The sequence below is a fragment of the Leifsonia sp. EB41 genome, from assembly GCF_041262565.1.
Classification (GTDB): Bacteria; Actinomycetota; Actinomycetes; order Actinomycetales; family Microbacteriaceae; genus Leifsonia.
On the sequence record NZ_JBGCCJ010000001.1, the window covers coordinates 2,914,940 to 3,026,543 of the forward strand.

Consider the following 111,604-nt stretch of genomic DNA (forward strand, 5'->3'; position numbering starts at 1 on the left):
CACCCGCGGCGAGGCTCCCGGGCGCCGGTCACGCTCGGCCACGAGGTGGTCGGCCGGGTCGCCGTTGCCGCAGCCGATGGCAGTGGGCCGCCGATCGGCGCGCTCGTCGTTCCGGACGTCGTGATCGGTTGCGGCGAATGCTGGTGGTGCCTCCGCCACCAGGAGGGGCTGTGTGTCGAGCTGGCGGTGCGCGGTCAGACTGAGGACGGCGGCCTCGCCACCTTCATGGCCGCGCGCGCCCGCACCTGTCTGGTCGTTCCCGAGGGCGTCACTGCGGCCGAAGCGGCCCTTGTCGAGCCGGCCTCCGTCGCCGTGCGCGCCCTGGCCAAGGCCGGGTCGGTCGCCGGCGCGAGCGTCGCCGTGGTCGGCGGGGGGACGATCGGACAGCTGGTCGCCCGGGTCGCTGCCGCTGTAGGGGCCGCCCACGTGATCGTCGTCGACCCGGTCGCGGAGCGCCTCGCGCTCGCACGCCGGCACGGCGCCGCCGCGCTCCGTCCCGACGAGGTGGATGGCGTCTACCGCACCGTGGACGTCGCCGTCGAAGCAAGCGGCGCAGCCTCCGCCCTCCCGCTCGCCGTCCGGCTCACTCGGCGCGGAGGCATCACCGTCGCGTTGGGTATCGCCCCCGAGCCGGTGGCACTCGACCGCATCGACCTGGTGCTCGGCGAGAAGCACCTCGTCGGGTCCGCCGCCCATCTCTGGGACGACGACAGCTCCGTAGCGCTCGACCTCATCGCGTCCGGCCGCGTGCAGGTGGCCGACCTCGTCAGCCACCGCGTCCCGCTCGATAACGTGCTCGACGCGATCGAGCTCCTCGACAACCGGGACCCGACCGTGCTGAAAGTGCTGGTCGACTGTGCCTGAGCCCACCACGCGCATCTCCGCCGTCGATACGTTCGCCACCTTCGGAGGCGTGCGCAACTGGCTGTTCGTCCGGGTCACCACCACCGACGGGCTGCACGGCTGGGGCGAGGCGTCCACCGAGCTGTGGGAGTCCACCGTCGAGGCCGCCGTCCACGAGCTTGGGAACCGCCTCCTCGGTTCCAATGCCCTCGCCACCGAGCCGCTCTGGCAACGCGCCAACCGCCACGGATTCTGGCGGGGAGGGGTCGTGCTCTCCAGCGCGCTCGCCGCCATCGACCAGGCGCTCTGGGACATCCGGGGTCGCTTCCACGGGGTCCCGGTGTACGCCCTGCTCGGCGGCCCGTCGCGAGAGTGGATCGAGACGTACCGCCACGTCGGCATCTACGACCCGGACCGGCTGGCCGAGGAGGCACGCGCCCTGATCGCCGCCGGCACCCGCACGCTCAAGACCGGTGCGTGGGTCGCCGACAGTCCGGCGCCCGAGCGCGAACGCCTTCGCAGGGCCGAGCATCGCCTACGGACCTTGCGCGAGGCCGTCGGCGACGACGTCGAGATCCTCATCGACAACCACGGCCGCGCGCGCCCCGACGAGGCGATCCGGTTGATCGAGACGGCGGCTGCCTCACGTCCACGCTGGATAGAGGAACCGATTGCGCCGGAGGCGCCCGAGCTGGTAGCACCCGTGGCCGAGGCCGCGCGTCGGCACGGAATCTCGATCGCTCTCGGGGAGCGCTTGTTCTCGCGTTGGGAGTTCCGGCCCGTCCTCGAACGTCAGCTCGTCGATGTCGTCCAGCCCGACCTCTGCCACGCGGGAGGGATCACCGAGGTGGTCAAGATCGCCTCCCTCGCCGAGGTCTACCGCGCCGTCGTCGCTCCACACAACCCGGCCGGTCCAGTCTCGACGGCCGCGGCCGCGCACGTCGGGATGGCGATCCCGAACTTCGACATCCTTGAACTCTGCATCGATGGCCCACGAGCATCGGAGGTCGTCGCTGAGCCGTGGACGCTCGACGGCCATCGTCTCCTTGTGCCGGATCGACCCGGACTGGGTATCGACCTCGACGTGGAGGCCATTCTCGACCAGCCGCCGAGACCCATTGTGGTCCCGAGTGAGGCGTACGCCGCCGACGGCAGCGTACGAGACGTCTAAGGAACATAACGGAAGTAGGTATCAGATGGCACGGGCCGTCACCATGTGGGAGTTCTCCTGGCTGCTGCGGCGGCAAGGGGAGCAGCGCGAGTACGCCGACACAGAGCGGGTGCTCGACGAGCTCGCCGAACGCGGCTACGACTGCGTCCGAATTGACGCGTTCCCACACCTCATCGCCGCCGACAGGGATGGACACACGAGCGGCACGTTCGCCGTGCACCCTCAGCCAGACCATTTCATGTGGGGGCCGCACGGCGGCAACGTGACCGTGGTGGACCCGGCGGGCGCACTGGCCGCGTTCGTCACCGGTTGTCGCGACCGCGGGATCACCGTCGCCCTATCCAGCTGGTTCAACGACGACGACGAGCACCGGCGTCTCGGGATCGAGACCCCGGCCGACCTCGCGCGGGTGTGGGAGGAGACGCTCGGCGCGCTGGAGGCCCGCGGCCTCCTCGACGCTATCGAGTACGTCGACCTGTGCAACGAGTTTCCCCTCGACGACTGGCTTCCGGCCGCGCACGAAGCGATCTTCGGCCGCCCGCAGGACACGCAGCCGAGCATCCCCGGTCAGGCCGTCGAGGGGGGCTGGGTCTGGAGCGCGGAACAGCGCGAGCGTATCCGCGCCTACTTCGCCGCGGTCAATGGCCTCCGGGCGCGCTGGCCGCAGTTGCGGTTCACGGTGTCGGTCGCTCCGGTCTCCGAATCGGTCTACGACCTCGACTACCGCGACCTGGATCTCATCGAGACCCACATCTGGCTCTCCAGCAACGTGGCCGAGTTCGCTGCTGCCACAAACTTCTCGCTCGACGAGTACGGGTTCCCCGGGGCGTGGCAAAAGCAGGTCGACAGCCTTGACGACGTCTACTGGCCTCACCCGGAGCGATGGCACCGCCGGCTCGGGGAAGAGATGGCGCGCTGGGCCGCTGTCGCTCGAGCCCAAAACCGTTCCCTCTGGACCACCGAGGGTTGGTCGCACATCTTGCTCGACGATTTCACCTCACCTTTGGGGCACCACGCCTGGGACTATGTGAAATCCGTCGCCGAATATGCCGTCCCGAAAGCGCTCGCACTCGGGTGGGAAGGTGTGTGTACATCCAATTTCGCAGAGCCGCACTTCCCGGAGCTCTGGGCCGATGTCGAGTGGCATCGGACCATGACCGACCTAATCCGGAACCACACGGCGTCGTGAGAGCCGAGCAGCTCACCGGCCCGCTGTGCGAACACGGCGAGGGTCCTGCCTGGTCGGAACGCTGGGCAGGGCCGCGGTGGGTGGACATGCTGGCCGGTGACGTCCTCGAACTGCAGCCGGACGGGTCCGTGCGGCGCAGACATACCGACCGCGTTGCTGCGTTCACCCGGCCTCGCTCGGGTGGAGGCTGGATGGTCGCCGGCCGGTCCCGACTGTCGGCGACGAGCGGGGACGACCTCGATGCGAAACTCGACGTAGGGCCGGAGCTCTGGTCGGCCGCCGACGTGCGCAGCAACGATGGCGCCTGCGCACCGGACGGCAGCCTCTTGCTCGGCACGATGGCCGATGATGCGACGGAAGACCGCGGGTTCCTCGCCGCTGTCGAGCGGGGCGACACACGACGTGTGTGTGCGGCCACCATCTCAAACGGTCTCGGTTTTACTTCCGACGGCGGCGCACTCTACATCGACAGCACCTTGCGCCGCATCGATCGTTTCGACTGGGATCCGATCCACGGTCTGACAGGGAGGCGTCCCTGGGTCGACGTGTCGCACGCTCCCGGTATCCCGGACGGTCTGTCGGTCGCAGCAGACGGCGGTGTCTGGGTGGCGTTTTTCGGTGGCGCAAGCGTGCGGAGATACGGACCGGAAGGCAGGGAGGAGGCGGTAGTGCCCATCCCCGTCGCGCAGCCGACGGCCGTCGCGTTTGTTGGAGCGGGGGAGCTGGCGGGCGGCCTTGTCGTCACCACTTCCCGTTACGCACTCGGCGCGGCCGCGGAGCGGAGTGCCGGAGCGCTTTTCGCGATCCCGGGCGCCGGAGAGGGCGCCCGGGTCCACGAGTGGAGCGGCGAGCTGCGGTGACTTCGGTTCAGCCCTTCGATCCCGCGAACGAGAGCCGGTCCTGGATCTGTCGGCTGAGCCCGACGTACACCAGCAGCGGAGGCCACACCGAGACGAAGATGGCGCCGACGAGGTAACCCCAGAACGTGGTGAACGTCCCCTGGAACTGGGCGAGCCCGAGCGGGACGGTGAAGTTCTCCGCCGACCGCTCGTACACGAGAGGGAAGAGGAAGTCGTTCCAGATCCACAGCGCGTAGACCGTGCCGACAGTCGCGAACGCGGAGCGCGTCATCGGAAGGACGACCCGCCAAATCGTGGTGAAGAGCCCCGCCCCGTCGATGCGGGCCGCCTCCTCGAGCTCGACCGGCACCGCCATGAACGCGGCGCGCAAGAAAAGGATCGCGAACGGTGCCCAACTCAAGTACTGCAGGATCAGCGCGACCAGGGTGTCGCTGAGACCGAACGCCGACATCTGCAGCGCTGAGGGGAGGACGATCGTCTGGGCCGGGATGAGCTGACCGGCGACGAAGATCGCGAAGAGGATCGCCATGCCGGCGAATTTCATTCGGGCGAACGCGTAGGCCGCGAGGCCCTCGATGATGAGGATGCCGGTGACCGAAACGATCGTGATCAGGGCGCTGTTGATGTACAGAGACCCAAACGCGCCCTGGTTCCACGCGTTGACGATGTTGTCGAAGTTCAGCGAGGTCGGTAGCGAGAACGGGTTGCCGATGATGTCGGAGGACTTCTTGAACGCGCTCGTCGTGACCCAGAGCAGCGGGAACAGCACGACGATCGCGAGTGCGCACAGCCAGACGTAGGAGCCGACTTTCGCCGGAAGTGAGAAGCGTGCGAATTTCATGGCGTTCCTAACGGGGGGCTTTCTCGCCGCGGGTGATCCGGAGCTGGATGACTGCGATGATGCAGAGGATGACGAACAGGGCGACGCCGATCGCGTTGCCATAGCCGACGTCGTTGCCGCCGAAGGAGACGCTATAGAGGTACGTCACCAGCGTGTCCGACGCGTGGAACGGCCCGCCGGCGGTCATGACGTAGACGGTGTCGAAGAGCCGGAACGAGTTGATGAATCCGAGCAATACGACGACCGACGCGACCGGCTTGATCGTCGGCAGCACGATCTGCCACAGGATGCGACCCTGCGACGCCCCGTCCACCTCCGCCGCCTCACAGATCTCGTCATTCACCTGCGTCAGAGCGCTGAGGAAGAGGACGACGGAGAAGCCGAAGTTCTGAAGGATGTACGTTGCGGTCACCGACGGCAGTGCCCACTTCGCATCTCCGAGCCACGGTTGCGCCCACGCACCGAGCCCGACTGCGCGAAGCCCCTCGTTGATCAGTCCCTGCGACGGGCTGAAGAAGAAGATCGCCAGCATTGCCATCGCGACGGTGGAGATGACGACCGGCGCGAAGAAGACGATCCGGAAGAACGCGCCGCCGCGGATACCCGCGTGGATGATCGCGGCGAGGACGAAACTCCCCGCGGACATGAAGAAGAACACCATGACAGCGACGAACACATTGTGCCCGAAGCTGCTCCAGAACAGGCCGTCCGTGAACAGTCTTTGATAGTTGGCGACTCCGACGAACTTGATGTCCGCCAGGTTGATGCCATTCCACGAGGTGAAGCTGAGCACCACGGCCCCGACGATAGGCACGAGCTGGAACACCGCGTAGAGGATGCCGGCAGGTGCGATGAGCGCGTACGCCTTCCACGACGGCTCCGCGCCGGCGCGTGACACGCGCCGGACGCGGAGCTTCGCAGTCGAGATCACTGCTGTTGCCATGAGGTTTCTAGCCGTTCGCCTTCTGGGCGGCCTCGGTGGCCGACTCCAGCTGCTGCGCGAGCTGCTGGGGGGTGATATCGCCCGACATCAGGCCCACGCTGCCCTGCCAGATGTACTTCGTGTAGATGTTCACGTCGATGCCCTGGTCGTTGTAGAGGGCGGAACCGTCCGAGCCGGTGTCCTTGACGAAGCCGGAGATGGTGTTCCACTGCGTCTTGATGGACTTGTCGACGTCAAGCGCGCTGCTGTTCGTCTTGTACGGCATGAACGAGAGCGATTCCTTCTGGTACTGGCTGGCCACCTCCGGCCGGCTGAGGTACTCGAGGAACTTCTCCGTCGAGGCTGTGTCGGCCTTCTTGCTCACCATGAGCACCGAGTTGGCGATCGTGATGTCGGTGCCCTTGCCCTTGCCGTCCTTGAACGGCGGGAACAGCATGACACCTGGCGTGAACGACGGCTGAGATGCCTGGATGGTGTTCAGGAACCAGGAGCCCATCTCGTAGAACCCGACGTCACCCTTCAGGAAGAGCGAGTCAGCTGTCGCCTGCGCCTCGCCGAGGAAGCCGTCCTGGAAGTAGGGCTTCATGTCGACGTACGCCTGAAGTGCGTTCACGACCTCCGGGTCGGTCCACTTGGGGGTGTCCGGCTGGCCGGCGCTGACACTGCGGTCGTAGAGCTGCTGGGTAGCCTTCGAACCAAGCGCACGCTGGACCAGGTCGTTCAGGTAGTGACCGCCGGGCCACTGGTCCTTCGCGCCGATCACCGCAGCGTTGCCGCCGGCCGACTTGATTTTCTTCATCGCGGCGAGCATGTCCTCAAAAGTGTGGATCGAGGACGCCTCGATGCCGTACTTCTTGAGGTAGACCGGGTTGAACCAGATCAGGTTGCCGACGTTGTAGCCGGTGCTGACTCCATACACCTTGCCTTCGTAGGTGTTGCCGGTGACGGCTCCGCCGAGCGCCCTCGACTTGATGGTGCTGTTGTAGAAGGAAGTGATGTCCTGGATGACGCCCGACTTCGCGAAGTTGTAAACCTCGGGCCCAGAGATGTCGCTCGCAAGCGACGGCGGATTGCTCGACGAGAGCGCGGTGCGCACCGCCGGCTGGTAGGTCGAGCCGCTGTTCGGCTGGACCTGGTTCTGCACTTTGATGCCGGTCGCCTTGGTGAAGCCGTCGAACAGATGCTGTGCGGCGACCTTTCCGACGGGGTCGGACCAACGGTTCATGACACTGATGCTGCCTGAACCGCTCGAACCGGAGCTCGAGCAGCCGGCGAGGGCAAGCCCGACGACTGCGGCTCCTGCCAGCAGTGTCGCCAGGCGACGTCGGACGCGGCGACCCTCGCGCCGTTGTGTTGACTTCATCGTCTCTCCTCTTGGTGGGGGACCGGTCAATGGACCAGTCGGGTGGGGGTTCCCCCGGTCAGCCGATGGGATCGGGCTGAAGTTCGAGTGCGTCGGCGACGGGGGCGTCGGACGCGTGGTGCCGCTGGCGGTACGAGTGGGATGTCTGGTACTCCGACCGGTAGTCGGTCGGGGTCATCCCGCGGTTGCGGCGGAGTTCGTGTGTGAGGTGGCTGGTGTCGTAGAAGCCGGTGCGGACGCTGATTTCGCCGATCGACTGGGAGGTCGTGGCCAGAAGGTCGCACGCGGCCATCAGTCGGACCCGGAGCAGGTACTTGTGCGGGGTGACGCCGAAGTGCTGCTTGAACAGGCGACTGAAGTTGCTGGGCGACATGAGCACGCTCCCGGCCAGATCGCCGACCGTGAGTGCTCGTGCGTAGTCGCGGGTGATCAGCTCGATCGCTGGCGTGAGTGTGCGCAGGCTGTCGGAGGCGGCCTCCTTGATGGTGAGGCTGCGGGTGACGCCGAGAAGTCCGGTGATCGCGCCCTCCGGATTGCGGATGGCGGTCTTCGTGCTGACGAACCAGTCGTAGGATCCGTCGCGGTTGCGGACGAGTTCGACCAGGTCGATCAGCGGCTCGCCGGTCTCAAGGACCGCAATGTCGTAGTTGCGATAGTGCTCGACCAGGTACTCCGGGGAGAAATCCTCGTCGCGCTTGCCGATGATCTGCGCCTTGCTGCGGCAGCCCATCAGCGACACGAAAGGCTCGGAGCAGTCGACGAAGATACGGTCGGCGTTCTTCACGAAGATGAACAGATCGGGCACGTGGTCGAAGGCGCTGATCAGCGCCCTGCCGGTTTGTTCCAAACCGCTCAACGGAAGCGCACTGCCGTCCGGTGAGGTTGTGAACGTTGCGTGGGTTTCCATTGCACCTCCTCGTGCGTTGCGATCACTGGGTGAGCTGTCCGCTCATGTCAGGACAAGCATCACCCCGAGGTCGATCACAGCACAACGGTTCTACGGTCGAGTCGGCTGGAATTTACAAGAAACGAATCGGAATTTCCAACACACCTCGAGACGGTTCTTCCTATCGTCGAAGGAGGCAATGAGGAAGGACTCGTGAGACATGGACGATGACGCCCGCGCAGTGAAGGAGCCGACAACGCATTCCGCGTCGGCGCCGCCACCACTGGTCTCGATCGGCAGTTGGGCATTCAGCTTCGGCCCCTACGAGTCGCACCCGTGGAGCTTCGACCGGTTCGCTGATTTCGCCGCGGAGGCCGGCTACGACGGAGTCGAGATCAACGGATTCCGCCCTCACCCGCACGAGGAGGACTACGCGGAGGCCGACGCCAAGCGGCTTCGCGTCCAGCTCGCAGACAAGGGCCTCGGCATCTCCGGCTTCGCCCCCGATCTGCGGTCCACCCCGCCCGCCGAGGTGCCGGAGGAGGTCTACCTCGCGCGGATCGCGCGGATCGCCGACTTCGTCGGCGCCGCGGAGATCCGGACCGTGCGCGTCGACACGATCACCCCGCCGACCGGACCGGCCACGGCCGATCCGGAGGAGGCACTGGCACGACTCGCGAAGACCTGGCGCGCCTCCGCGCAGTGTCTGGCGGACGTCGGCGCCCGGCTCGTCTGGGAGTTCGAGCCGGGCTTCTGGATCAACCGTCCGAGCGACATCGTCCGGGTCGTCGAGGAGGTCGATCACGCGAACTTCGGGCTTCTGTTCGACACCTCGCACGCCCACACCCTTGGCCGCTATGGTCGCCGGCAGGGGCAGGATCCCGAGCTGCTGAGCGGCGGGGCTGCGGAGTTCGCCTCGCGGGTGGCCCCCTGGGTGCGTCACCTGCACCTGATCGACAGCGACGGCAGCCTTCATGACGAAGACACCAGCGTTCACCTCCCGTTCGGGCAGGGCGAGCTGGACTTCCAGGAGGTGCTGGACGGGCTCGGCCCCGTCGCCGCAGGCTTGGAGTGGTGGACGGCCGACTATTGTTTCTGGCCGAAGACAGAGTTCGATGCGCTCCGCGGGGCGAGCGAGCTCCGCGCGATCCGCGACACGTTCCTCAGCCGCCAGCAGAGCATCAGGGAGCACGCATGAGAGCAGCAGCCATCACCGGACCGGGCGCTGTCGAGATCGTTGACCGCCCACAGCCCCACGGTTTGGACGACCTCGTCGTCGTCCAGATCCTCGTCGCACCGATGTGCACGGAGTTCAAGTCCCGGCAATCCGGCGACGTCTCCGACTCGCTCGGCCACGAGGCCGCGGGCGTCGTCGTCGACGCCGGGTCCTCTACGCGGGTAGAGGTAGGTGACCGCGTCGTGGTGATGCCGGGCAACGCGTGCGGCACCTGCCGTTACTGCATCGCCGGGGAGCACATCCACTGCCCGTTCCAGCGCGACGTGCTGACTGAATCGGCGCAAACATACGGCACTGCCACCTATGCCGAGTATGTGCTGAAACCCGACTGGCTGCTCGTCCCCGTCCCCGACGATGTCTCGCTGATCCACGCCTCGGCGGCGTGCTGTCTTCTCGGCCCGAGCTTCAACGCCAGCCAGCGGATGAACGTCTCCGCTTCGGACACCCTGCTCGTCGCCGGCTGCGGACCGGTCGGGCTCGGCGCGATCATCAACGGGGTGACCCGCAACGCGGACGTCCTCGCCCTGGAGGTGAACCCCTGGCGCGCCGAGCTCGCCCGCACCCTCGGAGCGACGGTCTTCGACCCAACAGCGGACGGCGTCGTCGAGCAGATCCTCGACGCGACAGGCGGCTGGGGCGTCACGGCTTCCATCGAGACCAGCGGCGTCTGCTCCAACCCCGCACTCCTCGCTTCGGTGTCCGCCCGCCGGGCCGGTCTGAGCGTCGTCGCTTGGGGGCTGGACATCGCGTTGCCCCCGATCGTTCCGCTGGGCCTCGACATCCACGGTGTCTGGCACTGGAAGCATCAGACCGACGGCTGGCGCATGATCGAGACAATCCGCAAGTCGACCGACCTCCTCGACACGGCGATCACGCACAGCTTCCCCCTCGACCAGGTCTCCGACGCGATGGATGTGCAGGATTCCGGCCGATGCGGCAAAGTGGTGCTCTTCCCCCAGGGGGTGAGCGATCTGTGACCACCATCGTCACGCTCGCTGGTGAAGGCGAGTACGAATCCGACGTCACAATGCGACCGGTCGCCGAGGGCATCGCACGCGACCTCGGCGCCACACTCGACTACCGAACGACCAGCGTCATCGAGGACGTCCCCGATTTCCCCGAGTCCAGCTTCGGCGGCCTCGACGCGCTCGCCGACGCCGACCTCCTGCTGCTCTACACACGGTTCCGCGTGCTGCCGGACGACGAGGTCGCCGCGCTCGCGGCCTACCTGGAGCGCGGAGGCGCCGTCGTGGCGCTGCGCACCTCCAACCATGCGTTCCACCCGGTGGCTGGGTCGGCATGGGAGAGCTGGACCGCAGGTTTTGCTAGACGTTACCTCGGCAGCGCCTGGTCGACTCACCACGGCCACACCTCCCGCACACGTGTGGAGGTCGTTGCAGACGACCCGATCACCGCTGGTCTCCCCGCAGAGTTCGAGGTCGACTCGTGGCTTTACGTCAACGAGCCGCCCGCCGCCGCGCGGGTCCTGCTCGCCGGCGACCCGATCGACCCTGAGATCGATCCGCAGCCGTCGCCGGTCGCGTGGGCCTGGGACGACAGAGGTCGTCGCGTGTTCTACACGAGTCTCGGCAGTCAAAGTGATCTCGAGCGACCGGAGGTGCTGCGCCTGCTCACCCAGGCTTCCCGCTGGGCCATTGAGGGCGACCGATGAAGGCTGCTTCGCTCGGCTACCTGGACGAGGGCTCCGGTCCGCCGCTCGTGCTGTTGATGGGCCTCGGCGCGACGGCTGAAGCCTGGCGGCCGCACTTGGACGCCTGGGCAGCAGAATTCCGCTGCATTGCAGTGGACAACCCGGGGGCCGGGGGCTCGGAACTCGGTGGCGAACCATTGACTGTGGCGGCGATCGCTGCGCGCGTGGCCGCCCTGCTTGACGAGCTCGGGATGGAGCGGGTTGCGGTCGCGGGCATCTCGATGGGAGCGTGCACGGCCCAAGAGCTCGCTCTACAGCGACCCGACCTGGTCTCCCGACTGGTACTCGTCGCCCCGTGGGCCGTGAGCGACGCATACACCGACGGCGTCCTTGAGTCTCTGGTCGCATCGCGGACCGACTCGTCATCTCGGCATTTCGCCCTCCACCTGCGCAACACGGTGTGGACGCCGGAGTGGATCAATGAGCACGCGGAGCAGTTCGAGTCCGACCTCGCCCAGGAGCCGGTGATCAGTCTGGAGGCGTTCACGGCTCAGGCCACAGCATGTTCGACGCATGACACGCGCGCCCGGCTCGCCGCTATCGATGTGCCGACCTTGGTGACTGTTGGAACCGAGGACGTCTTCATTCGCCCCGGGCTGTCCTATGCGGTCGCTGATGGAATCTCCGGTGCAGAACTCCGGATGTTCGGCGGGACGGGACACGTGCACCACTGGGAGCGCCTGGACGAGTTCAACACGATCGTGGGGGAGTGGCTGAGGTGAACGGTGTCGATCGCTTCGCGTGTCAGACGTACAGCTGGCAGATGTCTGCTGACCGTTTCCGGGGTGAGACTCGGCACATGGCTGAGACCGCCTCACGCGCCGGTTTCGCCGGGTTCGAGCCGGAGATCTTCATGCTCGGTCCCGGCTGGACCGCACGGCGGCTCGACGAGGATCTCGCGTCGGCTCCGCTGCGGCTGGCCGCGCTGTGCCTCGTCCGCGACTGGCGCGGCGAGCGCGAGACCGACAACGAGCGACAGGAGGCCGACGCGGCGATCGACGCAGTCGCCGGTCATCCTGGTGCCGTGCTGAACCTTGTAGTCATGCCAGGCGCTGACCGGACGAACCGACGCGAGAGGCAGGTCAACGCCCTCGCGTGCATGCGGGAGGTTGCGAAACGCGCCGCCGACCGTGGCGTGATCGCCACGTTCCACCCGAACTCCCCGGCCGGATCCGTCTTCCGCACTCCCGACGACTACACGTTGCTACTGAACGAGCTTCCCGCGCCGCTCGGCTTCACGCCGGACGTCGGGCACATCGCAAAGGGCGGCATGGACCCGATCGCCTTGATCCGGCAGGCGTCCGACGTCATCCGCCACGTCCACATCAAAGACATCGACGCCGACGGAACCTGGGCACCGACCGGCGAGGGAGTACTCGACATTCCCGCTATCGTCTCAACCCTTGACGATGTCGGCTACCGGGGATGGATCGCCTTCGAGGACGAGTCGCTCCTCGCCGAGCGTGACCCCGATGAGGCTGTGCGCCGCACCGGCGCCTACATTCACCGAACATGGTCGACCGTCACGGAGGAGATTCGATGACCTGGTTGCTCGCTGCCAACACCTTCATCTGGCATTCGCCGTTGACCGACGAGATCCTCGCCGATCGGTTGCCACGCCTGGCGGACTGGGGGTTCGACGCTGTCGAGCTCCCGCTTGAGAACCTGGGGGACTGGGATCCCGAGCGCACGCGCGACCTCCTGGCGCAGACGGGGCTCTCCGCCGTTGTCGGCGCGGTCTTCGCCCCGGGCCGGGAACTCGCGGCTGCCGACGAGGCGACGCAGAGTTCGACGCTCCATTACATGCGGACGGCCATCGACGTGGCACATCGGCAGGGGTCTGACATGGTCATCGGGCCGGCATACACCTCCGTCGGCCGTACGTGGCGGCTCAGCCCCGTCGAACGGTCGTCGGTGCTTGCCGAGTTGACCGAGAACTATCGCCGCCTGGCCGACTACGCCGGGGAACGCGGTGTCCGCATCGCGCTTGAACCGTTGAACCGTTACGAGACCAGTCTGTTCAATACGACCGCCCAGCTGCTCGAATTCATCGAGCCGTTCGATTCGGCGGTGATCGGCTTGAACCTCGACACGTACCACATGAACATCGAGGAGCGGTCCTTCGCCGATCCACTACGCGCCGCCGGCGACCGGCTGCTGCACCTGCAGGTCTGCGGGAACGACCGCGGCGCGCCCGGCGACGACCTGACCCCGTGGGACGAGATCTTCGGCGCGCTCGACGAGATCGCCTACACCGGGCTGCTGGGGATCGAGTCGTTCACCGCGGACAACGCCTCTATCGCAACGGCCGCCTCGATCTGGCGACCGCTCGCTCCCACACAGGACCAGCTCGCACAGGACGGACTGCGCTTCCTCCGTGCTGAGCGAGCGCGGTACGGGGCAGGTCGCTGACCCGCCCCGTACCGACAGGGTTCAGATGTGATCGTCGCGCAGATGCACCCATCCGGGGTGCCGGTCCAGGCGACTCTCGATGTCGCGGACTGCGTCGCGCGAGCGACCGAAGTGCACGTACGGGTCGCCGCCGACGCCATAGGACTGCACCCCGAGCGGCCCGCCGTATCCGAGCTCGCGCAACAGGCCCAGCAGGTGGAAGTTGTCGAACTCCCCGTCCCCGATTGGTTCGATCGTCGCGGGGAAGTAGCCGCCAGACTGCGGTCTGCTGCCGTTGGTGTTCACCATTCCGAGGTAGGGGGCTACCGACTCGAGCGTGCCCGGCAAGTCGTTTCCGTCCGCTGCGTACCAGTGGAACGCGGCGAAGGTGATGCCGAGGTCGGCCGCACCATAGCTGGAAGCGAGGCGGACCGCGTCGCTCGGACGCTCCATCCACGCGAACGTGTGCGGGTACAGCAGCAGGCGCACATCATTCGAACGAGCCCGAGCCAGCGCAGCATCCAGGAATCGGTGGGCGTCACCGTCCGCGGCAGGATCCGAGCGAGTTGCGTGCTCGTTCAGCAACGCGAGCTCGACGGTGTGTGTCGCCTCGACCGACCCGATCGTGTCCAGTGCTCGGTTCCACTCGCTGCCGTCCGGCGCCGCGACGTCGACCGTCAGGTAGATCGACGCGACGTCAAGGCCATGCTTTCCCGCGGTCTCGCCGAGCGCGGGCAGATCCGCCCACGCCGGCTCGCTCCACAGGGTCAGATTTGCGGCGTCGTATCCGAGTTCGGCCAGTATCTCGAATCGCGTGTTCAGCGGGTAGGCGCCTCCGCGGCTGTAGAACCCGACATCCATCCCCACAAGCTTGTGCGCCATCAGAGGACTCCGGCCGTTTCAGCCTCGAACCGAGTCGGCCGCGGGACAGCGGGATACTCCACCAGTTTCGGCTCCGAAGACTCGGCGGCATCGAGCACTGCACGCAGCCACCGGAAAACGAAAAGGGTTCGAGCGGTCCGGGTGCGCGGGTCAGCGCCGGCCTCCAACACCGAATGGAACTCCGCGAGCGGACGGGCGTGGAACACCGGCCCTGAGGTCGGATGATGCTCCGTCTCAGTCACGAGAGCGCCTTCGAGGTCGGAGCTCACCTGGACGGAGTTGCCTTCCCAGTCCAGCCAGTCCCACGACACCGCTCCAGCTGTGCCAGTGATCTCCACCGACGTCCGTTCCGACCCGTGGGTAGCTGCGGCCCGTTCGTACGACAGGTCCACCACAGACCGGTCAGCCAACGTCAGCCGAAAGGTTGCACCGATGTGCTGCTCTGCACGGTCCGAGTCCGCCTCGAACCTGCCGCCGGTGTGCGGGCGACCCGACCAAGCGTCACGGATCTCAACTGCCATCGGTTCGAAGATCTCATCCAGTACCGCGATATCGTACGGACCCCAGTCCATCATTACCCCACCGCCGCTAAGCGACGGATCCCGGAACCAGCTCGACTCGCTCTGGAACTCGTACCCGCTGCGTGAACGCTGCGAACGATTGATGAACTCGGCATGGTAAACCTCGCCGAGGCTCCCCTCTGCCAGCAACGCACGCACACGCTGAGTCGTCGCCACAGAACGAAACCGCGAATCGCAGCCCTCAAGCGCCCGGCCTGCCGCGTTCGCCCGCGCGGCCAGAAGTGTGGCTTCGGTTGCTGTCAACACCAACGGCTTCTCGCAAAGAACGTGGAAGCCCGCTGCAAGGGCGTCGGAGGCAAGTTCGAAGTGAGTGAACGGGGGCGTGGCGATGACAGCGATGTCATCCGATTCTCGCGTGCCGCTCAGAAGCGCGGCGATGTCCCGGTGAACGATCGCGTCAGGGAACTGCTCCACGAACGATTGGAGTGTTGCGGCGTTCGTGTCCGTGACGTGCACCTCCACCGGTTCGTTGATGACGCTGCGGTCATACGCCGCGGCGGCGTGATGTCTGGAGATCGCTCCCGCACCGATGAGGAAGACTCGTGCCATTAGATACCCTTTCGCGAAACTTTCTATGTCAGGGTACGAGCAGAGCTCCTCCGGAGTCAACGCACTGTTTGGCCACAGTTTCGAAACTCATGCCTGACACGCAGCGGGCGTATGGGAAATCGCCCCAAATACGCGGGCTAGGACTAGAAAGTGTCAGAAGCAACTTTCTAGAAAGTCTTGACAAAAAGCACAAACGCAAGTCACGCTCATTGCGAAGAGAACGAGCTCTTCCCTATTTGGAGGTCTGTTTCCCATGAAGGCACCTAAGAGAGCTGCCTTGATCGCGATCGTCTCCGCCGGCCTCTTGGTCCTCAGCGGCTGCTCCGGCAGCAGTGGCGAGTCGTCCGGTCCGATCACCCTCAACTTCTGGGGGTTCTCGTCGCTGTACAAGCCGCAGGTCGAGCAGTACGAGAAGCTCCACCCGAACATCAAGATCCAGCAGAAGATCGGTGACTACGACGCCGCGCACCAGACCCTGCTCACCGCGCTGAGCGCCGCCAAGGGCCCGGACATCGGCCAGATCGCGATCGACTACATGGCCGAATTCACCGCCACTCCGCAGGCGTTCACCGACCTGCGCACGCTCGGCGCGAACGACATCAAGGGCGACTACCTCGACTGGCGGTGGAGCGGCGGCGTAGCCAAGGACGGCACAGTCGTCGGCATCCCCACCGACGTCGGTGGGATGGCCGTCGCCTACCGCACGGACCTTTTCCAGGCGGCCGGTCTGCCGACCGACCCAAAGGCGGTGAGCGCGCTCTGGCCCACGTGGAACGACTACATCGCCACTGGCAAGAAGTACGTGGCCGCCACCGGCAAGAAGTTCATCGACAGCGGCAAGGCCATCTTCCGCGCGGCGTCGAACCAAGCCGACCTGAAGTACACCGACAAGGACGGCAAGCTCGTCTACGCGACGAACCCGGCCATCAAGCAGTCGTGGGACTACGGGGTCGAAGCCATCAACGCCGGGCTGTCCGCGAACGTCCCGACCTATTCCCCGCAGTGGAACGCGGCCCTCGCCGACGGCGGGATCTCCACGCTGATCGCGCCGGCCTGGATGCTGCTCTCGATCAAACAGCAGGCTCCCGCCACCGCGGGCAAGTGGAACATCGCCACCCTGCCTGGTGCTGCCGGGAACGACGGCGGGTCCTTCCTGGTAGTGCCCAAGCATGCCGCCCACCCGAAGGAGGCGTACGACTTCATCAAGTGGCTGGAGGCGCCGGAGCAGCAGCTCTCCCTGTTCAAGGACACCGCTGATTTCCCCGCTGTCCCGTCGCTCTACACGAACCCCGTCGTGACGAGCTACAAGGACTCGTTCTTCAGCGACGCCCCCGCCGGCCAGATCTACGTCGACAGTGTGAAGGCGTACCACGGCCACCCGGTCGGGCCGAAGGACCGTGCAATCGAGAACCAGTTCGAGAACGGTCTCGGCCGCGTGGACCAGGGCCAGCAAAGCGGTGACGCCTCCTGGCGGCAAACGCTATCGGACGCGAAGCGAGAAGCGGCCAACGGCTAGCATCTGAAACTCCTTCGGCCTCCCGACTGCGGTTCCCCCGCCCGCGGTCGGGGGGCCGTCGGGGCTCCAGTTCGTGTCGCGAAAGTTTCTCGAAGGTTCTAAGGTGAGTCTGTCCCGCCTCCGGGGCATGCGCGAGGGGAGCACCATGAGTACCGCATCGACTGACCGGGTCACGATCGCCGACATCGCGGTTGCCGCCGGGGTGTCCGTCCCCACGGTGTCGAAGGTTCTCAACGACAGGCCGGGCGTGTCGGCAACGACCCGCACTCGAATCGCGGCCCTGCTCGAGCAGCATGAGTACACACCGCGTCGGCCGACCACCACCGGCATGATCGCTGTCGTCCTGGGCGAGCTGACCAGCCCGTGGTCTGTCGCGCTTGTCGGTGCACTGGAAGAAGCCGCACACTCCAGCGGGCTCGGGATGATCCTCACCCGCATGCGTAGCAGCGTCGATGAAAGCTGGATCGACCTCATCGCCGCGCGCGCCGTCGACGGCGTCGTTTTCGGAGTCGTCGAGATGTCGGCAACGCAGAAGGCGCGTATGGAGGATCTCGGCGTCCCCTTCGTCGTCATCGACCCTCGAGTAATGCAGTCGACCGACGTTCCCACTGTTGGAATCACGCACTGGCGGGGCGCCTGGGCGGCCACCGAACACCTCGTCAACCTCGGGCATCGCCGAATCGCGATGGTCAGTGGACCGCTCGACCTGGTGTTCAGCCGTGCACGAGTCGACGGGTACCGTGCAGCGCTCTCCTCGGCCGGAATCTCCGTCCCCGATGACTACCTCGTCGAAACAGAATTCGGCTACGAAGGCGGCCGTGACGGTGCCGAACGCGTCCTCGCACTGCCGACACCGCCGTCCGCGATCTTTGCAGCCTCCGATGAACAAGCGCTCGGCGTCTATGAAGCTGCGAGAATCAACGGCCTGCGCATCCCCGAGGACCTCAGCGTCGTCGGCTTCAATGACGTGCCGATCGCCCAGTGGGCGTCCCCTCCACTCACGACAGTGCACGAGCCAATCGACGACACCGCACGCGAGTCGGTGCGAATCCTCCGCCAGATGATCGACGGTGTTCGCGTATCCGCGGCGGTCGAACTCGCGACCGAGATGGTGGTGCGTCAGAGCACCGCGCCCTTCACAAGAAACTAACGCAAGCAACTTTCGCGAAAGTCTTGACAAGTCCTTCCCGATTTGGGACTCTCGTTGAGCCGGTGCTGCCGCGCCGGCGACCGAAAGGACTTGCTCGTGTCAACGATGACCGTTGCCCGCCCCGTGCTCCTGCACGGACGGCGGGTCACCTTCCGGGAGCGGATGGCTCCTTACGTGTACATCGCCCCGTTCTTCCTGCTTTTCCTCGCATTCGGGCTCGGCCCGCTGATTTACACCGCCTGGGTCTCACTCCACAACTGGGCGCCGTTGGAAACCGATCACCCCTTCGTCGGGCTCGGCAACTACCAGGCGATGCTGGCCGACCCGCGGTTCTGGAAAGCTCTCGGAAACACTTTCTCGATCTTCCTGCTTTCCACCATCCCAGGGCTGGTTCTGGCCCTTCTGATCGCGACGGCGCTCAACAACCGCAGCCTGAAGGTCAAGACCTTCTGGCGGATGGCACTACTGGTGCCCAACGTCACCCCGCTCGTCGCCGTGACACTGGTCTTCAGCTCGATCTTCGGCCGTGACTACGGCCCGATCGCCTGGATCCTCCACGAGCTCGGACTGCCGCCGATCGACTGGGGAGCGAACCCCTGGACCACCCAGTCCGTCATCGCCCTCATGGTGATCTGGCGCTGGACCGGCTACAACGCCCTCATCTACCTCGCCGCCATGCAGGCGGTTCCCGACTCGCTCTATGAGTCGGCCGAGATCGACGGCGCAGGCCGCTGGCAAACCTTCACACAGGTGACCCTCCCGATGATCCGGCCGACCGTCCTGTTCACCGTCGTCACCTCCACCGTCGGCGGTCTCCAGATCTTCACCGAACCGTTGCTGTTCACCTCACCGACCGGCGGCAGCAACGGGCAGGGTCTGACCATGACGCTCCTGCTCTACGGACAAGCGTTCAACTCCTTCAAATTCGGATACGCGTCAGCGATCGCGATGGCGTTGCTGTTCGTCGTGCTGATGCTCGCGCTGGTGAACTTCGCGCTCGCCCGGCTGATTAGGAGCTCCTGATGACCACCACCTCCACCCGGCCCGGCACCGAAGAAGACGCCAACCGCCCGACGCCGAAACGGCCCGTCTCCCGGTCCGCCGCCAAGGCCGATCGCACAGCTAAGGACCGAAAGGTCGGCTCCCTGCGCAAGAGTCGCCGCGTCTCCTGGTTCACCTACACCGTGCTCGTCGTAGCCGTGCTGCTCGCTCTCGCGCCGCTGTACTGGATGTTCGTCGTCGGCTCCAACAGCAGCTCCGCGGTGTCCCAGTTCCCCCCGGTGTTCACGCCAGGAGGCAACTTCGGCAAGAACCTCGACATCATCAACGGAACGGTCCCGTTCGGCCGCTCGCTGATCAACAGCGCGATCGTCGCCGTCAGCGTCGCGCTGCTGCAGATCTTCTTCTGCAGCCTCGCCGGCTTCGCCTTCGCGAAGCTTCAATTCCGCGGACGCAACTGGCTGTTCGTCGCCGTCGTCGCCACGATGGCCATCCCCGGCCAGCTCGGCCTCGTCCCGATGTACATGATCATGTCCAGCCTCGGCTGGGTGGACACACTCCAAGCCCTCATCGTTCCCGGTGCCGTCTCGGCATTCGGGGTGTTCTGGATGCGGCAAGTCATCGTCGGATCCATCCCCGACGAGCTGGTGGAGGCCGGCAAGGTCGACGGCGCCTCCACGTTCCGGGTCTTCCGCTCGATCGTGCTCCCCAACATCCGCGGCTCCGCAGCCGTGTTCGGCCTGTTCGCGGCGATGTCAGCCTGGAACGACTTTCTCTGGCCGCTCGTCATCCTGAACACCCCCGACAACTTCACCTCACAGGTCGCCATCCAGCAGCTCCGCACCCAATACACGATCGACTACTCGACCGTCATGACCGGATCGGTGCTCGCCACCATCCCCCTGCTCCTCCTGTTTCTGCTCGCCGGGCGCCAGCTCGTCGCCGGGATCATGGAAGGCGCGGTCAAAGGCTGAACACACAGCCGACCCCGACTCATACGAACAATCTGAGGAGAGCCGTGACCGTTCACGACCAGCGCCAGCCTGCGCAAAACCCCCGACCCGCACACGTCGACATCGACATCGACCGGATCATCGACGACATGACCCTCGACGAGAAACTCGCCCAACTCGTCGGGCTCTGGCTGCAACTCGATGACTCTGCCGGCGACGGCGGCGACATCGCCCCCATGCAGCACGAAATGATCGCCAAAGTCGACGACTTCGACACCTTCATCCGCCACGGCGTCGGCCAACTGACCAGACCCCTCGGCAGCCAAGTCACCGGAATCGAACGGATGCTGCGCTCCGTCGAACGAGTGCAGCAGGAAATCGAATCCAACAACCGATTCGCCATCCCCGCGCTCGTCCACGAAGAAATCCTCACGGGCCTCCAACTCAACGGAGCGACCACCTACCCCACATCCCTCGCCTGGGGCGCAACGTGGAACCCCGACCTCATCGGCCAGATGGGGCAACAGATCGGCCAGTCGATGAGCGCCCTGGGTATCCACCTCGGCCTCGCGCCCGTCCTCGATGTCATCCGCGACCCACGCTGGGGCCGAGTCGAAGAATGCATCGGCGAAGACCCATACCTCGTCGGAGCAATCGGCACCCAATACGTTCAAGGCGTCCAATCCGCCGGCGTCGGAGCAACACTCAAACACTTCCTCGGGTACTCCGGATCACAAGCCGGACGGAACCTCGCCCCAGTCCACGCAGGACGCAGAGAAGTCCTGGAAACCTTCTCTGTTCCCTTCGAAATGGCCGTACGCCTCGCCCAGCCCGAAGCCGTCATGCACTCATACGCAGAAATCGACGGAGTCCCAGTGGCCGCCGACCCCGAACTGCTCACCGAACTGCTCCGCAACACCTGGGGGTTCAACGGCACGGTCGTCGCCGACTACTTCGGCGTCGCCTTCCTCAAGAACCTCCACGACATCGCAGCCGACCACGGAGAAGCAGCAGTCCTCGCACTCCACGCCGGCGTCGACGTCGAACTCCCCACCGGGAACGACTACCTCGAGCCCCTCGCCGAAGCAGTCCGTGAAGGACGCATCCCCGAGGACGAGGTCAACCGGTCGGTGCGACGCGTCCTCGAACAGAAGCTCCGACTCGGAGTGTTCGAGTCGAGGATCGAACCGGGACCCGTCGAACTCGACCCCCCGGCGGCGCGAGCGGTCGCTGCTGAGCTGGGTGAGCAGTCTGTCGTGCTTCTGACGAATGAGCGTCAGGTGCTGCCGCTGCCGGCGCTGGCGTCGATTGCGGTTGTCGGTCCGAACGCGGACGCCAGTGAGGCGCTGCTGGGCAACTACTCGTTCACGAACCATGTGGATGTGCCGGCGGGAACCCCGTTGGGGATCGAACTGCCGACGGTGCTGGAGAGGGTCCGTCAGGAGTTCCCGGACGGCCGGGTCACTTTCGCGCCGGGAACGACTGTGCGGGCGCAGGAGCAGACGGATGAGGAGGCTGCGCTCGGCATCGCCGCTGCGGTCGCGGCCGCTAAAGCCGCGGATGTTTGTGTGGCTGTTGTCGGGGACCGCGCTGGCCTGTTCGGACGTGGCACTGTCGGGGAAGGCAGCGACACGGAGGAGCTGGAGTTGCCCGGTCGGCAGCGGGATCTGGTGGATGCGCTGATCGCCACTGGAACACCTGTTGTTGTTGTGCTGGTGACGGGCCGACCCTACCCGGTCGGTCAGTGGAAGGAGTCCGCAGCAGCGCTGGTTCAGGCGTTCTTCCCGGGCGAGGAGGGCGCTGCGGCGATCGCGGGTGTTCTCAGCGGTCGGGTCAACCCGAGTGGTCGTCTCCCGGTCAGCATGCCGAAGAACGCGGGTGGTCAGCCGTACACGTACCGTCATCCGCGGCTGGGAGGCGCGAACCCTGTCTCGAACATCGACCCGGCGCCGGCGTTCCCGTTCGGGCATGGCCTGTCGTACACCACGTTCCGTCACAGCGAGGTGCACGTGGAAGCGGCCACTCCGGCGGACACGTCATCAACGGTGACCGTGTCGTGCAGCGTGGAGAACGTGGGCGCTCGCGCAGGCGCTGACGTGGTCCAGCTGTACGTGCGGGACACCGCCGCGTCCGTCACGCGTCCGTTGCGTCAGCTGGTCGGCTGGGCGCGCGTTGATCTGGAGCCGGGCGAGCGTGCCCGACTGGTCTTCACTGTTCCGGCTGACCGGTTGGCGCTTGTGGGCAGGGATCTGCGATGGCAGGTCGAGCCGGGCGAGTTCGTGTTCACGGTGGCTCCGTCGGCTACCGCTGACGGCCTGTCCGGTTCCGTCGTGCTGGGCGGTGACGTTCGGGAGACCGGCCCGGCGCGTGAGCTGGTGACCGATGTTCGGGTGGCGTACGTTCCGGATGCCGTCCTTGCGGAGCTGTGACCGTGCGGTTCGGGGCCAGCTACTACCACGAGTATCAACCAGACGAGCGGTTGGAAACCGACCTCGATCTGATGGTCGCCGCTGGCTTCACCACCATCCGTGTCGGTGAGTCGACGTGGGCGTCCTATGAGCCCACCGACGGTGAGATCTCCTTCGCTGCTTTGGAACGGGTGGTCGACGCGGCTTACGAACGCGGGCTGGAGGTGATCGTCGGAACTCCGACGTATGCGATCCCTCCGTGGCTGGCTCGTGCCCATCCGGAGGTGATGGCTGTCCTCGCCGACGGTCGCCCCGTCCCGTACGGCGGTCGTCAGAACGTCGACTTCACCAATCCAACCTTCCGCCGTTACGCCGAGCGGATCATCCGCGCGATGGGCGACGCGTTCGGGAACCGCCCGGGCGTGATCGGCTTCCAGGTCGACAACGAGATCGGTGTGTATCGGTTGGCCGGGGACGCCGTAATCAACCGGTTCCGGCAGCATGTCGAGGAACGATTCGGGGATGTGGACAGCGTCAACGAGAAGTGGGGCCTCACCTACTGGAGTCAACGGCTGTCGTCATTCGACGACTTGTGGGGGCCGGAGGGCAACACCAACCCGGGGTACGCCCTGGAATGGGCACGATTCCAGGCCACGCTCACCGTCGATTTCCTCACATGGCAACGCGACATCTTGCGGGAGCATGTCGCCGCGGACCAGTTCATCTTCCACGACACCGTCGGCGGTGACAGCCTGGCCAGCACCGCTCTTCGCCCGATTGCGGAGGCGTTGGACCACACCGCGGTCAACGTCTACCTCCCGATGCAGAGAGCGCTCGAACGGCCGCAAGCCCCGGATGAGTTCACCACAGGGTTGGCCCCGTGGTGGCTTCTTGACGCTGGCCCGTCGGTTCCGCAGTGGAAAGCCGACCTCGCGTACAGCCTGCGCGGGCCGCGCGGATCCGCATTCGCGGTCACCGAAGCTCAGGCCGGTTCAATCGGCGCACAGGCAACCCACGTGCCGCCGTTTCCCGGCCAGCTGCGCTTGCTCGCGTACCTGTTCGCGTCTCGTGGTGCAGACCTGCTCGCGTACTGGCATTGGCACACGCTCCATTACGGTGCAGAAACGTTCTGGGGCGGTGTCCTCGGACACGACCTGGAGCCCGGCCGGATCTACCGAGAGGTGGCCGAGCTAGGCGCGGAGCTTCGCGAACTCACCCCCAAGCTTGAAGGCGCTGTGCCTGATGCGGACATCGCAGTGCTGTACTCACGAGACTCATTGCAGGCGTTGGAGTTCGACCCGATGCTTCTCGTCCCCGGCACGGCGCAGCCTGATGTGCACAGCTACCACCGGGTGTTCATGCGGATGTACAACGCCGCCGTCGACGACGGATTCCAAGTCCGTGTCGTCCACCCGGACTCCGACTGGTCCGGGGAGAAGGTACTGCTCGTTCCTGCACTTTACGTTGCGGACGAAACCCTGCTTCAACGCTTGGTCGAGCACGCCGCCAATGGGGCCCATGTTCTTCTCACGTTCCGTTCGGGTTACGCGGACGAATGGGTTCGAGCCCGTTGGGAATCAGCGCCGGGTCTGCTGCGCGACGCGGTGGGCGCGTCGTACCAGGAGTCATCGACGATCATCGGGTCACGGCGCCTGACATCCACCCCTTCCGCGGACGCACCTGCCTTGACCCTGCCTGCGGAAGCGTACGCGGAGGCATGGATGGACCTCCTCGTCCCCGAGGAGGCCGAGGTCCTCGCCAGCGTCGACGACCCGTTCCTGGGCGCATACGCGGCGATCACCAGCAACAGGGTGGGACAAGGACGGATGACCTGGGTTGGAGTCCTTCCCGATCAGGATTCGATGTCCGTCCTGGTGCGGTGGGCGCTTTCTGAGCGAGGCAGCGACCCGGTCGCGGACTGGTGGGCTGAGCGCCCGAAGAGCGTGAATGTCACCAGTGTGCGCAGCCCGGAGGGTGCACGAATCTGGTTCGTCTCCAACAGCAGTTGGGAAGGGGCAGCCCTGCCTGTGCCCTCCGGCGTCGGATTTACCGACACTCGAACAGGCGCGATCGTTTCCGGCTTCCTCACCCTCGGATCGTGGTCCAGCATCGTCCTCACCCAGCGGTGAGCAATCGTTGATGTCACAGGAAAACCAACGTACTTGCGGTGCGGCGTCGCCATCCGATGGCGGGCGCCGCCTGGCTCAACGGACATCCGGTCGCATCGCCAGGTAGGCCTCGATGGCGGCCATCTTGCCGTGCACAGTGAATCGGAAGCTCGAAACGGCCTCGGCCGTGTCGACGACCGCGTCGAGCGCTTCGACGAGTCGATGCCGGAAGACCTGGAACGGCTCGTACCACTCGCAGTCCCAGTGGAAGTGGGGCACGAACAGTGCGGAGTTCTGCATCGAGAGGAGGGCTTTCTGTTAGCTCGGGAAGCCAGACGACGTGCGCGCAGCGTTGGCGGGCTCCCAGTCGGAAGCGACCGGTGCCGTTGACGCGCGGCGAATCAGTTCCGGCTCGAACAGCAGTTCGCCGTTCTCCACTGGCCGGCGGTGGACCATCCGAGTGAGCAGTGCCACGACCGCTTGCGAGAGCCGGTCAATCGGCTGGCGGAGGGTCGTCAGTGGTGGTTCGACGAAATCCAGAGGAAGCGCGTCGTCGTATCCGATCACCGACAGTTCGGCAGGCACGGAGATGCCCCGCCTCCGGGCAGCACGAATCACCCCCAGGGCCATCTCGTCGCTCGCTGCCACGATTGCGGTGACCCCACGACCGAGGAGCGTCTCGGTCGCAGCGTAGCCTCCTTCAGTCGAGTACTCGGTGTGAACGATGGGGCACGAGTCGGCTGCTGCGAGGCCGCCGACGTCCTGTACGCCGCGGAGGAAGCCGCGCGCGCGTCGATCGCTCGGGCGGTTGCCGATCGGGCCTGCGGCGAGTCCGATGCGCCGGTGGCCGAGGGACCACAGGTGGTCGACGGCGATCCGCGCGGCGACATCGTCGTTGGTCGACAGGGTCGGTGAAGGCACGCGCGGAAACGCCCCGTTGATGCACACGAACGGGATTTCGCGCATCGCCAGAAGGTTGGGCACGGAGGGGTCGGCCTCGTCGAGGGTGTTGCTCGCGGAGACGAAGACGGCGCCCACGATTCCGAGGTCGGCCATCGCCGCGATGAAGTCGAATTCCTGCGAGCTTCCACCCGGGGCAGACGCGATCACCCCCCTGAAGCCCTGAGTGTTGAGTCCTTCACCGAGGCGCTCGCACAGCTGGGCAAAGAACGGATCGGTCAATCCGGGTGTGATCAGAAGGACGACGTTCGATGTCGATGCTTTTGAATATCCGACGCGGCGCATGGCATCTTCCACCGTCTTGCGGGTGGTGGGAGCAACGATGCCCCGGTTATTGATGACCCTGCTGACCGTCGCTTCGCTGACTCCGGCTGCTTCCGCGACGTCGCTGATGCCGACGCGTGCCATGGTGGCCCCCGTTCCCTATAGCTGCTCGAACTGATGCAATTACGTCAATTATCGAGCATAAACTTTCAGACGGACAGGGCGGCGACTCAGCGTCAGGAGACCGCCGGTCGGCACTTCCACGTCGAGGAGCGTTGCGGATCCGTCGAGCAGCACCGAGTCGATGAGCCGTCCCTCGGCGTCGCGGACCGTGAGCTCCACCGAATCGAGAGTGTCCGTGCCGCGGAGTACGACACCGCTCGCGTCTGCGTTTGCGATGTGCACGATGCGCCAGTCGCCCTGCGGTACCTCGACCGTGACCGGCGCATATCGGCCGATCACGTGCACACGATTGTCAGCCGCCCTCACGATCGGGTAGCCCAGGTCGGGACGCTCCGGCCGGAAGCTGCCGTGGAGGAGCGTATTCGCGTTCTCCTTCCAGAACTCGATCCAGAAGCCCAGGACACGGCGTTGAGAATCGGAAAGAGCCACCAAGTCGACGGAGACCTGGGGCACTCCGAAGAGGGTGTTGATCAGATGCTGGGCGACGCGCTCCGGGCTGTCCTGGTCCCCCCACATCACCGGGTCAGAGTGGATGGAGACGCCGGGTGACGTCAGGCGGAGATCGACGATGCCCAGCCGATTCTGCAGCGGGCTCAGCGGGCAGTCTGAGACGCGGAGCATGGTCGCGTATCGGGCGGCCGCGGGGCCGATGTAGGGCTCGCGGAACTCGAGCATAAGTTCTGGCCGGATCGCCGCTGCCTGCTCCGTGAGCTCGCGGAGCAGCTGGAGGGCGGAGACCTCGACGGACGCGCCGTCCGCGTCAGCGGGTGGCGCTTGATCGTGGTCGCGGGCGAACCGTTCGAGGAAGTCGATCTTGAGACCGTGGGCGCCGGTGGTCTCGAGCAGACGCAGCAGGCGTCCGACAAGGTGCGCCCGAGCCGCGGGGGAGCGGGGATCGAGAACGGCGGTCTCGAGATCCGGCTCGTCGGCCACGATTGCAGCCTTGTCGAGCTGATAAGCCTCCGACCGGTAGCCGATGAAGGGCGTTCCCACCCACCACATGGTGCGCATCCCGAGCTGTTCGACCGATCGCACGAAGGCTCTCGGGTCGGGGAATGCGCCGGCCTCGGGCCGCCAGTCGCCGGCCGTTCCGTAGCCGCGGCCCGTTTCACGGGTCTGCCAGCCGTCGTCGACGATGACGGTGCCGAACCCGTACTTCGCGGCCTCGTGGAGCTGCGGGAGCAGGGTCCGCTCGGTGACGTCGAGGTGGACCGCGTACCAGGTGCAATAGACGGGGAGTTCGTTGATCGACGGGACCGGCTCGACGGCACCCCACAGGAGCCGGGTGACGGCTCCTGTGGAATCCGCGAACGTGCGACCGCCTGCGTCCAGGATCACTGTCATCGACTGGCCGTCGATCCCATCCCATTCGAACGAGACGAGCATGTCGCCGCTCTCCTCCACGATGCCGGCGCGCATGTGCAGCGGGTGGGGCCCGCGATCGGCGCCGACTGTCAGGATCGACCGGTCGTCGGTCGCGACGAGGTTGACGACGGCCATTCCGTCCAAGGGTGAAGCCCTCAGCGCGTCGCCCCATGAAGGCGGGATGGACCCATGTGGTGCCGTGCTGCCTGGCCGCCACAGGGTCACAGCGTCGGCAGCGGGAACGCGCAGCGAAAGCGTGAACGACCCTGAGCTGTCGGGCCCGACGTTCAGGACGATCAACCCCTCCGCGGTGTGTCCCTGCCGGATCGGAGGCAGAGCGATCTCCGTCGCAGCGGAGAGCGTGCCGCGCACGTGCGGCGCGCCGTCGACGCTGAAGACCTGGCTGGCGCCCGACGGCTGCACTCCCGGGATCCACACGGAGTCATCGATGAGTTGGCTGGTCATGGATGCAGGAGTTCCTATCGCTACTTGCTGCCGGTGAATGAGACGCCGCCGACGATCTGCTTCTGGGCGACGAAGAAGATGACGACGCAGGGCAGGACGACGACGATGGCGGTCGCCATCAGAAGCGGGGTGTTGGTGCCGTTGACCGACGAGAAGCCGGCCAGGCCGAGAGGGAGCGTCTTCCAGCGGTCGGACGTGAGGTAGATCGCCGGCGTGAGGAAGTTGTTCCAAGAGGCCATGAACTGCAGCACGGCAGCCGCGACGATGACAGGCTTCGAGAGGGGCAGGTAGATCGACCGCCAGATCCGGAACCAGCCGGCCCCGTCCACGATCGCTGCGTCGGTGAGCGACAGCGGCAGTCGCAGATAGAACTGGCGGAACAGGAAGATGAAGAACGGCGATCCGAGCATCGCGGGCAGGATGATCGGGTATAGCGAGTTCATCATGTCCAGCTGGCGGAAAAGGACGAACTGCGGCACGAGCGTTACTTCGCCGGGGAGAAGCATCGTCGCAAGGATGACGCCGAAGACGATTCCCGCGCCCCGGGCCGGGATCCTCGCCAGGGCGAATCCGACCAGGGACGACACGACCACCGTGGCGACGACGGGGATGACGGTGCTCAGGACGCTGTTCGTGAGGTACTGCCAGAACGGGAAGCTGTTGAGGCCGTCGACATAGTTCGAGAACTGCCACTGCACGGGCCAGAGGGCGATGCCGCCGGAAGCGACGCCGAAGCGCGTGCGCAGCGAGGTCGCGATCATCCACAGGAACGGATAGGCGAAGACGAACGACCCCACGACGAGGATGACGACCTGGATCGCCCTGCGCGGGCGAGAAGCCTCCCCGGGGATCATCGGCCGTCTCCGGCGTCGGGATCTCGGCGCCTGATCCTCGACCAGAGTGGCCGGCGCTTCCATGACCGGGGTTGCGATGTCATCAGCGGACACGGCGCTGCCTCCTTCGGCTCGGAGCGGCGGACTCGTAGTAGACCCAGAAGGAGCTTCCACGGAAGATGAGCGCGGTGAGGATGAGGATCATCACCAGCAGGATCCACGCAAGTGCAGAGGCGTAGCCCATCTTGAAGAACTGGAAACCGTTCTGGAACAGGTAGTAGACGTAAAAGAGGAGCGAGTTCGCGGGGCCTCCGCCGTTCTGAGTGACAAGGTAGCCCTGGGTGAAGATCTGCATCGCACCGATCAGGCCCGTGACGACGTTGAAGAAGATCACCGGGCTTATCTGGGGGACGGTGATGCTCCACATCTGCCGGATCCGGCCTGCACCGTCGAGCTGAGCCGCCTCGTACAGCTCGGTGGGGACGTCTTGGAGGCCGGCCAGGTAGATGATCATGTTTCCGCCGACGGTCCAGAGGCTCATCAGGATCACGGCGGGGAGCGCCCAGTTCGGATCGTTGAACCAGCTCGGTCCCTGTATGCCGAACAAGGCGAGGACGCCGTTGACCAGACCGTAGTTCGGGTTGAAGACCCACAGGAAAAGGACGGTCTGCGCGACGCCTGTGACAAGGCTGGGCAGGTACCAGATTGTGCGGAAGATGTGGATTCCCCGGACTTTGACGTTCATCAACAGCGCGACGGCCAGGGAGAGGACGGTCTGCAATGGAACGCTGACGACCGCGTAGGTGAGAGTCACCTTGATCGCCTGACCGAGAAGGGGGTCTGCCGCAGCCTTTTGGTAGTTGCTCAGGCCGGAGAAAACCGGGGGGTTGATCAGGTCCCAGTCGAAGAACGACAGGCCGAGCGAGTAAATCATCGGACCGACAGTGAACAGGAGGAATCCGAAGATCCACGGTGAGACGAAGAGCCAGAAGGCGGCGGTGGTCTTACTGAGCCACCGCCGCCTCACGGCGACTGCGAACCCGCCCGCTACGAGTGCCGCGAGGGCGATGACCAGCAGCGCGAAGGCGACGATCGGGCGCAGGCCCGGTTCGATGCCGACCCACTGCAGGAAGTCCTCCAGCGCCTGAATGAGGGGGCTCATGGCGCCTACTTTCCGTCGAGTGCGGCTTGGCAGGCCTTGTTGAGCTCGGGCAGCACGGTCGAGGGGGACTCATGCCCGGACCCGACGGCGGTCCGCGATCCGAGGTCGGTGGTCAGTTTTGTCTCGATCACAGTCGTCTGCTTGACGGACGGCGTCATCTTCGACTGGTCGACGGCGGAGATGAACGTCTTCAGATCGAGGTCGGGTGCGGCCGCGCGGAACGGCTTCTCCGCGGCCGCGATGACCGGCACGCCGAGCGAGGAGGTCTTCGTCGTGAGGAGGTCCTGGGCGCGCTTGTCTGTGGAGACGAAGTCGACGAACGTCTTGGCCGCCTTGGTCTGGGCGGCGTTGGCGGTCTTCGAGATGCCGAGACCGTCGATCTCCATCGGCTCGCCCTTTCCGGGCACGGGCACGACGGCGAAGTCCGACGCGTTCTTCAGCCCGGCCAGCTGCGCGATGTTCCACGGGCCGAAGTCCGGATACATCGCGATGCGCCCGATGCTTAGCCAATCGAACATATCCTGTCCCTGCGCGTCGAGGAGGGTCGGCGCGTATCCGTTAGGACCCTGAGCCGCGATGACCTGGTCGGCCGCCCGGGTGGAGGCGGCCGAGTCGAACTCGCAGGTCTTGCCGTTGGCGCTGTACTCCGAGCCGCCTTCGGCCGTCAGCCAGCCCTGATACCAGAGGGGCGCCGAGCCGTAGACCTTGTCCTTGCCGCTCCCGGAGGTGAGCTTGGCGCCTGCCGCGGCGAACTCGTCGGGGGTCATCGGAGTGCTCGCGTCGGGCACAGCGACGCCGCTCTTCTCGAACAAGGTCTTGTTGATCGCCATGACCTTGGTCTTCACGGTGAAGGGGGTCTCGTAGTACTTGCCGTCGACCTTCGCGCTCTCTGCGATATTCGGCGAGTAGTACGCGGAGGGATTGAGTTCGACCGGCTGATAGGCGCTCACGAAGCTGGCAAGGGAGGTGTTGGAGATTTGCGAGACGGTCGGTGCGGTGCCGCCGGCGATCGTCGTCTGGAGTTGCTGCTCGTAGTTGTTCTGCACCCACGTGGATTCGACCTTGATATCGGGGTGCGCCTTCTCGAAGGCTGCGACGATCGCCTTGATCGTCGCGTTCTCCTGGTTGTTGCCCCAGTGGGCGAACGTGATCGTGGCGCCCGACCCGTTGTCGGACCCGCCGCCTGGAGCGTGGCTGCAACCGGCCAGCAGTGCAAGGACGCCGGCGGCGGCCAGCGCTGCGAGGAATTTCGTCTTCTTCATCATTTCGCCTTTGATCGTGATGGTGAGGGTTGGGTTGGGTTCAATGGCTCGACAGGCGCGCCGTGGTACCGGTGGGGACGTTTGTTGTAGTGACGCTGCCGTCGCCGAAGCGGGCGGTCCAGCGAATGGGCGAGGGCGACGAGTGCACGGTGAGTTCGCTCGAATTGCGCCCGTCGTGCCGGATCGTGACGACCGCGGTGCCGATTCGGACAGTACCCGCCTCGGCCCACTCGTCGTCCCTCAGGTGGGATCGAGTGGAGATCGCTCCGTCCGCGACGGGGACCAGGCCGGTGAGGCCCGATGCGAGGTGGGCGATCGCCGTGAAGGACACTTCGGGGTAGTCGTCGCGTGACTCCAGAAGGTAGTGGATCCAACGCCGGGCTTCGTCGTCCTCGCCGTAGTTGAGGTACGCCTCTGGCACATAGGTGAGGGCCTCGATGTTGCGCGGCGGGCTCGTCCTGAGCAGGTCGGTGAGTCGGGATAGGTGGGCCTTGGCGCGATCGGGGTCGGCGATCAGACCCTTCACGGCCGGGAACCATACGGCCTCCAGGCCGTTACCGAGCACAGGGCCAGCCGGGTCGAACCCAGTCAGGTAGCGTTGCGCGCCGGCGTCCCACCATTCGAGATCGAAGAGCTCGCGGAGCCGAGCCGCCTCCGCTGTGAATGCCAGGCGCTCATCGTCGTCTGCCGCGATGCGGGCATACGCATCCACCGCGGCCCATTGACTGGCGATGCCGTCTGCGGCGACCTGGATGTCCGGCGTGGTCTGCGCCTCGTTATACGTGGGACTTCCCGCAAAGATGTCTCGTGCGCTGTGCGCACCGGCGACACCGTCGCCGCGGATGTCGTGCAGCCTCACGAAGTCCCCGAGCGACCGGCGATAGTAGGCGGCGAGGTCGGAGTCGGCGAGCCACCGGTCCTCGCCCGTCCACAGCCGCTGCTCCAGCGCGATCTGAGTCAGCTCGAATGCGGCAGGAACCTCGCGCACAAAGTCGTCATCCGAGTGATAGTCGATCGCGGCCGGCTCGCCGTCGAAGGTGAACGCCCAGAGCGGATACCATCCCCTGCGCTGCGTCGCCGAGCGGGCGAAGTGCCGGATCATGGCGAAGTTTTCCTCATCGAGCCCGAGAAGGTGTGCGCCGAGGGCTTGGTGCGTAACATCGCGGGAGTAGAACATCGGACGGTCAGTCAGTCCTGCCCAGTAGGACGGCAAGGCAGTACTCAGTCGTTTGGTCTGAACCCACTCCAGCGCCCGCAGCCGCGCCCATTCGAATCCGTCGTTCAGCAGGGGCGATGAAGACACGAAGGTGATCGGCGCGTCCGGGGGCGTCGTTGCCAGGTTCATGGCTCGACGGTAAGCTAGCTGCCCGATCAATTGCAATTAGTTTCATAAATACGTCAAGAGTGCGTCAAACGCTTTGATGTTGTGAAGGGAAGCACATGTGCACCGGAGCACGATGCCGCGGCGAAAGCGGCCCGCGAAGAACCTTCGAAGTGACGGACTTCGGTGCTGACCCGACGGGGCGAGGCGACGCGACGCGGGCTATTCGACAAGCGCTCGAGGCCGCACGTGACGAAGGCGGTGCCGTCAGAGTGGCGTTCGCGCCAGGTCGCTATGCCATCCATGCTCCGAATGCGGAACGCCGAGAGCTCTATATCTCCAACACCGTTGGAGCAGACCCAGACCATCGTGAGAAGGCGATTGGGATCCTGGTGGAGGGGTTCGACGACATCGAGGTCGACGGACGAGGAGCAGTCCTCGAGTTTCACGGGCGCCAAACCACGGTCGGTGTCATCGACACAGACGTCGCTGAGCTGCACGACTTCACCATCGACATGATCGCCCCGACCGTCGTCGAACTGACCGTCCGCGACGGGGGGACGACGGGCGAGCGCAGCTTCCGGATCCTGGAGGTTCCGCCTGACCTCGGATGGTCGATTCACGGCACTGAGATCGTCTGGCACGGTGAGGAGGGCGTAGGCGACTTCAGCTGGTCCGGTCGTGGGGCGATGGAGTACTCGCAGGTCCACGACCCAGTCCGCGATCGAACCTGGCGGGCTCCATGCACCCTGTTCGACGATGTGGTGTCACTGACGTCGCAAGGCCGGGGAATCCTGGTCGAATACAGCAGCCCCACCCCACCAGGCGATGTGGGTCTGGTCTATCAGTTACGCAACATCACACGAGATCATCCCGGACTGCTCGCCCTCGACAGTGGATCGGTCTCAATTCGCGACGTATGCGTCGGCTACCTTCACGGATTCGGCCTGGTAGCGCAAAACGGTCGAGACCTCGTACTCGAACGGGTTCGGTTCCAGACGATTCCTGGGTCAGGTCGCAAATCTGCGGGCTTCGCGGATTTCGTCCAGTGCTCAGCAATGAGAGGTGAGATCCGGGTTGCCGACTGTCTGTTCGACGGCGCGCACGACGACGCGATCAATATCCACGGTACCTACCTCCGGATCGTCGGAGTCTCGGGTCGGCAGGCTCTGCTGGAGTACGCGCATCCGCAGACAGCAGGGTTTCCTCAGTTCGCACGAGGGGAACACGCCGATGTCATCGTCGCGGCGACCGGCGAGGTCATCGCTCGAGCGCTCACCGTTGTTGAGGTGTCGTGCCCGTCCGGCCGGGATCACGAGCGCGACTTGCTAACGATGTCTGTCGCCTTCGAGGATCTGCCCGACGTCGTTGTCAAAGCGCGAGCCGGTACCTTGGCGATCGAGAACATCACGAGGGCGCCAGCAGTTCACATCTGCGGAAACACCTTCAAGAACCTGCCCACAAGGGGCGTGCTCGTTTCGACGCGAAAACCCATCGTCATCGAGAACAACGTGTTCGATTCCCTCGGAATGGCGGGCATCCTGATCTCATCGGATGCCAGCAGCTGGTGGGAATCGGGCCCGGTCACCGACTGTCGCATCAGTGACAACGAGTTCCGCCTTCTGAACGGGCCGGCGGTGCTGATCGAGCCCGGTGGTGACGTTTCGGGTCTCCGAGAGCCCGTCCACGGCACCATCGAGCTCCTCCGCAATACTGTCTACGCGCTCCCGGAAATCGCGGAGCCGCTCGTGGCCTTCACGAGCGTCGCGGAGCTGACCCTCGTCGGCAACCGGGTCGACGGCATCGATGCTGGTGACAACCACTACGAATACGATCCCAGCGCGAGTCGTTATGCCCGCCGGGAGCGATGCTCGTCGCTTCACGGGGGGCAGCAGCCGTGGCACGTCGCGGCCGCCGACGACTGAAGTCCCGAACCTTTTGCTACCCGTGTTGAGGGTGGTGGGAGTCTGGCTGTCGAATGTTGTCGGTAAAGGCGATCGCGTCGGCCGTGTTCTCGTCGAGCGCGCGCATCGAGTCCAGGCGCAGCCGGGTGTCGCCCCATCGTTGAAAAGACTCTTGCCGAGAGACGACTGACTCCCATGTCGGCTCGGGGAATCCTGCGATTCCTCTCCGTCGCTTCTGCAGCCGGTGTTGGTGTGTTGCCGGATCGCTGCAGAAGACCTCGATGAAAGCCAGCGGAGTTACGAGGTCTGCGGCGAGCGACTTCCATTGGCCGCGGGCTTCCTCCACGTCGTTCACCGCATCGATCAGCACATCATTCCCGACGCGCAGTTGCTCCCTGGCAAGATCTTCCGCGACGACGTATGCCGCGAGTCCGGTCGGCTGGGTCCGTTCGACTCCGGCCCGCCAGATGGCTGCCTCGATGGGATCCACCGAGAGAAGCGCGCAACGTAGCGCTTTCGCGAGTTCAGCAGCGAGCGTGCTCTTGCCCGAACCGGGAAGCCCCGCCATCACGATCAACATGGCTTCATTCTTGCGTCAGGATCACGAACGAATCGCCTACCTACGACCGTGCCCCACAAAAGCCCCGCGACTGCTTTCAACGAGCACCAGGGCACGTAATCGAACAAACGCGAAATCCTGCGGTCCTGTGGCCTCTTGAGAGCGCTTAGGGTGTCGCCCGATCCGACGCGCCTTTCGTGACGCCAGTACATATGACTCGGCCAGATCTCTTGCTGCCCTTCGCCATGGACGCAGCCCACCTGCCTGTCTGCGTGCGATCGATCGGTCAGGCCACCGTGACCCGTGCACGCGCTATGTTCGGGATCCGGGCGTGAGCTGAGGTCGGATCGTCGCTGGTCTGAGCCGTGACCCGCACCGAGAGGAGATGGGTGCCAGGCTTTTCGAATGAGACCTGGCGCTCGAGTACGACCTGACGTTCGGGGGTGATGTCCTCGGGCTCACCGAGAGCACCCTTGCCGCTGAGGTCAGTGCGGACCTCGACGACAACGCCCGAACCGAGAGCGCTCGCCGTGATCCGGATCGTGACCGGCTCGCCGACACCGACGGAGACTGCTTCAAGGCCGTTGGCGGTCAGCGAGACCGCAGGCTGCACGCCCTTGCGTTCGTCGGCATCCAGCGGCACGGCAACCTGGCCGTCGACAACCTCGTATGACGTGGTCGCGGCCGGCTCGATCCCGTCTTCGACCCACGCGGCGAGCTGGCGGAGCGCTGTCTCCAGTGCGCCGACGTAGTTGACGGTGCGGGTGGGGAACTCCTGCGGGTCGTCGTCGCCGTGCAGCGCGTTTTCGATATACCAGAGTCGGAATGTGTCGTTTGTGCGGTCTCCGACGTGCTCTGTGACCCGGCTGCGGTACCAATCCGCCTGCCAGGGGAAGGCCTCCCGGTCGAGCAGGCATGCGACGACGATCATCTTCTGCGTGATGGCGCCGTTCGGAACGGTCCCTGAGGCTGCCTGCGTGAACAGCGGGCCGAGCAGCATGGGGCGCTGGGGTGCGGTGGGTGTGCCGTCGGCACCGCGGAACTGATCCCACACGGCGTATTCGGGGCCGGGCACCTGGTGCCGGTGGTAGGTCTGGGCGGCGAGGAAGTTCGAATTGTCGAGCAGGACCTCGTCGCCGATCGACAGCGATGCGACGAGGTCGTCCTGGCCGGGCTCGATGCGGGCGATGTCGCCGTCGACACTGGAGAGCCGAAGGATTCTTCGCGCCGCCGAGCCGGTCGTGATCGTCAGCTGCGCCCCGAGAATCCAGCCGGTCGGAACGTCGGCGAGTCGGACCGCCGCGATAGCCGAGCCCGACGGCGCCGTGTGAAGGAACGACTCGTCGACGCCTCCGGCCACGGGCTCGTCGGCCCGCTCGGAAGCGTCGGACACGAGGGCGGCGATGGTGGTCGCGAGCTGAACCCGGTCACGATTGACGGACGCCGCGGGGTCGGCGCCGAGGTACCCCTCGACCGTCCAGAAGTCGTCCGGATAGCTCGGGTCTGCGGCAAGGACGCCCGGGTACAGCACGCTGAAGGCATGCATGCCCATCGTCTTCCAGCCGAACCAGGAGCGTGGAGGGAAGCCCATCCTCGTGACCTCGGCCAGGGCATCCCTCTGCTCTTCTGTGAGGTCGAGGGCCGACGGGTCGCCGCCGGCGTCGTAGGCGTCGACGATCGCCGGGAAGACGTCGCGCAGGACCCGCTGCGCGTGCATCCGCACGCTGAACACGTTCGGGATCGACATCGGGCTGCCGGGCACGTAGGGCACGAAGCCGTCCCAGACGCCGGTCGTGTTCTCGGCGGCGCCGATGGTCCGGTAGGCGCCGCCGCTGCCTCCGTAGAGGTAGCCGTAGGGCCGGTGGTCGCCGTAGAGGTCGCGCGCGACCTCACGCGAGAACCGTGCGGCCGCGGCGTTCGCGCGGTAGGCGCCGATGCTGGGGTCCATGCCCGAGAAGGGGTTCGCGGCATCTGGACCACCCCCGTTCGTCTCGACGAAATAGGCGCCGCTGTCGACCGAGAACGCGATCTTGTTGTATTCGCCGACGATCTCCGGAGCGAGATTCTCGCTCTGCGGCACCGGCGTCACGTGCTGGAAGAACCGGCCCTGGTAGGCATCCTCGGTGGGGAAGTAGAACGAGAACCGGGTGTCGGTGCCCTCGAACCCGCCGTGCACGTAGCGGTGGTGAACCGGTGCGTCGCGCCACTCGTTGAGGTCGACGAAGGGATGCGCGAACAGCTCATCTGCGATCGCCGGCTCGTCGGTAGGGCGGGTCGCGATCTGCTCTGCAGTCATTACTTGATGCCTTTCAGCGGGGAGATGGCGACGGCCGCGAGGAGGACGAGCGCGAACGCCGCGATCCAGACCCCGACGTAGCCGCCGGTGACGGCGACGACCGTGCCGGCGAGGATCGGCCCGAGCGCCTGTCCGAGGTTGGACCCGAGGCCGGCCACTCCCAGGTCGCGGCCGGCCGCCTTCTCGTCCGGCAGCACGTCGATGAACAGCGCCTGGTCGACCGGCAGGTAGATGCCGAAGGCGATGCCGCCGACGATCGCCTGGACGAAGAGTCCGAGGACGGTCGGCGAGATGATCGGGATGAGCATCGAGAAGCCCATCAGTACGGAGGCGATGATCACGAAGATGCGTCGCTTGCCGATCCGGTCGGAGAGCCTGCCAGCGATGAACAGGACGATGATCGTGACCGGCACGCCCACGAGTGTGAGCAGCGGTGCGAGCTGGGTCGCCTGCGTCTGGCTGAGCGCGGGCCGGATATAGCTCTGCAGCATGTAGAGGCTGAGCGCCGTCGAGACGGTGTAGCCGAAGCTGAGCAGGATGCGCGCGACCCACACCCAGCGGAAGTTGCGTGAGCGGAGCGCGATCGTGAAGCCCACGAAGAAGCCCTTCCAGTCCATCTTCGGAACCAGGAGGTTCTTCGACGAGCGGTCGCGGGCGAACAGTACGAACATCACGCCGGAGAACGCGACGAACGCCGCGATGATGAAGTAGATGTCGAGCCCGAGCGTGGCGAAGAGCGAGCCGGCCGCGAGACCGCCGAGCAGACCGCCGAAGAAGTTGCCGAAGCCGCCGAGGGCGGAGGCGGTTCCCCGCCGGTTCTGCGGCATCCGGTCGGCGACGGTGGTCGCGAGCGGGCCCACGGCCGCGTTGATGAAGGCCTGAGCGAACATATAGACGATCGCCAGCACCACGAGGGTCGGCGAGAAGCGCATGAGCACCAGGAGCAGCGACCCGACGAGGCTGCCGAACAGGATCCACGGCGCGCGGCGACCCCAGCGGCTGCGCGTGCGGTCCGCGAGAACGCCGACCACGGGCTGGATCAGCATCGTGAGCACGACCCCGATGGAAGTGATGACCGCGAGGGCCTGGGCGCGCGCGGAGTTGAACTCCTTCAGCAGCTCCAACTGGTGAGCCTGGGCCGCGGTCGCCGTCGTGGTTCCCGCATCGACCGCCTGCTGCAGGAGGGTGAGTTTCTGGAGGTCGATGCCCGCGTTCGCGCCCGTGAACCACTGGCCGAACTCGAGGATCTGCACGTGGTTCGGCAGCAGGATTCCGAGGACCGCACCCCAGACCGCGCTGATGGCGATGGTGAGGATCGTGTACCAGGTGAGGTACCGGCGCGAGAGTCGGCCCTTGATCAGGATCGGCGACGTGCCCGGCTCGGCCGGGTCGAGGACGATGTCGCGCTTGCTCTTCGGGGAGGGCATGGTCTGCTGTGGCTCTGGCGCCAGGGTGTCGCTCATCGGGTATCCCATCGACGGTGATGTGAAAACAGCATGACATGCGGGTTTCGAATTTCGCAAGTCAAACCCGCATATCATGCTGTTTATGACAGAACGCGGACCGTACGCGAAGGGCAGGGCGAAGCGCGCCGAGATCCTCGACGCCGCGCTTGAGGTGATCGACAAGCAGGGTTACGCCGCGGCGACGGTCAAAGAGCTCGCCGACGCGGTGGGCCTGAGCCAGAACGGCCTCTTGCACTATTTCGGCTCGAAGGACGCGCTCTTCGCCGAGATCCTCCGCCGCCGTGACGAACTCGCCGAGATCGCGATCAACACGCAGCGTCCCGGGTTCGCTGAAGGCCTGGTCGAGGCCTTGCTCGACGCCGTTGATGAGGAGACGTCATCGCCCGGACTCGCCCAGCTCGCGTTGCGGGTCACCGGAGAGGCGACGGAGCCCGACCACCTCGCGCACGAGTTCATCGGCCGCCGCTACGAGCTGGTTCGAGCCGTCGTGCGCGACGCGGTCACAGAGCTTCAGAAGACCGGCCGCCTGGCGCCCGAGATCGACGCAGAAGCGGTCGCCGCCCTCGTGTTCGCCAGCTGGGACGGCCTGCGCATCCAGTGGATGTACGACAGGACCATCGACCTGAGAAGACAGATGGCCTACCTCCTGCGCGCGCTCGGGCTCACTATCGACGCCCCGGTCGCGACGGGGGACTGAACGCGATCCGATGACGGTTCCGGACGCGGCGAACGCCGACGACCGTGGCGTCGCGTCTCTGCTGCGGAGCCTCATCGACCAGCCGTGAGCCGGAGCCGGCCGACCCGGGCGGCCGGCTCCGGTTCGGCACGTCACCGGGGCGTCGATGCGATCCCTGCACGCCCACAACCGGAGCACCCTCGACCCGGCCGATCCCGTCGACTACGCCAACCAGATCATCGCCATGCTCGGCGGGACGGATGCGCCCCTCCCCGTCAACATTCAGCAGGCGGAACGCTGACGCGATGCCTGAAAGAGCGGCCCGCTGCTAGCGTGCGCCCATGAGGATCGCGATCATCGGAACAGGGCGTGTGGGATCGACCGTCGGCGCGGGCCTCGCCCGAGCCGGTCACGAGGTCGTCTATGGCTCACGGACGCCGGAGAAGGCCGGCCACCTGTCCGCACCCAGTCGCAGTATCCCCGAGGCGGTCGACGGGGCCGAGGTGGTGATCGCCGCAGTGCCTGGCTCGATCACGCGGGAGGTGCTGGCCGGCGTCGGCCCGGACGCGCTCGCCGACAAGGTCCTCATCGACGTGGGCAACTCGCTCACTGAAGGATTCCGACTCAGCTTCCCGAACGGCAGCCTCGGCGCGACGCTGCAACAGGACTTCCCCCGAACCCGGGTCGTGAAGACCCTGAACACCGTGAGCGCGCCGCTGATGGCCGACCCCGGCCGGCTGCCGCAGACGACGGTCTTCCTTTCCGGCGACGACGCTGCGGCGAAGGCGGCAGTGGAGGGACTCCTCGGCGACCTCGGCTGGGCCGCCGAGTCCCGGATCGACCTCGGCGGGATCGAGACCGCACACGGCCCGGAGCACTACATCTTCCTGTCGATGCTGGTCGCGCGGAAGCTCGACACGACCGAGTACGGGATCGCGGTCGTCAGCTGACGAGCGCGGGATCAGTCCTTCGCGGCAGCGGACTTCTTCCAGCGAGCGTGCTCTTGCCCGAACCGGGAAGCCCCGCCATCACGATCAACATGGCTTCATTCTTGTCGACGCGAGGTGGTCGCATTCTCTAAAGGGCTGGGAAGGATGAGTTCGCCCTGGTTGAGGCTGCCGAGCAGGCGGTTCAGCCCATCGACCGCGGAGGCCGAGTGGTCGCCTGCCCACCACTGATCGAAGGCGACTTCGTAGATCTGGTACATCATGCGCGCGGTCATCGTCACGGCGACGTCGTCGGCCGGGCGTCCCGTGCGATCGGCGAGAGCTGATTCGAGACCTCCACGCGACTGGGTCGCGATGTCCCACAGGCGGGCTCGGGCGACGGGGACCTGATCGATGAGGGCGCGTAGGCGACCGGTCTCTGGCCGACTGCTGGTCGACTCCAGCGTGGACTGCAGAATCAGCGCGAGGGACCGGCCCAGCGGTTCATCCGCGGGCCGCTCTCTGAGCGCCTGGCCCCAGTCGAACGCAGCGAACTGGGTCAGGAGCAGAAGGTCCTTGGTGGGGAAGTACCGGTAGAGGGTCGTCGAGCCCACGTCCGCGCGCTCCGCGATCTGCTCCATCGTGGTCTGCTCGTAGCCCTGGCTGAAGAACAGCTCGAGGGCCACGTCGATGACGTGGTCGCGTGTTCGTTCGGCGTTCCGCTCTCGTAGCCCCATAGCCACAGACTATATCGAAGCCCGGGCTTGCGCCCAAGTCGGTAGTGAGTTCATACTTGGTAGTCACACCCGTTATTTGGAAATGCACGAAGGAGTGTCATGTCCGCCACACCCGACTCCACGGTCTCCGATCCAGCGATGGGCGGCGCAACCGGAGCTGAGACCCCCACGCTGCGCGCCTTGAAGCTGCGCGGCCTCCTCGTCACGCTGGCCTCGGTCGCTCTCGTCGTGCCCATGCTCTGGGGTGCGGTGCAGGGCCTCTACCTGGCGCTGCAGGTGCAGACCATAGACCCCGCCGGAAAGCTCGGCGACCTGGCTCTCATCGTGGGCATCGGAGCACTCGGCTCGATCGTGGCGGCGCCCATCGCCGGCGCTCTCTCGGACCGCACGCGCACCCGCGTCGGCGGCCGTATCCCGTGGATGCTGGTGGGCGCAGCAGTCACCCTGGTCGTCGCGGTGCTGTTCGGATTCGCCACGACGATCGGCGAGGTCCTCGCGTACTGGATCCTGATCCAGATCTCGACCAACTTCATCATGACGCCGCTCAGCGCCCACATCCCGGATCGGGTGCCGCTCCTCCGGAGGGGGACGTTCTCGGCGGTCTTCGGGCTGGGTACCCTGATCGGCTCGGTGCTGGGCCAAGCGGTCGGGGCGGCGTTCGCGTCCGTCATCCCCGTCGGCTACATGACGGTCGCGGGCATCCTGGTCGTCGTCACGGTGGTGTTCGCCCTGGTCAACAAGCGATCGAATCTGGACGAGCCGAAGCAGCCGATCAGCGTGAAGGCGGTCCTGCAGACCTTCTGGGTGAATCCGATCGCGCATCCGAACTTCGCCTGGACGTTCGCGGCGCGGTTCGCCTTCTTCCTCGGTTACTTCGTCGTGCAGGCGTATGCCCTCTACTGGCTTCAGAGCTACGTGGGGCTGGGCGCCGGCGCCGTCGCTGCGATCCCCTTGGTCAGCGTCGTGGGACTGGTGGGGATGCTGATCTCGACACCGCTCGGAGGTCTGCTGCTCGACCGGCTGGGGCGCACCAAACCGATGATCTACGTCACCTCCGCTGTGCTCGCCGTCGGGCTGCTCATTCCGATCTTCGCCCACACCTTCCCGGCCATCCTGGTCTACTCGTTCGTCGCGGGACTCGGGTTCGGCGCCTATCAGTCCGTCGACTATGTGCTCGTGACCCAGGTGCTTCCCTCGAACGCGGAGGCGGGCAAGGACCTCGGAATCGTCAACATCTCCACCAGCCTCCCGCAGACGATCGGTGTCGCCGTCGCCGGCGGGGTCGTGGCCTTCGGCGGCTATGCGGCGCTGTTCCCGGTCGGAGCAGCTCTCGTCGCCATCGGAGCGCTACTGATCATCCCGATCCGCGGAGTCCGCTGATCCCTTGCACCGAACACGCAACAAAGGAGCAATCACACGTGAACACACCCGCACCGTCCGGCAGCGCTGAAGACGTCCGCGAGCCGGAAGCCCCCGACATCGCATCCCTCCAGGGTGCACCCCTCACGCCCAGCGGGCTGATGAAGCTCTTCGGCGACGACCTGAAGGGCATCCGCCAGGTCCTCCTCGAGGGACAGACCTGCCGCCTCCACATCTTCGACGCCACGACCCTGTCGTCGACCGTAGTCGCCGAGTTCGACGGCCGCCGATTCGAAGCCCCCAACTGGAGCGTCGACGGCCAGGTGCTCTACCTCAACGGCGACGGCGACCTGTGGGCCATCGCGCTCGAGGCGCCGCACGAGGCACACCGGGTCCCTTACGAAGGCGTTCCGGCACTCAACAACGACCACGTCCTCGACCCTGCAGGCGACGCCATCTACCTCTCGGCGATGGACGGCCACATCTACCGCGGTGCGCTCGACGGCAGCAGCATCGACAGGATCACCGACGAGCACGACATCTGGCACTTCCTCCACGGGATCTCGCCCGACGGCGGAACGCTCGGGTTCGTCCGCGTGAGCGGGGAGCCGGGTCCGAGCAGGCTGGCGCTGGTCGACTCCGCCGGAGGCCCAGTGACCGTGGTGGACACCGGCGACGGTCACATCGACGGCCCGGAGTGGTCACCCGATGGCGAGTGGATCTACTTCAATACGGAGCGTTGGGCGACTCAACCGGGCCATGCGCAGCTTGCGCGGGTACCCAGCGGGAACCTTGCCGCTGACGCCGTTGAACGACTGATCTCCACCGACACCGTCGACTGGTTCCCGCACCTCTCGCCCGACGGGCGCCTCGCCGTCTACCTCCAGTACCCCGCGGGCACCGTGGGCCACCCGGAGAACAAGGAGGTCGAGCTTGTCGTCGTGGAGACCGCTGACTGGTCGGCGCCGCTGGCGCGCATCCCGCTGTTCGGTGGCCAGGGCACGATCAACGTCAACAGCTGGAGCCCCGACTCGACGCGCTTCGCCTACATCTCCTTCCCGATTCAGACCTCCGACTGAGATACCTACCGCATCCCCCGAATCCGTCTTCGAAACTCTAGGAGCAACCCCGAATGACAACTCTGTCCGTATCGACGTACTGCATCCGCGAGCACCTCGGTCCGATGGTCTTCGACGTGACCGACCCGGCCGGGAACGACGTCCACTTCGAACTCCCGTACGAGAAGCTGCTGGACCTCTCCGACTTCCCGCAACGCGCCCGTGAGACTTTCGGCGTAGACGCCATCGAGACAGTCGCGACCCAGTTCGCCGGACTCGACGACCCAGAACTCGATCGGTTCGCGTCGGCGCTGGAGTCCGCCGACGTACGGCTCGTGAACGTGGCGATCGACGCCGGGGACCTCCTCGGCTCCGACCCGGAGAAGCGAGCCGCGGACATCGACTTGAACAAGCAATGGATCGACCGCTTCGCCGCGATGGGCTCCGCCTTCGTCCGCGTCAACCCGGGCTCGCCGTTCACGCCGCACACCGGTCAGGTGCCGCCCGCATATCTGGTCGACGCGCTCATCGAACTCGGCGATCACGCGATCCGGCGCGGCACGCGGCTACTGGTCGAGAACCACGGCGGCCCCGGAAGCGACCCGGTATGGATGAACAACCTGCTCGATGGAGTGGGTTACGACCGTCTGGGCCTGCTCCTGGATCTGGGCAACTTCGATGTGCTTCTGCAGCCCGTCCTCGCGACAGCCTTCGCCGGGATCACGGGTGTCGCGCCGGAAGCGGACTTCGCCACGATGGTCGACAGCCTGGACCTCACACCCCTCTACGACGGCATCGACGCCCTCGCCGGCCGCGCCGAGCTCGTCCACGTCAAGGTGAACGAGGTCGACGAAACCGGTGAGACCCGCGCCGTCGACCTGACGCGAGCGTTCGGCATCCTCCACCGTCACGGATACGAAGGGCCGCTGACCGTCGAGTACGAGGGCACCGGCGGAGACCCGTGGTGGAAAACCGGCCGGATTGTCGACATCACCCGAGGGTATGAGTCGAGCCCCGCGACCGCTCACGAGAGCCGACGATGACCGAGCACGTCGACGTCCTCATCATCGGAAGCGGTCCCGCCGGATCCACCTACGCGCGCACGATCGGCGACGCCGTGCCCACCGCACGCATCCTCATGGTGGAAGTCGGGCCGGGCATCCCCGGCCCGCGCGGCGAACACACCATGAATATGACCGAGGAGGCACGTGTCGCCGCTCAACTGCGGACGCAGGGACCGGAAACCGGTGTCGAGCGCGCTAAGGCGCTCTCCGACATCGCCGAGGGATTGGACCCGAGCGCGGAGTTCCGGCAGACGATCCTGCCCGGGCTCTTCTTCCTCGATCCCCGCCCTGAGCTCGCCCCGGGCGAGGTCGGGCTGCCCGCCGCCAGCATGGCCAGCGGTGTCGGCGGGATGGGCATCCACTGGGGCGCATCCACTCCGCGTCCGCAGCAATCCGAGCGCATCCCCTTCATCCCGTCGGCGGAGCTGGATGAAGCCCTCGATCACGCCGAGCAGCTCCTCGGTGTCACCTCCCACGACAGCGACGGAACAGGGCTAACGGACGCGATCTGTCGAGAGCTGGCGGACGAGTTCGACGGGCCGGGGCTCAGCCCGGTCGGAGTGCTTCAGTCGGCGATCAGCTGGGACGGCGCTCGCGCCCGATTCAGCGGAACCGGCGCCATCCTCGGCCGACTCGAGGAGGACGCGCCGGGGTTCGAGCTGCGCGCTGAGACTCTGGCGAGCTCCGTCATCGTGGACGACGGCCGCGCCGTCGGCGCCCGGCTCCAGGATCGGATCACCGGCGAACGGTACGACGTCCGAGCTGCGCATGTCGTCGTGTGCGCGGACGGCCTGCGCACTGCTCAGGTGCTTTTCGCCTCCGGTGTCCGTCCCGCAGCCCTCGGCCACTACCTCAACGAGCATTTCCAGGTGACAGCGCTCGCCGTCCTCCGTGACGAGTTCGACCCTGCGCGCTACGCCGGGTCCAGTCGGCCCGGCTACGTGCTCGTCCCGTTCTCGGACGCCCGACCGATGCAGGGCGGGGCAATGGCCGTGGCCGGCTCGCCCTACGCGCTCGACATCGGCGACGATCCAGGCACCGCGAGCCTGGCGGTGTTCCCCTGGTACGGCGCAAAGGACATCCGCTTCGACGACCGCGTCGAGTTCAGCGAGACCGAGCGGGACTTCTATGGGATGCCGAAGATGATGATCCACTACTCGCACACGCCTCGAGACCTGGCGATGATCGAGCAGCTCACGGAGAACGCCCGACGAGGCGCGGAGCGAGTAGGGATGCTCACCGAAGCGCTGCAGCTCGCGGCCGGAGGCTCCTCGCTGCACTACCAGGGCACCGTTCGCATGGGCGCCCGCGATGACGGGACATCGGTGTGCGATCAGTACCTCCGAGTGTGGGACGTGGAGCACCTCTACGTCGGCGGCAACGGTGTCATCCCGACCGCCACGGCCTCGAACCCGACGTTGACGACCGTCGCCCTCGCCTGGCGAGCAGCAGCCCGGATCGCTTCACAGCTCTCCGCATCCGCGTCGCGGCCGGTCGATGTTCTGGAGGACGCGCGATGACCCGGTCAGGTCCCGTCGGCGTCGGAATCGTCGGCGCGGGAATGGTCAGCGACCAATACCTGGACCAGCTCTCCCGCTACCCCGACCTCGCGGTGCTCTCCATCAGAAGCAGGAACAGCGGGCGGGCGGCAGCCCAGGCCGAGAAATACGGAATCCCGTCCTCCGGGGACATCGACTCGGTCCTCGCGAACGACGACGTCGAACTCGTCCTCAATCTGACCACCCCCGCAGCGCACGTTGAAGTGTCGACGGCTGCCCTGATGGCAGGCAAGCATGTTTGGAGCGAGAAGCCGATCGGTATCGAGCGCGACAGCGCGCGGACCCTCGTCGAGCTCGCCGAGGAGCGGGATCTCCTCCTGGGCGTGGCGCCGGACACTCTGCTCGGCCCGTTGTGGCAGACCGCCGGACGAGCCATCCAGGCAGGAGTCATCGGGAAGCCACTCTCGGCGACGACGCAGTTCCAGTCGCAGGGGCCGGACTGGTTCCACCCCGACCCGGCATTCCTATTCGCCACAGGGGCGGGGCCGCTCTTCGATAACGGTCCGTACTACCTCTCGGCGCTGGTAAGCATCCTCGGCCCGATCCGCGAGGTCGCCGCCGTCGGAAGCCGTGCGCAGGAGACCCGTTCCGTCCACCTCGGCCCGCTCGCCGGGACCACTTTCCGGGTCGAGGTCCCGACCCATGTCGCGGCCACGATGCTCTTCGACGGAGGGGAGATGGCGACGTCGCTGATGAGCGTCGACACCCCGAGATTCGCGCACGGGATCTTCGAGGTCACCGGGACGGAGGGCACGATGGTCATCGGGGACCCCGTCTACTACAGCGCGGAGCCCATACGGGTCTATCGGCGCTGGACCAGCTTCCCGACGACGTTCGAGCAGGACTTCGAGACGATCCCCGAGCGCGGCGCGCCCGCCGGCCGCGGAGTCGGAGCAGTCACGATGGCCAGGACCCTGCGAGGTCACGACCTCCACGTCGCCACCGGCCGACTCGGCTACCACGTCCTCGACGCCCTCGCAGCGACAGAGGAGTCCATCGCCCGCCACGAGTTCGTGAAGATCGAGAGCACGGTCGAGCGGGTGCCGCTCTTGCCTGCAGACTTCGACCCATACAAAGCGACTATTTGAAGGTCTCGGGCCCGGTGACGTGGTTGCAACACGGGGGCAGCGCGCGCCGCGCGCGCGACAGCAGGGGCGGTCGTCGCGCGGCGCGCGACATGGAGCTCTTCAGGTCCTTCAGGACATCTCGGACGAACGCCCTTCCAGTAGCCGGTGCAGGTTCGCGATCGCGGGCTCGAGGCCAGCGCGATAGCGTGCCAAGGCGGCGGCGAGCTCAGGGCGGGACCGTTGCTCCGTGAGCCCGCGCGAGATGTTGGTCCGTGCGGCGTCCATCCACTGCGCGATGTCGCGTTCCCGGGCCCAGAGGGCGTCGGCCTGCCACGCGATGAGGGTGCCGCGGATCCAATCGGCCGGGGTGTTCGGCTGACGGTTGGGCGGGCACAGGCGGTTTTTGATCGCGGGGTCGGAACGAGTCGCCTCGACGTAGCCGATCAGTGACGAGTTGAACGGTGTGAGGCCGATCCGCATTGACTGCAGCCGGATCCGCTCCGGTGCAAAGATCGGGACCTCGGGGGCAGGGTTGAGGCCGCCGGCCGCGGCGTAGACGTGCAGGGTTCCGGGCGTCGTGGGGACGGAACCGTGTTCGAGCTGGATGGCATCGGCTTCGATCCGCCGTACCCGTCCGAGGCGGATCACCCCATCGACCCGTCGGAGCTGCTCGATCTCGGCCGTGCTGGCGGTCGGGCCACGGAACATCGTGGGTGCGATGCTCGTGTCGACGCGCAGCAGTTGCTCCGTGTCGCTCAACCGATCGAAGAGCTCGGTCTGCGAACCGGCCTCCGCGCACGCCTCCGCCTGCAGCGCCAGCCCTTCGAACAGTGTGGGGAGCAGCTCGCCGCCCTGGGTGAATCTGCGATTCAGATACCAGGCCTCGCGAGGCTTGATCCAGCGGATGAACGCCGGCGGGACGCCGTTCTGCAGCAGGTAGAGGATCGCATCCGCCGCCGTCTTGCCTGCGCCGACGATCGTGTAACCGTCCGGCGGTTCCTCCCGGCGAGCCAGCTCGTTCACCGGCACACACCGGACTCCGTCGTCCACCTCGAAAACGGGAGGGCTCGTTGCGGGAACACGTGGCTCGAGGTAGACCGCGTCGACGACGGCTCGGCGGGCACTGACCTCGAAGCGATCGCCGGTCAGGCGGCTGACGAACTCCCCGTGCCCGACGTAGTCGCACTGCGGGAAGAAGCGGACCCGACTGGAGGCGAGGAGCCGCTCGTTCATCACTCGCTCGTAGTACGCGCAGATCTCCCGGCCCGACGCGCGCTCGTACATCCCGGCGTTGACGCCGGTCGTATCGATCGTGTCGGTGCCGAGCGGCAGCGAATCGACGCCGTAGTACGCGGAGGGCTGGTGCAGCCGGATGAACGGGTAGCTGTCGTTCCAGTGGCCGCCGGGTGCGAAGCGCCGATCGACCATGATCACGTCGGCGTCGGACGCCGTGATCAGGGAGTCGACGAACGCCATCCCCGACGCACCGGCGCCGACGACAAGATAGTCGGTCTCCAGAATCCTGCTCGCCATCGCTGCCGTCCTCTGCACGATCCGGGAGCCGACCTCCGGTCGAGCGTCCGCTCGGGTCCTTCAAGCATGCGCCTGGCGAGGAAAGGACCACCAGCCCCGTGGTCGCGCGCACAGCCGACAGTGCTGCGGTCGGCGGGAACTCGACAGCCGTCCCGACCACGGGCGATCAACGGGTCGGGCGCCTCCACGTCGCCCAGAGCACCGCCGCGATGAGGAGGGGCTGGAAGGCGAGGCGGACGAGCCGCTTGCGATCGGTGTCGAGCCCGAACGCATCCCGGTGATGCCGCCACTGCGAGACGTTGCCGGGAAAGACCGCCGTGAAGAACGCCGCGGCGGCCCAGCCCATCGTCCTTCGCCACGGCGAGGCCACCAGCGCCGTCCCCAACGCGATCTCCACAGCGCCGGACAGCACGACCGTGGTGTCGTCGTCGATCGGGACGAACTCCGGGACCTGCGCGGAGAACTCCCGCCGCGCGAAGGTGAGATGGCTCACTCCGGCGAAGACCAACGCCGAACCGAGAAGTACGCGGACGAGAGTTCGAGGATGAGACATGCTGCCATCATGGCCCCCCATCAGGCGGCACCAGTACTAGGTATTTCGGGTGGTCTGCGCACGACCGGATACTGGTGCCGATGTAACGCATTGAAACGAAGACGCCAAACGCGCCGACGTCCCGCCGCAGAAAGCCGACCCGAAATGCAGACCACAGACAGCATCCGCAGAGACAGCATCGACACAGCCACCCTCGACGCTGACCCGAACCCGACCCTCGTGACAGACCGATGCCGGTACTTCGGGACCCCGCACGCCCACCTCTGGGAGTACACGAACGGGCATCTGGTGTGCGCGTTCTGCGACGAGAAGCGGCCGTTCACGCCGTAGGGCGAACTCCCTCCGGCATGACCCGCATCGCCGGGAGTCCGTTCACACTCCGTAACGGTCGCTTCCCGCATCCTCCACGCCGCGCCTATCCTTCCCCGGATCGGGTCGTCCGTTCTCGGACGGCCGGCAGCAGGCGAAGAGACGAGGTCCGGATGTCCGAGAGCGTGAGGGAGCGCAGGCGTGCGCTCGTCTTCCTCGGGGTCGTGAGCGTGCTGCTCGGCGTCGTGGCCGTCGTCAGCCTGGTGCTGCCCCAGCCGCAGGCCACCGCCGGTGTCACGGTGACGGCTGTCCTGCTCCTGATCGGCGCGTGCTACGGCGTGGTGGCGACGTCGGTGGCGTTCGTGCGCGGCCCGCGGGCGGCCGACGCTGAGCCGGGGGACGCGGACAGCGCGGTCGAGTAGCGGTCGCGCGCGACGGCGATCAGTTCGGGGGCGGGAGGCGTGTCCGGGGTCAGCAACGGCGCGCTGACGATGTCGGCTGCGCAGGTGCGGGTCCGGTCGTGGAAGTAGCCGGGAGCGAGCAGGTAGCTCGCCACTGCGACGCGGGCGCCGTCGTTCGCGCGGTTCCGGGCGATGGCCTCGTGGAGCCGGGGAGCGGCGGCGCTGAGGAAGCCGACGGTGACGGGATGCCGCGTCGCGGCCTCCAGCAGCAGTCCGGTGCGGAGGGCGTCCTCGACGCCGGCGGAATCGCTGGAGCCGGCGGCCGCGAGGACCAGCCGATCGTCCGGGTCGGCGCCGGCCTCCCGGAGCCGGCGGCGGAGCACCTGCGCGATCCGGTGGTCGGGGCCGAGCGCGTCGGCGACGATAACGCGCTCGCCGAACGGCGCCGCCGCGAGCGGGAGGTCGTGGCCGAGGTGGTAGCCGCGGGAGAGCAGCAGCGGCACGACGACGATCGTCGCCTCCGGCGGGAGCGCCGCGAGCGCGGTCGGCACGTCCGGCTGCTGGACGTCAACGAACGCGTGGGCCGCGACGTCCGCGTCCACGGCGGCGTGGATCGCCTCGACGTAGGCCCCGATGGCCTGCTGGCCCAGCGGGTCGGAGGTGCCGTGCGAGACGGTGAGGATGGCGATCATGGGCTCTCGGGGAGGGTCGTGGACGCGGCCGGGTGACCACGTGCGGTGGTCGATCCAGGATGCCTGAACGGCCGTACAGCCTTTCTGTATTGCGTCTGTTTATTACCGTCGCCCTTCCGTCGCGAAACGTATCCGGCCTAGGTTCCCTACTCGATCCGCCCCGCAGCGGAGGGAAGGACGAACCGCGTGACGATCTCCGAACAGCACACCGCTCCGGCGGCTGCCCGGCCGCGCCGCAGCGACGCCCGGCCGAACGGTCAGTGGGCGGTCGACGGGCAGGCACCGCTGAACGCGAACGAGGCCTGGAAGCAGGAGGACGGCGGCCTCGCCGTCCGTGAGCGCATCGAGCGCGTCTACGCCGACGGCGGGTTCGCCTCCATCGACCCGACCGACCTGCACGGGCGCTTCCGCTGGTGGGGCCTGTACACGCAGCGCAAGCCCGGCATCGACGGCGGCAAGACCGCGACGCTGGAGCCGCACGAGCTGGAGGACGAGTTCTTCATGCTGCGGGTCCGCATCGACGGCGGCCAGCTCACGACCGAGCAGCTTCGGACCATCGCGGGCATCTCGACCGAGTTCGGCCGCGACACCGCCGACCTCACCGACCGGCAGAACATCCAGCTGCACTGGATCCGGGTGGAGGACGTACCGGAGATCTGGCGGCGGCTGGAGGCCGTGGGCCTCAGCACGACGGAGGCCTGCGGCGACGTGCCGCGCGTGTTCCTCGGCTCGCCGGTGGCCGGCATCGCGGCGGACGAGCTGATCGACCCGACGCCGCTGATCCAGGAGATCGCTGACCGGTTCCTCGGGGACCCCGAACTGGCCAACCTCCCGCGCAAGTTCAAGACCGCGATCAGCGGGCACCCGAGCCAGGATGTCGTCCACGAGATCAACGACGTGTCGTTCGTCGTGGTCGAGCACCCCGAGCTCGGTGTCGGCTTCGACCTGTGGGTCGGCGGCGGACTGTCCACGACTCCTCGGCTGGCCGAGCGGCTGGGCGCGTTCGTGCCGCCCGAGCGGGTGCCGGAGGTGTGGCACGGGGTCGTACAGATCTTCCGCGATTACGGTTACCGCCGCCTCCGCAACAAGGCACGGCTGAAGTTCCTGCTCGCCGACTGGGGCGTCGAGAAGTTCCGGCAGGTGCTGGAGGACGAGTACCTGGGTGAGCCGCTGGCGGACGGCCCGGCCCCGGCCGCGCCGACGACGACCGGCGACCACGTCGGCGTCCACAAGCAGAAGGACGGCCGCTACTTCATCGGCGTCACCCCGTTCGTCGGCCGGGTCTCCGGCACGACGCTCGAACAGCTCGCCGACCTCCTGGAGCGGCACGGCTCGACCCGGCTGCGGACGACCCCGCACCAGAAGATCCTCGCGCTGGACATCCCGGAGGCGAACGTCGAGCAGGCCGTCGCCGAGCTGGACGAGCTGGGGCTGAGCGCGAAGCCGAGCGTGTTCCGCCGCGGGACGATCGCCTGCACGGGCATCGAGTTCTGCAAGCTCGCGATCGTGGAGACCAAGGTCACCGCGACCGCCGCGGTGCAGCAGCTGGAGGAGCGGCTGGCGGGGCTCGACCTCCCGGCGCCGCTCAGCCTGCACGTCAATGGCTGTCCCAACTCGTGTGCGCGCATCCAGACGGCCGACATCGGGCTGAAGGGCCAGCTGCTCCCGGACGGGAACGGCGGCCAGGTGCCCGGCTTCCAGGTGCACCTGGGCGGCGGCGTCGCCTCCCGAGACCGCGACGAAGCCGGGCTCGGCCGCACCGTGCGCGGGCTGAAGGTGACCGCCGACGGGATCGCGGACTACGTCGAGCGCGTCGTCACCCGCTACCTGGCCGACCGCACCGACACCGAGACGTTCGCCGAGTGGGCGCACCGAGCCGACGAGGAGGCGCTGCAGTGAGCGCGACCAACCTGGGCAGCCTGCCCTTCCGCCCCGCCGAGCTGCGGCCGGTCTCCGAACTCAAGGAGCTCGCCGAGCGCGGCGCGCGCGAGCTGGAGGACGCGACCGCGGAACAGGTCGTCCGCTGGGTGGCCGACAACTTCGACGTGGAGCGCACGGCCGTCGCCTGCTCGATGGCCGACGCCGTCCTCCCGCACGTCGTCGCCGCGGCGCTGCCGGGTGTCGACGTGCTGTTCCTGGACACCGGTTACCACTTCGTGGAGACGTACGTGACCCGCGACGAGGTCGCCCGCTCTCTGGACGTGCGGGTGGTGGAAGTGAAGCCGAAGCAGACCGTCGCCGAGCAGGATGCCGAGTTCGGCGCCGAGCTGTTCGCCCGCGACCCCAACCTGTGCTGCGCCCGCCGCAAGGTCGAGCCGTTGCAGCGCTCGCTCACCGGCTACGAGCTCTGGTTCACCGGGGTCCGCCGCGAGGAGGCGCCGACGCGCACCGCGACGCCGTTCGTCAGCTGGGACGAGAAGAACGGGCTGGTGAAGGTCAACCCGCTCGCCGCGTGGACGTTCGACGAGCTCCTCGACTACGCCACGGCGAACGCGGTGCCGCTGAACCTGCTCCTCTCCAACGGGTATCCCTCGATCGGCTGCGAACCGTGCACCAAGCCGGTGGCCGAGGGGGAGGACCCGCGCTCGGGCCGGTGGGCCGGGCTCGCCAAGACGGAATGCGGGTTGCACGAATGACCGACACCAGCCTGACCACAGCGCCCGCTCTCGACCTCATCGACCAGCTCGAGAGCGAGTCCATCCACATCATCCGCGAGGTCGTCGCCGAGTTCGAGCGGCCCGTGCTGCTGTTCTCCGGTGGTAAGGACTCCGTGGTCGTCCTCCACCTGGCGGCGAAGGCGTTCTGGCCGGCGCGCATCCCGTTCTCGCTGCTGCACGTGGACACCGGGCACAACTTCCCGGAGGTCCTCGACTTCCGCGACGCGACCGCCGAGCGGTTCGGCATCCCGCTGGCCGTGGCCCGGGTGCAGGACTACATCGACGACGGCCGCCTCACCGAGCGCGCCGACGGCACCCGCAACCCGCTGCAGACCCTGCCGCTGCTGGACGCGATCGAGGCCGGACGGCACGACGCGGTCTTCGGCGGCGCCCGCCGCGACGAGGACAAGGCGCGGGCGAAGGAGCGCATCCTCTCGCTGCGCGACGGCTTCGGCCAGTGGGACCCGCGCAACCAGCGCCCCGAGCTGTGGAGCCTCTACAACGGCCGGCACACTCCCGGCCAGCACGTGCGGGCGTTCCCGATCAGCAACTGGACCGAGCTCGACATCTGGCGCTACATCGAGCGCGAGGACATCGAGCTGCCGCCGCTGTACTACGCGCACGAGCGTGAGGTGTTCGCCCGCGACGGGATGTGGCGGGCGGTCGGCCCGGTCTCGCCCGCCGACCGCGGCGAGACCGTCGAGCGACGGCTGGTGCGCTACCGCACGGTCGGCGACATGAGCTGCACGGGCGCGGTCGAGTCCGACGCCCGCGACGTGACCGCGGTGGTGCGGGAGGTCGCGGCCTCCACGCTCAGCGAGCGCGGCGCTACCCGCGCCGACGACCGCATCTCCGAGGCCGCGATGGAAGACCGGAAACGACAGGGATACTTCTGATGACGCTGCAACTCGACGACACCACGCGACCGGACACCACGCGACCGGCGCTTGCGGCGGCGACCCGCGGGACGCTGTTCCGCTTCGCGACGGCGGGCTCGGTGGACGACGGCAAGTCGACCCTGGTCGGCCGGCTGCTGCACGACTCCAAGGCGATCCTCGCGGACCACCTCGCTGCGGTGGAGCGCACCTCCCGGGAGCGCGGTTTCGGCGGGGAGGCCGGCGGCCTCGACCTGGCGCTCCTCACCGACGGGCTCCGCGCCGAGCGCGAGCAGGGCATCACCATCGACGTCGCCTACCGGTACTTCGCGACCGACGCGCGCTCGTTCATCCTCGCCGACTGCCCGGGGCACGTGCAGTACACCCGCAACATGGTCACCGGCGCCACCACCGCGGACGCGGTCGTGCTGCTTATCGACGCCCGCAACGGCGTGCTGGAGCAGACCCGCCGGCACCTCGCGGTGATCAGCCTGCTGCGGGTGCCGCACGTGATCGTCGCGATCAACAAGATCGACCTGATCGGTTTCGACGCCGACCGGGTGCGCCAGGTGACGGAGGAACTGGTCGCGGTGACCGAGGAGCTCGGCATCCGCGACCTCCACGTCGTGCCCGTGTGCGCCGTCGCCGGGGACAATGTCGCTGAGCGGTCGGCCCGCACGCCCTGGTACGACGGGCCGGCGCTGCTCGAACTGCTGGAGGCGCTGCCGAGTGCCGACCAGACCGAGGCGGCCACCGACGGCCTCCGCCTCCCGGTCCAGCTCGTGCTGCGGCCGCAGGGCGCACTCGCAACCGGGCTCGACGCGACCGAGTACCGGGACTACCGCTCGGCCGCCGGCCGCATCGCCTCGGGCTCCGTCCGCGTCGGCGACCGGGTCAGTGTCCACCCCGGCGGTGCGACCTCGGTCGTGACCCGGATCGATGTCGCGGGCCGCAGCGTCGAGTCCGCGGTCGCCTCGCAGTCCGTCGCCGTGAGTCTCGCCGACGACCTCGACCTCGCCCGCGGCGCCCTCCTCGGCGCGGCGGGCACCCTCCCGGAGCCGCGGTCGGCGATCACGGCCGAGGTGTTCTGGCTGGACCCGACCCGCGGCGTCGCCGGCGCGCGGCTGCTGCTGAAGTGGGGGACCGCGACCGTCCAGGCGCGGCTCACCGCGATCGACGGCCGCCGCGACCTCACCACGCTGCAGGTCGTCCCGGCCGAGGCGCTGGAGGTCAACGACATCGGCCACGTCGCCCTCCAGCTCGCCGAGGCGCTCCCGGTCGAGCCGTACGCGGCCAACCGGGAGACCGGCGCCTTCCTGCTCATCGACCCGCAGTCCGGCGCGACCCTCGCCGCCGGCATCGTCTCCTGAAGGGACCCCGCATGCGTACCTCGCTCCGCACCGTCGCCGTCCTCGCGCTCGCCGCGGCCACCGCCGCGCTGACCGGCTGCGCGGCCTCGGCCGTCAGCGCCGAACCCACCCCGGCGACGGCCATCCGCGTCGGCTACTTCGACAACGTGACCCACGCGCCCGCCCTCGTGGGCATCCACGACGGGCTGCTGCAGAAGGCGCTCGGGACGACGGCGCTGAAGACCACCCAGTTCAATGCCGGCCCCGCCGAGATCGAGGCGCTCACCGCGGGCGCGATCGACGCCGCCTACATCGGCCCGAGCCCCGCGATCAACTCCTACCTGAAGAGCGCGGGCCAGTCGCTGAAGATCGTCTCCGGCGTCGCCGTCGGCGGCGCGGCCCTCGTCGTGAAGGCCGACATCACCTCGGCCGACCAGCTCAAGGGCAAGACCATCGCCACCCCGCAGCTCGGCAACACGCAAGACGTCGCGCTCCGCCACTGGCTGAGCACGAAGGGCCTGCACACCTCGACGACCGGCGGGGGAGACCTCACGATCGCCCCGACCGACAATGCCCAGGCGCTGACGGCGTTCCAGGCGGGCAAGATCGACGGCGCCTGGGTGCCGGAGCCGTGGGTGTCCCGGTTCGTGCTCGACGGCAACGCGAAGGTGCTCGTGGACGAGGCGTCGCTGTGGCCGGGCGGGAAATTCCCGACCACCGTGCTCGCGGTCTCCGCCTCGTTCCTGAAGGCGCACCCGCAGACGGTGAAGGCGCTCGTGCAGGGCAACGCCGACGCGGTCGCCGCCCTGAAGAATCCGGCGAAGGCCGCGAACGACATCAACGCGCAGCTGAAGGCCGACACCGGCAAGACGCTGCCGACCCCGGTGCTCGCGCGGGCGCTCGACCACGTCGCCTTCGACACCGACCCGGATGCGGCGGCGTTCCCGACGCTCGTCCAGCACGCCGCGGCGGTCGGCCTCGGGACCAAGGGCTCGCTGAAGGGGCTGTTCGACCTGACCGCCCTGAACGCCGTCCGCGCGGCCGCCGGGCAGGCGAAGGTCTCGGCCGGGAACCTGGGGTAGGACGATGAGCGACCTCGACCGCACCGCCGTCACGCTGACGGGAGTGAGCAAGCGCTTCGGCGCACACGCACCCGTCGTGCTCGACGGAGTGGACCTCCGGGTGGGCGACGGCGAGTTCGTCTGCCTGCTCGGGGCGTCCGGGTGCGGCAAGTCGACCATCCTGAACCTGATCGCCGGACTCGAGCAGCCGACCGCCGGCGAGATCGCCGTGCCCAGTGGCGCGGTCGCGATGATGTTCCAGGATGCCGCCCTGCTGCCCTGGCTGACCGCCCGCCGCAACGTCGAGCTCGCCCTCGACCTCGGTGGAGTGCCGCGCGACGAGCGCCGGGCCCGCGCCGACGAACTCCTGGAGCTCGTCTCGCTCTCGCACGCCGCCGACCGCCGGCCGCACGAGCTCTCCGGGGGGATGCGGCAGCGCGTCGCCCTCGCCCGCGCGCTCGCACAGGACCGCCACGTGCTGCTGATGGACGAGCCGTTCGCGGCGGTCGACGCGATCACCCGCGACCTCCTGCACGTCGAGCTGGAGCGGATCTGGCGGCAGACCGGTCGCACCATCGTCTTCGTCACTCACAACGTCCGGGAGGCGCTGCGCCTCGGCCAGCGGATCGTGCTGCTCAGCTCGCGGCCCGGCCGGGTCGCCGCCGAATGGGAGGTGCCCGCGTCCGTCCGCGCCGGCGCCGACCCGGTGGAGACCGCCCGGCTGGACGAGCAGATCACCCGCCGGTTGCGAGAGGAGCTGATCCGCAATGCCGCCTGAAGCCACCGTCACGTCGACGATCGCACCCGCGCCCGCCCGCACGGAGGCCGGGGCCTCCGAGCTGCGCGCCCTGGAGTCCGGTCTGGACTCCCTGCAGACCGCCGGGGATGCCGGGCCGGGCCGCGCCCGCCGCCTTGGCCGGTCCGTCGTCCCGCCGATCGTGTTCGTGCTCGCCGCCGTCCTCGCCTGGCAGCTCTACACGGTCATCGCGCACCCGCGCCCCGACCTCTACCCGGGGCCGGCGGACGTGCTCAGCGCACTCGGCAGCGCCGCGGCCTCCGGTCACCTCGCCACGGCCATCGGCACCAGCCTGGGCCGCGGCGGCTTCGGCTTCCTGCTCGCCATCCTGATCGCGACCCCGCTCGGACTGCTGCTGGCCGAGGTGCGCTGGCTGCGCCGCGCGGTCGGGCCGATCCTCTCCGGCCTCCAGGTGCTGCCGTCGGTGGCGTGGGTGCCCGCCGCGATCCTCTGGTTCGGGCTGACCGACGCGGCAGTGTACTTCGTGGTGCTGCTCGGCGCCGTGCCCTCGATCGTCAACGGCCTCCTCGCCGGCATCGACCAGGTGCCGCCGCAGCTTCGGCGCGTGGGCGTCATCCTCGGGGCGAACCGCCGCCAGCTGCAGACCCGCATCCTCTTCCCGGCCGCGATGCCCGGCTATGTCGCGGGGCTTCGCCAGGGCTGGGCGTTCGCGTGGCGCTCGCTCATGGCCGCCGAGATCATCGCGGGTTCGCTCGGCTTCGGCCTCGGCTCGATGCTGGAGCAGAGCCGGGAGCTCGCCGACCTGCCCAGCGTGCTCGCCACCATCCTGACCATCCTCGTCGTCGGCATCGTCGTCGAGCTGGCCATCTTCGCACCGGTCGAGCGCACGCTGCTGCGCCGCCGCGGACTGACGGGAGCATCCCGATGACCGAACAACGCCTTGGCTCCGTCGCCCTGGTCGGCGGCGGCCCCGGCCACCCGGACCTCATCACCGTGCGCGGCCGCCAGCTCCTGACCGCCGCCGACGTCGTGATCGCCGACCGGCTCGGCCCCCGCGCCCTCCTGGAGGACCTCGCGCCCGGCGTGGAGGTCATCGACGTGGGCAAGCGCCCGCACCACCACCCGGTGCCGCAGTCGCAGATCAACGAGCTGCTGGTCGAGCACGCCCGTGCCGGCAAGCGCGTCGTGCGGCTGAAGGGCGGCGACCCGTTCGTGTTCGGCCGCGGCGGCGAGGAGGCCGAGTTCTGCCGTGCCGCCGGCATCCCGGTGGAGGTCGTCCCCGGCGTGACGAGCGCCATAGCCGTGCCGTCCATCGCCGGCATCCCGGTCACCCACCGTGGCGTCGCTGCCGGGTTCACCGTGCTCTCGGCGCACACCGACATCGACGAGGTGCCCGGCGGGCCGGAGCACACCGTGATCCTGCTCATGGGCGTCTCCGGGCTCGCGGGAACCGCCGCGACGCTCGCGGCGGGGCGCCGCGGCGTGGACTGCCCGGTCGCGATCGTGGAAGACGGCTACGGCGACGGGCAGCGCGTGACCGTCGGCACCCTGGGCACCATCGCCGCGGAGGCCGCCGTTCGCGGCGTGCAGTCTCCGGCCGTCATCATCGTCGGCGACGTGGTCCGACTGGCCGACCCCGACCTCCTCCCCATCCCCGCAGCACACAGCACTGCACCATACCGAGAGGCACCTCAATGACCCGACCGTTCCGCGTGGCCGTCGTCGGCGCCGGACCCGCCGGCATCTACGCCGGCAACATCCTGCGCACCCGCGCCGCCGAGGCCGGCGTCGACGTCCGGATCGACCTGTTCGAGTCCCTGCCCGCGCCCTACGGCCTCATCCGTTACGGCGTCGCCCCGGATCACCCGCGCATCAAGGGCATCGTGACCTCACTGCACGACATGCTCGCCGACGGGTCCGTGCGGTTGATCGGCAATGTGGAGGTCGGCGCGGACATCACCGTGGACGAGCTCCAGTCGCTCTACCACGCGGTGATCTTCGCGACCGGGGCGCAGCGCGACGCCGTGGTCGACCTCCCCGGCCTCGGCCTCCCCGGCAGCTTCGGCGCCGCCGACTTCGTCTCCTGGTACGACGGCCACCCCGACGTGCCGCGGCACTGGCCGCTGGAGGCCACCGAGGTCGCCGTGCTGGGCAACGGCAACGTGGCCCTGGATGTCGCGCGCGTGCTCGCCAAGCACCCGGCCGACCTGCTGACCACCGACATCCCCGACAACGTGCACGCGGGCCTCGTCGCGTCGCCGGTCACCGACGTGCACGTCTTCGGCCGCCGTGGCCCGGAGGACATCAAGTTCACCCCGATCGAACTGCGCGAGCTCGGCGAGGTGCCGGGCGTCGACATCGTCCTGTACGGGGAGGACTTCGACCGTGCCGACGCCTCGACCGGAGAGCGACGGGCCGCCGGCAACCAGGCCAAGGTCATGGCGCGCATCCTGCAGTCGTGGCGCGACCGCGAGCCCACCGGCGCCCCGCGCCGCCTGCACCTGCACTTCTGGCACAAGCCTGTCGAGCTGCTCGGCGAGGATGCCGTCACCGGTATCCGCTTCGAGCGCACCGAGCCGGACGGCGAGGGCGGCATCCGCGGCACCGGCGCGTTCGCCGATTACGACGTGCAGGCCGTCTACCGGGCGATCGGCTACCGCGGCACCCCGGTGCGCGACCTCCCGTTCGACGAGGCCGCCGGGGTCATCCCGAACGACGGAGGCCGCGTCCTCGACGACGGCGAGCCGGTGCGCGGCCTCTACGCGACCGGCTGGATCAAGCGCGGCCCGGTCGGCCTGATCGGCCACACCAAGGGCGACGCCGGCGAGACCATCGAGAAGCTGCTGGAGGACCACGCCGTCCTGGCCGACGCGGACCGCCCGGGGGAGGACGCCGTGCTGTCCTTCCTCGAGTCGCGCGGTGTCCGCTACACGACTTGGGAGGGCTGGCTCGCCCTCGACGGCCACGAGCGCGCGCTCGGCGACGGGTTCGCCGGCGACGTGGTCCGCGAGCGGATCAAGGTCGTGCCGCGGGACGAGCAGGTCTCGATCTCCAACCGCGAGGTGATCGTCCGATGACCTACGTGATCGCGCTGCCGTGCGTGGACGTGAAGGACCGCGCCTGCATCGACGAGTGTCCCGTCGACTGCATCTATGAGGGCGAGCGCTCCCTTTACATCAACGTGGACGAGTGCGTCGACTGCGGCGCCTGCGAGCCGGTCTGCCCGGTCGAGGCGATCTACTACGAGGACGACCTCCCGGAGGAGTGGACCGACTACCACGCCGCGAACGTCGAGTTCTTCTCCGAGCTCGGCAACCCCGGCGGCGCCTCCAAGGTCGGGCCGCAGCCGTACGACCACCCGCTGATCGCGGCACTGCCGCCGCAGGAGGCCGTGCATGCCTGAGGTCGTCGTCATCGGCGGCGGCCCGGCCGGGCTCTCCGCCACGTTGAACCTCGCGCGGGCGCTGGTCGACGTCGTGCTGGTGGACGCCAGCCGGCCGCGCAACTCGGCCACCCTCAGGTCGCACGGGTTCCTCACCCGCGACGGCATCCGCCCGACCGAGTTGCGTGCTCTCGCGAAAGCAGAGCTCGCGGCGTACGAGAACGTCGAGCACCTGGAGCGACGGTCGGTCACGTCGGTGCGGAGGGACGGCGACGGCTTCGTGGTCGAGATCGCCGGCCGGACGCCGGGGGAGGAGCACATCGTGTCCGCCCGGACGGTCCTCCTCACGACCGGGTTGACCGAGACGCTGCCCGCGCTGCCGAGCATCCGCTCGTTCTACGGGATGAGCGTGTTCAGCTGCGTTGCGTGCGACGCCTGGGACCTGCGCGGCAAGCCGCTCGCGCTCATCGGCGAGACGCCGGACCTCGCCCGCCGCGCGGTGCACCTGGCCCGCTGGACCACCGAGCTCACGGTCTTCACCAACGGTTCCCCGGTCGTCACCGCCGACGAGGCGACCGCCCTGGACGCGCTGGGGATCCGGGTCGAACGGGCCACGATCGCCGACCTCGAAGGCGAGCGCGGAGCCGTCCACTCGGTCCTGCTGAAGGACGGCCGGTCCATCCCCATCGACGGCGGCTTCATCCGCCCCACCTGGCAGATCGCGACCGGCTTCATCGACGGCCTCCAGCCCGAGGAGTCGGCCGACGGCTTCCTGATCACGGACGACGAGGGCCGGACCTCCATCCCCGGGCTGTACGCCGCCGGCGACGTCGCCGTGCCCGGGCCGCAGCAGATGATCATCGCCGCAGGGAACGGGGCCCGCACCGCGGCTGCCATCGTCGCCGACCTGCAAGTCGGGGCCGCGTCCGCGCTCAGCCCGATCGCGGAAATCCTCACCTGACCTCCCGCACTCCCATCCTTCACGAACACGAGAGAGAGACATGCCCACCAACGTCTACGAAGACATCACCGCCGCCGTCGGCCGGACCCCGCTGGTCAAGCTCAACAGGATCGCCGCCGCCGCCGACGCGACCGTGCTGGCGAAGCTGGAGTTCTACAACCCGGGCGGAAGCGTCAAGGACCGCATCGGCGTCGCGATCATCGACGCCGCCGAGAAGTCCGGCGAGCTCCGGCCGGGCGGGACGATCGTGGAGGGCACCAGCGGCAACACTGGCATCGCGCTCGCGATGGTCGGCGCCGCTCGCGGGTACAAGGTGATCTTGACCATGCCGGAGACGATGTCGAAGGAGCGTCGGGTGCTCCTGCGCGCGTTCGGCGCGGAGATCGTCCTCACCCCCGGCCCGGAGGGGATGCGCGGCGCTGTCGAGGCAGCCCAGAAGATCGTGGCCGAGAACGACAACGCGATCTGGGCTCGCCAGTTCGCCAACGAGGCCAACCCCGCCATCCACCGCGCCACCACCGCCGAGGAGATCTGGGCCGACACGGACGGCGGCATCGACATCCTCGTCGCCGGCATCGGCACCGGCGGCACCATCACCGGCGTCGGCCAGGTGCTGAAGGAGCGCAAGCCCGGTGTGCAGATCGTCGCCGTCGAGCCCATCGACTCCCCGATCCTCAGCGGCGGCAAGCCCGGCCCGCACAAGATCCAGGGCCTCGGCGCGAACTTCGTCCCGGAGATCCTCGACACGTCCGTGTACGACGAGGTCATCGACGTGTCGTTCGACGACTCGATCGCGACGGCCAAGAAGCTCGCGTCCGAGGAGGGCATCCTCGCCGGGATCTCCTCCGGCGCGATCGTCTGGGGCGCGCTGCAGGTCGCGGCACGGCCGGAGAACGCCGGAAAGACCGTCGTGGCGATCGTCGCCGACACCGGGGAGCGGTACATCTCGACGGCGCTGTGGGCGGATCTGCTGGACTGAGCGGCCCCGGGCCGTTCCCACGGCGCGCGTGCGACGATGGGGCATGACCGCCACCGACGCGATCCTCCGCCCCCTCGTCAGCGCCGACGAACTCGAACTCTTCAACTCCATCCCGTACGCGCTCAACCACGAGCTCGCCGACGACCTCGAACAGGGCCGGCGGCGCCTGGACTGGATGTGGGTCGCGCTGCGCGGGGAGCGACTCGTCGGCCGCATCGCCTGGTGGAGCACCGCCGGCGCGTCTGACCTCGCGGTCGTGCGACGCGGCACCGAGCTCCGCATGGCGCTGCTCGCGGAGACCGGCGCACACGTCGTGGCGGAACGCCTCCGCCTCGAGTGGAAGCCCGGCACCCCCATCGCGGCGGCGGACTCCGGACTCGCGTTCCGCCCGTTCGCCTCCGACGACGAGTTCCTCGACATCACCACCCGCACACTCACCGGCACGCTCGACGCGCACAGCCGAGCCGATCTCGCGACGATGACTCCTCGGGAGGCCGCCGTCGCCCAGTTCGAGGACGAGTTCGCCCAGTACGCGAGCCCGAGGGCCTGGTGGCGGGTCGCGATCGACGAGGGCGGTGAGACGGTCGGCTTCGTCGTGCCGGCGCGCAACTCGTACCACGCGATCATCGCGTACATCGGCGTGCTCCCCGAACACCGGGGAAAGGGGCTCATCGACGCCATCCTCGCCGAAGGGACGCGCGTGCTCGCCGAGAGCGGCGCCTCCCGCATCCGGGCGTCGACGGATGTGGGCAACGTGCCCATGGCTGCGGCGTTCGCGCGTGCCGGCTACGTCACGTTCGAGCGCCTGATCAACATGGCCTGGGAGTGATCCCGCGCCCCGTAGCGCCTGGGACCCGTGCCGCGGTATAGCTGTACTCGCGGAGGATCGCAGTGGCGGAAGGTGACGGCGATGTCAACGAATGTGAAGTGGAAGTCGAAGGCGGACCAGCACGATTACCCGGCTGCCGCCGACTACCTGAGTCTCGTGCTGGATCCCGACGACGTCGACAAGGTGGTCGCCGCGCTGCAGCACGCGGACCCGCGTTCCTACAAGGCCAAGGATCTGCTGCGCGCGTCGCGGCTGCCGCTGCTGCCGGAGTCCGATCCGGAGGTGATGAAGGACCTGGCGAAGATCCGGGACGGCGACGAGCTGTCCCCGGTGCTGCTGGTCCGCGGGGACGCACGGCACGACCTCCCGCTGGTGGTCGCCGACGGGTACCACCGGGTCTGCGCGTCGTACTGGACCGATGAGGACGCGGAGATCCCGGCGCAGCTCGCCGGGATGAAGTAGGGGCTCAGTCCGGCGCGGGGGCCGACCACGGCGTGGGCCTCGGCAGCCAGCACCGCACCTGTGCGCGGTAGGCGCGGAACGCGTCGCCGAAGCGCTCCTCCAGGTCCGCCTCCTCGAACGGACGCACCAGCGCGTTCCAGATCAGCGAGCCCAGAATCGCGTAGCCGACCACCAGCCAGGAGTGCAGCAGCAGACCCACCGCGAGACCCTGCGCGATTCCGGCCAGAGCCATCGGGTTGCGCACCCAGCGGTAGGGACCGGCCACGACCAAACGGTGCGCCATCGCCATCGGCAGCGGCGTCCCGCCCCCGAGCGTCGCCATCGTCGCCGCCGACCAGAGGCCGAGTGCGCTCGCGGCGACCAGGAGGACCGCGCCGAGTGCGGTGACTGGTGGCGAGAGGGCGATGCTGAGGCCCCATCGCCCTTCCAGGAACGCGATGACCAGGGGGAGGACGACGAGGAAGAACGACCAGAACACCGCGATCTGCCCCAGCGTCCCGAGCAGCAGGGCCCCGGGCGTTCGCCCTCGCGCCGCCGGACGGAAGCGGAACGGCCCGCGCACGATCCACTCGGCGGGGAGGCGCTGGAGGAGCACCGCGGAGAGCGACAGGAGCGAGCAACCGGCCGCCGCGAGCATGAGGAGCACTCCCCAGCCGGCCTCTGCGGTGACGCTCGCGTAGACCGCCAGGCCGACCGCGACGAGCACGGTCCAGGCGGTGGCGACGATCGCCGCCGCACGCAGTCCGGCGGCTGCGAGGGCGGACGCCGCGACGAAGAGGGGGAGGTCCGCTGCCGCCACCGCCACCGGGTCGAGCCCGCCGAGGGTCGCGGTGCGCACGAGCGGCGACGCGAAGACCCCGGCCCACCACGCGGCGCCCGCGACCGCCTGCATCGCGAAGTAGGCGCGCCCCCACACGGCGGGAACGGCGACGGAGACCCCCATTACGAGAATTCTGCCCGGTGCCCGGATTCCGGGCAACGCGGCACGGCGTCGCGCAGTATCACCGCGCCCGCGGCCCGGTCAACCCCCGAGCCTCCACCCCGATCTGTCTTACCTTCATCCCAAGCGGACGGCACCGCCGACCGCAGCGCTCTCGACAGAAGGAGTCAGTGATGACGATCGCCATGGACCGCCCCGAAGCCGACCGGATGCCGGGGGACGCGCTCGCGCTGGGCGGCGCGCCCGACAACGTGTCGTGGAGCGCTCCGGCGCGGTGGCTCTGGGTCGCCGGGACGCCGACCGCGTACGTCGGGATGGTGGATCGCAATCTCGACGGGTTCGTCGCCACCGGCTTCGATGGTCACGATCTGGGGGTGTTCGCGTCCCGCTCCGACGCGCAGGCGGCCGTCTGCGGCCACTGGTCCGCGGCAGGTGACGAGGGTTAGACCGGTGGCGCGGCGCGAGGCCGCCGGCGATTATAGAACGTCCATTGCGATTGGGCAACGGTCGCGGGTTTTTCCGGCGATGCGACACACTGGACCAAACGACACGAGCTGGGAGGTCCGAAGTGCGCACTGACGACCGCCGTGCCCAGTTGGAGCGCGACCTCCCGGGCGCCGCGAGCCGTGGCGAGATCATCGCCCTGTTCCAGCCGCAGTTCTCGCTGGAGACCGGCGAGGTCGTCGGGGCTGAGGCCTTGAGCCGGTGGATCCACCCACAGCTCGGTCTGATCCCTCCCGTCGAGTTCATCCCGATGGCCGAGCGCCTCGGGCTCGTCGCCGGGATCGGGGATGTCATGCTGCGGCTCGGCTGCCACGCTGCCCGCGATTGGCGGGACCAGGGCCACCCGATCGAGGTCGCCGTCAACGTCTCGATCCTCCAGTTGCGGACGTCCGCGATCGTCGACACGATCGCCGGGCTGCTCGGCGAGTTCTCGCTCAGCCCGCGGCTGCTGACGTTGGAGGTGACGGAGACCACTCCGCTGACCGACGTCCCGGAGGCGATCGACACCGTCCACCGGCTGCGCGGTCTCGGCGTGAACATCTCCGTCGACGACTTCGGGGCCGCCTACGCGTCGCGCGAGCAGGTCATCGCGCTGCAGGCGACCGAGTTGAAGGTCGACCAGTCGCTCGTGCAGGAGACCCAGGGCCCCCACAGCGAGGACCTGGCGCGGGCCGTCGAGTTCGGCAAAGCGCAGGGGATGCGCCTGGTCGCCGAGGGCATCGAGACGGAGGCCCAGCTCGCCCGGGTCCGCGCACTCCACTGCGATCGCGGCCAGGGATACCTGCTGTCGCGGCCGACGACCAAAGCGGATGTGGACAGCCTCCTGGTCGGGGCCGGCGTCGTCCGCTCCGATGAGTAGCGCCCGCTCCGATGAGTAGCGTGTCGTAACTTGACGATCGCGTCGCCAGCAGTCACTCTCAACACATGCATTCTGACCGGCCACGCAGTTGATGCGCGATGTGCTCGACGAAGTCGCGCGCATGCAGCCCTTCCCCCGAGCCTTGATCGACCGATCCCACACCATCGTCGACGCCAACCTGGCACTCGAGGTCTGGGCCAGCCGCCCCTCGGATGAGCTCGTCGGTGCGCCCCTCGCTGCGGTGCTCGGCGTCGACGGCGATGAACTGTCCCGGGCGCTGGCCACCGGGAACCCGGGCGGCATCCGCTTGGCGTCGACCGCCCACGGCTACCAGGAGACGCGCAGCTCGGTGGTGATCCGTGCCGTGCGCATCTCGGGCGGCCACACGATCGTGGCCTTCGACCCGGAGCTGGCCGCGGTCGGCGAGCGCACGGTGGCACTCGGCCGACGCGAGAGCGACCGGCTCCAGCTGCTGCTCTCCGCATCCGTCGCGTTCGCGAAGACGCAGACGGAGGAGGAGCTCGGCGAGCTGCTGTCGGAGACCGCACGCCGGGCGTTCAACGCGACGGCGTGCAGCGTGCACACCGGCGAGCCGGGAAACTACGCGCTCGTGGCCGGGGACAACCTGCTGGCGGCGGAGTGGCCGGAGGACAGGGACGGCGAGCGGGTCCAGCTCGGGAGCGTCGTGACGATCCAGACTCCCGCCGAGGCGGACCTGGTGGCGCCCGGCATGGGCTTGAGCGGGGTCTTCGAACGGGCAGGGGTGTCCGCGATCATCGGTGTGCCGATCATCGAGGACGACATCCTGTACGGCGCGTTCGCCTGCTACTTCGACCAGCCCCGCGCCTTCGACGACCAGGCCGTGCCGCTGGCGGAGGCGCTGGCCCAGCTCGCCGGGCAGGTCCTCGTGCGGCTCCGCCTGGAGGCGCGGCTGCGCCGGGCGGCGATGCTCGACGAGGTCACCGGCCTGCCCAACCGGCGGCTGTTCGACGAGAACCTGCAGCAGACCGAGCGCGCCCACGCGGATCAGGTCGCCGTGCTCTTCGTCGACCTGGACGGGTTCAAGGCCATCAACGACACCCTCGGGCATGCCGCGGGCGACACCGTGCTCAAGGAGGTCGCATCGCGGCTGAGCAGCGTCTTCCGCCAGGAGGACATGATCGCCCGCTACGGCGGCGACGAGTTCATCGCGGCCCTGCACGTCGCCGACACGACCGACGCGCTCGAACTCGCCGACCGGGCGAGGGCCGCGATCGCCGAGGACTTCGCCGGCATCCCGCCGGAACTGAACATCACGGCCAGCGTGGGCATCGCCATCACGGACGACGTCGCCGGCCAGTCGATCGACCACCTCATCCGCCTCGCCGACCAGGCCATGTACGCGGCGAAACGCGGCGGCGGCGATCAGGCCGTCGTCTACGGAAACGGGCGGTAACGGGTAGGGCGCCTACCAGGGAACGGCGTCCCCGTCTACCGGGGGGCGGGGAATTCTGGAATGCCGGAGAATTATGCACGTGAGTGCACCCGACACCCCGGTCCCCCTCCTGCTCGAAAGGTACCGGCCGCAGCGGTTGCTCGCGCGCGGCGGGACCTCGATGGTCTTCCGCGCCCGGGATGAGAACCTCGGCCGCGACGTCGCCGTCAAGCTGTTCACGTCGGGGAGCCAGGGCGATGTCGCGCGGTTCCGGGCCGAGGTGGGCGTGCTCGCCGGCCTCCGCCATCACGGTGTCGTGTCGATCCTCGACGCGGGAGTCGACGACTCGTCGCCGAAGGATCCGCGCCCGTTCCTGGTCATCGAGCTGGTCGAAGGCGACACGCTCCGCGCGGTGCTGAACGCGGGCACGCTGACGACGCGCCAGATCGGTGAGATCGCGTTCGAGGTCGCCGAGACGCTCGAATACGTCCACGCGCGCGGCGTCATCCATCGCGACGTGACACCGTCGAACATCATGATCGTCGACTACGGGACCCGGCTCTCGCGGCCGCGGGCGCGGCTGACGGACTTCGGCATCGCCATCCACGCGACCCATCCCCAGGACTTCGCGGAGGGGACGTTCGGGACGGCCGCCTATCTGAGCCCCGAGCAGGTGCGCAGCGAGAGCCTGACCCCTGCGTCCGACATCTATTCGCTCGGCCTCGTCCTGCTGGAGTGCTTCACGGGGACCGTCGCGTTCCCGGGGACGCCCGTGGGATCCGCGCTCTCCCGGCTGGAGCGCGACCCGGAGACGCCCGACACGGTCCCCGAGCGCTGGCGCGCGCTCATCCGGTCGATGACGCACGCCGACGCGTCGCTGCGGCCGTCTGCCGCGGACGTCGCGACCGCCGCGCGCGGGGCCCTCCGCGCCGACAGGGAACACGACCCTGCCGCGAGCACCGGATCGACGGACCAGGCGGCATATGATCAACAGGCCGGCGTGACCCGCACCGGCGGCAGCCCTCGGAAGGAGAGCACCGGTTGGGCACTCTGATTTACGGCACCGGCGCGAAGATCGACATCGACGACCGGCTGCTGGCCCACCTCCAGCTCGTCATCACGTCGAAGCTGCGCCGCAACGAGCAGTTCCTCTTCGAGTGGGAGCACGACGAGGCGTACTCGCGCGGCCGCACCGCGATCTGGATCAACCCGTCCGTCCCCGTCCACTTCCAGTACGTGGGCAGCCGCCGCCCGGCGCTCAACCGGGCGTGGACGGAAGCGCTGATGGACGCCGCCAACAGCGTCGGCGGTCTGCGCGTGGTCCCAGAGCCTCCGGCGCACTGATGGGGACCCTCTTCTACGGCGACGCCGCGTCGTCCGTCGAGTTCGACGACCGCCTGCTCGCGCACCTGCAGCTCGCGATCGTCACGAAACTGCGGCGCAGCGAGAGCTTCGTCTTCTCCTGGGACGTCGCGGCCGCGGCCGGGAGCGGCTCCAACTCGGTCTGGATCTCCCCGACCGTCGGCCTCCGCTTCACCTATCCCACGCACGCGCGCGAGCCGATCAACCGGGCGTGGGTCGAGGCGCTGGTCCGCACGGCCAACAGCGTCTCGGGACTCCGCATCGTCGACGAACCGGAAGCGGGCGCAGAGTCGCCGGCTCAGGCCCAGGGCAAGACCGACCGAATGGATGAACAGTGATCGTCAACAGGCTGACCGTGGATGGCAAGGACTACTTCCTGCCGGGATCGGTGACGGAGCTGCGCGAGAAGATCAAGAAGGCGATCCAGGCAGGCGGCGACTACGTGAACATCCCGCCGCTCCGCTCCGGCCCCGGCATCGACATCCTGTTCTCGCCGGGCATGCCGGTGGTCTGGAGCCAGATCGACGTCGGAGGCGACCCGATCGCGGAGGCCGACGGCGCCGAGGTCTCGGAGTCGAGCATCGACGACGACACGTTCGACGGGCTGTGAGCTCGACCTAGTTCCCGCCCGCGACCTGCCCGAGGGTGTCCGTGGCGAGCGCAGTGCGCACCCGGGCGATCGCGGCCGGGTCCTCCAGCACGATCGACTGCCCGTCCGCGGAGGTCCCAGTGCCGGCGGTCGGGAGCGTGAAGGTGTGGATGCTCCCGGCGCCGGAGAGGCGCAGGCTCGCCGCGAGCGACAGCATGCTCGGGAGGTCGAACTGCGCGTCCACGCTGACGGCCGACCCTGACGCCGTGGCGAACGCCAGCATGGCGCCGGGGTTGGTGAGCACCGAGCGCTGGATGAGGGTCGTGGCGAAGCCGCGCAGGAGCGCCTGCTGGTCTGCGACCCGCTGGTAGTCGGCCGTGGGGAACGCGTACCGCTCCCGCGCGAACGCGAGCGCCTGGTCGCCGTTGAGGTGGTTGATCCCCTGGACGAAGTGGTAGTGCGGCGCTTTCACGGTGGTGAAGGCGAGCGGGCTGTCGACGTCCACGCCGCCGATGGCGTTCGTGATGTCCTTCAGCCCGGCGAAGTCGAGGATCACGACGTGGTCGATCCGCACGCCGAGGAGCTGCTCCACGGTCTCCACGGTCAGCGGCGTGCCGCCCCAGGCCAGGGCCGCGTTGATCTTGGCGGTGCCGTTGCCGGGGATGGGCACCCACAGGTCCCGCATGATCGACATGACGTAGATGTCGCGCCGGTCGGCGTCGATGTGGACGAGCATCATCGTGTCGGAGCGCTGATCGGAGATCGCGGTGGGGCCGACCGCGGTGGGTGCCCCGCGGGAGTCGGAGCCGAGCAGCAGGATGTTCATCGCGCCGGGCGTCGCGGGCGGCGTGGAGGCGGTGGGCGTCGGCACGGCGGTCGGGAGCGCGTGGGGGAGGCGCGTCACATGGGAGTCGAAGGTGCTCGCGACGCTGCCGGCGTAGAGCGCCGCCGCGGTGAACGCTGCCCCGATCGTCACCAGGACGACCATCGCGAGCGCGATCAGGATGCGGAGCCACCGCCCGGTGTGGCCGCGCGGGTGGATGCGTACGGTGTGGATGGCCATCCGGCTCGCCCCCTCGTGCCGGGGGTCGGGTCCGGCACCAGAGATTAAATGAGAGTTACTCATCTCTGTAGTGAGGACAGTATAAGCAGTCTGTCCTCATTTACGAGGACATGATCTGAGACTGTTTTCAGATCGTTGCGGAGCCCCCGCCGCGCAGCGCCCGCACCATGCTCTGCAGGCTCGCGAAGGCGGTGGACTGCTCGGCCGGCGTCATCCCGGCGAGCATCCTGACCTCCACCGAACGGACCGCCGCGCTCGCCGTCGCCAGGCTGCGGCGCCCGCGCGCCGTGAGCCGTGCGGGCAGGACCTTGCCGACCGGCGCTTCCGCTGGGCGGGTGACGTAGCCGTCGCGCTCCAGTGACTGGAGGAGCACGTTCATCGTCTGCCGGGTCACGAACGCGCCGCGGGCGAGCTCGGAATTGGACAGGCCGGGGCGCTGGGCCAGGAGCTCAAGGCAGGAATAGTGGGTCACCGTCATCCCGAGCGGGCGGAGGACGTCCTCCATCGCCGCGCGGAGGGCGCTGGAGGCCTCCTTCAGCAAATAGCCGAGGGAGGTCTCGAGGTGGATTCCGTCGTCAGGGCCGCTCATGTCAGTAGTCTGACATAGACTCGTTGGTGTCAGAAAACTGACACACGAGAGGAGTTCCACCATGTCCGCCATCGGCCCCGATTTCATCTCCCTCCAGGTGCGCGACCTCGACGCCTCCCAGGCGTTCTACGAGCAGTATCTCGGCCTGGTCCGCTCGCCCGCCGGGCCTCCGCACGCCGTCGTCTTCGCGACGGAGCCGATCGCGTTCGCGCTCCGCGACGTCGTTCCGGGCACCGACCTCGACTCCGTCGCGCAGCCCGGTCTCGGCGTCGCGCTCTGGCTGCGGGCGACGGACGTCCAGGCGATCCACGACGCGTTGGCCGCCGACGGGCGCACCATCGTGTCGGCGCCGATCGACGGGCCGTTCGGCCGGACTTTCACCTTCGCCGACCCCGACGGCTACCACGTCACCCTCCACGATCGGGCCTGAGAACCCGCGACAGAGAACAAGCGCTTGACTTCAAGCGCTTGAGGTCTGTTCTGATGGGGACATGACCAGTTTGAGCATCCAGGACGTGTCCCGGCAGAGCGGTCTCAGCGAGCCCACCCTGCGGTACTACGAGGAGGTCGGCCTCCTCGGCCCGATCGCCCGCGACGGCAGCAGCGGCCACCGGCGCTACAGCGAGGGCGACCTCGACACGGCGCAGGTGCTCGCCTGCCTGCGGGCGATGGGCGTCGGGATCGAGGACATGCGCAGCTATCAGGCGAACCGGCTGCGCGGACACGACGCCGCGGGCGAGCAGCGCGACATCCTGCTGCGGCACGCCGTGCGCGTCCAGGAGCAGATCGCGACGCTGCGCACCCACCTCGACTACCTGCGGACCAAGGCCGCGCTGTGGGACGCCCGCGCGCGGGCCGACGTCGCGGGCGAGGCCGAGGCGCAGCTCGAACTGGAGACCATCCTTCCCCGACTCGAGGAGACCTTCCGATGAACGACACCACCCCCACCACTCTGGTCACCGGAGGCAACGGCTACCTCGCCACGCGGCTCATCGCCGACCTCCTCGCCTCCGGGGCCGCGGTGCGCGCGACGGTCCGGTCTCCCGACCGCGCCGACGAGGTGCGCGCGGCGGTGCGGCGCGCGGGCGGCGACGACGCGGGACTGACCTTCGCGGCCGCTTCGCTCACCGACGACGACGGCTGGGAGGCCGCCCTCGCCGGGATCGAGGACGTCTACCACGTCGCGTCGCCGATGATCCAGACGGCGGACCCTGCCGAGGTGGTCGTCCCGGCGCGGGACGGCTCCCTCCGCGTGCTGCGCGCCGCCCGCTCCGCGGGGGCCAGGCGGGTAGTCCTCACCTCGTCGTTCGCGGCGGTCGGTTACTCGCCGAAGCCGGTCCGCGACTACGACGAGTCCGACTGGACCGACCCCGAGACGCCCGGCCTCCCGGCCTACCCGCTGTCGAAGGCGGTGGCAGAGCGCGCGGCGTGGGACTTCATCGATCGGGACGGCGGTGAGATGGAGCTGGTCGTGGTCAACCCGACCTGGATCGCCGGCCCGACGCTGACCGCCGCGGCGCGATCCTCCCTCCAGCTCTTCGTGGGGATGCTCGACGGCGCGATGCCGGCGGTCCCGCGGCAGCGCTTCGGCATCGCCGACGTGCGCGACGTGGCGGCGGCCCACATCGCCGCTATGGCGACGGCCTCCGCCGCAGGCAAGCGCTACCTGGTGCTCGCGGACGGCCCGACGATGACGTTCCTCGACGTGGCGAACGTCCTGCGCGCCGAGCTCGGCGACCGCGCGCGCCTCGTGCCCACCGCAGAGCTGCCGGGCGACGAGCCCGCTCCGCTCGTCATCCACAACGACCGCGCGAAGGCCGAGCTCGGGCTGCGGCCGCGGCCGGCGGTGGAGACGATCGTCGCGACCGCGGAGAGCCTGCGGGAGCTGGGGATGCTGGCGAACGGGTGAGGGGAGGGCCCGGATCCCGCTGGGCCACGCGAAAGGGGGACTATTAGTTGCGCGATCACAAGCAATAGCATCGGGCCAACCCTACGAAAGGTCCCCGTGAAGCGTCGCAGCCCTGCAGCCGTGTTCTGGCTCCCCCTCATCACCTTCGGCATCTACTCGATCGTCTGGCTCGCCCGCACGCGCGGCGACCTCAACCGCGTCGGCGAGTCCGTGCCCACGACCTGGCTGTACATCGTGCCGATCGTCAACTTCTGGTGGCTGTGGCGCTTCGCGGTGGGGACCGCGAACGTCTCGGGCCGCGGCGCCGGCGGTGCGTTCGCCCTGCTCCTCCTGCTCGGGCCGATCGGGGCCGCGATCGTGCAGAGCTGGCTCAACAAGCGCGACGCCGTCGTCGTCGACGCCGGAGCGGCGCCGGCCGTCGCCTGACCGGCGAACGAACGAACGCCCCGCCCGAACTCGCGTTCGGGCGGGGCGTTCTGCGTCATCCTCAGGCCAGCGCCTGGCTGATCTGCAGCGTCCCGCCACGTGCGACGAACGGGTGCGACGCGAGGATCGCCGCCGCGGCGTCCGCGTCGGCGGCCTCGATGATCGAGTACCCGGCGATGTCGGCGGCGGGCGCCGGCTCACCGGACGCGACCTGGCCGACCAGGTTCAGCGGTGCGCCCGGGTCCACGACTGCCGAGCCCTGCTCGGCGAGCCAGGCCATGAACGCGTTGCGCGCCTGCTCCATCTCGGCGGGGTCGGGGTGGCCGGAGCCGTGGTAGGTGACCAGGAATTTCGTCATCGTGCGCCTTCCATGCGTTTCGCGGCGAGGCCATCCGGCCGCGCCGCCTACAAGGTTGCCCGCAACCGTTCGGGTCGCAATGGCGGGGGCGGAGGTTGAAGGGGTTCGCAGGTGCCGTCGGCAGCGGAGGAGATCTGAGGCGGCACGCCGGCGTGAAGCGGTCTCCGGAGGAGGTTTCCCGGAGTGTCGGGGCGGAGCTCCTCCGGTAGCGACCGCAGGGCGTCAGACCGTGCTCGACCGCACGATCAGCTCCGGCTCCAGCAGTTCCTGCCGCACGCCCGTCCGTTCGGCGACGAGGATGTCGACCAGGATCTCCGCGATGCGGTCCTTGGGCTGGCGGATCGAGGTGATGCCGAAGCCGGACTCCCCGGCCACCGGCGAGTCGTCGAAGCCGGTGACCGCCACGCCCGTGCCGACCGGGATGCCGAGCTCGCGGGCGGCGAGGACCACGGCCAGCGCGTGCTGGTCCGTCGCGCTCACGATCGCGGTCGGCGGGTCGTCGGAGGCCAGCAGGGTGCGCGCCGCGACCAGCGTGTCGGTGAACTCCGGTCCGGTCTCCACCAGCCGGCCCGGCCTGAGCGACGACTCCAGCCCGCGCTCGGTGCATGCGCCGACGTAGCCGAGCCGCCGGTAGCGGGTCGTGATCAGGTCGTCCGGGTAGCCGAGGTAGGCCAGTTCGGTGTGGCCGAGCGACGTCACGTGATCGACGGCGAGGATGATGCCCTTCTCGGCGTCGGTGTCGACCCAGTCCCAGGTGGCTGTCTCGTCCTGCGGGTCGCCGCCGTACGCGACGAACGGGATGCCCCGTTCCGCGAGCGCGGGGAGCCGGGGGTCGCCGATGGAGATGTTGGGCACGATGAAGCCCGCCGCCATCTGGCCGTAGTAGAGGTCCTCGCAGGTCTCGATCTCCTGCGACCGCGCGGAGATGAGGGTCAGGTTGCGGCCGTGGCGCTCGGAGGTCGCCGCCAGGTCGTGGAGGAACTGGTCCATGTAGGCGTCGGCCGCGAAGCGGTGCGGGCCGATCAGGTAGCCGATCTGGCGGGGGAGGGCCAGCCGGAGGCTGCGGGCCACGAGGTTGTTGCGGTAGTCGAGCGCGTCCATCGAGGCGCGCACGCGCTCCCTGGTCGTCTCGCTGACGATGTCCGGCCGGTTGATGGCGTTGGAGACGGTCATGACGGAGACGCCGGCGTGCCGGGCGACGTCGGCCATGCTGGGCTTGCGCGTGCCCGCATTCTTGGGAGCGGTCATGAGTCCTTCATTTTCGCACAGAGTCGGTCACCTGGTTGTAAGCATAAAAAAAGTTCGTGACTTCCACCTGATTTTATGCTTACAATCCAGCACACACCGTCGTCAGCCACAGTGCAATGCAAAGGAGCATCCACCCATGAAGACAGCACATCGCGCCGTCGTGGCCCTCGCGGCCGCGGCCATCATCCCGCTCGGACTCGTCGCGTGCAGCAGCGGCGGGGGAGCGGCCTCCACCGCCAAGAGCATCACGCTCGAGGACTACTACACCGACGGATCGCACGACGCCCAGTACGCCAAGTGCGAGGCGAGCACCGGCATCAAGGTCAACGCGGTCCACGTCGCCGGCGCCTCGCTCATCCAGAAGGTCCTGCAGCAGGTCTCGTCCAAGACCCTCCCGGACGTCCTCATGCTCGACAACCCGGACGTGCAGCAGATCGCGGCCACCGGCGCGCTGGCGCCGCTCAAGGACTTCGGGATCACCGGCGACGGGCTCACCCCGGCCGCCGTCAAGGCGGGCACCTACAAGGGCCAGGTCTACGGCGCACAGCCGCTCGCCAACTCCATCGCCCTGTTCTACAACACCGACATCCTGACGGCGGCCGGCGTCCAGCCGCCCAAGACCTGGGACGAGCTGCGCAGCGCCGCCCAAAAGCTCACGGACGCGAGCAAGGGCCGCTACGGCTTCGCCATGAGCAACATCAACACATACGAGGGCACCTGGCAGTTCCTGCCCTTCTTCTGGTCCAACGGCGGCAACGAGAAGAACATCGCGACACCGCAGGCCGCCCAGGCCCTGCAGTTCGTCCTCGACCTGCAGAACGACGGATCGCTTTCGAAGAGCTCCATCTCGTGGGCGCAGGCGGACGTCAACAACCAGTTCATCGCGGGCAAGGCCGCCATGATGATCAACGGGCCGTGGCAGATCCCGGCGCTCGACAAGGCGAGCGGGCTGCACTGGGCCAGCGTCCCCATCCCGGTCCGCGAGGCGTCGCAGACTTCGGTCGCGCCCCTGGGCGGCGAGCAGTACACGGTGCCGCAGACCGGCAAGAAGGACGCCCAGGCCGCCGGAGCGAAGTTCGTCCAGTGCCTGATGAGCCCCGCCATGCAGTCCTTCGAGGCCAAGACCGCGCAGACCGTTCCGACCGACCTGGCGGAGGCCAAGAAGTTCGGCGCGGCCAACCCGGACGTCGCCTCCTTCGTCGGGGTCGTCGCGGACGCCCGGTCGCGCACCGCCGAGCTCGGCGAGGGCTGGCCCAAGGCGGCGACCAAGATCTACACCGCCGTGCAGCTCGCGCTGACAGGCAAGGCGTCCCCGGCGGACGCCCTCAAGCAGGCCCAGTCGGAGAACCAGTAACGAGCTCGCCGGAGGCGGGAGCCGCGTGCTCCCGCCTCCGCGAGAAGGGACGAGGTCGATGACGACACTCAACGCGGAGACACCCGCGATCGCACCACCCGCCAGGGACGACCGTCCCCTCGCCGGCAGCCCGCGCCGCCGCCGGTACCGGCTCGCCCGGTCGATCAGCAAGTGGCTGTTCGTCCTGCCGGCGGTCCTGTTCGTCCTGGTCTTCTTCGGCTACCCCATCGTCAAGAACGTGGCGATGTCGTTCCAGGACTACACGACCAGCACCTTCTACACGGGGGTGGCTCCGTGGGTCGGCCTCCAGAACTACGTCACGACGGTCACCAGCTCGCTGTTCACCTCGACGATGCTGAACACGGCGCTGTTCACGATCGGCTCGATCGTCCTCCAGTTCGCCATCGGCCTCGGGCTGGCGTTGTTCTTCAAGCGCAACTTCCCGCTCGGCGGCTTCCTGCGCTCGCTCCTGCTGCTGCCGTGGCTGCTCCCGCTGATCGCGTCGAGCGCGGTCTGGAAGTGGATCCTCGACCAGGACAGCGGTGCGCTCAACCAGTTCCTGGGCGTCTTCGGCGTCCACCCGATCCCGTGGCTGGTCAGCCCGTCGCTGGCGCTGATCGCTGTGATCGGCGTGAACGTCTGGCTCGGCATCCCGTTCAACACGACCATCCTCTACAGCGGCCTGCAGGGCGTGCCGGAGGAGCTGTACGAGGCGGCGGCGCTCGACGGCGCGGTCGGCTGGCGGGCGTTCCGGCACATCACCTGGCCGAGCATCCGTCCGGTGGTCAGCGTCGTGATCGTGCTCGGCGTCGTCTACACGCTCAAGGTCGTGGACGTGATCCTCGGCCTCACCGGAGGAGGCCCGGCCAACTCCACACAGACGCTCGCGACCTGGGCGTACCAGAAATCGTTCGTGCAGTTCGCGTTCGGGGAGGGCGCAGCGATCAGCAACATCCTGATCGTCATCTCCCTCGTCTTCGCGGTCGTCTATCTGTACATGTCACGCAAGGAGGTCGACGAATGACCGAGACCAGAGCCATCGTGCTCCCGAAAGGGCAGCGCCTGGCGCGCCCGCACGTCAAGCGGCGCTGGCCGATGACCGTCCTCGGCGTCGTCTTCCTCGCGGTGATGATCTTCCCCGTCTACTGGATGGTCAACAGCAGCCTGCAGGCCAACGCCGGGGCGGCCACCACCGCGTGGTTCCCGCTCCAGCCGACGCTCGACGGCTACGCGACCGCCCTCAAGCAGCAGGGCGGCAACCTGGTCACGAGCACGATCATCGCCCTGAGCACCGTGGTGCTGACCATCGTCATCGCGACCCCCGCGGCGTACGGGCTCGCCCGGTTCCGGATGCGCGGCATGACGGTGTTCGTGTTCGCGCTCCTGATCACGCAGATGATCCCGGTCATCGTGATCGCGAACGCGCTCTACGCGCTGTTCAACGACCTCGGGCTGCTGAACTCGTACGCCGGGCTGATCCTGGCCGACACCGCGGCGCAGATCCCGTTCGCCATCCTGCTGATCCGGGCGTTCATGGGATCGCTGCCGCCCTCCCTGGTGGAGGCGGCGCTGGTCGACGGCGCGAACAACTTCCGCGCCTTCATCTCGATCGTGGTCCCGATCAGCAAGAACGCGATCGTCACGGCGGCGCTGTTCACCTTCCTCGGTGCGTGGGGCGACTTCCTCTTCGCCCTGACCCTGACGAGCACGCCGCAGGTCAAGCCGATCACGCTCGGAATCTACGACTACATCAGCTCGAACGTGCAGCAGTGGGGGCCGGTGATGGCGACCGCGGTGCTGGCCTCCATCCCCGCCGGCGTGCTGCTGATCCTCGCGCAACGGTACATCGCCGCCGGAGCCCTCGGCGGCGCGATCAAGTGAAGAAACAAGGAGAGTGACCAGAAGTGTCTCATCGAATCGGAACCGCAGAAGACCCGATCCGCGTGGTCGTGTGGGGGGAGAACCGCCACGAGCAGCTCGAGCCGGAGGTCGCGGAGATCTACCCGTCCGGCATGCACACCACCATCAAGGAGGGCATCGAGGAGTTCGCGGGCGAGCGCGTGAGCGTGACGACCGTGACGCTCGACGATCCCGAGCACGGGCTGACGGAGGAGCTGCTGGAGCGGACCGACGTTCTGACCTGGTGGGGCCATGCCGCGCACGCCGAGGTGTCCGACGAGATCGTCGAACGCGTCCACCGGCACGTGCTCTCCGGGATGGGGCTGATCGTGCTGCACTCCGGGCACTGGTCGAAGATCTTCACCAAACTCATGGGGACCTCGTGCACGCTGCGGTGGCGCAGTGACAACGACCGGGAGCTGGTCTGGACGGTCGACCCCACGCACCCGATCGCGCAGGGCATCCCGCACCCGATCGAGATCCCGGCGCAGGAGATGTACGGCGAGCAGTTCGACGTGCCCGCACCGGACGAGCTGGTCTTCATCAGCACGTTCAGCGGCGGCGAGTGCTTCCGCAGCGGGATGACGTTCAAGCGCGGCAACGGCAGGATCTTCTACTTCAGTCCCGGCGACCAGGACTATCCGGTGTACCACCACCCCGATGTCCGGCATGTCATCGCGAACGGAGTGGAGTGGGCGGCCTCCGACCGGCCGGCGCGACAGGAGCCGGTGCTGCTGCGCTACGAGCGCGGCGACTTCTTCACCGGGCACGGCTACGCCGGCGCGATGCACAACCGCGACGAGGTCGTCCTGTGAGCGGCGCCGCCGACCAGCAGGGGGCGCTGCCCGTCGTCCTCGTCGGCGCGGGCAACATGGGCCGCAACTGGATCCGCACCTTCGCGTCGTCGCCGGACGCCCGCGTGGTCGGGATCGTCGACCTCGACCTGGAGCTGGCCGCCCGGGTAGCGCGGGAGGAGTCGCTCGACGTCGTCATCGGCTCGTCGGTGTCCGAGGTCGCCGCCCGCAGCGGCGCGGTCGCGGTGGTGAATGTCACCGTGCCCGCTGCGCACCGGCCCGTCAACGAGGAGGCGCTCTTCGCCGGCCTCCCGGTGCTCTGCGAGAAGCCGATCGCGCCCACGCTGGTCGACGCCCTCCAGCAGGCGGCGCTCGCCGAGGTCGCGGGCGGTCTGCTCATGGTCAGCCAGTCGCGCCGGTTCTTCACCGAGCTGACCCGGCTGCGCGCCGTCGCCGACCGGCTGGGCCGCGTCGGGGCCATCACGACCGAGTTCTACAAGGCCCCGCACTTCGGCGGCTTCCGCGACCGGATGGAGCAGCCGCTCCTGGTGGACATGGCCATCCACCAGTTCGACATGGCCCGCTACCTGCTGCGCGCGGACCCGGTGACGGTGTCCTGCTCGTCCTGGAACCCGGCGTGGAGCTGGTACGACGGCGACGCCTCCGCCACCGCGACGTTCGAGTTCGACGACGGCGCACGCTACACCTTCACCGGGAGCTGGTGCGCGCCGGGACGCGAGACCTCCTGGAACGGCTCGTGGCGGGTCAGCGCCGAGCACGGCACCGCCGTGTGGGACGGGGACGGCGCCCCGGAGGCGGACGGGATCGACGAACTGCCCGACGTGCCCGCCGGTCCGGAGGAGATCGCCGGATCGCTCGCGGAGTTCGTGCGCTGCCTGCGCAGCGGCGAGACGCCGCAGAGCGAGATCCACCGGAACATCCCCAGCCTTGCGATGGTGGAGGCCGCCGTGCTGAGCGCCGAGACCGGAGAGCGCGTCGACCTCCCGCAGCTCCTGGAGCGGCGCTACGCGGAGGCGGTGCGGACGGAGCGCCGCGCCGACGTGCGGGAGCAGCTCGAGCAGTGGGGGAGCGTCGCGCACCTGCGCGGGGTGGAGGTCGTGCAGTGACGGCCGAGCCGCTCCGGGTCGCGCTGATCGGCCACGGCTTCATGGGGGCTGCGCACTCGCAGGCGTGGCGCGTCGCTCCGCGCTTCTTCGACCTCCCGTTGCGGCCGGAGATGGCACTCCTGGTCGGGCGCACCGGCGCCGCGGAGTCGGCCGGCCGGCTCGGCTGGGCGGAGAGCGCGGCCGACTGGCGCGAGGCGGTCGCGCGCGACGACATCGACGTGGTCGACATCGTGACGCCCGGCGACACCCACGCCGAGATCGCGATCGCCGCGCTGGAGGCCGGGAAGCACGTGCTGTGCGAGAAGCCGCTCGCGAACAGCCTCGCCGAGGCCGAGCGCATGGCCTCGGCGGCGGTCACCGCGCAGGAGCGGGGAGTGCTCGCGATGTGCGGGTTCACCTACCGCCGGGTGCCGGCGATCCTGGAGGCGCGCAGGCTGGTGCGGGAGGGCGCGATCGGCGACGTGCGCGAGGTGCGGGCGCAGTACCTCCAGGACTGGCTGAGCGACCCGGCCGGCCCGATGACGTGGCGACTCGATCGCGCGAAGGCGGGCTCCGGCTCGCTGGGCGACATCGGCGCGCACATCATCGACGCCGCGGAATTCGTGGTGGGCGACCGCATCGCCTCGGTCAGCGGCACGCTCGAGACGTACGTCCGGCAGCGGCCCATCCTGGCCGAGCAGCGCGGACTCGGCGGCGTGGCCTCCGACAGGCTCGGCGAGGTGACGGTGGACGATGCGGCCTGGTTCACGACGCGGTTCGGCTCGGGCGCGATGGGCTCCTTCACAGCGACCCGCTACGCGACCGGCCGCAAGAACGCGCTCCGGCTGGAGATCTCCGGCACCCGCGGCGCGCTGGCGTTCGACCTGGAGCGCATGAACGAGCTCGAGTATTACGACGCGACGGAGCCGTCCGACCGCCTCGGCTTCCGCCGCATCCTCGCGACCGAGCCCGAGCATCCCTTCGCCGGAAACTGGTGGCCGACGGGTCACGCGCTCGGCTACGAGCACGCTTTCTCCCACCAGGTCGTCGACTTCGTGACCGACATCGCGGAGCGACGGGCGCCGGAGCCGTCGTTCGCGGACGCGCTGCACGTTCAGCGGGTGCTGGCGGCGGTCGAGGGGAGCGCAGGGGCGGGGAGTGCGTGGGTTTCAACGGAGGAGATCGCGGGCGAAACGCCGGCGTGAGGCAGCCTCCGGAGGAGGTGGCCCGGCGTGTCGGGGTGGATCTCCTCCGGTGGCTACGGCAGGGGGCCGGAGCGGAGGGCAGCGAAGCCGTCGCGGACGGCGGCGACGAGGTGGCGGACGGCGGGGGAGGGGCGGCGGCTGGCGTCCTCGGCGGAGGTGGCCACGAGGATCGAGCGCACGAACGACGGGTCCTGGATCGGGAGCAGGACGATGCCGGGGTGCGCGGCGGCCGTCGCCAGGCCGGGGATGATCCCGACCACCATCCGCGCGGCGGTCATGCCGAGCAGGACCTGGAAGTCGTCGGTCCGGATCGCGACGTCCAGGACGTGACCCTCGGCCGCGAAGGCGTCGGCGACGACGCGGTCCATCGCGTCCTCCGCGGAGGTGGCGAAGACCCAGCGCTCGTCGCGGAGCGAGAGCACGGCGGCGCGGTCGACCGACGTGCGCGACGCCAGCGGGTGGCCGACGGGCAGCGCCAGCATCAGGGGGTCGCGGTAGACCTCCATCGTCACGACGTTCGGGCGGAACGGCAGCTCGTACCCCGGCACCGTGTAGACGAGCGCGGCGTCGAGCGCGCCGCGGTTGATCCGGTCGACGAGCGCTGGCACCTCCTCGAACGTGGCCTCGATCTCGATCCCGAGGTCACCGACGCTGTTCGCGACGAACGGGAGGATGCTCGCCGCCGCCGTCGCGAAGGTCCCGAACCGCAGTCGCACCCGTCCCAGCTCGCTGAACTCGCGCGCGTCCGCAATGGCCCGCTCGCTGAGCGTCAGGATCTCCTGCGCGCGTTCGAGGAGCAGCATGCCGACCGGCGTCAGCCTGCTGCCGCGCGGCGAGCGCACCAGCACGGGCGCGCCGACCAGGCGCTCCAGGTTCTTGAGGTGGTAGTCGACGGTCGGCTGGCCCCAGCCCAGACGACGGGCGGCGGCCGTGACGGAGCCTTCGGCGTGGACCGCCCTGAGCGCCTCGAACTGTCGCAGATCCGCCATCGGAAGCCCCGTCGTGAGGTGAATGAGTCACATACAGTCTATGTGGGTAGGGCGAACTTCGGGGGATTCCGACCGCGGGACGCCGCCCGCACGATGGAGGAATGGCCCCCACCCGTTCGTCTGCGACCGACTCGCGTCCGCAGCTGCCCGCCGCAGAACTCCGGCCCACCGCCGACCTCCGCCATTGGGAGACCCCGTACGCGGACGCGCTGGAGCGCCACGCCGCCCGGTCGCCCCTTCCGCTGATGGTCCCGGGGCACGGCGGCGACGAGCTCGGCCTGAGCGCACGGCTCGCCGACTTCCTGGGGCCGCGTCCGCTGCAGCTCGACGTCCCGATGCTGGTGGACGACATCGACCTGGGCGAGGACTCGCCGCTGAGGCGGTCTCTGGACCTCGCGGCGCACGCGTGGGGCGCCCGCCGCACCTGGTTCCTGACCGGCGGCGCCTCGCAGGCCAACCGGATCGCCGCGCTGGCCGTGCGGGGGCTCGGCCAGAACATCCTGTCGCAGCGCAGCGCGCACTCCAGCTTCAGCGACGGCGTGCTCTCGGCGGGACTGGCGCCCTCGTTCGTGCTGCCCTCCCTCGACACGGTGCATGGCGTCGCACACGGCGTCTCGCCCGCGTCCCTCGAGGAGGCGCTGACCGCCGCGGCGGGCGCCGGACGCCCGGCCGACGCCGTCTACATCGTGTCGCCCAGCTACTTCGGCTCGGTCGCCGACGTCGCCGGGCTCGCCCGGGTGGCACACGCGCACGGCGCCCCGCTCATCGTCGACGGCGCCTGGGGGCCGCACTTCGGGTTCCACCCGGACCTCCCGGAGTCGCCCGCCCGGCTCGGTGCGGACCTGGTGGTCTCCAGTACCCACAAGCTGGGCGGCTCGCTCACCCAGTCCGCCATGCTGCACCTCGGCCACGGACCGTTCGCCGACGCCCTCGAACCGCTCGTGGAGCGGGCCGTGTCGATCACCGCCTCGACCTCCACGTCGGCGCTGCTGCAGGCCTCCCTCGACATCGCCCGGCACGCGCTCGCCACCGGCGCTGAGCTGATCGGCCGGTCGATCGCGGTCGCCGACGCCTTCCGCGACGCGCTTCGCGACGACCCGCGCTTCGGCGTGCTCAGCGACGGGTTCGGCGCGTTCGACGACATCGTCGCCGTCGACCCGCTGCGCGTCGCGATCGACGTCTCGAACACCGGGGTCAGCGGGCACTGGCTGCGTCAGCGGCTCATCGACGCCGACGGGATCTTCTTCGAGATGTCGACGGCGACCACCCTCGTCGCACTCATCGGCGCGGGCAAGACGCCGGACCTCGCCCGGGCGCACCTGGCGCTCGTCGCGGCGGCCGATTCGGCGGAGGCCCGCGCCGAGCGGGCGGCCGGGGGCGCGGACGAGTTCCCGGCTCTGCCCGAGGTCGGCCCGCTGCGCATCCTGCCCCGCGACGCGTTCTTCGCCGCGACCGAGCTCGTGCCGGCGGCCGAGGCGGTCGGCCGCACGTCCGCCGACACCCTCGCCGCGTACCCGCCCGGGATCCCGAACCTCATCCCCGGCGAGGAGATCACGGAGCAGACCGTCGCGTTCCTGCAGGCCGTCGCGGCCTCCCCGTCCGGGTACGTGCGCGGCGCCGTCGACCCGAGGGTCGAGCGCTTCCGGGTGACCCGGCACTGAGCGCGCGACCGATTTCGGAAACCCCCACCAATCAAAGGAGACTGGTAGATATGCCCACAATCGCTCAGCAGCTGCTGCGCAGAAAGCCCACGACGCCTCCCGGCGCCGGAGAGGCGCACCTGCGACGCAGCATCGGACTCTTCTCGCTGACCATGATCGGCGTCGGCGGGACGCTCGGCACCGGAATCTTCTTCATCCTGTCCCAGGCGGTCCCCGTCGCCGGTCCCGCGGTGATCTGGTCGTTCGTCATCGGCGGCGTCGTCGCCGGGCTGACCGCGCTCTGCTACGCCGAGATGGCGGGCGCCGTCCCGGCCTCCGGCTCGACCTACTCGTACGCGTACGCGACGCTCGGTGAGGGCACGGCGATGGCGGTGGGAGCCTGTCTGCTGCTGGAGTACGGCGTCTCCACCGCGGCCGTCGCCGTCGGCTGGTCCCAGTACGTCAACCAGCTCCTGCAGAACCTCCTCGGCTGGCAGCTCCCGGTGCAGCTCTCCCAGGCGCCGGAGCAGGGCGGCATCGTCAACATCCCCGCGGTCATCGTCATCGTGCTGTGCTCGCTCCTGCTGCTGCGCGGGGCGCGCGAGTCCACGATGGTCAACAGCATCATGGTCGTCATCAAGATCGCCGTCGTGCTGTTCTTCTGCGCTGTCGCGTTCACCGGGTGGAACAGCGACCACTTCCACAACTTCGCGCCGGCCGGGTTCGCGGGCATCGTCGGCGGCGCCGGGATCATCTTCTTCTCGTTCGTCGGGCTCGACGCCGTGTCGACGGCCGGCGAGGAGGCCAAGAACCCGAAGCGGAACCTGCCGCTCGCGATCATCTTCGCGCTGATCATCATCATCGTGCTGTACGTCGCCACCAGCCTCGCCGCGCTCGGCGCGCAGGCTCCCGAGAAGTTCGCGAACCAGGACGCCGGCCTCGCCGCGATCCTGCAGAACATCATCGGCTCCACCTGGCCGGGGACCATCGTCGCGATCGGCGCGATCATCTCCATCTTCTCGGTGACGCTCGTTGTCCTCTACGGGCAGACGCGCATCCTGTTCGCCATGTCGCGCGACGGGATGATCCCCAAGGTGTTCGCGAAGGTCAACCCGCGGACGATGACCCCGGTGAAGAACACCGTCATCGTCATGATCGCCACGAGCGTCCTCGCGGCCGTCGTCCCGATCGACTTCCTCGCCGAGATGACGAGCATCGGCACCCTGGTCGCCTTCCTCGTCGTGTCGCTCGGCGTCATCATCCTGCGCGTTCGGGAGCCGGAGCTGGAGCGCGGCTTCCGCCTCCCGCTGGGCTGGACCATCCCCATCCTGTCGATCGCGGGCTGCATCGCGATCATCACGCAGCTCCGCCTCATCACCATCATCGTGTTCCTGATCTGGACGGCCGCCTTCCTCGTCTTCTACTGGTTCTACGGCCGGAAGCACTCCACGCTGCAGACCGGGACCCCGGTCGCCGGCGCGGAGGCCCCGTACACGAGCAACTTCGCCCAGCCGAGCAAGACCGAGATCCGGGAGGCCGCCGAGCGCAGGAAGGCGGGCAGGCGATGAGCATCGTCGTCGGCGTGGACCCCGCGCACCGGTCGGCCTCCGCGCTGCACCTGGCCGCCATGCTGGCCCGCTCGTCCGGTTCCGACCTGATCGTGGCTGCGATCGTCCCGCCCGCCTGGCCGACGACGGCGGGCGGCGCGGACACGGAGTGGCGCGGGTACACGCGGGACAACGCGGACAGCGCCCTGGACCACGCCGCAGCCGTGCTCGGCGGCTCGGTCACGGCGGAGTACCTCCTCCACGAGGCGCCCTCGGCCCGTCGCGGGCTCGTGGAGCTCGCCGAGCAGCGGGAGGCGTCGATGATCGTCGTAGGCTCGGCGACCGACGCGCAGGCGGGGCGGATCGGCCTCGGCTCCGCGAGCGACACCCTGCTGCACGCGTCCCCGGTCCCTGTCGCCATCGCGCCCCGCGGCTACCGCACGGCGGAAGGCGCACGCGTCGGCCGGGTGACCGCCGCCTACCGCGGCACCGGCGCGTCGACCGGTCTCGTGTTCGGCGCGGCCGGCGTGGCCGCGTCGGTCGGCGCGGACCTGCGTGTCGCCTCCTTCGCCGTCGTGCCGCGCGACTCAGGCACGTCGGGCGCCGGGCTCGACGCCGAGCAGGCCGTCGCCGACACCTGGGCCGCGGACATCGAGCGGCACGCCGCCGCGCTGGTGCGCCAGGTGTCGGACCTGCCGGACGCCCCGCCGGTCTCCGACGTCCCGGTCGGGAGGGGCGAGACGTGGGAGTCGGCCTTGGCCGACGTCGGCTGGGAGCCTGACGAAGTGCTGGTCGTCGGATCGAGCACGCTCGGCCCGATCGCCCGCGTGTTCCTCGGCTCGCACGCGGCCAAGATCGTGCGCCACTCGCCCGTTCCGGTGATCGTCGTCCCGCACGGCGTCACCGGACGCGAACGCGACTGACCTCCCCCTGATTCGACTCCGACCCAAGGACACCGCCATGCCCCATCCCCTCGTCGACCTCTTCCCGGCCGGCGCGACCGTCGACCCCGATGGGGTCCTCGTGATCGCGGGCTGCCGGGTGGACGACCTCGCACGCGAGTTCGGCACCCCCGCGATCGTCGTCGACGAGGCCGCCCTGCGGGCCAGGGCGCGCGAGTACCACACCGCCCTCACCTCGCGCCGGCCGAACGCGCGGGTGGTCTTCGCGTCGAAGGCGTTCCCCGCGACCGCCGTGCAGCGGGTCATGGTGGAGGAGGGGATCGGCCTGGACGTCGCGGGCGGCGGCGAGATCCTCAGCGCGCTGCGCGCGGGGGTGGACCCTGCACTGCTGGTCATGCACGGCAACGCCAAGACGACGGAGGAACTGCGGATCGCGGTGGAGGCCGGGGTCGGGCTCGTCGTCGTGGACAACGAGGACGACGTCGACCGGCTGGAGCAGCTCGTCCCGCCAGGGAGCGTCCAGCGCGTCCTCGTCCGGGTCATCCCGGAGGTCGTCTCGTCCACGCACCCGCACGTGCAGACCGGGCAGCTGGGCTCCAAGTTCGGACTCACCGTCGGCGCGGCGCGCCTCCTCATCGCCCGGATCGAGGCGAGCCCGCTGCTCGAAATGCGGGGCGTGCACGCCCACGTCGGCTCGCAGATCATGGACCCGGCGGAGCTCGCCGCCGCCGTCGCGCCGCTCGCGGCCCTCGGCGACTTCCCGGTCTACGACCTCGGCGGCGGCCTCGGCGCCCGCTACACGATCGAGGACCGGCCCGCGTCCGTCGACGAGTACGTCGACGCGCTGCTCGTTGCCGCCGACGAGCACCTCCCGGCCGACGCCGAGTTGATCATCGAGCCCGGGCGCAGCATGGTGAACGCGTCGGCCTTCACCCTCTACACGGTGACGACCGTGAAGCGGGACGCCCGCACGTTCGTCGCCGTCGACGGCGGCATGGGCGACAACCTGGAGGTCGCCCTGTTCCAGCAGCGCTACGAGGCCGTCCTCGCCGGCCGGCTGCACGAGGAGGACGCCGAGGAGGTCGTGGTGGTCGGCCGGCACTGCGAGTCCGGGGACGTGCTGATCGACCCGCTGCGGCTGCCCACCGCCCGGGTCGGCGACCTCCTCGCCGTGCCCGCGACCGGCGCGTACACGCACACGATGGCGAACAACTACAACGGGTACCGCCGCCCGCCGGTGGTCTTCGTGCGCGACGGCGAGGCGCGGGCCGTCATCCGCCGGGAGACGTGGGAGGACCTCTTCGACCGCGACGTGTGAGGACGTTTGATCGATCCGGCTCATCACTGGCAGAGACAACAGTTGTTGGACTTCCGAATGCCGCCTTCGTAGCGTGGAGTCACGTCCGTCTGGGCGTGCCCCCACCGCTGTCCAGAAGGGACGACCCGTGCGAACATTCACGTTGCCCGGCACCGAGATCATCGCGCCCAATGTGGTGCTCGGCCTGATGCGCATCCAGGACAAGTCCGACGAGGAGGTGCGCACGCTCGTGCGGACCGCCCGGGACGCCGGCATCACCTTCCTCGACCACGCCGACGTGTACGGCACCCCGCTGCACGGCTGCGAGCGCCGGTTCGCTGAGGCGATGAAGCTGAGCCCCTCCGAGCGCGAGGAGTTCGTCATCCAGTCCAAGGCCGGCATCGTGCCGGACGGCCCCTACTTCGACTTCTCGGCCGAGCACATCCTGGAGTCGGTGAACGGCAGCCTGGAGGCGCTGGGCACCGACTACCTCGACATCCTGCTGCTGCACCGTCCCGACGCCCTGGTCGAGCCGGAGGAGGTCGCGCGCGCCTTCGACGAGCTGTCGTCCTCAGGCAAGGTCCGGGCGTTCGGCGTCTCGAACCACACGCCCGGCCAGATCGACCTGCTGCGCCGGTATGTGAACCAGCCGCTCGTCGCCAACCAGCTTCAGCTCTCGATCACGCACGCGCCGATCATCGCCCAGGGCGTTGCCTCCAACATGCAGGCCCTCGACCAGTCGATCAGCCGGGACTACGGCATCCTCGACTACTGCCGGCTCAACGACATCACGGTGCAGGCCTGGTCGCCGTTCCAGGCGGGCTTCTTCGACGGCCCGTTCCTGGGCTCCGACCGCTACCCCGAGCTCAACGCGGTCGTGGACCGGCTGGCCGGGGAGTACGGCGTCCCGGCCGAGGCGATCGCGGTCGCGTGGATCACCCGCCACCCGGCGCGGATGCAGGTCGTGCTCGGCACGACGACGCCGTCGCGCGTGGCCGCCGCCGCGCTCGGCTCCGAGCTCCCGCTGACCCGGCCGGAGTGGTACGAGCTGTACCGGGCGGCGGGGTATCTGGTTCCCTAACGGAGCGCCCCTAGCCGAGCGCGCGGGGCGGAGCTCGATGACGCCCGGGTCATCGCCCCGCCAGGGAGCCCCGATCCGTCAGGCCCGGACCGGCGGCCTGGTCTTCCGACCCGACCAGGGGAGCCTAGAGTGAGGGGCGTATGCCTGACTTCCCTCCCGCCTCCCTGTCCGTCGAGCCCGAACCCGTCGTCGTCACGCATGACTCCGGTTCGGGCGCCCCACGGTTCGCCCGCGACGGCATCGTGCAGCGGAAGGGGATGTTCACGCTGGTCTCCGGCCCCTTCACGCCGCGCGAGTCGATGATCGAGGACCTCCTCGCGGTCGCCGACGCGCTGGACGCGGCCGGGCTGGAGTACCTGCTGGTCCGCGGCGACGACAACCGGCCGATCATCGCGATCGACCGCCGACGCCGCAAAGAGACGGCCGTCGCGCTCGCGGCCGCCTTCGCCGACGAGCCGTTCTACGTCCACAGCGTCGACCACGAGGACGACGACCTGCTCGTCGCGGACGGCAGACTCTCCCGCCGCAAGGCGGACGTCCTGCGCCTGTACCGTCCCCGGGTGGAGCCGATCGGGCGGCTGCGCTACGGCGCCGACACCGCGTTCCAGCTGGAGTTCTGGCGGTTCGGCGACGACGAGATCACGGCTCCGCGCCCGAACGCGATCATGCGCCCGCGACTGCCGCGCAGCGAGGCCGTGGAAGCGGAGGTCGAGGTGTACGGCCGCCGCTGGCGCACCCTCCAGCAGATGTTCGACCCGCTGGCGAGCGACGTCGCGTTCGACATCGACATCGTGTTCTCGTGGGTGGACGGCTCCGACGCCGAGTTCCAGCGTCAGCGCGCCGCGCGGATGGCGGCGTACGTCGTCGGCGAGGGCGACGACAACGAGGCGCGGTACCGGCAGATCGACGAGCTCAAGTACGCGCTGCGCAGCGTCCACATGTTCGCGCCCTGGATCCGGAACATCTACATCGCGACCGACTCGCTGGTGCCGGCGTGGCTCGACCCCGAGCACCCGAGCATCCACATCATGCGGAGCGAGGACTTCTTCCCCGACACTTCCGGGCTGCCGACCCACAACTCGCACGCCGTCGAGAGCCAGCTGCACCACATCCCCGGGCTGGCCGAGCACTTCCTGTACTCCAACGACGACATGTTCATCGGCCGCCCGCTCTCGCCCGACATCTTCTTCTCGCCCGGCGGGGTGACCAAGTTCGTGGAGGCCGGCACCCGCATCGGCCTCGGCGAGACCGACCCGGCCCGCAGCGGCTTCGAGAACGCGGCCCGCGTCAACCGGCGGCTGCTGTGGGAGCGGTTCGGCCGCGTGACCACCCGCCACCTGGAGCACTGCGCCGCCCCGCTGCGGATCAGCGTGCTGCAGGAGATGGAGCGGGAGTTCGCGGAGGACTTCCGCCGCACCGCGGCCAGCCCGTTCCGTTCGGCGACGGACATCTCGGTCACCAACTCGCTCTACCACTACTACGGACTGATGACCGGTCGCGCGGTCACCCAGACCCAGGCCAAGGTGCTCTACGTCGAGACCACGCTGCGTCAGGCGCCGGACATGATGCGCCGGCTCCTGAAGAAGCGCGACCAGGACATGTTCTGCCTCAACGACGGCTCACACCCGGAGATCGAGCCGGCCGAGCGCCTGCGGATCGTGACGGACTTCCTGGAGCGGTACTTCCCGTTCCGCGCGCCGTGGGAGCGACCGGCCGAGTAGCGCACGGCGACGATCCCCGCCCCGGTCAGTGCAGGATCGGGATCGGCGTGGTCGGCGGTTGCTCGCCCACCGGCCGGCGCACCGGCCCGGGGATCCGGATGCCGTCGGCGGCCAGGCGGCGCGCCGACTCCTCCGGGTCGATGTAGTCGAGCGCCGGGTACTGGCCGAGCGGGACGACCGAGTGCAGCACGGTGTCCGGGTAGACGTGCACCAGGTTGAAGGCGCGCGCGCCGTCGCGTCCGCGCGTGCCGCCGACCGGGACGTTGAGGTCCTGCGTGTAACAGCTCGCCGAGGCGACGGAGACCGGGATGCGGGCGAACATTGCGGTCGACGAGTAGTGGAGGTGCCCGGCGATGATGGAGCGCACGTCGCTGCCCTCCAGCACCTCGCGGAGCTGCCACTGGTTGCGCAGCTCGACGGAGACGGCGAGGTCGAGCACGCTCGGTACGGGCGGGTGGTGCATCGCGAGGATGGTGCCCTCCGGCGCGGTGGTCGCGAGCTCGGCGGCCAGCCAGTCGAGTTGCGACTCGCTCACGTCGCCGTAGTGGTGCCCCGGCACGGTGGAGTCGAGCGCGATGATCCGCAGGCCGCCGATCCAGTGCACCTCATCGACGGGCGCGGTGCCGCCCGGCTCGTCGCGCAGGGTGCGACGGAAGGCGGAGCGGTCGTCGTGGTTGCCCATCACCCAGATGACGTGCGCGCCCATCCGCGCGGCGACGGGCTCGACCAACGCGCGCAGCCGCGCGTAGGCATCGGGCTGGCCGCGGTCGGCCAGGTCACCGGTGAACACGATCGCCTCCGGACGGCCGCCCGACCCCTCGACCTCCTGCAGCAGAGCCCGGAGATGCTCCTCGCTGTCGACGCTCCCGTACAGTCGCTCACCACCGGCGAGCAGGTGCGTGTCGCTGATGTGGAGCAGGAAGTGGTCCGGCCGCGGATACTCCGCGATTCGCGTCTTCACGCCGCTATCGAACCACTCCCGACTGAACGGCCCGTGAACGTGCCGGGCGTGGCCCGGATGAGAATACGTGCAGGATGCCTGCGCCGCGCGCTCTACGGATTCGCCGGATGGTGGTCGACCTTGATCCAGATCGGTGGATGCGGGCGCCGGCGCTCACGGTAGAGCCGCATCGCGAAGGGCGCCCAGAGGATGATCCCGACCCCCACCCCGACGAGCATGCCGCCGACGGTGTCCAGGATCCAGTGCGCGCCGAGGTAGGTGCGGCTGAGCATCATCAGGAGCGTGTAGACCAGACCCACGATCAGAACCCACCGGCGCCAGAAGATGATCGTGAGCGTCGTCGCGATGAGAGCCGCGGTCGCGCTGTGGCCGGATGGGAACGAGCCGAAGTCGGGCTGGACGAGGATCGCCGTCGGCCGCGGGCGTCCGACGAGGTTCTTGATGACCGTCACGATCACGCCGCTCGTCACGGCGGCGATCACGTAGTACAGGGCGGCCCAGGGGCGGCGCCAGATCAGCAGGCCGGCGATGATGACGAGCGGGACGTAGACGATCGAGCTGATGCCGCCGCCCACCTGATCGAGGACGAGTGCGGGGACCGTCCAGATCGGCGCCCGCAGCCTGACCATCTCGTTCATCCACGCGAGCTCGAAGGGGAACGGCTTGTCGGCCTGCCGGTAGAAGATCACCGTCGCGAGCAGCCCGACGAAGAGGAGCGCCGCCACCCCGGAGACGACCCACCACAGCCGGGCGATCTTGACCTCGGCGGGGGCGTCGCTGGCGACGACCTCCTCGATCGCGTTCGCCGGGCCGCCGCTCGATCCGTGCTGATCGTCGCTCACGATGACTCCTGCCCGGAGGATCGTACCCGGACGGTCCGCCAGGTGTCCACGGCGATCACACCCCCGATCACCACGAGCGAGAGCGACATCGAGGCGAGCACATCGGTCGGCCAGTGGTACCCCAGGTAGACCCGGCAGGCGGCCGTCGCGAGCGCCAGGGCGAACGCGAGGACGACCGCGATGACCGTGTGCACCGGGTTATGGCGGCGCGAGAAGACCAGGTAGGCCGTGATCAGGAGGAAATCGGCCGCACCCATCACATGCCCGGACGGGAACGACGAGGTGTGGTCCACACCGATCAGCATCGAGCTGACGGGTGGCCGGTGCCGGCCGATGACCGGAGCGAGGATCTGGACGGTGGCGACGCCGACGCCCATGCTCACGGCGAGCAGGAGCGGTCGCCACGCGTGCCGCGCCGCTATGCCCCACCACACCACGGTGATGAGGACGACGATCGGCAGCACGATCGGACCGAAGACGGTGGCGACGACAGCCATCACGACGGTCAGTGTGGGTGACCGCATCCCCTCCAGCCAGGCTTGGATCGGCCGGTCGATCGCGGACAGCCCGTCGCTCTCGCGAACCGAGTCCAGGACGACGAGGAACAGGACCAGCCCGACCACCATGAGGACGGCCGAGACGATGTAGAGGTTCCGCCGCGAGGAGGCCGGCACGACCCGCTCCTCGACGAGGAACTTCTCGTGCCATCGTTGACGCGTCCCTGCGCGTCGATCGCTAAGCGCTGAGGTCATCGGAGGCTCGATCCGGCACGTACTTGTACAGTTCGCGCAGCGGCCGCACGTAGTCGTCGGCAGCCGGTCGCTCGGGGAGTTTCAGCTTCTTGGGCTCGATCGTCTCGTACGGGATCTGCGAGAGGAGGTGGCTGATGACATTCAGGCGGGCCGACTTCTTGTCGTCGCTCTCCACCGTCCACCAGGGCGCCTCGGGGATGTCGGTGGCCTTGAACATGTCGTCCTTGGCCTGGGAGTACTCCTCCCAGTGCGTGATCGAGTGGAGGTCGGTCTCGGAGAGCTTCCAGCGGCGCATCGGGTCCTTGAGCCGTTTCTTGAACCGCTTCTGCTGCTCGTCGTCGGAGACCGAGAACCAGTACTTGAAGAGCATCAGGCCGTCCTCGACGAGCAGCCGCTCGAGCGCGGGAGCCTGGCCGAGGAAGGTCTCGTACTGCTCCGGCGTGCAGTAGCCGAGCACGTGCTCGACACCGGCGCGGTTGTACCAGGAGCGGTCCATCAGCACGATCTCGCCCGCCGCGGGAAGCCGCTCGATGTAGCGCTGGAAGTACCACTGGCTCTTCTCGCGCTCGGTGGGGACGCCCAACGCGACGACCCGGGCGGACCGCGGATTGAGGCGCTGGATGATGCGTTTGATCGCCCCGCCCTTGCCCGCGGCGTCCCGTCCCTCGAAGATGACGAGCACGCGGGCCCCGGTCGCGACGACCCACTGCTGCATGGCCACCAGCTCGATCTGAAGCCGCTTCAGCTCGGCCTCGTACTCGGCCGTGCTCGGTCCATCCCCCTTCGATTTCTTCTTCTTCGGAGTGCTCATTTCCCGCCTTCGGTTCGCATGATCGACCGAGCATACGGCGAAGGCGGAGACATTCCCCCGGGGTTGAATGCCCCGCGCATCGTGCTATACGCCGGCTTGCTACCAGGTCGACGGCCTGCAATCAACCCCACGCCGGGGATGCGTGGGAGGACTATCACTGAGCTAGCAGATGTGGATGTTTCGTCCCGAGAAACGGAAAGAGGCTGCGATGACCAGCGCGAAAGCGGAGGGCGCCGAGGCGGGCAAGGCGGACGTGCGCAAGGCGGTCCGCGTCGCCGGCGACAGCAAACTGCTCGAGATCCCCGCTCGGGTCGGGTTCGCCGCGAGCGGGGTGATCCAGGTCCTCCTGGGGGGCCTGGCGATCCAGTTCGGGGCGACGCACGTCGGCGAGGCCGACCAGACCGGCGCTCTCGAAGAGGTGACCAAGGTCCCGGGCGGGTTCATCGTCCTGTGGGTCGCCGCGATCGGCCTGTTCGCGCTCGCGCTCTGGCTGTTGACGGAGGCGATCCTGGTCAGGGGCGGCTCGGGCTCCGCCTGGGCGCGGCGGCTGCAGCACCTGAGCAAAGCGGTGGCCTACGCCGTGTTCGGCTTCACGGCCGTGGCGTTCGCCCAAGGGCATCCGACCCACGCGAGCGACACGACACGTCAGCTCAGCACGGGGATCCTGTCGACCCCCGGCGGCCAGCTGTTGCTCGGCGTGGCGGGACTGGTGGTCTGCGGGGTCGGCGTCTACTTCGTCGTGAAGGGCGTCCGGCGTCGTTTCCGCCGTGACATCCAGGTGCCGTCCGGGACGGCGGGACGCGGTGTCACGATCCTCGGGGTGGTCGGCTACCTCGCGAAAGGCATCGTAGTAGGGGCGGCCGGCGCAGCCTTCATCCTCGCCGCGATCCGCGTCCAGCCCGCGAACGCGACCGGGCTCACGGGCGGACTCGACACGCTGGTGCAGCTTCCGTTCGGAGGGCTCCTCATCGTGGTGCTGGGAGTGGGGCTGATCGCGTCCGGGGTGTACAACGTCGCGCGGGCGTGGCTGGCGCGGTTCTGACCGTCCCGGCCGTGTTGTGCGCTCCACCGCCCGGCAACTATTCTGAGCAGGCCGGGCGTCCGACGCGTGATCGACGCAGCCCCCGAGCGCAGAGCCGGGAGCCAGCATGACAGTCGTGTCCGATCGCGAGGCCGATGCGCGGCGTCGGAACAACGTCGTCGTGTCGGGTTCGGCGGGAGCCCGGCCGATGCTCTTCTCGCACGGCTTCGGCTGCAGCCAGGAGATGTGGCGTGCCGTCGCGGCGGACTTCGAGAAGGACCACGAGGTGGTGCTCTTCGACCTCGTCGGTGCGGGCGACTCCGATCGCGCCGCCTACCAGCGCGCGAAGTACGACTCGCTCAACGGCTACGCCGACGACGTGGTCGAGCTCGTGGAGGCGCTCGACCTCCACGACGTGGTCTTCGTGGGCCATTCGGTGAGCGCGATGATCGGCGTGCTCGCGGCCGTCCGGGCGCCGGAGCGGTTCGGCGCGCTCGTGCTCGTCGGCCCGTCGCCGCGCTACCTCGACGACGACGGCTACGTCGGCGGCTTCTCCACGGCCGACATCGACACCATGCTCGACACCCTCGACCTCAACTATCTGGGCTGGTCGGAGGCGATGGCGCCGGTGATCGCGGGCAACGCCGACCGGCCGGAGGTCGGCCGCGAGCTGACGGAGAGCTTCTGCCGGGTCGATCCGGCCATCGCGCGCCATTTCGCGCGCGTCACGTTCCTCTCGGACAACCGGAGCGACCTCCCGCACGTCACGACGCCGACCCTGGTGCTCCAGTGCACCGACGATCCGATCGCGCCGTTGCCGGTGGGGTCGTACGTCCACGAGCAGATCGCCGGCAGCGAGTTCGTGGTGCTGACGGCCACCGGCCACTGCCCCAACCTCTCCGATCCCGAGCAGGTCTCGGAGGCGATCCGGGCCTACCTCCGATGACGGAGCCCGGACACTTCGACGAGGCCGCGGGCGATTCGTCACTGGTCGACCTGTACGAGAACGCACCGTGCGGCCTCCTCTCGGCACGTGCGGACGGGATCGTCCTCCGCGTGAACGAGACCTTCCTCCGGATGACGGGCCACACCGGCGACCGCGTGGTCGGCCGTCCGCTCGTCGACCTGCTGGACTCGGCAGGCCGCCTCTTCTACGAGACGCGACTCCTGCCCGTCGTCCTGCTCAACGATGAGGCGCGGGAGGTGCAGCTCGCGATCATCGGAGCGGACGGGAGCGCGTCGCCAGCGCTCGTCAACGCCGTCGCGGTCCGGGACGACGACGGCGGGCTCCGCTTCGTGCGGTTCGCGATCTTCGGCGCGACGGGGCGCCGGAGCTACGAGCTCCAGCTTCTGGCCGCCCGCCGGGCGGCCGAGGAGTCGGAGGCGAGGGTGCGGGTCCTCCAGGGCGCCGCCGCGACGTTCAGCCGGCTCGACACCGAGGCGCACGTGAACGAGGTGATCGCCGCCATCTTCCAGGCGGCGTTCGACGCGTCCGATGTCGTCGTCCTCGCCGTGGACCGTCGCGGCTCGCTGGAGCTCACCTCCGGGCCGACACCACTCGACCCGTACCTCGGCGACTCCCCGGAGCGGCCGATCGCGCACGCCGCCGCCCGCGGCGAGAACGTGACCGTCTCGAGCCCGTCCGAGGCCGATGCCCGGTTCCCGGGGTCGGCCGCCGCCATGCGCGCGGCGCGGTTCGGCGCCCTCACGGCGACACCCATGATCCACGACGGCGCCGTGCTGGGCGTCATCTCCTGTCTCTTCCGCCGCGAGCGCGAGTTCGACGAGCGGACCGTCGAACTCCAGGCGGCTCTGGCCCGTCAGGCCGCGCAGGTGCTGGTGCGGCTCCGGCTGCAGCGACAGCTCGAGGCGCTCGCGCTGCGCGACCAGCTCACCGGCCTCGGCAATCGCGTGATGATCGAGGGCGCCATCCAGCAGGCCCTGCACGGCTCCGGGGAGATCCGTCGGCCCGTCGCTCTGATCTTCGTCGACCTCGACGGCTTCAAGGTCATCAACGACGAGCTCGGGCACGGCATCGGCGACGACGTCCTCAAAGAGATCACCCGCCGGATGAGCGCGGCGGTCCGTCACGAGGACACGGTCGGCCGTCTCGGCGGCGACGAGTTCCTCATCGTGTGCGAGGACACCGACGGCGACGACGCGCGTGCGATCGCGGAGCGCGTCTGCGACGTCATCCGCAAGCCTCTCCCGGGCGCCGAGGCCTATCCCGTGACCGCGAGCATCGGAATCGCGGTGAAGGCGGCCGACCGCGACAGCTCGGTCAGCGTCACGACGATGATCGACCTCGCGGACCAGGCGATGTACGCGTCGAAGCAGGCCGGGAAGGACCGGATCACGGTCGTGCTCGCGTAGGGCTCGCGACCTACCCCGCCGTCAGCAGGGAGCCCCCGTCGACGGCGAGGGTGGTCCCGGTGACATAGCCGTTCGTCATCAGGTAGAGGTGCGCCTGGGCGATCTGCTCCGGCTCTCCGATCGCTCCGACGAGCGTCCCCTGGGCGAGGCGGGCGAAGACGGCGTCCCGCTGCGGGGCGGGCACGCGGTCCCACATCGGGGTCCTGACGGCGCCGGCACGGACGGCGTTGACCCGGATCGGGGCGAGCTCGACCGCCAGCCCGCGCACCAGGGCCTCGGCTGCGCCCGCGCCCGCCGCGGCGATTACCGCACCGGGCATCGGACGCTGCCCCACGGTGCCGGTCGTGAGCGAGATCGAGCCTGTCGGTCGCAGGCGGCCGATCGCGTGCTTGATGACGGTGACGGCGCCCCAGAACCGGACGTCGAGGGCCGCGCGGGCAGCCTCCAGGTCGAGTTCCGCGAGCGGACGGGGAGTGAAGTCGTCGCCGGCGGTGAAGACGAGGTGATCCAGGGCCTCGAATCGGTCGAGGACCGTCGCGACCTGGGACTCGTCCCGCACGTCCAGCACCGCGCCTGCGCAGCCGTCGGGCAGGTCGCGGAGTGCCGCGTCGATGTGGGCCTGACTGCTCGACGCGATCGTGACGTGCGCGCCGTCGAGGGCTGCCGCCCGCGCCGTCGCGAGCCCCATGCCGGAGCTGCCTCCGACGACGATGACCTGCTGTCCTGCCATGTTCATGATGCCTCCGACCGAGTGATGTCTCTGTGTGACATGAGAGTAGCATCGATGATGTCTCAGTGCGACATACCCGCTAGAATCGGCCCATGAGCAGATGGGAGCCCGGGGGCGAGGAGCGGCTGCGCGCCGCCGCGATCGAGCTGTTCCTCGAGTTCGGCTACGAGAACGTCACGGTCGCGCAGATCGCGGACCGCGCCGGGCTGACGCGGCGCACGTTCTCGCGCTACTTCGCCGACAAGCGCGACGTGCTCTTCGCCGGCTCCGAACGGCTGCCGGACGCGCTGGCGGAGGCGCTGCGCAGGATGGACCCCTCTGTCGCGCCCTACCCGGCCATGCTCCAGGCTCTCGTCGACGTCGGCGGCGTGCTCGGCGAACGAGTCGCCGAGCACGCCGCAGAGCGCCGCGAGATCATCGCCGGCAGCCCCGAGCTGCAGGAGCGCGGCCAAGCGAAGTTCGCCGCCGCGGCCGCCGCCCTCGCGACCGCTCTGCGGGAGCGGGGCGCCGAACCATCAGCGGCCCAGCTCTTCGCGGACGTCGGGATCGCGATCTTCCGCAGAGGGTTCGAGCAGTGGACCGAGAACGGGCGAGAGGCGGACCTGGCCTCGTGCATCCGGGACGCGGCGGGTCAGCTCGCCGAAGCGGCAGCCGGCGCGGCCTACCCGCCCAGCGCCGCCAGCAGCCCCGCGTAGTCGTCCCCGCACGCCGCGCACCGCTTCAGGTGCAGGGCGACCCCCGGATACCGCGCCGCGGCGTCCCGCCCCGACAGCACGAGCTCGGCGTAGACGTGCATGAGCGACATCGTCTCCGCGCAGCCCGCATCCCGCGGGCCGGTCTCGAGGAAGTCCCCCATCCGGGATCGTGCGCTCATGTCACCTCCTCGCCCTCGTCGTCCAGATAGTGATTAGTGACAAGGTAGCGCCGCAACTTCCTTCTCGCGTCGAAGAGAACCTTGTAGAGCGCCCCACGGGTGGTCCTGCGCGCGACCGCGAGCGCCTCCAGCGGGACGCCCTCCACCACGACGGCGAGCAGCACCTCGCGCTGCTTGCGCGTGAGCACGGTGTCGATGGCGTGCCGCAGCGCCGCCAGCAGCTCTGCCGCCATCCCGGCCTCCTCCGGCGAGATGCCGAGCCGGTCGGGGAGGCGGTCCCAGCCGGTCGCGTCGAGGGAGAGCGTGCGGCGCTGCCAGTAGTGCCGGCCGACCTTGGTCGAGACCTCGAAGATCGCGAAGGTGTACGCCCAGGTCGTGAAGCGGCTCTCGCCGCGGAACTCGTGCAGGCGGCGCAGGACACCGATCACGGCGTCGGCGGCAGCCTGGTGGGCGATGTCGTCCAGCTCGGGTCCGGCGAACGGCAGCGACCCGGACCGGCGGCGGACCTCCCCGCGCGCCACGCGCAGGAGCAGCTCGTAGAGCCGGGCCTCGGCCGTGCGCTGGACGGCGCCGCCGGCGGTCAGGGTCCGGCGCCACTCGTCCGTCTCGGCGCGGTCGTCGTCGGTGGCGCGCCACTGCTCCGCGTCGACACCCATGGGTCGATCGTAGGGCCTCGCGAAAACTTCGCGCCGGGCAGGTAAGCATCCGGCTGCGCACGACACTCACCCCTCGAACGCGCCGTGCCCGGCGCCGAACGGATGGATCGAAGGAGAATCATGAGAACACCACTTCGTCTCGCCCTCGCGTCGGCGGTCGCCGTCGCCGCGACCGCCCTCTTCGCGGGGCCCGCCCTCGCCGCACCCGCGTCGGCCGACAGTGCGCCGGACTCCGCCGCGCACAGCGGGTCGGCCGTGTTCGTCCAGACGGACGGCCTCGCCGGCAACGCCGTGGTCGCCTACGACCGGGCGGGGGACGGCTCGCTCCACCAGGCCGGCACCTACCCGACCGGCGGCCTGGGCGGTGCGCTGGCCGGCTCGGTCGTGGACCACCTCGCGTCGCAGGGGTCGCTCGTCCTCGACCGCGGCCTCCTCTACGCGGTGAACGCGGGCAGCAACACGGTGACGGTCTTCGCGGTCCACGGCGACCAGCTCGTCCGGCGGGAGGTCATCGGCTCCGGCGGCACCTTCCCGGTCAGCGTGACCGCGCACGGCGGCCTCGTCTACGTGCTGAACGCGCGCGCGGGAGGGTCGGTGCAGGGCTTCGTCCGCGTGGCCGACTTCCTGGTCCGCATCCCGGTCTGGAACCGCCCGCTCGGGCTCGACCCGACGCTTACGCCGGAGTTCACGCACACCCCGGGCCAGGTCGCGTTCACGCCGGACGGCTCGAAGGTGGTCGTCACCACCAAGGGCAACAGCAGCGCCATCGACGTGTTCGGCGTCGACCGGCTGGGCGGCCTCTCCGCGCACCTGGTGACGAACGTCGAACCGAACGCGGTGCCGTTCGCCGTGTCGTTCGACGCGGGAGGCAACCTGGTGGTGACCGAGGCGAACACGAACGCCGTCGCCACCTTCGCCATCGCCCCGAGCGGCGCCGTCACCCCGATCGCGAACGCTGCGACCGGTCAGGCCGCGACGTGCTGGATCGTCCGCGACGGCTCGGCGTTCTACGCCTCCAACGCCGCAAGCGCCACGCTCTCCGGCTACCTCGACGCGGGAGCGGGCGGCCTGACGGCGCTCGGGAACACCGCGACCGGCGCGGGGACGGTCGACGCGACCGTGACCGCGGACGGCCGGTACCTCTACGTGCAGACCGGCGCGGCCGGAGTGGTCGACGGGTTCCGGGTCAACCCGGGCGGCGGCCTGACGAGCGTCGGGTCGGTCGTCGTCCCCGGCGCCGTGGGCGGGGAAGGGATCGCCGCGGAGTGACGGCCTCCTGACCGACGCCGCTGCTGTCGCGTGCTACGTGCGCGGCAGCAGCGGCGTCAGCATCTCCAGGACGAGCTGGGCGGAGGTGTTGAAGCGGTCGGTCGGGTCGTGCTCGAGCTCGCTGAGCTGGAGGCCGATCACGCGCTCGGCGGCGAGGGTGCGGGCCGTCGCCACGACGGCGTCGATGGTCAGGCCGTTCGCGACCTGGAAGTCGGTGAGGACGATCCCGGGCTGCAGGACGTCGGCGGAGAAGTGCACGAACACCTCGCGGCCGGCGATCGTCTCCGCCAGCTCCTCCTGCATCCGCGGGCCGGTCGGGATGTTGCGGATCGGGGAGTTGGCGATGACGTGCCGCTCGGCCTGGTCGAGGTCGCGCGCGCCGACCAGCACCACGTTCGAGAGGGCGACGTCGCCGCCGTGCCCGGTCTTCCACAGTCCGGTCGCGCCGCCGAGCGCCATCCCGCTGAGGTCGCCGGTACGGGTGGTCGCAGGCGTGTGCAGGCAGGGGTGAGCGCCCATCCACACGATCGCGGCGTCCGGATGGGCCCGGGCGACGGCCGGGAGGGTGGCGAGGGCGGCCGCGTTCCTGGTCAGGCAGAAGGCGCTGAACGACGCGGACCGCAGGGAGTGCTCCGTCGTGTCCGCCAGCGCGTCCAGCTCCGCACTGGCCTCGTGGAGGGCGGCCCGCCAGCCGAGGCTCTGCGCATGCGTGGTGCCTTCGCCGATCACGCCCACCGTGGCCTCCAGCCGCCGGCCCAGCGCCTTCGCGAGGTCGATGGTGGCCCGCCGTGCGCGGTCGTTGTGGCCGGAGACGGCGTCCACGAACGCGGTGACGGTCGGTCGGGCGGCGTTCGCCCGGCCGGACTCGGGCGTCGCCTCTGCGAGAGGGTTCGCCGGATCATTGTCGACCACGGTGCTCATTTGTCCAGACGCCCTTCGGGTGAAGCGTGTGAGTGCGGGTGAGGACACGATAGCAACTAATAGTTGCTCCCGAGCAAGCACATCTGGACTGAGTCGGAAAATTCCTCTCAGGCGGTGAGCGTGCGCGCCGGCACCGGCCCGCTGGAGGCCCGCACGGTCAGGTGGGTCGGCAGCGTGGCGCTGCGCCGCATCTCCCGTTCGTCGTGGGCGTTGAGGCGGCTGACCAGGATGTCGACCGCGGTGCGGCCGGCGCGCTCGGTGGGCTGGGTGAGCGTCGTCAGCGGCGGGTTGCAGAAGTCCGCGCCGAAGATGTCGTCGCAGCCGACGACGCTCATGTCCTGCGGCACCCGCACGCCGCGCTCGCCGAGCGGTCTCAGCATTCCCATCGCGATGAGGTCGTTGAACGCGATGCAGGCGGTGACGCCGGCCGCGATGGCGGCGTCGGCCGCCGCGGCGCCCGGGTCGTAGCTCGGGAGGAACGGGCCGAGCCGCCGCATCGAGATCCCGTGGCCGGCTGCGGCGCGGGCGAGGGTGCGCCAGCGGGTCTCGTTGGCCCATGATGCGTCAGGGCCGGCGAGGTAGGCGATGTCGCGGTGGCCGAGCGACACCAGGTGCGTGAGCGCCTGCTGGAAACCGGTCGGCGTGTCGATGAAGACGCTGGGGACGCCGCGGGTCTGGCGGTTGATCGCGATGAGCGGCATCTCCTCCGACAGCGCCGTCAGTCGGCGGTCCGTCAGCCGGGAGGCCGCCAGGATGGCTCCGTCGAACGAGCTGCGGAGCTTGCGCAGGATGTCGTCCTCCAGCTCGTCCGACTCTTCCGTGTCCACGAGGATCTGCTGGTAGCCGGCGGCCTTGAGCTGGTGCTGGGTGCCGCGGACGATCCCGAAGTAGAACGGGTTGGTCACGTCGGACACCAGCACCGCGATGGCGCGGGGGCGCCCGGCGGGCAGCGGCCGGACGCGGGACCGCGACCGGTAGCCGAGCTCCGCTGCTGCGCGCTCGATGCGCTCCCGGGTGGCGTCGTTCACGCGGCGGGGCTCCGACAGGGCGCGCGAGACCGTGGACGTCGCGACCCCGCTCAGGGCGGCGATGTCCGCGAGCGTCGGGTTGCGACGCGGGTCCGCCAGGGAATCCATGCCGTCCACGCAACACGCACAGCAAACGGATAGCAATTCGATGCAACGAAATTGCATGCGGAAGCGCACAGAATCCGCTGCGCAGATGCGCGCAGCCCGCGGAGAGGGTCAGCCGGCGGCGACCGGCCCCGTCGACCCGCGGATCACCAGGTGCGTCGGCAGCACCACCCCGGAGCGCGTGACCGGGCTCCCGGCCCTGAGCTGGCCGAGCAGCATGTCCGTCGCCATCCGGCCCGCCTGCTCGATCGGGGAGGACAGCGTCGTGAGCGGCGGGTTGCAGAAGTCCGCGCCGAAGATGTCGTCGCAGCCCACGACGCTGAGCTGGCCGGGCACGTCGATGCCGCGCTCGCGCAGCCGCATCAGCACGCCGATCGCCAGCAGGTCGTTGAAGGCTATCGCCGCCGTCGCGCCGGAGTTGACCAGGGCGTCCGCAGCCGCCGCGCCCGAGCTCTTGCTCGGGTGGTGCGGTCCGTGCCTGCGCACGCTCATCCCGAGTGCCTTCCCGGTCTCCTGCAGCAGCTCCCAGCGGTGGCTGTTCGACCACGACGCGGTCGGCCCCGCGAGGTAGACGATGTCGCGGTGGCCCAGGGAGTACAGGTGCTCCGCGGCCTGCTGGACGCCGTTCGGCGTGTCGATCATGACGGCGGGGACGCCGGGGCTGTCGCGGTTGATGGTCACGAGCGGGAAGCGCTCGGCCGCCTCCGCGAGCTGGTCGTCGGAGAGTCGCGTGGCGGCGAGGATGAAGCCGGCGGCCGAGTGGCCGAAGGTCTCCAGATAGCCGGACTCGAAGTCCGTCACCTCCTCGGTGTCGACCAGCAGGAGCGTGTAGCCCGCTGCACGGAGCTGCTGCTGCGTGCTCCGGATCAGGCCGAAGAAGAACGGGTTCGTGATGTCCGGGATGAGCAGCGCGACGGCGCGCGGGCCGGACTGCGGGTCGGGGGCGGCCGGGGCCGTGTAGCCGAGCTGGTTGGCGGCCGCCTCGATGCGATGCCGGGTGCGCGGGCTCACCCGCTCCGGCTGCGAGAGCGCGCGGGAGACGGTGGAGGTCGCGACGCCGCTGAGGGCGGCGATGTCCGCCAGGGTGGGCGCACGCCTGCTGAGTGCTCCCGTTGGCAACTTTTGCATTTCTTGCCTTCCGTTGTGCAACGAGGTTAGCGTCAACGCCGTCCTCCTGGCTCGCACCGTCCGGAGATTCCGATTGAACTCAATGAGGAGCAACGTGAAGAAATCGACAATCCGCCTGCTGGGGGCAGCCGCCGTCATCTCGGTCGCCGCTCTCGGTCTCACCGCCTGCGGTGGCAGCGGAAGCAGCAGCTCGTCGACCGGCTCGGCCGTCGACGGCAAGGGCAAGACCCTCGACGTCCTGGTCGGGGCCAACGCGCAGCACGCCGACGCCCTCCGCGCGTGGCAGGCCAAGATCGCCGCCGCGATGAAGAAGCAGACCGGCGCCGACGTCAAGTTCGAGACGTTCGCCTCCGCGAACGACGAGCTCACCAAGATCCAGACCTCTGTCGTGTCCGGCCAGGGTCCAGACGTCTACACGATCGGCACCACGTTCACGCCGACCGCCTACTCGACCGGCGCCTTCGTCAAGCTCGACGGTGCGATGTGGGACAAGGTCGGCGGCAAGAGCCGCTTCGTCCCCGCCTCGCTCGGCATCTCGGGTCCCGATTCGAAGGACCAGATCGGCGTCCCGTTCGCCAGCCGCCCCTACGTGCTCGCCTACAACACCGACATGTTCAAGGCCGCCGGGCTGACCAAGCCGGCGTCGACCTGGGACGGCCTCCTCGCGCAGGCCAAGAAGCTCACCGGCAACGGCGTCTACGGCTTCTCGACGGGCTACGCCGACGGCTACACCCCGTGGAAGTACGCCTGGACCTTCGCCAACGAGTACGGCACGCCGCTGGTCTCGGGCAAGAAGGCGAACCTCGACAGCCCGGCCGTCAAGAAGGGCATGGCGGCCTACTTCGGCTGGCTGAACAAGGACAAGGTCGTCAACCCGGCCGCCGCCGGCTGGAAGGACACCGACGCTGCAGCGAACTTCGCCTCGGGCAAGTCGGCCATGATGCTGATGACCACCGCGTCCGTGGCCAACACCCTCGACGCCTCGCCGGTCAAGGGCCACTACGCCTTCGCCGTCATGCCGACCGTCCCGCCGGGTGAGAGCACCGCGCCGAGCCACTCGATCCCGTCGACCTCGATCATCTCGGGCGACAACCTCGTCATCGCGTCGTACTCGAAGAACCAGGACCTCGCGGCCGCCTACGTCAAGCTGGTCACGAGCGAGGACTTCCAGCTCTACTACCACCAGAACTTCGGCGACCTCCCGACCAACCAGGCCGCCGCCACCAAGATCGAGTCGGCCGACAAGACGCTGGCCCCGATCCTCGACTCCGGGGCGCACTCGAAGAGCACGCCGTTCACGGGAGCGTGGGGCGACATCCAGCTCGCGCTGACCAACGTCGTGGTGCAGGCCCGGCCGCAGCTCGCCGGCTCCGGCGTCACCGACTCCTGGCTCTCCTCCGCCCTCGCCAAGGCCCAGCAGGACGCGCAGTCCTCCCTCGATCGGGCATCGGCCGGCAAATGACGCTCGCAGTGAGGAAAGCGACGGCGCCCGCCCGACGGAGGTCCCTCACGAAGCAGGGGAGGCCGCTGTGGATGCTCGCACCCGGCGGCCTCCTGATCGGCCTGATCATCGTCATCCCGCTCATCCTGGGCGTCTACATCGCCCTGCTCGAGCTGGACCAGTACACGATCCGGTCGTGGATCTCCGCCCCGTTCATCGGGTTGCAGAACATCGTGGAGGCGTTCACCAAGACCGACCTCCTGCACGCGTTCGGCAACACGGTCGGGTTCGCGGTCATCTCGACCGTCATCTCGGTCCCGATCGGCGTGTTCGCGGCACTCGCGACGCAGAACCGGTACCGCGGCCGCGGCGTGGTGCGCTCGCTGTTCCTGATCCCGTACATCCTCCCGGCGTTCGTGGTCGGAACGTTCTGGCGCACCATGCTGCAGCCCGACGGCATCGTCAACAAGGCGCTGGAGGGCGCGGGGATGCCGGCCGTGCAGTGGCTGAACGGCCCGGCCAGCTACTGGGTGCTGATCCTGGTGGAGGTGTGGTCCGCGTGGCCGTTCATCTACCTGATGGCGCTCTCCGGCCTCCAGTCGGTCGACCACGAGGTCCACGAGGCCTCGGCGCTGGACGGCGCGCTCTGGTGGGCGAAGCTCCGCTACGTGATCTTCCCCTACCTGCGCGGCCCGGTCGCGCTGGCCTGCCTGATCGCGACGCTGCACCACATGAACAACTTCTCGCTGGCGTTCCTGCTGTTCGGCGTCCCCGCGCCGTTCGACGTGCAGGTGCTGCCCACGCTCGTGTACAGCATGAGCTTCACGAGTCTGCGGTTCGGGATGGGCGCCGCGATGGCGCTGATCTCCCTGCTGCTCATCGCCATCCCGCTGTTCTTCTACCTGCGCGCGGTCAGACTCGACACGGGCGCGGACTCAGGAGGTCGCACGTGACCGTCCCCGCCACTGACGTGGAGCGCGAGCAGCTCCTCGACACCGCTCCGTCCCTCGCCGCCGCGCCCACGCCGCGCACGCCGAAGGGCAAGCCGGAGCGCCGTGCCGCCGAGGTGACGCGCTTGCTGCCGACGCCCGTCCTGGTGATCGGCACCGCCGTCATCCTCGCCGCGATCGCCGTCCCGCTGCTCTACATCGTGTTCGCCTCGATGAACTCCGACGTGGAGGTCGCGCGCGGCGCGTACTTCCCGACCCAGTTCACCCTCGCGAACTACACGAAGATCTGGGACACCCTCCCGCTGGCGAACGGCCTGTTCAACAGCATCACCATCGCGGGTGCGGTCGCCGTCGTGGCCTCCGCGCTCGGCATCGTCACCGCCTACGTGCTCGTGCGCTTCGAGTTCCTCGGCCGGCTGACGATCCTCCGCGGCCTGATCGGCCTGCAGAGCGTGCCGGGCACCCTCCTGCTGCTGCCGGTGTTCGTGGTGTTCGCCTCGGCGGGCAACTACCTCGGCATCACGGTCATCGGCACGAGCTGGGGGCTGTTCCTGGCCTACCTGACCTTCGCACTGCCGTTCGCGACGTGGGTGCTGGTCACCTACCTCCGCGGGCTGCCGCGCGAGCTCGAGGAGGCGGCCCGGATCGACGGCGCTTCCGCTGTCGGGGTGCTCGTGCGGATCATCGTGCCGCTGAGCTGGCCCGGGCTGGTCGTCTCCGGCGTCTTCTCGTTCCTGCTCGGCTGGAACGACGTCCTCTTCGCGTCGGTGCTCACCCGCCCCGACACCCAGACCGCCGCGGTGGTGCTGCAGATCTTCGGCGCCTCCGCGGAAGGCGGGTCCCTTCCCCTCTACGGACAGATGATGGCCGCCTCGCTCGTCTGCGCGGTCCCCGTCGTCGTGCTCTACCTCGTCTTCCAGCGGTTCCTCGTCGGAGGTCTCACCGCCGGAAGCGTCAAGTAACCGAATCGCTACGAAACACAAGGGATATGAACGTGTCACAGTCGCAATGGATCCTCTCCGGCTTCGGAGACGAGATCAGCCCGGACCCCGAGGTCCAGATCGCCGTGCTCCAGGCGCTCGGAGCCACGCACATCGAGGTGCGCAGCGCGTGGGGCACCAACATCGTCGACCTCACCGATGAGGAGCTCGCCCGCCTCGACGGCATCCTGCGCGAGCACGGGATGGGCGTCTCGGCCATCGCGTCGCCGATCGGCAAGGTCGACGTCGCCGAGCCGGTGGAGTACGAGGTCGGGCGTCTGGCCCGCGCCATCCGTGCCGCCGAGGTGCTCGGCGCCCGCTACATCCGGATCTTCTCGTTCTACCGCGCGGAGGACCAGACGCCGGAGGACATCCGCGACGCGGTCATGGAGCGCATGACCGCCCTGGCCGACCTCGCCGCCGCGAGCGGTGTCATCCTCGTGCACGAGAACGAGAAGGAGATCTACGGCGACACCCCGGAGCGCGTCCTCGACATCATCGAGACCGTCGGCTCGCCGGCACTCCGCGTGGCGTGGGACTCGGCCAACTTCGTGCAGGTCGGCGTCAAGCCGTTCACCAGCGCGTACGCGTCGCTGCGCCCGCACCTGGAGTACTTCCAGGTCAAGGACGCCCGCTCGGCCGACGGGGCCGTCATGCCCGCCGGTGAGGGCGACGGCGAGCTCGCCGAGACCATCGCCGCGCTGCGCGAGGACGGGTTCGAGGGCTTCTTCTCTCTCGAACCGCACCTGGCCAACGCCCACCACCTGGGCGGCTTCAGCGGCCCGTTCGCGTTCGGGGTCGCCGGGCGTGCCTTCGGCCGCGTCCTCGCCGAGGCGGGGGTGACGGCACAGTGAGCGGAGAGCACACTCGCGTGGAGCGCCTGCGCGTCGCCGTCGTCGGCTGCGGCGTCATCGGCTCCCAGCACGCCGAGGTCGTCGTCGGCACGGAGGACCTCGAGCTCGTCGCGCTCGTCGACGTCGTGGAGTCCAGGGCCCTGAGCCTCGCCGACAAGGTCGAGACCGTGCTGGGCGCCGCGCGCCCGCAGGTCTACACCTCGATCGCGGACGCGCTCGGCGCCGCCGACCTCGACCTCGTCGCCGTCTGCACGCCGAGCGGCGCCCACGCGGCCGTCGCCGTGGCCGCGCTGAACGCCGGCACGCACGTCATCATCGAGAAGCCGATCGACGTCAGCCTGACCAACGCGCGCCTCGTGCAGGACGCCGCGGACGCGGCCCGCGAGCGCGGCCAGGTCACCTCGATCATCAGCCAGCACCGCTTCGACGCGGGCAGCGTCGCCGTGTCCGACGCCATCGCGGCCGGCCGGTTCGGCACGATCACCTCCGGCAGCGCCGCCGTCTCCTGGTGGCGCTCGCAGAGCTACTACGACTCCGGCGAGTGGCGCGGCACCTGGGAGCTCGACGGCGGCGGCGCCGTGATGAACCAGGGCGTGCACAGCGTCGACCTGCTGCTCTGGTTCCTCGGGACGCCGGTGGAGGTCTACGCCCAGACCGCCCTCCTCGCCCACGAGAACATGGAGGTCGAGGACACGGCCGTCGCGACGGTGCGCTTCGAGTCGGGCGCGCTCGCCGTCGTCCACGCGACCACCGCGGCGTACCCCGGCCTCTCCGCGCGCCTCCAGGTGCACGGCTCGGCGGGCTCGGCCATCATCGACAACGACCGGCTGCTCTACTTCTACACGGCCGACGCCGACCCGGAGGCCGCCGACAACCACTACGGCATCGGCGGCACCCGCAACCAGGCCGCCCACGAGGTGGGCTCGGCCGACGCGAGCGAGAACACCCGCGGCTCGGACGACCTCCAGACCGCGCACGCCAAGCAGTACCTGGACGTCCTGCACAGCATCCGCACCGGCGCCGACCCCGTCGTGGGCGTGCGGGAGGCGACGACCGCGCTGGCCGTGGTCCGCGCGCTGTACGTCTCGGCGACGCTGGGCAAGCCGATCCGGATCGCCGACGTGCTGGACGGCGAGTACGACGAGGTCGTGCTGGTCACCGGCGGAACGGCCGTGCTGCAGTGACCCAGGGCCTCGACCCGGACCGCCTGTTTCCGGCGGACCCGGAGACCCGCTCGATCGCCCGCGACCTGTTCGCGGCGGTCGAGCGCCATCCGATCATCTCGCCGCACGGCCACGTCGACCCGGCGCTCCTGGTCGAGGACCGGGCCTTCCCCGACCCCGCCGACCTGCTGGTGCGCTACGACCACTACGTGACGCGGCTGCTGCACGCGGACGGCGTCCCGCTCGGCGAGCTCGGCATCCCGCGAGCGGACGGTGCGCCCGTCGCGCCGCCGCGCGAGGTCTGGCGCGCGCTGTGCAGCCGGTGGCGCCTGTTCGCCGGCACGGCCTCCGGGTACTGGCTGCGCAGCGAGCTGGCCGAGCTGTTCGGGATCGCGGAGGAGCCGGACGCGGAGAACGCCGACGCGCTGTTCGACCGGATCCAGGCGACGCTCGCGACGGACGGCTTCCGTCCCCGCGCGCTGTTCGACCGGTTCGGCATCGAGGTGATGGCCACCACGGACGACCCGATGGACGACCTGGCCGCGCACGAGACGCTGGCCGCGGACCCGACGTTCACCGGCCGGGTGGTCCCCACCTTCCGCCCTGATGCGTACCTCAACCCGCTCGCGCCGGGGTTCGCCGACCGCATCGGCCGCCTGGCCGAGTGGAACGGCACCGCGGCCTCCAGCTTCTCCGGCTATCTGGAGGCGCTCGCGGGCCGCCGGCGCTACTTCGTGGAGCACGGCGCCGTCTCGGCGGACCACGGCGTGCTCCAGCCGCTGACGGTCGACCTGGAGGCCGCGGAGGCCGCTGCGCTGTTCGAGCGCGCGCTGCGCGGCGACCTGTCCCCGGCGGAGGCGGCGGTCTTCCAGGGCCACATGCTGCTGCAGATGGCCCGGATGAGCGTCGAGGACGGGCTGGTCATGACGGTCCACCCCGGCGTGCTCCGCAACCACCACACCGCGACCTTCGAGGGGTTCGGCCCGGACACCGGGCACGACATCCCCGTCACGACGCGGTACACGGAGGGGCTTCGGCCGCTGCTGGAGAAGTACGGCGACACCCCCGGCTTCCACCTGGTGCTGTTCACGGTCGACGAGTCGACCGCGTCGCGAGAGCTGGCGCCGCTGGCCGGGTTCTACCCGTCCGTGTTCATCGGCGCGCCGTGGTGGTTCCTCGACGCCCCCGACGCGGTGCTGCGGTTCCGCGCGGCGACGACGGAGACGGCCGGCTTCTACCGCGGATCCGGCTTCATCGACGACACACGCGCGTTCCTCTCCATCCCGGCACGGCACGACATGTCGCGCCGGCTGGACGCGGCGTTCCTGAGCCGTCTGGTGCGCGAGGGCCGCGTCGAGCGCGCGGCGGCCGAGCGCATCATCGCGGACCTGGTGACGACCCAGCCGCGGCGGGTGTTCAAGCTGTGAGCAGCTACAGCGGAACCTTGACCCGGCTCTCCCGCGCGACGTTCGACGCAACGCAGGGCTTCGTCCGGCGGGTCCCGGAGGTGCGGATCGTGCACCTCGGGCTGGGCGCGTTCCACCGGGCGCACCAGGCCTGGTACACCGCCGCGGTCGACCCGGACGGCCGGTGGGGCATCTCGGCGTTCACCGGACGCAGCGCCGCCGCCGCCCCCGAGCTGGCGCCGCAGGACGGCCTCTTCACCCTCGTCGTGCGCTCGCCCGACGAGGACGAGGTCTCCATCGTGCGCAGCATCGCCGAAGCGTCGGACGGGGCGGACCTGGCCCGGCTGGTCTCGCGCATCCGTGCGCCGCGCACAGCGATCGTCACGCTCACGATCACGGAACCCGGCTACCGGCTCACGCCCGATGGCCGCCCTCGCCTCGACGACGGGGCGGTCGTGGCCGACATCGAACGACTGCGCCAGGCGTTCGCGTCCGGCGACGACCTGGCCCGGGTGGTCGATGGGCCGGTCACCGCGCTCGGCCGGCTGCTGCTGGCCCTCGAAGCCCGGCGGCGAGCGGGATCGGGCCCGCTCGCCGTCGTCCCCTGCGACAACATCGCCGGCAACGGCCCGTTCGTGGCCCGAGGGCTGGACGCGCTGGCGCGGCAGGTGAGCGA

Annotated in this window: 112 protein-coding genes (2 of these 112 cut by a window edge); 76 read left to right on the top strand and 36 right to left on the bottom strand. The window is 68.9% G+C overall.

Annotated features, from left to right (window positions below; genetic code table 11):
- The 4 genes in view from ABH923_RS14475 to ABH923_RS14490 are tightly spaced (at most 25 nt apart) and all read left to right on the top strand, a layout consistent with a single transcriptional unit that may run on beyond the window.
- Window positions 1-864 carry the 3' portion of an alcohol dehydrogenase catalytic domain-containing protein gene (locus tag ABH923_RS14475; protein ID WP_370056085.1) on the top strand. 177 nt of this gene lie to the left of the window's left edge, so only the last 864 of its 1,041 coding nucleotides appear in the window; its start codon lies beyond the left edge, outside the window; its stop codon occupies window positions 862-864.
- Entirely contained in the window at window positions 857-2,014 is a 1,158-nt protein-coding gene (gene dgoD, locus ABH923_RS14480; RefSeq protein ID WP_370056086.1) for a galactonate dehydratase, read from the top strand. The genes ABH923_RS14475 and dgoD overlap by 8 nt, the downstream gene beginning before the upstream one ends.
- A gap of 25 nt (window positions 2,015-2,039) precedes the next feature.
- Entirely contained in the window at window positions 2,040-3,203 is a 1,164-nt protein-coding gene (locus ABH923_RS14485) for a cellulase-like family protein (protein ID WP_370056087.1), read from the top strand.
- Entirely contained in the window at window positions 3,200-4,063 is an 864-nt protein-coding gene (locus tag ABH923_RS14490) for an SMP-30/gluconolactonase/LRE family protein (protein WP_370056088.1), read from the top strand. The genes ABH923_RS14485 and ABH923_RS14490 overlap by 4 nt, the downstream gene beginning before the upstream one ends.
- Before the next feature lie 7 nt (window positions 4,064-4,070).
- Here the strand turns inward: ABH923_RS14490 and ABH923_RS14495 are convergent, their stop codons facing one another.
- The 4 genes from ABH923_RS14495 to ABH923_RS14510 form a co-directional block, all read right to left on the bottom strand.
- Window positions 4,071-4,904, bottom strand: coding sequence for a carbohydrate ABC transporter permease (locus tag ABH923_RS14495; protein ID WP_370056089.1), 834 nt, complete (start codon window positions 4,902-4,904; stop codon window positions 4,071-4,073).
- 7 nt (window positions 4,905-4,911) lie between these two features.
- Window positions 4,912-5,847 carry a carbohydrate ABC transporter permease gene (locus ABH923_RS14500; protein ID WP_370056090.1) on the bottom strand — a complete coding sequence of 312 codons (936 nt, stop codon included), beginning with the start codon at window positions 5,845-5,847 and terminating at the stop codon, window positions 4,912-4,914.
- A gap of 7 nt (window positions 5,848-5,854) precedes the next feature.
- Window positions 5,855-7,072, bottom strand: a complete 1,218-nt coding sequence (locus ABH923_RS14505) for an ABC transporter substrate-binding protein (RefSeq protein ID WP_370056091.1) — start codon at window positions 7,070-7,072, stop codon at window positions 5,855-5,857.
- Between the two features lie 196 nt (window positions 7,073-7,268).
- Window positions 7,269-8,117 (bottom strand): helix-turn-helix domain-containing protein, encoded by an 849-nt coding sequence (locus ABH923_RS14510; RefSeq protein ID WP_370056092.1) that lies wholly within the window; start codon window positions 8,115-8,117, stop codon window positions 7,269-7,271.
- 199 nt (window positions 8,118-8,316) lie between these two features.
- On the opposite strand from ABH923_RS14510, the gene ABH923_RS14515 reads away from it, so the two are divergent.
- Genes ABH923_RS14515 through ABH923_RS14540 form a run of 6 tightly spaced genes read left to right on the top strand, consistent with a single transcriptional unit; the run spans window position 8,317 to window position 13,456 of the window.
- Window positions 8,317-9,294 (top strand): sugar phosphate isomerase/epimerase family protein, encoded by a 978-nt coding sequence (locus tag ABH923_RS14515; protein WP_370056093.1) that lies wholly within the window; start codon window positions 8,317-8,319, stop codon window positions 9,292-9,294.
- Entirely contained in the window at window positions 9,291-10,310 is a 1,020-nt protein-coding gene (locus tag ABH923_RS14520; RefSeq protein ID WP_370056094.1) for a zinc-binding dehydrogenase, read from the top strand. Before ABH923_RS14515 ends, ABH923_RS14520 begins: the two co-directional genes overlap by 4 nt.
- Window positions 10,307-11,005 (top strand): ThuA domain-containing protein, encoded by a 699-nt coding sequence (locus tag ABH923_RS14525; RefSeq protein ID WP_370056095.1) that lies wholly within the window; start codon window positions 10,307-10,309, stop codon window positions 11,003-11,005. Before ABH923_RS14520 ends, ABH923_RS14525 begins: the two co-directional genes overlap by 4 nt.
- Entirely contained in the window at window positions 11,002-11,766 is a 765-nt protein-coding gene (locus tag ABH923_RS14530) for an alpha/beta fold hydrolase (protein ID WP_370056096.1), read from the top strand. The genes ABH923_RS14525 and ABH923_RS14530 overlap by 4 nt, the downstream gene beginning before the upstream one ends.
- Window positions 11,754-12,587, top strand: coding sequence for a sugar phosphate isomerase/epimerase family protein (locus ABH923_RS14535; RefSeq protein ID WP_370056097.1), 834 nt, complete (start codon window positions 11,754-11,756; stop codon window positions 12,585-12,587). Before ABH923_RS14530 ends, ABH923_RS14535 begins: the two co-directional genes overlap by 13 nt.
- Complete coding sequence (locus ABH923_RS14540; protein WP_370056098.1) at window positions 12,584-13,456, top strand: sugar phosphate isomerase/epimerase family protein; 873 nt, start codon at window positions 12,584-12,586, stop codon at window positions 13,454-13,456. Before ABH923_RS14535 ends, ABH923_RS14540 begins: the two co-directional genes overlap by 4 nt.
- A gap of 21 nt (window positions 13,457-13,477) precedes the next feature.
- Here the strand turns inward: ABH923_RS14540 and ABH923_RS14545 are convergent, their stop codons facing one another.
- Both ABH923_RS14545 and ABH923_RS14550 read right to left on the bottom strand, forming a co-directional pair.
- A complete protein-coding gene (locus tag ABH923_RS14545) occupies window positions 13,478-14,317 on the bottom strand; it encodes a sugar phosphate isomerase/epimerase family protein (RefSeq protein WP_370056099.1) in 840 nt (279 codons plus the stop codon).
- Window positions 14,317-15,447, bottom strand: coding sequence for a Gfo/Idh/MocA family protein (locus ABH923_RS14550; protein ID WP_370056100.1), 1,131 nt, complete (start codon window positions 15,445-15,447; stop codon window positions 14,317-14,319). The genes ABH923_RS14545 and ABH923_RS14550 overlap by 1 nt, the downstream gene beginning before the upstream one ends.
- A gap of 277 nt (window positions 15,448-15,724) precedes the next feature.
- On the opposite strand from ABH923_RS14550, the gene ABH923_RS14555 reads away from it, so the two are divergent.
- From ABH923_RS14555 to ABH923_RS14580, 6 genes are all read left to right on the top strand, one after another.
- Window positions 15,725-16,963 (top strand): extracellular solute-binding protein, encoded by a 1,239-nt coding sequence (locus ABH923_RS14555; protein WP_370056101.1) that lies wholly within the window; start codon window positions 15,725-15,727, stop codon window positions 16,961-16,963.
- 145 nt (window positions 16,964-17,108) lie between these two features.
- The gene (locus tag ABH923_RS14560; RefSeq protein WP_370056102.1) at window positions 17,109-18,113 is read left to right on the top strand and encodes a LacI family DNA-binding transcriptional regulator; all 1,005 of its coding nucleotides are present in this window, start codon (window positions 17,109-17,111) and stop codon (window positions 18,111-18,113) included.
- Window positions 18,114-18,218: 105 nt separating this feature from the next.
- Complete coding sequence (locus ABH923_RS14565; protein ID WP_370057373.1) at window positions 18,219-19,136, top strand: carbohydrate ABC transporter permease; 918 nt, start codon at window positions 18,219-18,221, stop codon at window positions 19,134-19,136.
- Window positions 19,136-20,086: a carbohydrate ABC transporter permease gene (locus ABH923_RS14570; RefSeq protein ID WP_370056103.1), complete on the top strand. Its 951-nt coding sequence runs from the start codon at window positions 19,136-19,138 to the stop codon at window positions 20,084-20,086. Before ABH923_RS14565 ends, ABH923_RS14570 begins: the two co-directional genes overlap by 1 nt.
- A 44-nt stretch (window positions 20,087-20,130) precedes the next feature.
- Window positions 20,131-22,494, top strand: a complete 2,364-nt coding sequence (locus ABH923_RS14575) for a glycoside hydrolase family 3 N-terminal domain-containing protein (RefSeq protein ID WP_370056104.1) — start codon at window positions 20,131-20,133, stop codon at window positions 22,492-22,494.
- Entirely contained in the window at window positions 22,491-24,602 is a 2,112-nt protein-coding gene (locus tag ABH923_RS14580; protein WP_370056105.1) for a beta-galactosidase, read from the top strand. The genes ABH923_RS14575 and ABH923_RS14580 overlap by 4 nt, the downstream gene beginning before the upstream one ends.
- 75 nt (window positions 24,603-24,677) lie before the next feature.
- Here the strand turns inward: ABH923_RS14580 and ABH923_RS14585 are convergent, their stop codons facing one another.
- The 7 genes from ABH923_RS14585 to ABH923_RS14615 all read right to left on the bottom strand — a co-directional run bounded on the left by ABH923_RS14585 (window position 24,678) and on the right by ABH923_RS14615 (window position 32,420).
- Window positions 24,678-24,881: a hypothetical protein gene (locus ABH923_RS14585; RefSeq protein ID WP_370056106.1), complete on the bottom strand. Its 204-nt coding sequence runs from the start codon at window positions 24,879-24,881 to the stop codon at window positions 24,678-24,680.
- Window positions 24,882-24,899: 18 nt separating this feature from the next.
- Window positions 24,900-25,949 (bottom strand): LacI family DNA-binding transcriptional regulator, encoded by a 1,050-nt coding sequence (locus ABH923_RS14590; protein WP_370056107.1) that lies wholly within the window; start codon window positions 25,947-25,949, stop codon window positions 24,900-24,902.
- A gap of 48 nt (window positions 25,950-25,997) precedes the next feature.
- Window positions 25,998-27,818 carry a glycoside hydrolase family 36 protein gene (locus tag ABH923_RS14595; protein ID WP_370056108.1) on the bottom strand — a complete coding sequence of 607 codons (1,821 nt, stop codon included), beginning with the start codon at window positions 27,816-27,818 and terminating at the stop codon, window positions 25,998-26,000.
- A 20-nt stretch (window positions 27,819-27,838) separates the two neighbouring features.
- Window positions 27,839-28,672, bottom strand: a complete 834-nt coding sequence (locus tag ABH923_RS14600) for a carbohydrate ABC transporter permease (RefSeq protein ID WP_370056109.1) — start codon at window positions 28,670-28,672, stop codon at window positions 27,839-27,841.
- Between the two features lie 82 nt (window positions 28,673-28,754).
- On the bottom strand, window positions 28,755-29,813 hold the full coding sequence (locus ABH923_RS14605; protein ID WP_370056110.1) for a carbohydrate ABC transporter permease: 1,059 nt from the start codon (window positions 29,811-29,813) through the stop codon (window positions 28,755-28,757).
- A 5-nt stretch (window positions 29,814-29,818) separates the two neighbouring features.
- Window positions 29,819-31,075 (bottom strand): sugar ABC transporter substrate-binding protein, encoded by a 1,257-nt coding sequence (locus ABH923_RS14610; RefSeq protein WP_370056111.1) that lies wholly within the window; start codon window positions 31,073-31,075, stop codon window positions 29,819-29,821.
- Window positions 31,076-31,115: 40 nt separating this feature from the next.
- On the bottom strand, window positions 31,116-32,420 hold the full coding sequence (locus ABH923_RS14615; protein ID WP_370056112.1) for a hypothetical protein: 1,305 nt from the start codon (window positions 32,418-32,420) through the stop codon (window positions 31,116-31,118).
- A gap of 149 nt (window positions 32,421-32,569) precedes the next feature.
- Here ABH923_RS14615 and ABH923_RS14620 point away from each other — a divergent pair, with 149 nt between their 5' ends.
- On the top strand, window positions 32,570-34,321 hold the full coding sequence (locus ABH923_RS14620; RefSeq protein WP_370056113.1) for a hypothetical protein: 1,752 nt from the start codon (window positions 32,570-32,572) through the stop codon (window positions 34,319-34,321).
- 16 nt (window positions 34,322-34,337) lie between these two features.
- Here the strand turns inward: ABH923_RS14620 and ABH923_RS14625 are convergent, their stop codons facing one another.
- The 3 genes from ABH923_RS14625 to ABH923_RS14635 form a co-directional block, all read right to left on the bottom strand.
- Window positions 34,338-34,880, bottom strand: coding sequence for an AAA family ATPase (locus ABH923_RS14625; protein ID WP_370056114.1), 543 nt, complete (start codon window positions 34,878-34,880; stop codon window positions 34,338-34,340).
- A 265-nt stretch (window positions 34,881-35,145) separates the two neighbouring features.
- Window positions 35,146-37,155 (bottom strand): hypothetical protein, encoded by a 2,010-nt coding sequence (locus ABH923_RS14630; protein WP_370056115.1) that lies wholly within the window; start codon window positions 37,153-37,155, stop codon window positions 35,146-35,148.
- Window positions 37,155-38,618 (bottom strand): MFS transporter, encoded by a 1,464-nt coding sequence (locus ABH923_RS14635; RefSeq protein ID WP_370056117.1) that lies wholly within the window; start codon window positions 38,616-38,618, stop codon window positions 37,155-37,157. Before ABH923_RS14635 ends, ABH923_RS14630 begins: the two co-directional genes overlap by 1 nt.
- Window positions 38,619-38,703: 85 nt before the next feature.
- Between ABH923_RS14635 and ABH923_RS14640 the strand changes: the two genes are divergently transcribed.
- The 3 genes from ABH923_RS14640 (at window position 38,704) to ABH923_RS14650 (ending at window position 40,247) form a co-directional block, all read left to right on the top strand.
- Window positions 38,704-39,318 (top strand): TetR/AcrR family transcriptional regulator, encoded by a 615-nt coding sequence (locus ABH923_RS14640; RefSeq protein ID WP_370056118.1) that lies wholly within the window; start codon window positions 38,704-38,706, stop codon window positions 39,316-39,318.
- Window positions 39,319-39,463: 145 nt separating this feature from the next.
- Window positions 39,464-39,598, top strand: coding sequence for a hypothetical protein (locus ABH923_RS14645; RefSeq protein ID WP_370056119.1), 135 nt, complete (start codon window positions 39,464-39,466; stop codon window positions 39,596-39,598).
- Window positions 39,599-39,638: 40 nt separating this feature from the next.
- Window positions 39,639-40,247 carry an NADPH-dependent F420 reductase gene (locus ABH923_RS14650; protein WP_370056120.1) on the top strand — a complete coding sequence of 203 codons (609 nt, stop codon included), beginning with the start codon at window positions 39,639-39,641 and terminating at the stop codon, window positions 40,245-40,247.
- 95 nt (window positions 40,248-40,342) lie between these two features.
- On the opposite strand, the gene ABH923_RS14655 is transcribed toward ABH923_RS14650, so the two are convergent.
- Complete coding sequence (locus ABH923_RS14655; RefSeq protein ID WP_370056121.1) at window positions 40,343-40,960, bottom strand: TetR/AcrR family transcriptional regulator; 618 nt, start codon at window positions 40,958-40,960, stop codon at window positions 40,343-40,345.
- A gap of 99 nt (window positions 40,961-41,059) precedes the next feature.
- On the opposite strand from ABH923_RS14655, the gene ABH923_RS14660 reads away from it, so the two are divergent.
- From ABH923_RS14660 to ABH923_RS14680, 5 genes are read left to right on the top strand one after another with little or no spacing between them, the layout of a single operon-like run.
- Complete coding sequence (locus ABH923_RS14660) at window positions 41,060-42,340, top strand: MFS transporter (protein WP_370056122.1); 1,281 nt, start codon at window positions 41,060-41,062, stop codon at window positions 42,338-42,340.
- A gap of 38 nt (window positions 42,341-42,378) precedes the next feature.
- Window positions 42,379-43,398: a TolB family protein gene (locus ABH923_RS14665; protein ID WP_370056123.1), complete on the top strand. Its 1,020-nt coding sequence runs from the start codon at window positions 42,379-42,381 to the stop codon at window positions 43,396-43,398.
- Window positions 43,399-43,451: 53 nt separating this feature from the next.
- Window positions 43,452-44,420, top strand: coding sequence for a sugar phosphate isomerase/epimerase family protein (locus ABH923_RS14670; protein WP_370056124.1), 969 nt, complete (start codon window positions 43,452-43,454; stop codon window positions 44,418-44,420).
- Window positions 44,417-45,961 (top strand): GMC oxidoreductase, encoded by a 1,545-nt coding sequence (locus ABH923_RS14675; protein WP_370056125.1) that lies wholly within the window; start codon window positions 44,417-44,419, stop codon window positions 45,959-45,961. Before ABH923_RS14670 ends, ABH923_RS14675 begins: the two co-directional genes overlap by 4 nt.
- On the top strand, window positions 45,958-47,088 hold the full coding sequence (locus ABH923_RS14680) for a Gfo/Idh/MocA family protein (protein WP_370056126.1): 1,131 nt from the start codon (window positions 45,958-45,960) through the stop codon (window positions 47,086-47,088). The genes ABH923_RS14675 and ABH923_RS14680 overlap by 4 nt, the downstream gene beginning before the upstream one ends.
- Window positions 47,089-47,196: 108 nt before the next feature.
- Here ABH923_RS14680 and ABH923_RS14685 read toward each other — a convergent pair whose 3' ends face one another.
- Together ABH923_RS14685 and ABH923_RS14690 are read right to left on the bottom strand one after the other, a co-directional pair.
- Window positions 47,197-48,600, bottom strand: a complete 1,404-nt coding sequence (locus ABH923_RS14685) for a pyridine nucleotide-disulfide oxidoreductase (protein WP_370056127.1) — start codon at window positions 48,598-48,600, stop codon at window positions 47,197-47,199.
- Between the two features lie 166 nt (window positions 48,601-48,766).
- The gene (locus ABH923_RS14690) at window positions 48,767-49,153 is read right to left on the bottom strand and encodes a MauE/DoxX family redox-associated membrane protein (RefSeq protein WP_370056128.1); all 387 of its coding nucleotides are present in this window, start codon (window positions 49,151-49,153) and stop codon (window positions 48,767-48,769) included.
- Between the two features lie 144 nt (window positions 49,154-49,297).
- Here ABH923_RS14690 and ABH923_RS14695 point away from each other — a divergent pair, with 144 nt between their 5' ends.
- Window positions 49,298-49,483, top strand: coding sequence for a hypothetical protein (locus ABH923_RS14695; protein WP_370056129.1), 186 nt, complete (start codon window positions 49,298-49,300; stop codon window positions 49,481-49,483).
- Between the two features lie 152 nt (window positions 49,484-49,635).
- A complete protein-coding gene (locus tag ABH923_RS14700) occupies window positions 49,636-49,884 on the top strand; it encodes a hypothetical protein (protein WP_370056130.1) in 249 nt (82 codons plus the stop codon).
- Here ABH923_RS14700 and ABH923_RS14705 read toward each other — a convergent pair.
- The gene (locus ABH923_RS14705; RefSeq protein WP_370056131.1) at window positions 49,794-50,555 is read right to left on the bottom strand and encodes a sirohydrochlorin chelatase; all 762 of its coding nucleotides are present in this window, start codon (window positions 50,553-50,555) and stop codon (window positions 49,794-49,796) included. The two genes, ABH923_RS14700 and ABH923_RS14705, sit on opposite strands and share 91 nt — an antisense overlap.
- Window positions 50,556-50,741: 186 nt before the next feature.
- Here ABH923_RS14705 and ABH923_RS14710 point away from each other — a divergent pair, with 186 nt between their 5' ends.
- From ABH923_RS14710 to ABH923_RS14775, 14 genes are all read left to right on the top strand, one after another.
- Window positions 50,742-52,454, top strand: coding sequence for a nitrite/sulfite reductase (locus ABH923_RS14710; protein ID WP_370056132.1), 1,713 nt, complete (start codon window positions 50,742-50,744; stop codon window positions 52,452-52,454).
- Entirely contained in the window at window positions 52,451-53,191 is a 741-nt protein-coding gene (locus tag ABH923_RS14715; protein WP_370056133.1) for a phosphoadenylyl-sulfate reductase, read from the top strand. The genes ABH923_RS14710 and ABH923_RS14715 overlap by 4 nt, the downstream gene beginning before the upstream one ends.
- Entirely contained in the window at window positions 53,188-54,108 is a 921-nt protein-coding gene (gene cysD, locus ABH923_RS14720; RefSeq protein WP_370056134.1) for a sulfate adenylyltransferase subunit CysD, read from the top strand. Before ABH923_RS14715 ends, cysD begins: the two co-directional genes overlap by 4 nt.
- Window positions 54,108-55,457, top strand: coding sequence for a sulfate adenylyltransferase subunit 1 (locus ABH923_RS14725; protein WP_370056135.1), 1,350 nt, complete (start codon window positions 54,108-54,110; stop codon window positions 55,455-55,457). The genes cysD and ABH923_RS14725 overlap by 1 nt, the downstream gene beginning before the upstream one ends.
- 11 nt (window positions 55,458-55,468) lie before the next feature.
- Window positions 55,469-56,518 carry an ABC transporter substrate-binding protein gene (locus tag ABH923_RS14730; protein ID WP_370056136.1) on the top strand — a complete coding sequence of 350 codons (1,050 nt, stop codon included), beginning with the start codon at window positions 55,469-55,471 and terminating at the stop codon, window positions 56,516-56,518.
- A 4-nt stretch (window positions 56,519-56,522) separates the two neighbouring features.
- Entirely contained in the window at window positions 56,523-57,275 is a 753-nt protein-coding gene (locus tag ABH923_RS14735; protein WP_370056137.1) for an ABC transporter ATP-binding protein, read from the top strand.
- A complete protein-coding gene (locus ABH923_RS14740) occupies window positions 57,265-58,182 on the top strand; it encodes an ABC transporter permease (RefSeq protein WP_370056138.1) in 918 nt (305 codons plus the stop codon). The genes ABH923_RS14735 and ABH923_RS14740 overlap by 11 nt, the downstream gene beginning before the upstream one ends.
- Window positions 58,179-58,952: a uroporphyrinogen-III C-methyltransferase gene (gene cobA, locus ABH923_RS14745; protein WP_370056139.1), complete on the top strand. Its 774-nt coding sequence runs from the start codon at window positions 58,179-58,181 to the stop codon at window positions 58,950-58,952. The genes ABH923_RS14740 and cobA overlap by 4 nt, the downstream gene beginning before the upstream one ends.
- The gene (locus ABH923_RS14750; RefSeq protein WP_370056140.1) at window positions 58,949-60,331 is read left to right on the top strand and encodes an FAD-dependent oxidoreductase; all 1,383 of its coding nucleotides are present in this window, start codon (window positions 58,949-58,951) and stop codon (window positions 60,329-60,331) included. Before cobA ends, ABH923_RS14750 begins: the two co-directional genes overlap by 4 nt.
- On the top strand, window positions 60,328-60,657 hold the full coding sequence (gene fdxA / locus ABH923_RS14755; RefSeq protein WP_370056141.1) for a ferredoxin: 330 nt from the start codon (window positions 60,328-60,330) through the stop codon (window positions 60,655-60,657). The genes ABH923_RS14750 and fdxA overlap by 4 nt, the downstream gene beginning before the upstream one ends.
- Window positions 60,650-61,597, top strand: coding sequence for an NAD(P)/FAD-dependent oxidoreductase (locus ABH923_RS14760; RefSeq protein ID WP_370056142.1), 948 nt, complete (start codon window positions 60,650-60,652; stop codon window positions 61,595-61,597). Before fdxA ends, ABH923_RS14760 begins: the two co-directional genes overlap by 8 nt.
- 40 nt (window positions 61,598-61,637) lie before the next feature.
- Complete coding sequence (cysK, locus tag ABH923_RS14765) at window positions 61,638-62,576, top strand: cysteine synthase A (protein ID WP_370056143.1); 939 nt, start codon at window positions 61,638-61,640, stop codon at window positions 62,574-62,576.
- A 43-nt stretch (window positions 62,577-62,619) separates the two neighbouring features.
- Complete coding sequence (locus ABH923_RS14770) at window positions 62,620-63,405, top strand: GNAT family N-acetyltransferase (RefSeq protein WP_370056144.1); 786 nt, start codon at window positions 62,620-62,622, stop codon at window positions 63,403-63,405.
- A gap of 81 nt (window positions 63,406-63,486) precedes the next feature.
- The gene (locus ABH923_RS14775; protein WP_370056145.1) at window positions 63,487-63,867 is read left to right on the top strand and encodes a hypothetical protein; all 381 of its coding nucleotides are present in this window, start codon (window positions 63,487-63,489) and stop codon (window positions 63,865-63,867) included.
- Window positions 63,868-63,871: 4 nt separating this feature from the next.
- On the opposite strand, the gene ABH923_RS14780 is transcribed toward ABH923_RS14775, so the two are convergent.
- On the bottom strand, window positions 63,872-64,810 hold the full coding sequence (locus tag ABH923_RS14780; protein ID WP_370056146.1) for an isoprenylcysteine carboxylmethyltransferase family protein: 939 nt from the start codon (window positions 64,808-64,810) through the stop codon (window positions 63,872-63,874).
- 170 nt (window positions 64,811-64,980) lie between these two features.
- Between ABH923_RS14780 and ABH923_RS14785 the strand changes: the two genes are divergently transcribed.
- The 7 genes from ABH923_RS14785 to ABH923_RS14815 all read left to right on the top strand — a co-directional run bounded on the left by ABH923_RS14785 (window position 64,981) and on the right by ABH923_RS14815 (window position 69,556).
- The gene (locus ABH923_RS14785) at window positions 64,981-65,253 is read left to right on the top strand and encodes a hypothetical protein (RefSeq protein WP_370056147.1); all 273 of its coding nucleotides are present in this window, start codon (window positions 64,981-64,983) and stop codon (window positions 65,251-65,253) included.
- Window positions 65,254-65,375: 122 nt separating this feature from the next.
- The gene (locus ABH923_RS14790; RefSeq protein WP_370056148.1) at window positions 65,376-66,170 is read left to right on the top strand and encodes an EAL domain-containing protein; all 795 of its coding nucleotides are present in this window, start codon (window positions 65,376-65,378) and stop codon (window positions 66,168-66,170) included.
- 142 nt (window positions 66,171-66,312) lie between these two features.
- Window positions 66,313-67,605 carry a diguanylate cyclase gene (locus ABH923_RS14795; protein ID WP_370056149.1) on the top strand — a complete coding sequence of 431 codons (1,293 nt, stop codon included), beginning with the start codon at window positions 66,313-66,315 and terminating at the stop codon, window positions 67,603-67,605.
- Window positions 67,606-67,684: 79 nt separating this feature from the next.
- Window positions 67,685-68,638 (top strand): serine/threonine-protein kinase, encoded by a 954-nt coding sequence (locus tag ABH923_RS14800; protein WP_370056151.1) that lies wholly within the window; start codon window positions 67,685-67,687, stop codon window positions 68,636-68,638.
- Complete coding sequence (locus ABH923_RS14805) at window positions 68,626-68,928, top strand: ATP-dependent DNA ligase (RefSeq protein WP_370056152.1); 303 nt, start codon at window positions 68,626-68,628, stop codon at window positions 68,926-68,928. The genes ABH923_RS14800 and ABH923_RS14805 overlap by 13 nt, the downstream gene beginning before the upstream one ends.
- Window positions 68,928-69,284, top strand: a complete 357-nt coding sequence (locus tag ABH923_RS14810) for a hypothetical protein (RefSeq protein ID WP_370056153.1) — start codon at window positions 68,928-68,930, stop codon at window positions 69,282-69,284. Before ABH923_RS14805 ends, ABH923_RS14810 begins: the two co-directional genes overlap by 1 nt.
- Window positions 69,281-69,556, top strand: a complete 276-nt coding sequence (locus ABH923_RS14815) for a hypothetical protein (RefSeq protein ID WP_370056154.1) — start codon at window positions 69,281-69,283, stop codon at window positions 69,554-69,556. Before ABH923_RS14810 ends, ABH923_RS14815 begins: the two co-directional genes overlap by 4 nt.
- A 7-nt stretch (window positions 69,557-69,563) precedes the next feature.
- Here the strand turns inward: ABH923_RS14815 and ABH923_RS14820 are convergent, their stop codons facing one another.
- Both ABH923_RS14820 and ABH923_RS14825 read right to left on the bottom strand, forming a co-directional pair.
- Window positions 69,564-70,598 (bottom strand): LCP family protein, encoded by a 1,035-nt coding sequence (locus ABH923_RS14820; protein ID WP_370056155.1) that lies wholly within the window; start codon window positions 70,596-70,598, stop codon window positions 69,564-69,566.
- A gap of 127 nt (window positions 70,599-70,725) precedes the next feature.
- Complete coding sequence (locus ABH923_RS14825; RefSeq protein ID WP_370056156.1) at window positions 70,726-71,187, bottom strand: MarR family winged helix-turn-helix transcriptional regulator; 462 nt, start codon at window positions 71,185-71,187, stop codon at window positions 70,726-70,728.
- Between the two features lie 61 nt (window positions 71,188-71,248).
- Between ABH923_RS14825 and ABH923_RS14830 the strand changes: the two genes are divergently transcribed.
- The 4 genes from ABH923_RS14830 (at window position 71,249) to ABH923_RS14845 (ending at window position 73,522) form a co-directional block, all read left to right on the top strand.
- A complete protein-coding gene (locus ABH923_RS14830) occupies window positions 71,249-71,617 on the top strand; it encodes a VOC family protein (RefSeq protein ID WP_370056157.1) in 369 nt (122 codons plus the stop codon).
- Window positions 71,618-71,678: 61 nt separating this feature from the next.
- Window positions 71,679-72,119 carry a MerR family transcriptional regulator gene (locus tag ABH923_RS14835; protein ID WP_370056158.1) on the top strand — a complete coding sequence of 147 codons (441 nt, stop codon included), beginning with the start codon at window positions 71,679-71,681 and terminating at the stop codon, window positions 72,117-72,119.
- Entirely contained in the window at window positions 72,116-73,096 is a 981-nt protein-coding gene (locus tag ABH923_RS14840; protein WP_370056159.1) for an NAD-dependent epimerase/dehydratase family protein, read from the top strand. The genes ABH923_RS14835 and ABH923_RS14840 overlap by 4 nt, the downstream gene beginning before the upstream one ends.
- Window positions 73,097-73,192: 96 nt before the next feature.
- On the top strand, window positions 73,193-73,522 hold the full coding sequence (locus ABH923_RS14845; protein ID WP_370056160.1) for a DUF4234 domain-containing protein: 330 nt from the start codon (window positions 73,193-73,195) through the stop codon (window positions 73,520-73,522).
- A 61-nt stretch (window positions 73,523-73,583) separates the two neighbouring features.
- Here the strand turns inward: ABH923_RS14845 and ABH923_RS14850 are convergent, their stop codons facing one another.
- The gene (locus tag ABH923_RS14850) at window positions 73,584-73,880 is read right to left on the bottom strand and encodes a hypothetical protein (RefSeq protein ID WP_370056161.1); all 297 of its coding nucleotides are present in this window, start codon (window positions 73,878-73,880) and stop codon (window positions 73,584-73,586) included.
- A gap of 222 nt (window positions 73,881-74,102) precedes the next feature.
- Window positions 74,103-75,128 carry a LacI family DNA-binding transcriptional regulator gene (locus tag ABH923_RS14855; protein WP_370056162.1) on the bottom strand — a complete coding sequence of 342 codons (1,026 nt, stop codon included), beginning with the start codon at window positions 75,126-75,128 and terminating at the stop codon, window positions 74,103-74,105.
- A gap of 136 nt (window positions 75,129-75,264) precedes the next feature.
- Between ABH923_RS14855 and ABH923_RS14860 the strand changes: the two genes are divergently transcribed.
- The 6 genes from ABH923_RS14860 to ABH923_RS14885 are packed head-to-tail and all read left to right on the top strand — an operon-like array spanning window position 75,265 to window position 81,486.
- Window positions 75,265-76,482: an extracellular solute-binding protein gene (locus ABH923_RS14860; protein ID WP_370056163.1), complete on the top strand. Its 1,218-nt coding sequence runs from the start codon at window positions 75,265-75,267 to the stop codon at window positions 76,480-76,482.
- 58 nt (window positions 76,483-76,540) lie between these two features.
- Window positions 76,541-77,506, top strand: a complete 966-nt coding sequence (locus tag ABH923_RS14865) for a carbohydrate ABC transporter permease (RefSeq protein WP_370056164.1) — start codon at window positions 76,541-76,543, stop codon at window positions 77,504-77,506.
- Entirely contained in the window at window positions 77,503-78,363 is an 861-nt protein-coding gene (locus ABH923_RS14870; protein ID WP_370056165.1) for a carbohydrate ABC transporter permease, read from the top strand. Before ABH923_RS14865 ends, ABH923_RS14870 begins: the two co-directional genes overlap by 4 nt.
- A gap of 23 nt (window positions 78,364-78,386) precedes the next feature.
- Window positions 78,387-79,196: a ThuA domain-containing protein gene (locus tag ABH923_RS14875; RefSeq protein WP_370056166.1), complete on the top strand. Its 810-nt coding sequence runs from the start codon at window positions 78,387-78,389 to the stop codon at window positions 79,194-79,196.
- A complete protein-coding gene (locus ABH923_RS14880) occupies window positions 79,193-80,302 on the top strand; it encodes a Gfo/Idh/MocA family protein (protein ID WP_370056167.1) in 1,110 nt (369 codons plus the stop codon). The genes ABH923_RS14875 and ABH923_RS14880 overlap by 4 nt, the downstream gene beginning before the upstream one ends.
- A gap of 41 nt (window positions 80,303-80,343) precedes the next feature.
- Window positions 80,344-81,486, top strand: a complete 1,143-nt coding sequence (locus tag ABH923_RS14885; protein WP_370057374.1) for a Gfo/Idh/MocA family protein — start codon at window positions 80,344-80,346, stop codon at window positions 81,484-81,486.
- A 53-nt stretch (window positions 81,487-81,539) separates the two neighbouring features.
- Here the strand turns inward: ABH923_RS14885 and ABH923_RS14890 are convergent, their stop codons facing one another.
- On the bottom strand, window positions 81,540-82,475 hold the full coding sequence (locus ABH923_RS14890) for a LysR family transcriptional regulator (protein ID WP_370056168.1): 936 nt from the start codon (window positions 82,473-82,475) through the stop codon (window positions 81,540-81,542).
- A 101-nt stretch (window positions 82,476-82,576) separates the two neighbouring features.
- Here ABH923_RS14890 and ABH923_RS14895 point away from each other — a divergent pair, with 101 nt between their 5' ends.
- The 6 genes from ABH923_RS14895 (at window position 82,577) to ABH923_RS14920 (ending at window position 90,663) form a co-directional block, all read left to right on the top strand.
- On the top strand, window positions 82,577-84,136 hold the full coding sequence (locus tag ABH923_RS14895) for an aminotransferase class I/II-fold pyridoxal phosphate-dependent enzyme (protein ID WP_370056169.1): 1,560 nt from the start codon (window positions 82,577-82,579) through the stop codon (window positions 84,134-84,136).
- Between the two features lie 50 nt (window positions 84,137-84,186).
- Window positions 84,187-85,683 carry an amino acid permease gene (locus ABH923_RS14900; protein ID WP_370056170.1) on the top strand — a complete coding sequence of 499 codons (1,497 nt, stop codon included), beginning with the start codon at window positions 84,187-84,189 and terminating at the stop codon, window positions 85,681-85,683.
- The gene (locus tag ABH923_RS14905; protein WP_370056171.1) at window positions 85,680-86,585 is read left to right on the top strand and encodes a universal stress protein; all 906 of its coding nucleotides are present in this window, start codon (window positions 85,680-85,682) and stop codon (window positions 86,583-86,585) included. The genes ABH923_RS14900 and ABH923_RS14905 overlap by 4 nt, the downstream gene beginning before the upstream one ends.
- A gap of 37 nt (window positions 86,586-86,622) precedes the next feature.
- Entirely contained in the window at window positions 86,623-87,882 is a 1,260-nt protein-coding gene (lysA, locus tag ABH923_RS14910) for a diaminopimelate decarboxylase (protein WP_370056172.1), read from the top strand.
- Window positions 87,883-88,009: 127 nt separating this feature from the next.
- Window positions 88,010-88,942, top strand: coding sequence for an aldo/keto reductase family oxidoreductase (locus tag ABH923_RS14915; RefSeq protein WP_370056173.1), 933 nt, complete (start codon window positions 88,010-88,012; stop codon window positions 88,940-88,942).
- 140 nt (window positions 88,943-89,082) lie between these two features.
- Window positions 89,083-90,663, top strand: a complete 1,581-nt coding sequence (locus ABH923_RS14920; RefSeq protein WP_370056174.1) for a stealth family protein — start codon at window positions 89,083-89,085, stop codon at window positions 90,661-90,663.
- 25 nt (window positions 90,664-90,688) lie between these two features.
- Here ABH923_RS14920 and ABH923_RS14925 read toward each other — a convergent pair whose 3' ends face one another.
- The 4 genes from ABH923_RS14925 to ppk2 all read right to left on the bottom strand — a co-directional run bounded on the left by ABH923_RS14925 (window position 90,689) and on the right by ppk2 (window position 94,029).
- Window positions 90,689-91,624, bottom strand: a complete 936-nt coding sequence (locus tag ABH923_RS14925; protein ID WP_370056175.1) for a phosphodiesterase — start codon at window positions 91,622-91,624, stop codon at window positions 90,689-90,691.
- A gap of 92 nt (window positions 91,625-91,716) precedes the next feature.
- Window positions 91,717-92,466: a phosphatase PAP2 family protein gene (locus tag ABH923_RS14930; protein ID WP_370056176.1), complete on the bottom strand. Its 750-nt coding sequence runs from the start codon at window positions 92,464-92,466 to the stop codon at window positions 91,717-91,719.
- On the bottom strand, window positions 92,463-93,218 hold the full coding sequence (locus ABH923_RS14935) for a phosphatase PAP2 family protein (protein WP_370056177.1): 756 nt from the start codon (window positions 93,216-93,218) through the stop codon (window positions 92,463-92,465). The genes ABH923_RS14930 and ABH923_RS14935 overlap by 4 nt, the downstream gene beginning before the upstream one ends.
- On the bottom strand, window positions 93,202-94,029 hold the full coding sequence (gene ppk2, locus ABH923_RS14940; protein ID WP_370056178.1) for a polyphosphate kinase 2: 828 nt from the start codon (window positions 94,027-94,029) through the stop codon (window positions 93,202-93,204). The genes ABH923_RS14935 and ppk2 overlap by 17 nt, the downstream gene beginning before the upstream one ends.
- A 208-nt stretch (window positions 94,030-94,237) precedes the next feature.
- Between ppk2 and ABH923_RS14945 the strand changes: the two genes are divergently transcribed.
- The 3 genes from ABH923_RS14945 (at window position 94,238) to ABH923_RS14955 (ending at window position 97,423) form a co-directional block, all read left to right on the top strand.
- Window positions 94,238-95,071, top strand: a complete 834-nt coding sequence (locus ABH923_RS14945; RefSeq protein WP_370056179.1) for a DUF1206 domain-containing protein — start codon at window positions 94,238-94,240, stop codon at window positions 95,069-95,071.
- Between the two features lie 106 nt (window positions 95,072-95,177).
- Complete coding sequence (locus ABH923_RS14950) at window positions 95,178-95,996, top strand: alpha/beta fold hydrolase (RefSeq protein WP_370056180.1); 819 nt, start codon at window positions 95,178-95,180, stop codon at window positions 95,994-95,996.
- A complete protein-coding gene (locus ABH923_RS14955) occupies window positions 95,993-97,423 on the top strand; it encodes a diguanylate cyclase (RefSeq protein ID WP_370056181.1) in 1,431 nt (476 codons plus the stop codon). Before ABH923_RS14950 ends, ABH923_RS14955 begins: the two co-directional genes overlap by 4 nt.
- A 10-nt stretch (window positions 97,424-97,433) precedes the next feature.
- Here ABH923_RS14955 and ABH923_RS14960 read toward each other — a convergent pair whose 3' ends face one another.
- Complete coding sequence (locus ABH923_RS14960; protein ID WP_370056182.1) at window positions 97,434-98,159, bottom strand: SDR family oxidoreductase; 726 nt, start codon at window positions 98,157-98,159, stop codon at window positions 97,434-97,436.
- A gap of 86 nt (window positions 98,160-98,245) precedes the next feature.
- Between ABH923_RS14960 and ABH923_RS14965 the strand changes: the two genes are divergently transcribed.
- Entirely contained in the window at window positions 98,246-98,848 is a 603-nt protein-coding gene (locus ABH923_RS14965; RefSeq protein WP_370056183.1) for a TetR family transcriptional regulator, read from the top strand.
- Here the strand turns inward: ABH923_RS14965 and ABH923_RS14970 are convergent.
- Complete coding sequence (locus tag ABH923_RS14970) at window positions 98,815-99,027, bottom strand: hypothetical protein (RefSeq protein WP_370056184.1); 213 nt, start codon at window positions 99,025-99,027, stop codon at window positions 98,815-98,817. The two genes, ABH923_RS14965 and ABH923_RS14970, sit on opposite strands and share 34 nt — an antisense overlap.
- Window positions 99,024-99,683 carry a sigma-70 family RNA polymerase sigma factor gene (locus ABH923_RS14975; RefSeq protein WP_370056185.1) on the bottom strand — a complete coding sequence of 220 codons (660 nt, stop codon included), beginning with the start codon at window positions 99,681-99,683 and terminating at the stop codon, window positions 99,024-99,026. The genes ABH923_RS14970 and ABH923_RS14975 overlap by 4 nt, the downstream gene beginning before the upstream one ends.
- Window positions 99,684-99,803: 120 nt before the next feature.
- Between ABH923_RS14975 and ABH923_RS14980 the strand changes: the two genes are divergently transcribed.
- A complete protein-coding gene (locus ABH923_RS14980; RefSeq protein WP_370056186.1) occupies window positions 99,804-100,952 on the top strand; it encodes a lactonase family protein in 1,149 nt (382 codons plus the stop codon).
- Window positions 100,953-100,985: 33 nt separating this feature from the next.
- Here the strand turns inward: ABH923_RS14980 and ABH923_RS14985 are convergent, their stop codons facing one another.
- The 3 genes from ABH923_RS14985 to ABH923_RS14995 form a co-directional block, all read right to left on the bottom strand.
- Window positions 100,986-101,873 carry an arginase family protein gene (locus tag ABH923_RS14985; protein ID WP_370056187.1) on the bottom strand — a complete coding sequence of 296 codons (888 nt, stop codon included), beginning with the start codon at window positions 101,871-101,873 and terminating at the stop codon, window positions 100,986-100,988.
- Window positions 101,874-101,980: 107 nt separating this feature from the next.
- Window positions 101,981-103,009, bottom strand: coding sequence for a LacI family DNA-binding transcriptional regulator (locus ABH923_RS14990; protein ID WP_370056188.1), 1,029 nt, complete (start codon window positions 103,007-103,009; stop codon window positions 101,981-101,983).
- Between the two features lie 108 nt (window positions 103,010-103,117).
- Window positions 103,118-104,134 carry a LacI family DNA-binding transcriptional regulator gene (locus ABH923_RS14995; RefSeq protein WP_370056189.1) on the bottom strand — a complete coding sequence of 339 codons (1,017 nt, stop codon included), beginning with the start codon at window positions 104,132-104,134 and terminating at the stop codon, window positions 103,118-103,120.
- An 82-nt stretch (window positions 104,135-104,216) separates the two neighbouring features.
- Between ABH923_RS14995 and ABH923_RS15000 the strand changes: the two genes are divergently transcribed.
- From ABH923_RS15000 to ABH923_RS15030, 7 genes are all read left to right on the top strand, one after another.
- Window positions 104,217-105,596 (top strand): ABC transporter substrate-binding protein, encoded by a 1,380-nt coding sequence (locus ABH923_RS15000; RefSeq protein ID WP_370056190.1) that lies wholly within the window; start codon window positions 104,217-104,219, stop codon window positions 105,594-105,596.
- Window positions 105,593-106,528, top strand: a complete 936-nt coding sequence (locus ABH923_RS15005) for a carbohydrate ABC transporter permease (RefSeq protein WP_370056191.1) — start codon at window positions 105,593-105,595, stop codon at window positions 106,526-106,528. Before ABH923_RS15000 ends, ABH923_RS15005 begins: the two co-directional genes overlap by 4 nt.
- 113 nt (window positions 106,529-106,641) lie before the next feature.
- Complete coding sequence (locus tag ABH923_RS15010; protein WP_370057375.1) at window positions 106,642-107,487, top strand: carbohydrate ABC transporter permease; 846 nt, start codon at window positions 106,642-106,644, stop codon at window positions 107,485-107,487.
- Window positions 107,488-107,513: 26 nt separating this feature from the next.
- A complete protein-coding gene (locus tag ABH923_RS15015; RefSeq protein WP_370056192.1) occupies window positions 107,514-108,359 on the top strand; it encodes a sugar phosphate isomerase/epimerase family protein in 846 nt (281 codons plus the stop codon).
- Complete coding sequence (locus ABH923_RS15020; RefSeq protein WP_370056193.1) at window positions 108,356-109,543, top strand: Gfo/Idh/MocA family protein; 1,188 nt, start codon at window positions 108,356-108,358, stop codon at window positions 109,541-109,543. The genes ABH923_RS15015 and ABH923_RS15020 overlap by 4 nt, the downstream gene beginning before the upstream one ends.
- Window positions 109,540-110,949, top strand: coding sequence for a glucuronate isomerase (gene uxaC, locus ABH923_RS15025; RefSeq protein WP_370056194.1), 1,410 nt, complete (start codon window positions 109,540-109,542; stop codon window positions 110,947-110,949). The genes ABH923_RS15020 and uxaC overlap by 4 nt, the downstream gene beginning before the upstream one ends.
- 17 nt (window positions 110,950-110,966) lie before the next feature.
- Window positions 110,967-111,604: the beginning of a mannitol dehydrogenase family protein gene (locus ABH923_RS15030; protein ID WP_370056196.1), read on the top strand. 781 nt of this gene lie beyond the right edge of the window; 638 of the gene's 1,419 nt are visible here — the first part of the coding sequence; its start codon is at window positions 110,967-110,969; the stop codon falls past the right edge of the window.

What these genes read in the sequence shown, in the direction of transcription:
- ABH923_RS14985 (WP_370056187.1), bottom strand. Translation starts at nt 101,873, where the DNA reads ATGAGCACCGTGGTCGACAATGATCCGGCGAACCCTCTCGCAGAGGCG.
- ABH923_RS14545 (WP_370056099.1), bottom strand. Translation starts at nt 14,317, where the DNA reads ATGGCGCACAAGCTTGTGGGGATGGATGTCGGGTTCTACAGCCGCGGA.
- ABH923_RS14495 (WP_370056089.1), bottom strand. Translation starts at nt 4,904, where the DNA reads ATGAAATTCGCACGCTTCTCACTTCCGGCGAAAGTCGGCTCCTACGTC.
- ABH923_RS14645 (WP_370056119.1), top strand. Translation starts at nt 39,464, where the DNA reads ATGCGATCCCTGCACGCCCACAACCGGAGCACCCTCGACCCGGCCGAT.
- ABH923_RS14955 (WP_370056181.1), top strand. Translation starts at nt 95,993, where the DNA reads ATGACGGAGCCCGGACACTTCGACGAGGCCGCGGGCGATTCGTCACTG.
- ABH923_RS14935 (WP_370056177.1), bottom strand. Translation starts at nt 93,218, where the DNA reads ATGACCTCAGCGCTTAGCGATCGACGCGCAGGGACGCGTCAACGATGG.
- ABH923_RS14905 (WP_370056171.1), top strand. Translation starts at nt 85,680, where the DNA reads ATGAGCATCGTCGTCGGCGTGGACCCCGCGCACCGGTCGGCCTCCGCG.
- cysD (WP_370056134.1), top strand. Translation starts at nt 53,188, where the DNA reads ATGACCGACACCAGCCTGACCACAGCGCCCGCTCTCGACCTCATCGAC.
- ABH923_RS14725 (WP_370056135.1), top strand. Translation starts at nt 54,108, where the DNA reads ATGACGCTGCAACTCGACGACACCACGCGACCGGACACCACGCGACCG.
- cysK (WP_370056143.1), top strand. Translation starts at nt 61,638, where the DNA reads ATGCCCACCAACGTCTACGAAGACATCACCGCCGCCGTCGGCCGGACC.
- ABH923_RS14700 (WP_370056130.1), top strand. Translation starts at nt 49,636, where the DNA reads ATGTCCGAGAGCGTGAGGGAGCGCAGGCGTGCGCTCGTCTTCCTCGGG.
- ABH923_RS15015 (WP_370056192.1), top strand. Translation starts at nt 107,514, where the DNA reads ATGAACGTGTCACAGTCGCAATGGATCCTCTCCGGCTTCGGAGACGAG.
- ABH923_RS14750 (WP_370056140.1), top strand. Translation starts at nt 58,949, where the DNA reads ATGACCCGACCGTTCCGCGTGGCCGTCGTCGGCGCCGGACCCGCCGGC.
- cobA (WP_370056139.1), top strand. Translation starts at nt 58,179, where the DNA reads ATGACCGAACAACGCCTTGGCTCCGTCGCCCTGGTCGGCGGCGGCCCC.
- ABH923_RS14850 (WP_370056161.1), bottom strand. Translation starts at nt 73,880, where the DNA reads ATGACGAAATTCCTGGTCACCTACCACGGCTCCGGCCACCCCGACCCC.
- ABH923_RS14825 (WP_370056156.1), bottom strand. Translation starts at nt 71,187, where the DNA reads ATGAGCGGCCCTGACGACGGAATCCACCTCGAGACCTCCCTCGGCTAT.
- ABH923_RS14570 (WP_370056103.1), top strand. Translation starts at nt 19,136, where the DNA reads ATGACCACCACCTCCACCCGGCCCGGCACCGAAGAAGACGCCAACCGC.
- ABH923_RS14885 (WP_370057374.1), top strand. Translation starts at nt 80,344, where the DNA reads ATGGGGGCTGCGCACTCGCAGGCGTGGCGCGTCGCTCCGCGCTTCTTC.
- ABH923_RS14980 (WP_370056186.1), top strand. Translation starts at nt 99,804, where the DNA reads ATGAGAACACCACTTCGTCTCGCCCTCGCGTCGGCGGTCGCCGTCGCC.
- ABH923_RS14565 (WP_370057373.1), top strand. Translation starts at nt 18,219, where the DNA reads ATGACCGTTGCCCGCCCCGTGCTCCTGCACGGACGGCGGGTCACCTTC.
- ABH923_RS14785 (WP_370056147.1), top strand. Translation starts at nt 64,981, where the DNA reads ATGACGATCGCCATGGACCGCCCCGAAGCCGACCGGATGCCGGGGGAC.
- ABH923_RS14965 (WP_370056183.1), top strand. Translation starts at nt 98,246, where the DNA reads ATGAGCAGATGGGAGCCCGGGGGCGAGGAGCGGCTGCGCGCCGCCGCG.
- ABH923_RS14615 (WP_370056112.1), bottom strand. Translation starts at nt 32,420, where the DNA reads ATGAACCTGGCAACGACGCCCCCGGACGCGCCGATCACCTTCGTGTCT.
- ABH923_RS14895 (WP_370056169.1), top strand. Translation starts at nt 82,577, where the DNA reads ATGGCCCCCACCCGTTCGTCTGCGACCGACTCGCGTCCGCAGCTGCCC.
- ABH923_RS14650 (WP_370056120.1), top strand. Translation starts at nt 39,639, where the DNA reads ATGAGGATCGCGATCATCGGAACAGGGCGTGTGGGATCGACCGTCGGC.
- ABH923_RS14515 (WP_370056093.1), top strand. Translation starts at nt 8,317, where the DNA reads ATGGACGATGACGCCCGCGCAGTGAAGGAGCCGACAACGCATTCCGCG.
- ABH923_RS14970 (WP_370056184.1), bottom strand. Translation starts at nt 99,027, where the DNA reads ATGAGCGCACGATCCCGGATGGGGGACTTCCTCGAGACCGGCCCGCGG.
- ABH923_RS14920 (WP_370056174.1), top strand. Translation starts at nt 89,083, where the DNA reads ATGCCTGACTTCCCTCCCGCCTCCCTGTCCGTCGAGCCCGAACCCGTC.
- ABH923_RS14855 (WP_370056162.1), bottom strand. Translation starts at nt 75,128, where the DNA reads ATGACCGCTCCCAAGAATGCGGGCACGCGCAAGCCCAGCATGGCCGAC.
- ABH923_RS14870 (WP_370056165.1), top strand. Translation starts at nt 77,503, where the DNA reads ATGACCGAGACCAGAGCCATCGTGCTCCCGAAAGGGCAGCGCCTGGCG.
- ABH923_RS14560 (WP_370056102.1), top strand. Translation starts at nt 17,109, where the DNA reads ATGAGTACCGCATCGACTGACCGGGTCACGATCGCCGACATCGCGGTT.
- ABH923_RS14830 (WP_370056157.1), top strand. Translation starts at nt 71,249, where the DNA reads ATGTCCGCCATCGGCCCCGATTTCATCTCCCTCCAGGTGCGCGACCTC.
- ABH923_RS14740 (WP_370056138.1), top strand. Translation starts at nt 57,265, where the DNA reads ATGCCGCCTGAAGCCACCGTCACGTCGACGATCGCACCCGCGCCCGCC.
- ABH923_RS14600 (WP_370056109.1), bottom strand. Translation starts at nt 28,672, where the DNA reads ATGATCCCCGGGGAGGCTTCTCGCCCGCGCAGGGCGATCCAGGTCGTC.
- ABH923_RS14635 (WP_370056117.1), bottom strand. Translation starts at nt 38,618, where the DNA reads ATGAGCGACACCCTGGCGCCAGAGCCACAGCAGACCATGCCCTCCCCG.
- ABH923_RS14945 (WP_370056179.1), top strand. Translation starts at nt 94,238, where the DNA reads ATGACCAGCGCGAAAGCGGAGGGCGCCGAGGCGGGCAAGGCGGACGTG.
- ABH923_RS14550 (WP_370056100.1), bottom strand. Translation starts at nt 15,447, where the DNA reads ATGGCACGAGTCTTCCTCATCGGTGCGGGAGCGATCTCCAGACATCAC.
- ABH923_RS14585 (WP_370056106.1), bottom strand. Translation starts at nt 24,881, where the DNA reads ATGCAGAACTCCGCACTGTTCGTGCCCCACTTCCACTGGGACTGCGAG.
- ABH923_RS14510 (WP_370056092.1), bottom strand. Translation starts at nt 8,117, where the DNA reads ATGGAAACCCACGCAACGTTCACAACCTCACCGGACGGCAGTGCGCTT.
- fdxA (WP_370056141.1), top strand. Translation starts at nt 60,328, where the DNA reads ATGACCTACGTGATCGCGCTGCCGTGCGTGGACGTGAAGGACCGCGCC.
- ABH923_RS14960 (WP_370056182.1), bottom strand. Translation starts at nt 98,159, where the DNA reads ATGAACATGGCAGGACAGCAGGTCATCGTCGTCGGAGGCAGCTCCGGC.
- ABH923_RS14840 (WP_370056159.1), top strand. Translation starts at nt 72,116, where the DNA reads ATGAACGACACCACCCCCACCACTCTGGTCACCGGAGGCAACGGCTAC.
- ABH923_RS14660 (WP_370056122.1), top strand. Translation starts at nt 41,060, where the DNA reads ATGTCCGCCACACCCGACTCCACGGTCTCCGATCCAGCGATGGGCGGC.
- ABH923_RS14520 (WP_370056094.1), top strand. Translation starts at nt 9,291, where the DNA reads ATGAGAGCAGCAGCCATCACCGGACCGGGCGCTGTCGAGATCGTTGAC.
- ABH923_RS14595 (WP_370056108.1), bottom strand. Translation starts at nt 27,818, where the DNA reads ATGACCAGCCAACTCATCGATGACTCCGTGTGGATCCCGGGAGTGCAG.
- ABH923_RS14505 (WP_370056091.1), bottom strand. Translation starts at nt 7,072, where the DNA reads ATGAACCGTTGGTCCGACCCCGTCGGAAAGGTCGCCGCACAGCATCTG.
- ABH923_RS14820 (WP_370056155.1), bottom strand. Translation starts at nt 70,598, where the DNA reads ATGGCCATCCACACCGTACGCATCCACCCGCGCGGCCACACCGGGCGG.
- ABH923_RS14590 (WP_370056107.1), bottom strand. Translation starts at nt 25,949, where the DNA reads ATGGCACGCGTCGGCATCAGCGACGTCGCGGAAGCAGCCGGAGTCAGC.
- ABH923_RS14975 (WP_370056185.1), bottom strand. Translation starts at nt 99,683, where the DNA reads ATGGGTGTCGACGCGGAGCAGTGGCGCGCCACCGACGACGACCGCGCC.
- ABH923_RS14690 (WP_370056128.1), bottom strand. Translation starts at nt 49,153, where the DNA reads ATGTCTCATCCTCGAACTCTCGTCCGCGTACTTCTCGGTTCGGCGTTG.
- ABH923_RS14530 (WP_370056096.1), top strand. Translation starts at nt 11,002, where the DNA reads ATGAAGGCTGCTTCGCTCGGCTACCTGGACGAGGGCTCCGGTCCGCCG.
- ppk2 (WP_370056178.1), bottom strand. Translation starts at nt 94,029, where the DNA reads ATGAGCACTCCGAAGAAGAAGAAATCGAAGGGGGATGGACCGAGCACG.
- ABH923_RS15000 (WP_370056190.1), top strand. Translation starts at nt 104,217, where the DNA reads ATGAGGAGCAACGTGAAGAAATCGACAATCCGCCTGCTGGGGGCAGCC.
- ABH923_RS14485 (WP_370056087.1), top strand. Translation starts at nt 2,040, where the DNA reads ATGGCACGGGCCGTCACCATGTGGGAGTTCTCCTGGCTGCTGCGGCGG.
- ABH923_RS14670 (WP_370056124.1), top strand. Translation starts at nt 43,452, where the DNA reads ATGACAACTCTGTCCGTATCGACGTACTGCATCCGCGAGCACCTCGGT.
- ABH923_RS14625 (WP_370056114.1), bottom strand. Translation starts at nt 34,880, where the DNA reads ATGTTGATCGTGATGGCGGGGCTTCCCGGTTCGGGCAAGAGCACGCTC.
- ABH923_RS14995 (WP_370056189.1), bottom strand. Translation starts at nt 104,134, where the DNA reads ATGCAAAAGTTGCCAACGGGAGCACTCAGCAGGCGTGCGCCCACCCTG.
- ABH923_RS14810 (WP_370056153.1), top strand. Translation starts at nt 68,928, where the DNA reads ATGGGGACCCTCTTCTACGGCGACGCCGCGTCGTCCGTCGAGTTCGAC.
- ABH923_RS14770 (WP_370056144.1), top strand. Translation starts at nt 62,620, where the DNA reads ATGACCGCCACCGACGCGATCCTCCGCCCCCTCGTCAGCGCCGACGAA.
- ABH923_RS14835 (WP_370056158.1), top strand. Translation starts at nt 71,679, where the DNA reads ATGACCAGTTTGAGCATCCAGGACGTGTCCCGGCAGAGCGGTCTCAGC.
- ABH923_RS14780 (WP_370056146.1), bottom strand. Translation starts at nt 64,810, where the DNA reads ATGGGGGTCTCCGTCGCCGTTCCCGCCGTGTGGGGGCGCGCCTACTTC.
- lysA (WP_370056172.1), top strand. Translation starts at nt 86,623, where the DNA reads ATGCCCCATCCCCTCGTCGACCTCTTCCCGGCCGGCGCGACCGTCGAC.
- ABH923_RS14865 (WP_370056164.1), top strand. Translation starts at nt 76,541, where the DNA reads ATGACGACACTCAACGCGGAGACACCCGCGATCGCACCACCCGCCAGG.
- ABH923_RS14990 (WP_370056188.1), bottom strand. Translation starts at nt 103,009, where the DNA reads ATGGATTCCCTGGCGGACCCGCGTCGCAACCCGACGCTCGCGGACATC.
- ABH923_RS14675 (WP_370056125.1), top strand. Translation starts at nt 44,417, where the DNA reads ATGACCGAGCACGTCGACGTCCTCATCATCGGAAGCGGTCCCGCCGGA.
- ABH923_RS14500 (WP_370056090.1), bottom strand. Translation starts at nt 5,847, where the DNA reads ATGGCAACAGCAGTGATCTCGACTGCGAAGCTCCGCGTCCGGCGCGTG.
- ABH923_RS14730 (WP_370056136.1), top strand. Translation starts at nt 55,469, where the DNA reads ATGCGTACCTCGCTCCGCACCGTCGCCGTCCTCGCGCTCGCCGCGGCC.
- ABH923_RS14900 (WP_370056170.1), top strand. Translation starts at nt 84,187, where the DNA reads ATGCCCACAATCGCTCAGCAGCTGCTGCGCAGAAAGCCCACGACGCCT.
- ABH923_RS14655 (WP_370056121.1), bottom strand. Translation starts at nt 40,960, where the DNA reads ATGGGGCTACGAGAGCGGAACGCCGAACGAACACGCGACCACGTCATC.
- ABH923_RS14640 (WP_370056118.1), top strand. Translation starts at nt 38,704, where the DNA reads ATGACAGAACGCGGACCGTACGCGAAGGGCAGGGCGAAGCGCGCCGAG.
- ABH923_RS14890 (WP_370056168.1), bottom strand. Translation starts at nt 82,475, where the DNA reads ATGGCGGATCTGCGACAGTTCGAGGCGCTCAGGGCGGTCCACGCCGAA.
- ABH923_RS14695 (WP_370056129.1), top strand. Translation starts at nt 49,298, where the DNA reads ATGCAGACCACAGACAGCATCCGCAGAGACAGCATCGACACAGCCACC.
- ABH923_RS14860 (WP_370056163.1), top strand. Translation starts at nt 75,265, where the DNA reads ATGAAGACAGCACATCGCGCCGTCGTGGCCCTCGCGGCCGCGGCCATC.
- ABH923_RS14680 (WP_370056126.1), top strand. Translation starts at nt 45,958, where the DNA reads ATGACCCGGTCAGGTCCCGTCGGCGTCGGAATCGTCGGCGCGGGAATG.
- ABH923_RS14735 (WP_370056137.1), top strand. Translation starts at nt 56,523, where the DNA reads ATGAGCGACCTCGACCGCACCGCCGTCACGCTGACGGGAGTGAGCAAG.
- ABH923_RS14950 (WP_370056180.1), top strand. Translation starts at nt 95,178, where the DNA reads ATGACAGTCGTGTCCGATCGCGAGGCCGATGCGCGGCGTCGGAACAAC.
- ABH923_RS15005 (WP_370056191.1), top strand. Translation starts at nt 105,593, where the DNA reads ATGACGCTCGCAGTGAGGAAAGCGACGGCGCCCGCCCGACGGAGGTCC.
- ABH923_RS14760 (WP_370056142.1), top strand. Translation starts at nt 60,650, where the DNA reads ATGCCTGAGGTCGTCGTCATCGGCGGCGGCCCGGCCGGGCTCTCCGCC.
- ABH923_RS14685 (WP_370056127.1), bottom strand. Translation starts at nt 48,600, where the DNA reads ATGGCGAGCAGGATTCTGGAGACCGACTATCTTGTCGTCGGCGCCGGT.
- ABH923_RS14705 (WP_370056131.1), bottom strand. Translation starts at nt 50,555, where the DNA reads ATGATCGCCATCCTCACCGTCTCGCACGGCACCTCCGACCCGCTGGGC.
- ABH923_RS14630 (WP_370056115.1), bottom strand. Translation starts at nt 37,155, where the DNA reads ATGACTGCAGAGCAGATCGCGACCCGCCCTACCGACGAGCCGGCGATC.
- ABH923_RS14540 (WP_370056098.1), top strand. Translation starts at nt 12,584, where the DNA reads ATGACCTGGTTGCTCGCTGCCAACACCTTCATCTGGCATTCGCCGTTG.
- ABH923_RS14605 (WP_370056110.1), bottom strand. Translation starts at nt 29,813, where the DNA reads ATGAGCCCCCTCATTCAGGCGCTGGAGGACTTCCTGCAGTGGGTCGGC.
- ABH923_RS14610 (WP_370056111.1), bottom strand. Translation starts at nt 31,075, where the DNA reads ATGAAGAAGACGAAATTCCTCGCAGCGCTGGCCGCCGCCGGCGTCCTT.
- ABH923_RS14775 (WP_370056145.1), top strand. Translation starts at nt 63,487, where the DNA reads ATGTCAACGAATGTGAAGTGGAAGTCGAAGGCGGACCAGCACGATTAC.